Here is a 115343-nt window from a genome sequence, read left to right as displayed (position 1 = left end):
AATAGAGCCCGCTTTCTTCATCGTGCCACTGCCCCTGAAAGCGAATCGGCTGACTCGCACTGCCGCGAACGTTCTTCACCGCCGCCCAGTCATCAGGCTGCGCCTGCCATTTCGTTTCGCCGTTGACGGCGACCAGTTGCATGGGCGTACCCAGTGCATCGGTGACGAAAGCACTCAACATTTGGCCTGGCTGAGTCTCATCAATACGCAGCATGGGCACAAAACTGCCCGGCTCGTAGACAATGGTTGAGCGTTGATTTTCGGACTCTTCGCGCACGATGCGATCACCGTCCCAGCCGTAGTGGATGGTGGCAGTAGTGCCGTTGGTATGGCGTACGGTTTTGCTGATCCGGCGGCCCAGGGCGTCGTAGCGGTAGGCGGCCTCCGTGGTATGGCCGTAGGCGCTGGTGTGGGTGAGCTGTACCAGACGGTTGGCGCCGTCGTAGCCGAGCGTCAGACGCTCGCCGTCCGGTTGTTGCCGCTCGATCATATTACCCGCACCGTCGTAACGATAGCGAGTGCCGTTGAGCTGGCTTAGGCGGTTGTCAGAGAGCGCCTGCTGGCCATCCAGGCGGTTACCCGCGGCGTCTACTGTGTAGCGGTGGGCCTGGTCGCCATGCTGGCTGCCGGTGAGGCGCCCGGCGGCATCATAGCTGTACGCAATCACTTTGGAGTGTTCACCTTGCAGAGCGCGGAAGCTCATCCGGCCCAGGGCGTCGTACTGGTACTGCTGGCCGCCGTTTGCCTGAGCCCCGCGCAGGGTGAGGTGATCCAGTTGGCCGAGGTTGGTGTAGTCGCGCTCCAGGATCAGCGGTTGCGTCTGGTCGCCACTGCCGAGGCTCAAGCGGCGCTGGGTTTCCCGGTGCAGGACGTCGGGTTCCAGGTCGATGTCAAGATTCAGGTCCGGCGCGCTCAAGCCGTGCAGGTGGCCGCTGCCGTAGGTGTGCCAGTTCAGGGCGGGCAAGTCGCCAAACTGACTCTGCTGCGGGGCACCGTTGGCGGTGAGGGTGTGGTGCTGCTGCCACTGCCAGCCGCTGTTTCCCTCCATACCGGCATGCCGCTGCTGTTCGCCGGTTAGTCGCTGGGCGTGGTCGTAGCTGAATGTGACTTCGCCGTGGCTGTTAGTCACGCTGGCCAGTTGACCGTTGGCGCTCCAGCGGTAGTGTTCGCTGCTGGCCTGGGCGTGTTCGGTGGCCGGTAGATGGCGCGCTACAAGTCGTCCGGCGGCGTCGTACTCATAGCGCGTAGCCAGCGGCTGGCCGTCCGGACCTGTGCGGTGGGTTTCGGTGCGCTCGACCAACTGGCCCGCGTCGTCATAGCGGTACTGCTGTTCACGACCATCCGGACCGGTCTCGCTGGCCAGGCGGTCCATGTCGTCATAGGCAAAGCGATAGACTGCACCGTTGCCCAGGGTGAGTTCGTTCAGACGGCCGACTTCATCATAGGCGGTGGCCTGGTGGCTGCCGTCGGCCTCGATGCGCTGCACCGGGCGGCCGTGATCGTCAAAGAAGAACTGCTGGCGGAAGCCTTGCGGGCCTTCCAGCTCGACCAGGCGGCCCTGCGGGTCATAGTGATGGTGCCAGTGGGTGCCATCGGGCTGTTGAGTGGCAATACGGCGCCCTAACTCGTCGTGCTGAGTGCGGGTGGTTTCTCCCAGGGCGTTAGTGACACTGGCGAGAAAACCGTGGCGGTCGTAATCGTACGCGGTGCGCTGCTGGGAGCAGTCGATCTCGGCGGTGACCTGGCCCAAGGCGTTCCATTCACGCTGGTGGGTCGCGCCCACCGCATCGGTGACCGTGGTGGGGCGGTCAGGTAGCTGCTCATTATCATAGGCAAAGGCAGTGGTGCCTTCCGGCCCGGTAACCTCCAGCGGCTGGCCGCGCTCGTTGCGTGTAATTTGCCAGCGCTGGTGCTCGGGGCCTTCCACACTGGTCGTATCGCCCATGGCGTCGCGCTTAAGGGTCCAGCGCTGACCATCCGGCGTGATCTGACCGATCACCTGGCCGTTCTCGTCACGCTCGATCTGCGTCTCGCGGCCCAGCGGGTCGAGGGTGGCCACTTTACGCCCAGCGCGGTCGTAGCGGAATTCGATGCGCGAGCCGTCAGCGCGGGTGTGGGCAGTCCAGCGCTGGCCGGGGCCGCTGCCCACGAAGTGATACAGCTCTTCACGGCCCAGGCTGTCGGTGACCTGGGTGTGATCGACGTGATAGGTGTAGCGTCGGGCGAGGCCGCCCGCTTCCTGCTGGCCGACCACGCGGCCATCCGGGGCATGGCGGTCCCAGGTGTAGTGGGCTTCCATACCGCCGGGCACACGGTGGGCGGTCAGCATGTGATCCTGCCACTCGAACTCGCGCACCACTTCGCCATGGCGGTGACGCACAGCGAGCAGGTCACCGGCTGCGCTGAACGAGTAGCGCACCAGCCAGTCATCCTGCACGCTGCCGTCGTGGTCCTGCACCAGTGTGACGCCGGTCAGGCGCTGACCGGCATCATCAACTTGCTTGGGCAGCAGGGCATCGTAGACGAACTGATAATGACGCCCGGCGCTGTCGATGGCGCGTACCAACACGCCATTGTCCCACTGGTACGCCGTGGTATAGCCGTTGCGGTCGCGCTCTTCGATTAGCGGCCAGCGTGTGCTGGCCTCCTCGGGGCGGGCAAACACGTAGTAAAGACCGCTGGTATCGCTGAGCACGATGCGTTCGGGGTCGTCGCGCAGCGTCTCGTCCAGCGCCTGCCAGCGGGGATCGTTATCTGCTGCTTGGTCTTGAGACACGGATTCGCCCCCGCGGCGTATCCACAGCTGTTCGGTAGGCGAGAAGCGCGCCTGCCCCGGTGCGAGTGATCCAAAGGTGATGGCTCGCCCCTGAGCGTCATGCACGATATATGCGTCATCTTTTAAGGTAATGGCCAGACTTTCGCCGGGCAGCGACCAGCCCTGGCCGAGTACGCCGATCCGCGCGTTGCTGGAAAGGTACCCACGGCTGAACACAAAAGGGCGCGGTGCGGGTAGCGCAAAATCGGTCTCGGCGGGGAGCAGCTTGGCGCCCAGCAGCGGGTTCACCGGGCTGCCGACGGCGGGTTCGCAGGCGCTACAGTCGTCGGCCAGGCCATCGGTGATGTCGATGTCCTCCAGCGCCAGGGGCGTGGCCGCGGCAATGTCGCTGCTCAGCAGGGGCATCTGGTGCGGCTCGAGGGTAACGTCTTCGCTCTCTTCCGGCTCCGCTTCGCCCGGTAGGCGGGGCAGCATGATCGCCTGCCCCTGGCCACGGCCCGGGCTGCCGCCGGAGTTGATTTTCACCTGCGAACCCACAATGGTCACACCGCTCGGGTCGAGTTTTACAAAACTGCCGCCGGCCTTGAGGGTGATCTCCGCGCCGGCCTCAATCACGACCTGAGAACCTGCCTTGTAGTGTACCTCGCGGCCGGCTTCCAACAGCTGCGAATCGCCGTAGAACTCGTGGCGGGTCTGATCCACCTGAAGGTGGTCATCGCCCTTGATGTGGGTAAAGCGGTCGTTATGTACTGTCAGGTGATCGTCGTTGTGAATCTCGCTTAAACGATTGCGGTGCAGCTTCAGGTGGCTGTCGCGGCGGATCTCTTCGGTGCGGTCGTTGAGCGTCAGAAGCTCCAGGTCTTTCTGGGCGTGGAGCCAGATCTGCTCTTCGCTCGCTTCATCTTCAAAGCGCAGTTCGTTGAAGCCCTCGGCTTTATGGCTCTGGGTGCGGATCACGGTGCGGGTCTTGTGCTCGGGTAGCGGGTAGGGCGGGATGTTGACGGCGTGATAGGTACGCCCGGTGACCAGCGGCTGGTCCGGGTCGCCTTCGAGGAAGGAAACGATAACCTCATGCCCGATGCGCGGAATCGCAATACTGCCGTAGCCGCCGCCTGCCCAGCCCTGAGCCACACGCACCCAGCAACTGGCGGTTTCATTGGGCTCGGCGTAGCGGTCCCAAGGGAACTGTATTTTTACGCGGCCGTGCTCGTCGCAGTAAATTTCCTCGCCTTCCGGGCCGACCACGAACGCCACCTGGGGCCCATCCACGCGCGGTTTGGGGTTGGGCGTAGCACGCCAGGGGGCGTCGCCGGGCATGAGGGTGACCTGGTTGACGTAACGCGTCATGCCGCCCGATTCGCTACTGCTGATGCCATCCTCTTCCAGCGCCTGGGGCTGCTCGCCCGTGTGGTGTACGGCCACTACCTGCCAATCGCGGTTAAGGCTTTGCGTGTCGTGGTCAGTCAGGCTAAAGCGCACGCCGGGGGCAAGTTCGGGCAGGTCGCTTTCGGCATTCGCAGTGATCGCGTCGCGGCGAAGCTCTTCCAGGCGGATGCGGGTAAACGGCTGGCCCGAAGCGTCCTGCTTGTAGCGGCCGGGGTAATCGAAGTGCTCGTAGTCGGTCTGCTGGCCGTGGGCTTCCACGTCGCGGCCCAGGTGTTCGTGCAGTTGGGCGTAGGCCGGATTCTTGAAGCTGTAGTCTTTCAGGGTGGCAGTGGCCGCCGCTACGCGGGCGGTGTGGCTGAGCTTGCGCACATGGCGCGTGGGCGCGGTGCCGCCGGCGCGGCTGTGGTAAGTGCGCTCGCCTACATTCGCCAGCACTTGAGGGTCATCGGCGAATACCAGCCGGTGGGCGCTCTCTTCAAATTCATGGAAGTAGAACAGCCCTTCTTCGGCAGCCAGGCGCTCGATAAATGCCAGGTCAGTCTCGCGGTACTGCACGCAGTATTCGCGCTCGGGCAGCTCGCGGGTGACGGCGAAGGCCACGTCGGTAATGCCACGTTCGTCGCACAGGGTATTGATGATGGTCAGCGGGTCGACTTTCTGGAAGATACGCGAGTTGTGGCGCAACGAAAGCCGCCAGAGCGCCGGGCGCAGCACCAGGGAGTAAAAAGTGCGTCGATGGCCGCGGTCGCCGCGACCAAACTCGCTAACGATACCGTGCACATGACGCAACGCTTCACCATCCTGCCAAACGGTCAGGGTGGCTTCGCGGTCCAGCAGCTCGGCGGCGTCCAGCCGGCCATCGCGGCTGGCCAGGTTGAGCACCAATTCAAAAGGCTGGGAGAGCGCTTCGCGGTGGGTAAAATCGATCACCGCGATATCATCAACGCCGGGCAGCGTTAGGGTGAATTGTAGGCCCTTACCGTTAGCCATCGTGCCACTCCCTGGAACGTAACAAAAAGACAAACGTCCAGAGTAGCGGTAACTCACTGAAGAACAACCCTTTAAGCGCGCAAAGCGACAATATCCTACAAAAAAGTAAGAGATCTCTTACAAAAGCAGGATAAAACTGACGTACTAAAGAAAAACGTGCTGCTACTTAATTAGGTAATCCCTGCACCAACCCATGGCGCACATACCAAACGTGCTCGGCACGTTCCGCTACGTCTTGGCTAAACCAGCCGTTTAAATCACGCAGGCGGCGTTGGTGGCGCTCGATGGGCACTATGCCTCGGCCGATATCGCTGGCGATAATAACCAGCGCTGTTTGCTGCGCCTTGGCAGATTGCAGAAGCTCGTTTAAATCATCGCACCATTGTGACCGCCAGCCATCGCTTCCTGCATCTGAGTCCATGGAGGCTGAGAGCCACTCCAGTACGCCATGCAGTATTAATGGTGTGCTGGGCAACATTACCCCGGCGCACTCACGTAAGCGCTGCCCAGGCGCTAACCGCCACCAGACAGCACTTGGAAAACGTGTTTTTACAAGGCTTCGCTTACCGGCACAGGCACCGCCGATGAACAGTTGCATAGCCACTCTCCTTTTCCACAATCGCCGGGGTGATACGTCAATTGCCAGCGTCTTCCCTGGGCCTGAGTCACCGCGCCATCCCAAAACTCAATCGTTTCAAAGCGGCGACGAAGCTCGCGGATAACGCCGCCATGCGTCACGACCAGAATCTTGTGATACCCATGCGCCAAGGCATCTTTCGCTACATCGGCAAGCCAAAGCGCCAAGCGCTCACGTAACTGAGCCGCGGACTCGCCACCGGGAATTTGTAGCTCGCCGACACTATCCACCCAGGCTCGATAATGCGGCAAGTCCTTAAGTTCATCGTAAACCTTGCCTTCATAATCGCCAAAATTGAGTTCTTGTAGGCGAGACTCCAAACGTAGCGGCACCCCCGGCTTGGCCGCTTGAATCCATTCAAGCGTTTGTTGGCAGCGGTGAAGGTCACTTGAATAGATCGCGTCAAAACGCTCGCTTGCTAGCGCTTCGCGAAGTGCTAAAAGCCCCTCTTCAGCATCAGGAAATAACAACGGAATATCGCGCTGCCCCTGATAGCGGCGCTCTACATTCCAGGCGGTGATGCCATGGCGTACCACCACCAGCTCAACATTAACCCCATCAGCCACAACTCACCCCCTTCTATCGTCGCACCCACCATATCACCATTAATACCCTGGAACAGTGTCATCAGCGCCCATCGGCTGGCGACTACAAATAAGCCCGTCGCAAGACACATTGCCATAATGCCCGACCAAAAAAGCGCGAGCAGCAGCAAAGGTACCAGCGCCAGCAGTACATCACGCAGGCCAAGCGACTGTTTCCAGGCCCAGGCCAGCCCTGTTTGTTGAGCACATGGCGTGAATACCAGTAGCATTGCACCGCCCCACCGCCCCAGCGCGGGGAGTACCACCAACCACCAGAGCGGAGCACCGTATTGCAGCAATGCCCAAAGCAGGACGCCTTTCCAGGCAAGCAAAAAAAGCAGCGCCAGGATGCCGAAACTGCCAATTTGGGGGTCTTTCATGATTTCCCAGCGGCGCGCCAGCGGCTGATTGCTGCCCAGTGCATCGGCTAAATCCATTACCCCATCCAGGTGCAAGCCACCGCTCAAGCCCACCCATAGGCTGAGCAGCGCAAGTGCGGCAATTGGCGTGGGCGCGTTTTGAAGCAACAGCGCCAGCAGCGCTAACAAACTACCCAACAATAGCCCCACCAGGGGATAGACACGGATAGCCCAGCGGCGGGTTTTAGGTGTCCAAGGGCAAGCAATCGGTACCGGTAAGCGGGTTAAAAACTGCAGGGCAAGCGCACCACCATAAAAAGCATTTTTCATGAAGGCTCACTCTTGGGTTTCCACTCAATGGCATGCCCAGCCACCACTTCAAGCACCGAGTTTGCCTCAGCCGCCAGCCAGCAATGCAGTGCCTGTAAAAACGTCAGGAAACTCCAGAGCTCTTTATCAGGTGAAGGCAGATCCTCATTGAGGTCGTTGGAAACCAGCACCAGGTGAATGCCTCGCGAGCGCGCATCTTGTACGCTCTTAGCTAACAGCGCCTTGCCTTGGGAGTCAGTTAAACCACCCGCGTAACGCACCTGACTGGCCCAGAGTGTCAGGCAGTCCAACAATACAGCGGCGCCATCGGGCACTTGTGCGATCGCCTGGTCAATGGCAATGGGCGCCTCTATCGTGATCCAACGCGTATCCCGTGTACTTTGATGGCGTGCCACTCGCGCCGCCATCTCTGCGTCATAAACCTCCGCAGTAGCAATGTAGTAGCAACTGCTCCCCTTGGCGGCTTTTATTACCAGTTGCTCGGCCACTGCGCTTTTCCCCGAGCGAGCGCCGCCACTAACAAAGACAATCATTCAGTACCTTTAGTAATCGTTGGTTCGCTGTTGCGCCACGCAGGGCAATGCGCACCCAATCGCCGTCCAGACCTGCAAAGTTATGCGTATGACGAACCAGTATGCCGTTTCGCAACAGATGCTCAAAAAGTACGTTACTGGTAAGCCCCCTTTCACGCAAAGTGTTATTAGGCCTTACCAGAAAAAAATTCGTCGTGCTGGTGACGACATCAAGCCCTTTTGTAGGCAGAGATGCCTCCATCAGCGGATGCTGCTGGCTTAGCCAGCTGCGAGTTTGCTCAGCAAACACCGCATCCCGAAGAAGCGGCGCCACCAACGCAGCCGCCATCTGATTTACGCTCCAGGGAGGTTGATGCACCGCCAGCGTTTGGATGGCCACCGAAGACGCCAGCACGTAGCCTACGCGTAACCCCGGCAACGTATAAAACTTGGTCATCGAGCGTAGCAGTAGTAGATGCGGATACTCGGTCAACAGGGGCGTTAACGACGCTCTTTCCCCCACCTGCACGGTCATATCGACAAACGCTTCATCAACCACCACATCGCAACCTATCGCTGCCGTGCGGGCCAATAACGCCTGCATGATACTCAGTGGAATCAACGTAGCGGTAGGGTTATTGGGGCGGCATAAAAACAGTACGCTGATGCCTTTTAGTGATGCCATTAACGCGTCGAGATCAAGCTCAAACGTTGGAGCGGATAACGCAACATAAGTAATTGGCAAACGATGTGCGCGGCAGGCGCGCGCATACTCTCCAAAGCCAGGCGTCACGATGGCGGCGCGCTTGCCCGCATACCGGGCTGCCGCTAAAAAAATCGCCTCGGCGCCCCCGTTGGTCAGCAGTACCTGCTCGGGCGTAACGCCGTGGTAGGCGGCTATCGCTTCCCGAGCCACGCGATAATCAGGTGCCGGGTAATGGGCAAGCGACGCAATCGACGTAGTGAGCGCGTTTGCCACCCACTCAGGCGGGCCAAGCGGATTAAGGTTGGCGCTAAAGTCTTCTATCGGATGCGCATCGGGTAGCCCAAAGCGCTTTAAAAGTGCGGCTGGCTGGCCACCATGGCTTGGCCAGTGAGAGGCGCACTGCTCTGCTTTATAGCTCACCTTACCCCCACCCATAGCAACCCCATCAGCCCCATAAACAGCAGCCACCCTACATGCATTAGTTGAATGGTCGCCCCAATGTGCGTCACGTTTAGTGGCGCCAGTGGCTCGCCAAGCGTTGCGCGCCGAGAAACAGCCCCTTGATAGGTATTAAGCCCACCCAGCTGCACACCCAATAGCCTGGCAACCATGGCCTCTGGCCAACCGGCATTGGGGCTTGGGTGACGCGGGGCCTCTTGGAAAGTGGCACGTAGCGCGCCTCGCCAGCGTAGCGGCTTATTGGCCACCAAGGCCAATAAAATGCCGCCTAACCAAAGGCAACACGCGGTGATTCGGGCAGGCAACCAGTTGGCTATATCGTCCAGTTTGGCCGAGGCAAAGCCAAAATTCTCAAAGCGCTCGTTACGGTACCCGACCATGGAGTCCAGCGTATTAATCGCCTTATACGCCAGAGCTAACGGCGCCCCACCTATCACGGCAAAAAACAGCGGTGCGGTAATACCATCCACGGTATTTTCAGCCACGGTTTCCACCGTCGCCCGAGTGATTTCAGCCTCATCGAGCGCTGCCGTATCGCGCCCTACAATCATGGAAAGCGCTTGGCGTGCGCCCGGCAAATCGCCGTTAGCCAGCGGTACCGCGACGGCTCGGCCTGCATCCGCCAACCCTTTAATGGCAAGCGTTGTAGCCAGCAGCCAGAGCTCTGCAACTAACCCAAGCCAAACGTTAATCGCCGTTAACAGCGCAAGCACTGACCAGCTAACACCCCATACGGCAATGACGACGGTTGCGGTGAGTAGAAATCCTCGGCGCTTTCGCTGTGAATCAGTGCCTCGATTCCAGCACTTTTCTAAAAAGCTGATCATGCGGCCAATGAAAACGACCGGGTGCGGCAACGAGCGAGGGTCGCCTAGTAGTAAATCCAATCCGATAGCGAGTGTAATAAGCAGTAGCAGGGTCACGCTGTTTTGTCCGCGATACCGGCGGAGGTAAACGTCGCCATTTCAGCCATCATGGCGGTAGCCGCCTGGAGCAAAGGGAAAGCCAGCGCGGCACCGCTGCCTTCCCCCAAGCGCATGCCCAGCGCGAGTAACGGTGTTGCCTCAAGCGCTTCCAGCGCTACCCCGTGGCCTGGCTCTTCAGAGCGATGACCGAATACAAGATAGCCGCTTACAGCGGGGCAAATTCGGCAGGCAGTCAGTGCGGCCACGCTAGCAATAAAACCATCGACAATGACGGGCAGGCGATAAGCGGCTGCAGCCAAATAGGCGCCGGTCATCGCGGCTATTTCAAGCCCACCCAAGGCGGCCAGCACGCTTAACGGTTGATTCGCCTCAAAATGCCGCGCCGCAAGCGCCCGTTCAATAACATTCACCTTATGGGTTTGCTGATGGCTATTAAGCCCTGTGCCTGCGCCCACCACCTGAGCCACCGGCGTACCGGTCAAGGCCGCTAGCATGGCGCTACTCGCGGTGGTGTTGGCAATGCCCATCTCGCCTACTATCACACTACGGCAACCCGCCTGGTGAGCGCGCGTCACGGCATTAATGCCTGCTTCAATTGCCGCCTGGGCTTGCTCGGGGAGCATGGCATTTTCAATAGCAATATTTCCCGAGGCGCGACGTATCTTATTGACGACCACGCCCGGCATATCAATATCGCCTACGACACCCACATCGACGATTTCCAGCCTGGCGTTCACCTGCCGGGCAAACACGTTGATTGCCGCACCTCCGCTGGCGAAGTTGGCGACCATCTGTGCCGTAACCGCTTGGGGAAAGGCAGAAACGCCTTCGGCGGCAACGCCATGGTCCGCGGCAAACACCACGACCCCAGGCGGCGTAAGAGTAGGCGCACGTTCACCGCTAATTTCGCTAAGCTGAATCGCCAACTGCTCTAGCATCCCAAGGCTTCCAGGCGGCTTGGTCAGCGTGTCCAGATACGCCCTTGCCCTATCACCAGCAGCGTAATCAACAGGTTGTATCTGGGCAATAAGGGAATGCATAGCGAGCTCCGGTAGCGTAAAAGAAAACAGACAGTTAAGCCTCAAATAGTAACAAACGTTGGGGCTTTAACGTTGCTCTTTCATCGCCGCGCACCTGGCTTTTTAGCCGTTACGCTGGTGCTATTGCAGTGTTGCCGGAGGATTGGCCTGCCACCCGCCGCCCAGGGCTTTAAATAACGTCGCTGCCGCCGCCAACCGTTCGCGCTGCACATCCGCACGGTCAAGCTCGGCTGAAAGCAGCGAGCGATCAGCGTCGAGCCTTTCCAGCATGCTGACTTGCCCTTGCTCATGCATCAGCACCGCAAGCTCCTGCGCCCGCTCTACCGCCTCAAGCTGGTCATTGACTGCCTCGACGCGCTGCTGGCTGATATCGTAGTTATACAGCGCATCGCGTACTTCGTTGAAGGCGGTCAACACGGTTAGTCGATACTGCGCATCGGCTTGTTCGACCAGCGCTTCCGCGCTTTCCACATTGGCTCGGCTGCGCCCGAAATCCAGAAGCGGCCCAACAATTGATGCACCAAGCCCCCAAGAGTGTGCATTATCGGTAAACAGGTCGCTGGTATTGGCCGCCACGCTTGCCAGGGAAGCATTGAGGTTCAGCGATGGCAAACGGCCGGCTTCGGCCACACCAACCTGGGCGTTAGCGGCGATCAGCTCAGCCTCCGCTGCCCGCAGGTCTGGCCGCCGCTGAAGCAGTTCTGAAGGGAGTAAATGCGGAATACGCGCAGGCTCAGCAATTTCGCGTAGATGCGTATCGCCAAAATCAAGCTCGCCCATTAGTTCACGCGGTGACATCCCCGCCAGCACGGCCAAGGCGCCTCTCAGCGTCTCTACCCGCTGAGTAACCTGCGGGAGTTCAGTACGCGCGCCCTGCCACTCAGCTTCAGCCTGGCGCACCTCAAGTTCACTGCTTTCACCCAACTCGAACCGCAGTTGTTGCAGCCGGTACGTCTCTTCGTAAGCGGCCTGCGTCTCTTCAAGTATCGCCTGCTGGTACTGAGCGCTTTTAAGATCGAAATAGGTAGTGACAACATCCGCAATGACGCCAATTTCAGCGGCATCGTGGGCAAACTGACTCTCTTCAAACATGGCGATGGCGGCCTCGCGTTGGCGCGCCAACCGTCCCCAAAGGTCAAATTCATACTCAAGGCTACCCGCGAGAGAGTATTGATTGCTGGTCGAGGTGAGCAAGTCTTGCACCGGCTCAATATCGATGGGTATGGAAGCCCCAGGCATGCGTTCGCGGTTAGCTTCAGCTTGGTAACCAACGCTTGGGAATAGCTCGGCATCGGCCAACCCCAACTGTGCTCGGGCCTCTTGAATACGGCCCAGTTGAACGGCCAATTCGAGATTATCCTGCGTGGCACGGGCAACCAGCGTATTTAAGGCGGGATCATTGAACTGCTTCCACCAATCGCGCCATTCGCTGCGCTCTGCCTGGCTGAGCGTAATACGCTCAGGCCAGGTATCCGGTAGCGCTATTTCAGGACGCTGATAATCAGGCCCTACCGTACAGCCACTTAATAAAGCGACAAGCGCCACCCCTAACCAACGGCGTTTGACGTTCCCCTTGTACATCTGCACTCCTTTGCATTCTTCTACAGTGTTTGCCACCGTTGAGCTATTCATCCACTCAAATAATTATCTCAGGATAAAATTAAACAACCGTTCGTCGCACTCCCTGCTAACTACTATAGTTCTAACAGCTATGGCTCTAACGACGATGGTTCTAACGACTATGATTCTAACGACTATAGTTGCTAGCTTGCATAACGACACCCTGGTTATAAAGATACCCTAGTGATAATAATACGTTAGTTAAAAATGGATTTGACCGCTTGCATGGAGGCAGCTAATGAGGCCGGGCTTTTTATGGATTTTGTTGGTGCTCACCCCCTTATTAACCGTGGGTTGTGGCAACGATGATGAAACGCAACCTAACCCGACCCAAGTTGTGAAGCTCTATGAAACAAGCCAGCAAGAGGTCTACCCAAGCCGCCGATTTGTAGGCCGCGTGGATGCACTGAGCACGGTGAACCTGGCCTTTCAGGTAGGCGGGCGCATTGAGGCGCTTCCCGCCGTTCAAGGTGCAACGATTCCACGCGGCGAGTTAATCGCCCGGCTCGACCAGACCGACTATGCCTTACAGGTTCGCAGCGCCGAAGCCGAGTACGAGCAAGCTCGCCGCCACCTGGTAAGACAGCGCAACCTGCGGGCCCATGACGCCGTTTCCCAATCCGCATTGGATAGCGCCCAAACGGAGGCCGAGCTTGCCGAAACCCAGCTTGAGAGCGCGCGTCAGGAACTTGCCTACACCACCCTTAATGCGCCGTTCGATGCGCTCGTATCCCGGCGTTTAGTCGAGAATCATACAACGGTCCCACCCAATACAGAGGTGGTGCGCATTCAGGATATCTCCGAGCTGCGGGTACGCTTTAACGTGCCCCAAGCGTTAATGCAGCACCTTGAAAGAGACCATCACTTTAAGGTCGAGGCCGAGATTGCCACCCTACCGGGGCAGCGCTTCTCGCTTGAGTATCGGGAACATGCCACCGAACCTGACGAAATCGCCCAGACCTATGAAGTAGAGTATGCCCCAACCCCGGACGTCCCGTTGATCGCCCTCCCCGGCACGACCGCCAGCGTTTTTATCGCGTTTAAAAACACCCTTGAGACACCGCTGATCATGGTGCCCAGCAGCGCCTTGGACAACGATGAACAAGGCGAATTTCAGGTGTGGATTTACGACGGCGATGAAGGCACGGTATCGCCGCAACGCGTTACCCCCGGCGACATCGTCGGTGACCAGGTGATTATTACAGCGGGCCTTGAAGACGGTGCGTCTATCGTTGCAGCGGGTGTTCATTTGCTACGTGATGGCATGCAGGTCAAACCGCTTGAAGCATCGCTATAAGGGGCGTGGTCATGAATATTGCGAAGCTTTCAATCGAGCGGCCCATCAACACCTGGCTGATTGTTGTACTTTGTCTGTTTGGGGGTATTTGGGGGTTTAATGCGGTGGGCAAGTTGGAGGATCCATCGTTCACCATTCCCTACGCGATCATCAACACTCCCTACCCTGGCGCCACTGCTGAAGAGGTTGAGGAAGAGGTTACCGAGCGCTTGGAACGCGCCATTCAGGAAATGCCGCAAATAGACGTGCTTGATTCCAAATCGGTGCCCAACCGCTCAGAAATCCAGGTAGAAGTACGCTCTACTTATGGTAGTGACGAACTGCCACAAATCTGGGATGAGTTGCGCCGCAAGGTTAATGATACCCAAGCCGACCTGCCGCAAGGCGCCCAACCTTCTCAGGTCAACGACGACTTCGGTGAAGTATATGGGCTGTTTTATGCCGTCACCGCCGACGGTTTTTCTACCCGTGAGATTCGCGATATTTCAACTTTTCTTCAGCGCGAACTACTGGCGGTACCGGGTGTTGCCCGCGTCACTAGCGCAGGCGAACGCGAAGAGACGATTTATCTCGATATTTCCAATGAGCGGCTAACCACGCTCGGCATTCCCATCGAGCAGGTAATCAATACCATTCAAACCGAAAACGCCGTCGAAGACGCCGGAGTACTGCGGGTGGGTGATCGACAGGTACGCCTTGTCGCGCGCTCGAACATCGACAGTACCGCGCTACTGGAATCGATCCGCATTGGTGCGCCAGGCACAACCGACCAGGTAGCGCTGGCCGATATCGCAACGATTTATCGACAGCCCACTGAAATCCCCGACCAGGTCATCCGTTATAACGGTCAAACCGCGTTTACGCTGGGTATCTCGGGCATCGAAACCGAGAATATCATTGAGGTCGGTGACGCTGTTGAAGCGCGTATGGAGCAGCTGCAAAGCCGTATTCCGCTCGGTGTTGAACTTCACCCGCTTTATGAACAGCACGATGTCGTTAACGACGCCATCAATGACTTTCTGATTAATTTGCTGATGTCGGTGAGTATCGTTATCGGCGTACTGTGCCTGGTCATGGGCTGGCGGATTGGCGTGGTCGTCGGCAGCACGTTGCTGCTGACCGTACTCGGCACGCTGATGTTTATGGCCATTTTCAATATCGAGATGGAGCGCATTTCACTCGGCGCGCTGATTATCGCCATGGGCATGCTGGTGGATAACTCCATCGTGGTGGCAGAAGGCATGGTCACCAATATAAAGCGCGGTATGAAGGCCAAGAAGGCGGCCAGCGCATCCGCACAACGCACTCAGATACCGCTATTAGGTGCCACTATTATCGGCATTATGGCGTTTGCAGGCATTGGCCTTTCCGATGATGTAACCGGTGAGTTCATGTTCTCGCTGTTTATCGTCATTCTGGTGTCGTTAATGTTGAGCTGGCTGCTGGCCCTCATCGTTACCCCGCTGTTCGGCTTCTACCTGCTGCGCAAGAAAGGTGAAGAGGATGAAGAAGAGAATAATCAGGATGACGAAGAGGATTTATACGGCGGCCTGATGTATCGCAGCTACCGCAAGGTGCTCTTGATGGCGCTTAAGCTGCGCATTATTACCGTCGCGGCGCTGGTGGTGATTACTGGAGCCTGCATGTGGGCTTTTACGCTAGTGCCCCAATCCTTCTTCCCTGATTCAAATACACCTATATTCTTTATCAACTACGAGCTGCCTCAAGGCACCGACATTCGCGCCACGCTACGCGATGTCGAAGAGATAGAAGCTTACCTTCTCGAACAGGACGATGTGGTATCGGTGGCAAGTTTTGTGGGCAGTGGGGCAACACGCTTTATGCTGACCTACTCACCCGAGCAGCCCAATACCGCTTACGCACAATTCATCGTGCGTACGGCAGAGCTCGACGCTATCCCCGCGCTGGACCGACAGTTTTACCGCGCTTTAAATGAACACTTCCCTAATGCCCAAATACGTACCCAGCGCCTGCAGTTTGGGCCCGGCGACGGCGCTGATATAGAGGCACGCTTTCAGGGCGCCTCCGCCAGCGTGCTGCGTGGGTTAGCCGCTGAAGCCGAAGCACGTATGGCGGCCAACCCCTTTCTCATTGACGAGCGCACCGATTGGCGCCAACAGGAGCTGATCGTCGCACCAGTGATTAATGAGGAGCGCGCGCGTATTGCTGGCGTCACACGCGATGATATTACTCAGGCACTTCAGTTTGCCACGTCAGGCATTCAAGCGGGCACCTATCGTGAAGGCGAGCATTTGGTGCCTATTGTGGCTCGAGCGCCTCAAGCGGAGCGAGATGACGTGGCGCTGCTGCCTGATCGGCAGGTATGGAGTGAAGCGCAAGAGCAGTTCATCCCCATTACGCAGGTGGTGGATGCCTTTGAGGCGCGCAGTGAAGAGGCCTTGATTCAGCGGCGTAACCGCGTGCGTACACTCACCGTGGGCGCCGAGCCAGGAGCAGGTTACACGGCGGCCCAGGCCTTCGAGGAGATCCGCGCTGAGATTGAAGCCATTCCGCTACCGCCCGGCTATACACTGGAATGGGGCGGCGAGCGCGAAGACTCCGGCGACGCTCAAGCATCACTGGCGCAGCAGCTGCCTATCAGTTTCTTAATCATGGTACTGACGACCATTCTGCTTTTCGGAAAACTCAGACAACCGTTAATTATCTGGCTGGTAGTCCCCATGTCGGTATGCGGTGTTGTTATAGGCCTGCTGGCGACCGGCTTGGCCTTCTCGTTTACTGCCCTGCTCGGCATGTTAAGCCTTTCTGGCATGCTGATGAAAAATGCCATTGTGCTGGTCGATGAAATTGATGAGCAGATTCGTCAGGGTACGGCACGTTTCCAGGCACTGCTTGAGGCCAGCATTAGCCGCCTGCGCCCGGTACTTTTGGCGGCAGGCACCACCATTCTGGGCATGATCCCGCTGCTGACCGATGCGTTCTTCAACAGCATGGCGGTCACTATTATGGGCGGGCTAGCATTCGCTTCGCTTCTCACTCTGGTCGCGGTACCCACGCTTTATGCGCTGTTCTTCAGCATTAAACGGGACGAGGTTGAAAACGAGTAACTATTGAGTGCCCCATCCGCTACGACAGTCGACGTTCGGTACGGGCCAATTGAATTATACTAGGCTTGTGTCTATGAGCCTCTGAGCGGCTTTAGCGCTGCATGGAGGCAAGGAAGCAAAAGACGCAAGACCTTGGATATAGTAATAAAACCAAATGAATAACCTGTTTTATTATTTATTTACTTTAAATAGTATAAAAATATGTAAAATAACTACACAAACCGTGCCGTTTCTATCATGCAGAGGTCATTATGCCGAGCCCAACACCTGCTACGTTAAATCCTACCGTTGCCAAGGTTACTCAACGTATCCGTGAACGTTCTCGGCAGCGGCGTGCGCTCTACGAAGCGCATATGGCGGACCAACATAAGCAAGGCGTCCATCGTGGCGAGCTTTCTTGCGGGAACCTGGCGCACGGCTTTGCCGGCTGCGATGTTCCTGTCGATAAGGGCCGACTCAAGTTAACCAATAGCGCCAACGTGGGCATCGTATCGTCCTATAACGATATGCTTTCCGCTCACCGGCCTTTTGAAGACTACCCTGCGGTTATTAAAGAAGCCGCGCGGGGCATGGGCTCAACCGCCCAGTTCGCAGGCGGCGTACCCGCCATGTGCGACGGCGTGACCCAGGGGCAGCCCGGTATGGAGCTGTCGCTGTTCTCCCGCGACGTGATCGCCATGGCGACGGCGGTCGCACTTTCTCACAACATGTTTGATGCAACGCTGTACCTGGGTATCTGCGATAAAATTGTGCCTGGGCTATTTATTGGCGCTGCACGCTTTGGTCATCTACCGGCCATGTTTGTGCCTGGTGGCCCCATGACCACCGGCCTTCCTAATGACGAAAAAGCCCGCGTTCGCCAGCTTTATGCTGAAGGCAAGGTTGGCCGAGACGAGCTGTTGGAATCCGAATCCCAGTCCTATCATAGCCCCGGCACCTGCACGTTTTACGGTACCGCCAATTCCAACCAGCTAATGATGGAAATGATGGGCCTCCATCTGCCCGGTGCCTCGTTTGTTAACCCTGGCACCCCACTGCGTGAAGCGCTCACCCGCTACGCCACGGAACAGGCCATTCGCAATACCGAACAAAGCGGCAACTACCGCCCGTTCTATAAGCAAATTGATGAGCGAGCGATTGTTAACGCAATTGTCGGCCTACTGGCCTCCGGCGGCTCAACCAACCACACGCTGCACCTGGTGGCCATGGCAGCCGCGGCGGGCATTACCATTAACTGGGATGATTTCACCGAGCTTTCCGCTGTGGTGCCCAGCATGACCCGCATTTATCCCAACGGCCAGGCGGATGTTAACCACTTCCAGGCGGCGGGCGGTATGAGTCTGCTGATTCGTGAATTGCTCCAAGCGGGTCTTATGCATGGCGACATTCCTACCGTTTTTGGTACGGACATGACCGCCTACACGCAAGAGCCTTTCCTTGAAGATGGCAAGCTCACTTGGCGCGAAGGCCCTGAATCCAGCCTCGATTCAGAGGTACTCCGTCCGGTCAGCAATCCTTTCTCGCCAACTGGCGGACTTACCGTACTCGACGGCAATCTGGGCCGCGGCGTGATTAAAATTTCCGCAGTGAAGCAGGCACACCGCATCGTTGAGGCGCCTGTTCAGCTATTTGATGATCAAAACCAGGTAAAAGCGGCGTTTGAATCGGGTCAGTTGGATCGCGATGTCATCGTAGTGGTGCGCTTCCAGGGCCCTAAAGCCAATGGCATGCCCGAACTGCACAAGCTCACGCCGTTTTTAGGCGTGCTACAAGACCGTGGCTTTAAAGTGGCCCTGGTGACCGATGGCCGCATGTCGGGCGCTTCAGGCAAAGTGCCTGCCGCTATCCATGTCACGCCTGAAGCCATTGACCGTGGTCCTCTATCCAAACTGCAGGATGGTGACATTGTGCGCCTGGATGCCGAAACCGGCGAACTTAACGTACTGATGGATGCCGCCACGTTTGATGCCAGACCTTGCGCGCAGGCCAATCTTGAGCAGAACCACTTTGGCATGGGTCGCGAGCTTTTCGGTGGCTTCCGCCACTTGGCCACTAAAGCCGAAGAAGGCGCAGGCGTGTTTGGCGGCTTTGAAGCTGACGTTCTTTCCCGAGAGCTGGAAAAAATAGAGCAGGAGGACCAATGAGCCGACCTGCTCTCATTGGCGATATCGGGGGAACCAACGCCCGCTTTGCGTTGGTCACCCCGGGGGAGAAAACGCCCCAACACATTCTCAACCTACCCTGCTCCGACTACCCGGGGGTGGTGGAAGCCGCCCAGGACTATTTGAGCCAAGTGGGCGCGACCGGCAGTAACGCGCCCACCGAGGCCTGCTTAGCGTTTGCCTGCCCGGTGCATGCCGAGCAGGTCAAAATGACCAACAACCACTGGCAGTTTTTAAAAAGCGAGGTTCAGCAGACGCTGAACCTTTCGCTGTTTAAAGTTATTAATGATTTCACCGCTCAGGCATTGGGCATCCCCCACGTGCCAGATCACGACCTGGTGGAAGTGAAGCCCGGCACGCCTCAAGCACATGCAGCGCGCCTGGTAATTGGCCCGGGCACGGGGCTGGGCGTGGCGGGCGTTTTCCCTGGTCTGCACGCATGGATTCCGCTGCCCACCGAAGGCGGCCATGTTACGTTTGCCCCCACCGATATTCGAGAGCGTGAACTGCTGGATGAGCTACACAAGCACTACCCGCGCGTCAGCGTAGAGCGCCTATTGTGTGGCCAGGGCATTGTTGACCTGTATACGGCTGACTGCGCCCTTGAAGGCATAGCGCCAGCATTTACCACTGCTGCCGAGGTGACTCAGGCTGCCCAGCAGGGTGATGAAATAGCCAGCCGCACGCTGCTGCGGTTTCTAAAAATCCTGGGGGATGTGTGTGGCGACGCAACACTGACGATGGGCGCTCGCGGGGGCGTTTATCTATGTGGCGGTATTGTTCCACGCCTGCTGGACTGGCTGCCCAACAGCGAGCTACATACGGCCTTTATCAATAAAGGGCGTATGCACACCTATAATGCGGATATTCCTATCTGGGTCGTCACTCACCCATGGACAGGCCTGCTAGGCGCTGCCGAAGCGCTACATAACGAAGAAGTGTTTTAACGCGCAGGGCGGCAGCAACCTCAAAAACAACAAGGACAACCCATGATTTCTGTTATTGCGTTTGGCGAAGCGCTGGTGGATATGCTTTCAAGCCGCTTAGGCGATGCTAACGACCGCCAGGAAACCTTTACTCCTTACGCTGGCGGTGCGCCCGCGAATGTTGCCGTCGCTTGTGCTCGACTGGGGGTGCCTAGTCACTTTTTAGGTATGGTCGGCGATGACACATTCGGCCATTTTTTGATTCGGGAACTGAATAGCCACGGTGTTAATACCGATGGCGTTATGCGGACTAAAATGGCCCGTACGGCACTCGCGTTTGTCTCCCGAGATGCCCTCGGCGAACGCACCTTTGACTTCTACCGCCCACCGGCCGCTGACCTGCTCTATCGCATTCACCATTTGCCCCAAGGAGTATTTGAAACGCCAGCCATCGTGCATCTGTGCAGCAATAGCCTAACCGACCCTGACATTGCCGAAACCACCCTCGCCTTGGCAAACATGGCCAAGCAGTCTGGCTGTCTGGTGAGCGTTGACGCCAATCTGCGACATAATTTATGGGCAGATGCCGCCGCCGATATTGGCCTGGTGATGCAGCTTTTAGATACTGCCGAGCTGCTCAAGATATCGCTTGAGGAGCTGGATTACCTGCGCGGCGAGCAGTCTCAGGACACCTGGCTTAACCAGCGTTTGGCCGCAGGCGTCAACGTCATTTTGATTACTGACGGCCCTAACGATGTGGTGCTTAAAAGTGCTGCCATGGCACAGCACATTGCGCCGCCCAGTGTACAAGCGGTGGACACCACAGCAGGTGGCGATGCGTTTATTGGTGGCCTACTGGCAGAGCTTTCTCGCCACGGCATTGCCCCAGGTTGGCACGAGGATAACGCCTTCTTAAGCGCTGCCGTGGAGACTGCCTGCCGCTGCGGGGCTCATGCCGTTACTCGGCCTGGCGCGTACGCCGCGCTACCCACTCAGGATGATATTGCCGCACTACGGGCGCGTTAAAAGCAGTTTCCAAGACTCGTCCTTTTAAAACGGTACTTTAAAAACAGTCCTTTTAAAAAGGCCCCCCTAAAACCAACTTTCGTCTGGTTGTTAAAATGTCTGACATTTAATAAGCTCACGCGATTACAGTCATTCATAGAGACATCCCATGACGCTGGATACCCTGCCCGCCCACCATGGTGGCGCTGAACACTTGGCACGCTTACTGGCCAGGGCGCTATTAACCGGCCACTGGCAGCCCGGTGACGTTTTTCCCAAGGAGCTGGATATCGGCAAGCACTTTGCCGTCAGCCGCAATCAGGTACGCAATGCATTGGCAAGCCTAACGGCCGCCGGGCTTATAGAGCGCACGGCGGGCCGGGGCACGCTGGTTCGTGAAATGAGTGAATGGCACCTGCTTGACCCATTGATGAGCGAATGGATGACAGGGCTCGTCAACCTGGACCCTCAGCTCGTGCGCGCAATTTACGCTTTTCGATTCTCAGCAGAGCCCACGGTTGCGAGATTGGCGGCCCAAGCGGCCACCGGTGATGACATTACACAGCTGGAAGCAGCGTTTGAAGGCATGCGCTGTTCGGCAGGCACCCCTGACGCGCGTGCCCAGCACATTGAGTTCGATGTTGCCTTTCACGATGTGATCTACCAAGCGACGCATAACCTGGTGTGGCGGCAAATGGGCCATTTATTACGCCCTTCAATCATGGCGCTGGTATATCGCTCGCAACACGATATTAAAACGCTCGACGACAGTTTGACCCGGCACCGCCACGTACTGGATGCGATTAAAGCCGGCGACATTAACGCGGCCGACACCGCTGCGCGCGAGGTATTGCGGCGCACCGCTATCGATCTGGGCATCGTCTAGCTGGGCTGAAACCAACTTCTGCAGTAACGCTTGCCGTACCCACTCGGCTAACCGTGAGGATTATATCGTATGAAAATTACGCGTCTTAAAACATGGCAAGTCCCTCCCCGCTGGCTGTTTCTTAAAATCGAAACCGATGAAGGCTGTTATGGCTGGGGCGAGCCGGTCATCGAAGGCCGTGCCGCAACGGTAGAAGCGGCTGTTCATGAACTTTCCGACTACCTGATTGGCCAGGACCCTCATCGGATCGAACACCTTTGGAACACGCTCTATCGTGCCGGGTTTTATCGCGGCGGCCCCATTTTGATGAGCGCTATTGCGGGTATTGACCAGGCACTGTGGGACCTTAAAGGGCGTGATTTGGGTGTTCCCGTTCACCAACTCTTGGGGGGAGCGGTGCGCGATAAAATGCGCATGTATGCCTGGACCGGGGGCGACCGCCCAAGCGATGTGGGCGCCGGTGCCAAGGCGCTGGTCGAAAAAGGCTTTACCGCGTTCAAGATGAACGGCACGCCCGAAATGCAAATCGTCGACTCTCATCGCAAGGTCGATGAAGCCGTGGCCCGAGTGCGTGAGGCGCGCGAGGCCGTTGGGCCGGATGTGGGTATCGGTATCGACTTTCATGGCCGCGTCCATCGTCCCATGGCCAAAGCATTACTGCGTGAGCTTGAGCCTTACCATCCCATGTTTGTTGAAGAGCCCGTTGCACCGGAACACTTGCCTTGCTTGAAAGATATTGCGGGCGGGTTGAGCTACCCCTTGGCGACCGGCGAACGCTTACATACCCGCTTTCAGTTCCGCGATCTGCTGGCCGATGGCATGATCGACATTATCCAGCCGGATATTTCCCACTGTGGCGGCATTAGCGAAGGGCTGAAAATCGCCACCCTCGCCTCTGCCTACGATGTGGCGCTGGCGCCCCACTGCCCGCTTGGGCCGTTAACCCTGGCCGCCTCACTTCAGCTGGATGCTGTCTGCCATAACGCCTTCATTCAAGAACAAAGCATGGGGATTCACTACAACCAGGGCAATGACGTGCTGGACTACCTAGTAGACAAAACAGCCCTAAGTATCACCGACGGTTTTTGCGCTATCCCCCAAGGCCCCGGCCTGGGTGTAGAAATTGATGAAGCCTATGTTGAAGAGCGCGCAAAAACAGGCCACCGCTGGCGCAACCCGGTATGGACGCACGATGACGGCTCTATCGCTGAGTGGTAAGCCCTGCCTTCTAAATCGTGGAGAACCTTATTCGTGGAGATATCGTCACATGCGTACCGATTCTGATGCGTTACCGCAAACGCTCGCCTGGATCGCGGTGGACTGGGGCTCAAGCAACCTGCGTGCTTGGGGGCTCGATAAGCAACACCAGGTGATCGCCAACGCCAGCAGCGATAAGGGCATGCTTTCGCTCACGCCGGATGAATACGAGGCTGAATTGTTGCGCCTGGTGGGCGATTGGCTACCTGCCAACGGCCACATAGCGGCAATGGTGTGCGGCATGGCAGGCGCTCGACAAGGCTGGCTGGAAGCCGCTTACCTGCCGGTGCCTATCTCGCTTGACCAGCTTAGCCACGGCGCGGTGATGCCTAGGCTGGTTGGTGGCCAGCTGCGTGTGCATCTGCTGCCCGGCCTGAGCCAAACCCACAGCGCGGCTCAGCATTTTGATGTCATGCGCGGAGAAGAGACCCAGCTTGCTGGCCTGGCGGCCGAAGCGCCCGATTTTTCAGGTCGGGTCTGCCTGCCGGGCACCCACTCCAAATGGGCGAGCATTGAGTCAGGCGTGGTAACACAGTTCACCACCTATCTAACAGGCGAGCTTTATCAGCTACTGGCGAATCAGTCGGTTCTAAAGCACTCCATTGGCAGCGATGCGCTAAACGAGCCCGCCTGCCGTGATGCGTTCATCGCCGCCGTCAGCGAGATAAACGCGGCCCCAGAGACGTTTAGCAGCCGCCTGTTCGGCCTGCGGGCGCAGGATTTACTGGATAGCCGCCTGCCCATGGGTAACACCCGGGCAAGCGTGCTCTCGGCACGGCTTTCTGGCCTTGCGATTGGCCTTGAGCTAGCGGGCGCCTGCCCATCATTATCTACCGATGAAACGGTTACCTTGATTGGTAATCCAGCGCTTTGTCATCGTTACCATTTGGCCCTTAACGCGCTCGGCTTTCAGACCCATCACGTTGAGGGCGACACTGCCGTACTGGCAGGTCTTCGACTCGCCCACCAGGCGCTAACAAATAATGCAGAGAGAGCTCTATGACGTTACCCCTGATCGGAATTTTGCGAGGCGTAACGCCCGATGACGTTATCGACGTTGCTGATGCGGTGCTTAACGCAGGCATCACCCAGATTGAAGTGCCGCTTAACTCGCCGAAGCCGCTAGAGAGCATTCGCCGCTTAGTTAACGCCTTTGGCGAGCAGGCGGTCATTGGCGCGGGCACCGTGCTTACCCCCGCACAAGTGCGAGACGTTCATGCCGCTGGTGGGCGTTTAATTGTCTCGCCTAATTGTCGTCCCAGCGTGATTGAAGAAACGCACCGTCTTGAGATGGCGAGCTGGCCAGGCATTGTTACCCCTTCCGAAGCATTCGATGCACTTGACGCTGGCGCGACAGGGCTTAAGCTTTTTCCTGCCGTCCAGGTCGGGCTGGAAGGTATGAAAGCCGTACGCGCCGTACTGCCTGAAGACACTCGTTTGTACGCCGTAGGCGGTGTTGGCATCGATAATTTCGCCGCTTGGCGAGCAGCCGGGGTAGATGGTGCTGGCCTGGGCAGCGCACTTTATAAACCCGGGCAAAACGCCAAGGCGGTTGCCCAGCAGGCGGTTGCGTTAGTTAACGCCTGGAAAAAAGCCGGAGAAGAATAATGTCATTACCCACATGGCAGGCAACTGTCGCAGTAGATAGTGGTTGCCTGCTTGGAGAAGGCCCGCAGTGGCAAGCCAGCAGCGGACGGCTTTACTGGTGCGATATTATTGGCAAGCGCTTGCACTGGCTCTCTCACACCAGCCAGCAGCATGATCATGTAGCGCTAGACGATATGGTTTCTCTGGCCGCGCCGCTTGAGGATGGCCGCCTGCTACTAGTGGGTGAGCGCTCATTGAGCCACTTCGACCCTGAAAGCGGCAACATTACCCACTTTGCCGATGTTGAAGCCGATAACCCTGTTACGCGCAGCAATGACGCACGTGTGGACAGGCATGGCAGCCTGTGGTTTTCAAGTATGGGAAAACAGGCTGAGCACCAGGCGGGCAGCCTCTACCGACTGCATCGCGGCAAGCTAAGCCAGCTGCGTACCGGGCTTAGCATTCCTAATGCGCTGTGCTTTTCACCCGATGGCACCACCGCTTACTTTACGGATACACCAACCGGCGTTGTGATGCGCTGGGCGCTGGATGACCAAGGCTGGCCGCTCGGAGAACCCGAGCCTTTTGCGGATTTTTCCGGTCATATTGGCAGCCCCGACGGCGCCGTGATGGATAACCAGGGCTGCCTATGGCTAGCGCTTTGGGGTGCTGGTGAGGTTGTGCGCTTAAACGCTGACGGTGAGATTATTGGCCGAGTGCATCTATCAGCCAGCCAACCCTCTTGCCCGGTGTTTGCAGGCCCAGAGCTTAAAACGCTGTATATCACGACGGCTCAAGAGGGTTTCACTTCAGAGCAGCTTGCTAAAGAGCCGAACGCTGGCGCGCTATTTTCCGTGCAAATCGACATAGCCGGGCTCGCCGAACCGCCGCTACGGCTTGCATAAACCCAACAATAGCCGCTAAAACGACAAGGCCCCGCTAGTTGATACTAACGGGGCCTTTCTGTTACTGGCTATTGATGACAGCGCTATTGCTAACAGGGCTAGCTTTCAGCGCCTAATCGACAATTATCCAGCAAAGCTTATATAAATAATGATCACTAAAATGATCAGCGCGACACCTGAGGGTAGTGCACCTTTCCAGGGCGTTAAATCAACACCGCCGACATGCTCCTGCACCCAGTCCGTTTCGCGCGGACGTAGCTTGCCAACAATCAGCATCATCACCACTAACAAGGCAAACACCAATGCGACGAAGTGGAACTCATTCATAATCTCAGGCAAGAGATTAAATGGCGGCACAAAGTAACCAGCAGCGATCAATAAACAGCCGCCCACCAGCGCTATTTTGGCGGCCATGGGAGGTACCCGTTTGGTCAGTAGCCCCACCAACACAACAGCCAGAATAGGAATAAAGTAAATGGCGTTCATCTTCTGCAGGTAGCCGAATAGACTATCCTGCCCGGCCAGCAGTGGCGCGATAATCATGGTAATAATCGCCATGATCCAACCAAAGATCTTGCCCGATTTAACAACCTCCTGCTCAGTAGCGTCTTTATTCAGCACGCCTTTATAAATACCCAGGCTGAAAATGGTGGTGGTACTGTTAAGCGCGGAGTTAAACGAGGACAGAATCGCCCCGACCATAACCGCCGCAAAGAAACCCGTTAAATAAGGCGGTAGAACGTTAAACACCAAGTGCCCATAGGCTTCATCAGCCTGCACACCCTGATCAGCATACAGGTTATAGGCAATAATACCTGGTAACACGAGATACAGCGGGCCAAGCAGTTTAAAAAGCCCTGTCAGCAGCACACCCTTTTGGCCTTCGGCCAGGTTTTTGGCGGCAAGCGTTCGCTGGATAATCTGCTGATTCGTGCTCCAATAAAACAAGTTAATCAGAAAGACCCCGGTAAACAGCGTGAAGAACGGCACCTGCTGCTCTGAGCCACCAATCGAGTTGAGCTTATCCGGGTCGCTCTGCTTAAGAATGCTCCAGCCTTCCATGATGCCCGTACCGCCACTCACCGCTTGAAGGCCAAAATAGACGACCACAAAACCGCCCAATACCGTTCAGCGTGTCGGAAACGGCAACCGTACGTAGCCCGCCAAATAGGGCATAGATCGCACCGATAATGCCCACAATCCATACGGTTAGCCAAAGCAGTGTGCTTGATGACTGAATACCGGTTAGCCCTTGCAGGTCCAGCATCCCCTGCAAGCCAATCGCACCAGAATAGAGAATGATCGGCAGCAAAATAACGGCATAGGCAATAAGGAAAATAACGTTGGTAATCAGCTGGGTGCCTTTATCAAAGCGGATTTCCAGCAATTGCGGCAGTGTAGTAATACCGCTTTTTAAAAAGCGCGGCAGGAAAAACAGCGCCAGCGCGACCAACGCGATAACTGCAACGACTTCCCATGCCATAACGCTTAGCCCATCGGCAAACGCAGCCCCGTTTAGGCCTACCATCTGCTCAGTGGAGAGGTTGGTCATTAGCAACGAACCCGCAATCAGCGGGAAGGTCAGCGAGCGCCCTGCCAGGAAATAACCAGTGGTACTGGAGTGATCATCCCGGCGTGTGATACGCCACGTAATAAAAGCGACCAGCCCTGTAAAAAACAGGAAAGACGCCAGGGTCAGCATATGCATGTTGGCTTGCTCCATTATTTAGTCATCGTGTTGTACATGCGCAGTGCGAATAAATGTCTGACATATCTCCGTAGAGATTCTAACGGAGCGGTGGATTAACGTTTATCCCCCTTTGGTCTTACCTAACGTGTTATTTTGCATAAAAAAACCGGGCAACATGACGTTGCCCGGTGATTGGGCAGGAAGACCTTTAGAAATCGCCTAAACCTGTGGATAGCCCTTGAAATAGTCTTTGGAATAGCCCTTGAAATAGCCTTGGGCGTACAAACCCAGGCGCTCCATTAATGATGAAAACGTTCAGCGGCTTCCTGAGCCAATTTGCGAATGCCTTCCCAATCTTCGGCTTCAACCAACTTGGCGGGCGTGAGCCAGGAGCCACCTACGCACATGACGTTGGGCAGTGACAGGTAGGATGCCGCATTCTCGACCGTGATGCCGCCCGTGGGGCAAAATTTCGCGCCAGGGATCGGGGCACCAAAGGCCTTGAGTGCTTTAACGCCACCGCTGGACTCCGCCGGGAAGAACTTGAAGCGGCGATAACCGAACTGCCAGCCGGTCATCAGCTCTGATATGGTCGAAACACCCGGCAGCATGGGTACTGAGCTTTCGATACCGTAACGATAAAGTGCCTCGGTCGTGCCCGGCGTTACGACAAAATCAGCACCTACTTCTTCGGCCTGGCGATATTGAGCAGGGGTGAGTACGGTACCCACACCAATGCTTGCTCCGGGTAACGCTTCACGCATGCGCTTAATGGCTTCCAACGCACAGTCGGTACGCAGGGTGACTTCGAGAACTGTTAAACCGCCCTCTACCAGGGCCTTTCCAAGCGGCACGGCATCTTCAAGGCGATCAATAGTGATCACCGGAATCACTTCCGCTTTAAGGCAAATGCTGTCAAGTTCAGCGGTGCGCGTTGAAGGTAACTGTTTATCTATCGACATCGTAAGTCTCCGGAAATCTATTATTAATTGATTGTTAAGGTGCCCAGTAAATAGCCAAGGGGCATGACAAAAAGGCACGTATTGGCAGTTGCCGCACATCATCGCCGTTCAAGGCATTGGCCAGTACGGCACGCTTATCGTCACCGGTAATATGTAAAATATGCCGATGTGCCTGGTGTAGCCGGGACGCTGAAAAGGTAATCCGCGGCTGTGGTTGACTAGGGGTTCTCACCGCCACCAACGGCTCATCAGTAGAAAGCGCTAACCCGAGTTCCTGGCTATCCGGGAACAGCGAGGCTGTATGGCCATCCCCCCCCATACCAAGTATCACCACGCTGGCTGGCCAGCTAAGCGATGCGGTCTGTTCGGCTACCGCCGCGACGCCCTCTTCTGGCGTTGAAGCTTCTGCGGTTAGCGGCACAAAACGCGCCGCGGCGGCAGCGCCTTGCAGCAGGTTTTCACGCACCAGCCTGGCGTTGCTGTCGCTGCTTTGTTCATCCACCCAGCGCTCATCCGCCAAGGTGATATCGATACGCGACCAGGCTAGCGGCTTGGCGGCCAAGGCTTTAAAAAAAGGTACCGGGGTCGTGCCACCGGACACGACCAGAAGCACGCGCTCCTGGCGGTCTAGATCTTCACTCAAGGCCTGCGCGACCGCTTCAGCTAGCTGTTCCGCCAGCTTTTGACGTTGTTGGCTCATGTTAATAATCCTCGTACCAGCTGCGGCCATCCTGGGTAATCATCGCAATGGAGGCAACCGGCCCCCAGGAGCCCGCCGGATAGCGCCTCGGTGGGGTTTCACGACTCTGCCAACCGGCAATTAACTGATCGCACCAGCGCCAAGCGTGCTCCACCTCATCACGGCGTACAAACAGATACTGTTGGCCTTTCATGACTTCAAGCAAGAGGCGCTCATAAGCATCGGGAATACGTGATTTAGGGAAGGCACTATTAAAATCAAGATGTAAGGGCCCTGGGCGCAAACGCATGCCTTTATCCAGGCCACTGTCTTTGGTAAGTACTTGTAGGGCAATTCCCTCTTCCGGCTGAAGGCGAATAATTAACTTGTTAGAAGCAATATCGCGCTGGTCCGGATCAAAGATATAGTGCGGCTGCTGGCGGAAATGGATCACAATTTGCGACAGCTTTTCGGGCATCCGCTTACCGGTGCGAAGATAAAAAGGCACACCCGCCCAACGCCAGTTAGACACCTCGGTTTTCATCGCAACAAAGGTTTCCGTCTGGCTCTGGGTATTAGCGCCCTCTTCCTCCAGGTAACCAGGCACCGCTTGGCCATCGCTGGTGCCGGCAATATATTGCCCGCGTACCACATCGCGCCCTAGCGCCTCCCCTGTAAAAGGTTTCAGCGCTTTCAACACTTTTACCTTTTCATCACGAATGGCATCCGCATCCAGGTTAGAGGGTGGGTCCATGGCGATCAGACATAACAGCTGCAGCAGGTGGTTCTGCACCATGTCACGCAGTTGGCCGGCATCATCAAAATAGCCCCAACGCCCCTCAATACCGACCTTTTCGGCCACGGTAATCTCAACGTGGGAAATATGATTCTGGTTCCACTGAGTGCCGAAGAGCGGATTGGCAAAGCGCAGCGCAATCAGGTTCTGAACCGTTTCTTTACCCAAGTAGTGGTCAATGCGGTATACCCGTGACTCAGGAAATACAGCACCAATGGCATTGTTGATCTGTTCAGACGATGCCAGATCGTAGCCAATCGGTTTTTCAACAACGACGCGGGAGTCTTCGTCCAGACTTCCACTGGCCTGAAGATGGTGACAAATATCGCCATAAATACGAGCGGCAACAGAAAGGTACACCACCATCGGTTGTTTTGAGCCTTCTCGCCATTCGCGAATGGCTTCAAAGCCCTCTACTGTTGAAAAATCGAGCTGACGATAATCCAGACGATTTAGAAAGCGCTCAAAGCTTGAGTCCTCTAGTTCGCTGCTTTTGAGCCGTTTACGCAATGCGCCGCCAACCAGTTGCCTGAACGACGCCACATCATGCTCCTGACGCGCCAGCCCCATAATGCGGGTGCTTTCGGGCATCAGACCTTCACGGTCAAGATGATATAAAGCAGGAAACAGCTTGCGCATGGCGAGGTCGCCCAACGCCCCGAAAAGCGCTAGATCAATGGCATGGTCACGTTCACCTAATGGGGCGCCTGGGGAGGCATATGACTGGCTCATCTCTGCTCCTATTTATTATCCACGACCATCTACGTGGTTAGATTACCTAAAATCTATCTAGAAAAAGGCATCATGCGCAATATTTAATGTAATTTTACTACAATAAAATATTTTTGGAGCGGTTCGACGCGCTTTTATTTCGCTATAAACACACTCTACGTGCTTGATAGCACCTGCCGCTACCACTGGATACCCCCACTGATGCCGCCACCATAGGAAGAATGACCTCCATAGCTGGGGCACTTATGCGCTGGCTCGCTTGCCAGCCATAGGCCTCTTAGTGCGGCATGACTGAAGGATGCAATCAGCGCTGCGCCTAGTGCGGTACGCGTGAAATGATGAGTGGTCATTTTCAGTCTCCTTGAGGATTATTATCAACCGCCGTAAATAGTGGCTGTATAGGGGATACACGCGAGGAGACGTTTTGAATGCAGTCCTGTTAAAAAAAGATTCTTTTTATTAAAAATAAAGGCCGAAAATAAATTTTCGGCCTTTAAATCAAACATTAACAGCGCACTTCAAAAATAACTATTTTGCGGTTGCCTGCATCGCAATGGCGGTATCCAGCATACGGTTGGAGAAACCCCACTCGTTGTCGTACCACGCCATTACTTTCACCAAACGGCCATTCACACGAGTGTGATTGGCATCAAACGTTGATGAATGCGCGTCATGGTTAAAGTCAATGGATACCAGCGGTTGAGCATTGACAGCCAGTACGCTCGAATTGGCAGCGGCCTTTTCGAGGATCTGGTTGATCTCTTCCTTGCTGGTATCGCGCCCTGCGTTAAAGGTTAGATCCACCAACGACACGTTAATCACCGGTACGCGCACGGCCAGCCCATCCAGCTTACCTTCCAGCTCAGGCAGCACCAAACCCACCGCAGCGGCGGCTCCGGTTTTGGTCGGGATCATGGAGTGAGTGGCGCTGCGTGCGCGGTACGGGTCGGTATGATAAACATCCGAAAGATTCTGGTCATTGGTATAAGCGTGAACGGTCGTCATCAGGCCGTTTTCGATACCTATGGTGTCGTTCAGCGCTTTGGCGACAGGTGCCAGGCAGTTAGTCGTGCAAGATGCATTAGAGACAACCTTATGCTCAGCAGTCAGCACGTCATCATTAACACCGAAAACAATCGTTGCATCCGCATCCGGGCTGGGTGCCGAAATCAGTACTCGTTTAGCGCCCGCTTCCAAATGCTTGGCAGCAGCTTCTCGCTTGGTAAATAGCCCCGTGCACTCCATGACCAAATCGATATTCATGGATGCCCAAGGGAGGCTGGCAGGATCGCGCTCGGAAGAGATCGCAATGCGGTCGCCGTCAACGCTGATACTTTCTGCGTCGTGCTCTACAGTGAAGGGGAAATGCCCATGCACCGTATCGTGGCGTAGTAAATGCGAATTTAGCGAAGGATCGCCAAGGTCATTAATCGCCACTACCTGAATTTTGTCACGGTAATCGTTTTCATACAGGGCGCGTAAGACGTTACGGCCGATCCGTCCAAACCCATTAATAGCAACTCTGATCGTCATGCTGACACCTCATGCTCGGTGGTGGATGGCTTCATTCAAGTAAAAAAATTACCAAAAAGACACGTAAAAGCGTTTTAAAAAGAACAAAATCGCTTACAACGCTGCTTTGCTGGCTATCGAATAACCTATTTGTAGTAAAATTACTATATTATCACTATGGTCGTCTACACTTCACGCCGACAATTAAGCAGTCACCTTGCAGTCTGACAACACTGGTTTTTTGCTTTTTTTTAATATTTAAGGAGAGCCTGCTCATGAGCCTATCGAATTCACCTTTGCCGCTTCGCCGTACCAAAATTGTTGCCACACTAGGCCCTGCCAGCGACCAGCCAGGTATTCTTGAGGCGATGATCACGGCAGGCGTCGATGTCGTTCGACTTAACTTCTCCCACGGTTCTGCCGATGATCATCGCCGACGCCTACAGGATGTTCGCGATATCGCCCAGCGCTTAGGTAAATGTGTTGCTGCACTAGGCGATTTACAAGGTCCTAAAATTCGCATCGCGCGTTTTGCTGAAGGCCCTATTCATTTATCAGTAGGCGAAGCGTTTATTCTAGACATGGCGCTGGATACCAATGCGGGCAACAGTGAACGCGTTGGTTGTGACTACCCATCACTTATTGATGATGTAGCCCCCGGCGACCGGCTGCTGCTGGATGACGGCCGCGTTGTCCTGGATGTGACCTCCATTGCGGGCCAGGAAATACACACGAGTGTTCATGTGGGTGGCAAGCTCTCCAACAACAAGGGCATCAACAAACAGGGCGGTGGCCTTTCTGCTCCCGCCTTAACCGACAAAGACAAGGCCGATTTAAAAACGGCAGTGGAAATCGGCGTGGATTATCTGGCGGTCTCCTTTCCGCGTTCAGCAGACGATATGCGGGAAGCACGCGCACTGCTGGGCGAAGAAGGCAAAGAGATTGGCCTAGTCGCCAAGCTGGAGCGTGCCGAGGCAGTGGCAGATGATGAAACGCTGGACGGCATCATTATTGCCTCTGAAGCCGTTATGGTGGCGCGTGGCGACCTGGGTGTAGAAATTGGCGATGAAGCACTCATAGGCACCCAAAAGCGCATCATCAAACATGCCCGCTCGCTTAACCGCGCCGTGATTACCGCCACCCAAATGATGGAGTCGATGATCGAATCCCCGCTGCCCACACGCGCCGAGGTGTTCGATGTGGCCAATGCGGTGCTGGATGCGACCGACGCCGTTATGCTTTCAGCAGAAACGGCAGCCGGTGAATTTCCGGTAGAAACCGTTGAAGCCATGGACCGTGTTTGCTTAGGCGCCGAGCGCGAGCGGCTGGCACAGTCGTCTGGCCACCGCATGCATGAAGGCTTTGAGCGCATGGATGAAACCATCGCCCTTTCGGCCATGTACGCCGCGAACCATTTAACCGGCGTTAGCGCGATTGCCTGCATGACCTCCACCGGTTACACACCGCTGATTGCCTCGCGCATTCGTTCTGGCCTGCCAATTGTTGGCCTGGCGCATAGTCCCGTCGCCCAGCGCCGCATGGCACTTTACCGTGGCGTGGTATCGCTCCCCTTCAACACCACCCAGATGGAGCCCACTGAAGTAAACCAGCAGGCGCTGAAATTGCTTAAAGCCTATGGCCTAGCACGCCCGGGTGGGCATATTATTCTGACTCGCGGCGATCATATGAACGCTCATGGCGGCACCAACACCATGAAGATTATCGCTATTGAGCAGGAAACATCAGGAGAATAAACAATGAACGATGCCCGACCGCCTCGCCAAGCGCTACGTACCTTACCCGCTCAAAAGCGTATTGCGCTTATCGCCCACGATGGCAAAAAGAGTGAACTACTGGAGTGGGCGGAACGCTGGCAGGAGACGCTGCGCCAGCATCACTTAATGGGTACGGGCACCACCGCAGGCCGGTTAACTCAACAACTGGGCTTGACCGTTGAAGGATTAATGAGCGGGCCACTAGGCGGCGACCAGCAGATAGGCGCACGCATCGCCGAGCAAAAGCTCGATATATTGGTGTTCTTCTGGGACCCGTTTGCTCCACAGCCCCACGACCCCGATGTTAAAGCGCTGCTACGCCTTGCCACGCTGTGGAATGTACCTGTCGCCAACAACGCAGCCAGTGCGGACTTCCTGCTCTCATCGCCCTATCTAAGTGAGCGCTACGATATGTCGATACCCGATGCTAACGCCTGGGCCAGCGCCAGGGTTTAACTTAAGGATTTAGCGCCCTTACCCACGCTGAAAAAGATGCCGCTTAACGACCTGCTGCCCGACGCCCCCCTGGCCTCGGGCAGTTTTTAGCGCACTGTTAAGCGTCAATTCTGCTATCCGATCATAATCCTGGTGCACCGAATTAATCGGCTGAGGCAAAAAATCCAGCAGGCGGTGATCACCAAAAGTGGCAAGCCGGATATGCCTGGAAAGCCCTCCACGTTCTAAAAACGCATCTAAAACGCCCTCCATCAAGGTATACGATGCGGTCACCAGTGCATCCAGCCCCTTGGGCTCGCTAATCAGCTGTTGGGCAAGTTCCATCGCCTCACTACGCTCGTAGCGCTCAGCGCTCAAATACACTTCCTCGATATCGCGATCTTTTAACGCGGCCTCAAAACCGGCCCGGCGCTCACGACTAATAGACAACTCAGGCATGGCATCAAGCCAGGCAACTCGCCGCGTATCCTGGTTAAGTACCGAGAGCGTTAAACGCTCAGCGGCATCGTGATCATCACTAACAACACTGGAAAAGTAGTGGCTATCCAGCCCTCGGTCCATGCCCACCACGGCCCAGCCGTCGTTAACCAATTCCCTATAAAATGGGTCAACGTCGGCCAGGCAGCTGGCAGTAATCAGTACTTCACAGCGCTGAGCACGCAGGGCAAGCGCCAGGGCGCGCTCACTTTCGGCACAGTCATCCGAGCTTACAATCAGCAGCCGATATCCTTGCTCGCGCGCACCACGCTCCAAGCGCTTCGCCAAGCGTGCATAGCTGATGTTTTCAAGGTCAGGCACGATTAAACCAATCAGCCGACTGGCACCTCGGCGCAGCGCCGCCGCCTGTGGATCAATCTGATATTGATGCTCACGAACAACGCTCATGACCTTTTCAATCGTGGCGGCACTGATACGACGCTGTTCAGCCTGCCCATTAATGACATAACTGGCCGTGGTGCGTGAAACACCTGCAAGCCGCGCAATATCGGCTAATGTCATGTTTTTTCTCCTTATAAGCCTGCAAAGTGTAACAGCGCCTTGACGAGACCCCCACCAAAGTCTAAAAACACACCCCTTGCGCCTTTAGCTGAATCGTTTCAGCATTATCATCATAGACGGTAGGCATCGATCAATACCGTTACTCGGCATTTGTGTCCTTTACGTCGCCGTCGAGCCGTTACCGGACTCGTCCTTACAGGAGAATTGCATGCTCACACTCGGTCCTAATGACATCTTGCTTGACCGCCACGCCAACAATTGGCAAGCGGCGCTGGATGAGGCCGCCCGGGTACTGGCTGACGCGGGGCTGGTTGATCCTGCCTATCGCGAGGGCCTGCATGCCCGTGAGGCGCAGTCATCTACCTATCTGGGTAATGCTATCGCCATTCCCCACGGCACGCCCGAAAGCCGCCAGCATGTTAAGCGGACTGGCGTTCGAGTACTGCAATTTCCAGAAGGCATCGAATGGCACGATGGCAACCGCGTCTATGTACTGGTGACGATTGCCGCACAAAATGATGAACATTTGGATATTTTGCGCGCCCTAACGCACGTACTGGACCGTGACGGCGTTGCTGAAGCGCTTGCCGCAGCCCGCTCCACCGAGGACGTCGCTCGCCTGCTGTCTAAATCTGCCCCCGCGCCCAAGCTGGATAGCGACACGCTTTGCCTGCAGTTTCCCGCACAGAGTGTTCAGGAACTGGCCCTGGCAGCGGCCGCCCGCTTACGCCAAAGTGGCTGCGTAGATAACCACTTTATTGCCGATATTGCGGCGAAACCGCCGGTTTGGCTGGGCGACGGTTTTTGGCTTGCCAGCAGCGCCAGCGGCGTCCAACAGCCTGCGCTGGGCGTGGCGACACCGGTCGAAGCACGCATGGAAGAGAACGGCCATGCTGTTCACGGCCTGTTTTGCCTGGCAGCACAGGGAAGCGCGCACACCTCCCTGTTGGAGCAACTTCAGAAGGTGCTCGAAAACACCCCAAGCCACGCGTTACTAAAGGCCGATGCCGCCCAGGTGCTGGCTCAGCTTGCAGGTGAAACGGCCAATACGCATACCCAGCGCGTGCGGGTATTAAATCCCCACGGCCTGCACGCCCGCCCGGCTAAACAGTTGGTGCAGGTAGCTCGAGCACAGGCCGTTGCGATTAACGTTCGCCTGGAAGAAGGCAGCCCCGCCAGCGTTTCCGCAGCGAGCCTGACCAAAGTCATCGGTTTGGGTGCACGCCGTGGCCAGTGGCTGGTGCTTTCTGGCGAAGGCAGCGAAGCACCACAGGCACTGGCCAACGTCGCGAATGCAATTGAAGGCGGTTTGGGTGAAAAGGTAGCGCCTTTTGACAGTGGCCGAGAGCAGCTGGCGACCCACCCTGCTCACGAGGAAACCGTTAAGCCTTTGACAGCCGATACACCGCATACGGCGATTGCGGCCTCCCCCGGGCTTGCGATTGCGCCGGTGTTTGTTATTCGCCCTCAGCACTTTGATTACCCGGAACAGGCTGACAATCCCGACCGCGAACTGACCCGGCTGCACAATGCCATCCAGGAGGGCATTGCCCAGCTGGAAGCCCTGGTGCGCAATGCGCCGGGTGGCGAAGTGGCCGACATTCTCTCCATGCATGAAGAGATGCTGGATGACCCCGAGCTGCACCGCGCCGCCGAAGATGCCATTCGTGAAGGCCGTTCAGCCGAGGCGGCCTGGTGGGAAGCGATTGAAACCGCCGCCCACGCACAGGAAATGCTCGCCGACCGCCTGCTTGCCGAGCGTGCCGCCGACCTGCGTGATGTGGGTCGCCGCGTGCTGAGTGTTTTGTGCGACACCCAACTTCCCGAGCCACCCAACCACCCCTACATTCTGGTGATGGACGATATCGGTCCTTCCGACGTAGCGCGCCTGGATACCTCCCGTGTGCGCGGTCTTTTGACCGAACGTGGCGGCGCCACTGCCCACAGCGCTATTTTGGCCCGTGCACTGGGCATACCCGCGGTGGTAGGCGCGGGCAAAGCGGTAATGGTCTTAGCCAATGCCAGCATGATGATTCTTGATGGTGAACATGGCCGCCTCATTCCTTCGCCTTCTGAGCAGCGCTTACGCCGCGCCGAGCAGCAGTTGCTTGATTTACAGGCCCGCGAAGCCGATGCCTGGGAACGCCGTTATGAACGCGCCCAAACCCGCGATGGCCACTACGTGGAGGTGGCTGCTAACCTGGGCAACACCGCTCATGCAGAAGATGCGGTTGAACGTGGTGCCGAGGGCGTTGGCCTGCTGCGCACTGAGTTCCTGTTTATGGCCCACTCAAGCGCACCCGACCTTGCCACGCAAACCGCCGAGTATCGGCAGGCCATCGACGCCCTGAATGGCCGCCCGTTAGTAGCGCGTACCCTGGATGTGGGTGGCGACAAGCCTCTGCCCTACTGGCCAGTCCCCCAGGAAGACAACCCGTTTTTGGGTCTGCGTGGCATTCGCCTGGCGTTAACCGAGCCCGACGTACTCGAAACCCAACTGCGCGCGCTACTCATGGCAGCCGCCCCGGTAGCGGGTTCAGAAGAGACGTCCAGACCGCTGCGGATTATGCTGCCAATGGTCAAGGACGTGGCTGAATTTCGCGCCGCCAAAGCCATTTTTGACCGTTTGCTTGCGGAAATTCCCGCGGATGAGCGCGCAAGCGACGTGCAGCTAGGCGTGATGATTGAGATTCCCTCCAGCGCATTGCTGGCGCCAACGCTTGCCGCCGAGGTGGACTTCTTCTCGGTTGGCACCAACGATTTAACCCAGTACACGCTGGCGATTGACCGCGGTCATCCAGAGCTCTCTGCCCAGGCAGATGGCCTGCACCCGGCGGTTCTGCGTTTGATCCAGATGACCGTTGACGCCGCTCATGCCCAAGGTAAATGGGTCGGCGTTTGCGGTGAACTAGCCTCGGATACGGCGGCTATTCCCGTATTGGTTGGGTTAGGCGTTGATGAGCTTTCAGTTAGCGCCCGGCAAATTCCGCTGGTGAAAGCTCGCCTGCGTGAGTTCGATCTGGCCGATGCCCAAGCCAGTGCGCAACTGGCCCTAAGCCAGGCGACCAGCGCCGCTGTGCGCGACGCGCTGGAGGCACACTAATGGCCCGGGTTATTACCGTTACGCTCAACCCAGCGCTGGATTTGGCGTTTGATCTTGAAGAGTTAACGCTGGGCATGGTTAACCGTCCCAGGAACGCGCAACTGGAAGCCGCGGGCAAAGGCGTTAACGTTGCACGAGTGCTGGCCTCGCTGGGCCATCACGTGGTAGTGAGCGGATTTCTCGGGCGCGATAACGATGGCCCCTTCCAACGGGCGTTTACCCAGCTGGGCGTTACGGATGCCTTTGTCCGCGTGCCGGGGGAAACCCGTATTAATGCCAAGCTGGCGGAAAAAAGCGGCCGGGTGACCGACATTAACGGCCCCGGTATCGGCGTAGACGCCACGCAAGTCGCCGCCCTTCTAAACAGCATTAAACAGCAACTAAACGCTGAGCCTGTCGATGCCATTCTTGTGGCAGGTAGCCTGCCCCCTGGCTTAAGCCTGACAAGCTTTGCCACGCTGCTAACGGAACTAAAAGCCACCGGCGTGCCGTTATGGGTGGATACCAGTGGCGAAGCCCTGCTGTGCGCGATTGAGGTAGCCCCCGAAGCCGTTAAACCCAATGAATTGGAACTTGCCCACTGGGCCGGTGAGGCACTGGATGATCACGCCAAGCGAGTAAGCGCCACCTGCCGCCTTTATCAGGCAGGTATTGGCCAAGCGCTACTTTCTGCCGGGGCCGACGGCGTTATTTGGGTAAACGCCAAGGGCACCTGGCAGTCAACGCCGCCCCGCGTTCAGGCAGCCAATACCGTGGGTGCCGGCGATACCTTTGTGGCTGGCATGCTCCACGGCGTGCTCAGCCAGCAAAGTGACGAAGAAACACTGCGTTTTGCCACGGCGCTTTCCGCCGAATCTGTTCGCCATGTTGGCGTGGGCAATGCCCACGCGGACGACTTTGCCGTACTCCTACAACATACTCAGGTCCAGCGCCTGCACGCCAGCCGCACCGAGGGAACGTCACAATGAATATTATTCTAATTACAGCCTGCCCCAGCGGCATGGCAACGACTTTTTTGGCCGCCCGACGCCTTGAACAAGCCGCTCAGCGCTTGGGTTGGAAAGTGCATGTAGAAATGCACGGAGAACTGGCACCGGTCGAGGCCGCCACTGCCGAACAAATTGCCCATGCCGATTTAATTGTCGTGGCCGCCGAGCACGTACCCGCACCGGAGCGATTTGAAGGCAAACGCCTTTACCAGGCACCGATTGCTCAAGCACTGCCTGACCCGGACGCGTTTTTAACCACCGCTAAACGCGAAGCACCGTTGTATAGCGCCCTGGCGGCTACCTCTCAAACAAAAGCGCCAGCCGCTGCAGGCGGCCAAACCATTGTAGCCGTTACCGCCTGCCCCACCGGTGTTGCTCATACCTTTATGGCCGCAGAAGCGCTGGCTGAGGCGGGCAACGCCATGGGCCACTCCATACGTGTGGAAACCCAGGGCTCAGTCGGCGCCCAAGACAAGCTAACGGAAGACGAAATCGCCGCCGCCAACGTTGTCATTCTGGCCTGCGATATTGAAGTTGATCCAACGCGTTTTTCCGGTAAACGCGTGTACCGCACCTCGACCGGTACGGCGCTTAAAAAATCCCAGGCAACGATTGAAAACGCCTTGGCCCAGGCCAGTGTGGAAAGTGCAGGCACGGCTAATACGGCTTCAAATGAAAGCAAAAGCCTGAAAGAGAAAGGCGTGTATAAACACCTGCTCACCGGCGTGTCGTTTATGCTGCCCATGGTAGTGGCGGGCGGGCTGCTGATCGCCCTGTCGTTTATGTTCGGCATCGAGGCGTTCGAGCAGGAAGGCACCCTGGCCGCTGCGTTAATGCAGATTGGCGGCGGCACCGCGTTTGCGTTGATGATTCCGGTATTAGCAGGCTATATCGCTTACTCAATTGCCGACCGCCCAGGTATTGCGCCGGGTATGATTGGCGGCATGCTGGCGGCGGACATTGGCTCGGGGTTTATTGGCGGTATTCTGGCAGGCTTTCTAGCCGGTTACGTAGCCCTTGCAGTCACTCGCCATGTGAAGCTGCCTTCGAGCATCGAGTCACTTAAGCCCATCCTGATTATTCCGCTGATCGCGAGCCTTGTGACTGGCCTGGTCATGATTTACATCGTGGGCGAACCGGTTGCTGCGCTGCTTAATGCGTTAACCAACTTCCTCGCGTCGATGGACTCCACCAATGCTGTATTGCTGGGTATTTTGCTGGGCACCATGATGTGCTTTGACTTGGGCGGCCCGGTTAACAAGGCGGCCTACACCTTTGGTGTGGGCCTCTTGGCCTCAGGCACCTACGGCCCCATGGCCGCGATTATGGCGGCAGGCATGGTACCGGCCATTGGCATGGGTATCGCAAGCTTCGTGGCACGCAATAAGTTCTCCGAGCCGGAACGTGAAGCCGGCAAGGCTTCGTTCGTACTGGGGTTGTGCTTTATTAGTGAAGGCGCGATTCCGTTCGCGGCCAAAGATCCGCTGCGCGTTATTCCCGCTTGTATCGCTGGGGGCGCCGTTACGGGTGCACTTTCGATGCTGGTGGGTGCCCAATTAATGGCCCCGCACGGGGGTATTTTTGTCCTGCTGATTCCTAATGCAATCACCCCGCCACTGCTTTACTTGGGCGCCATTGTGGCAGGCTCACTCATCACTGGCCTGAGCTACGCCTTTATTAAACGCGGCGCCGCTCAAGTGGCCGTCGCCAGCTAAGTGTTAGCTCAACACGAGCAGGCGCAATGCCTGCTCGTGGTTAGCCCAGTATAAAAGCTGCTGACGTCATTGCTGTTTTATTACCTGTTTTATCGCCACGCTCAACCGATAGTTGCCCTTATCACTTTTTTATGTAGTATTTTTACATAATCGATATCACCGCCATTTACCCCAGTTAACATTTGCCACTCAACAACAACGGACACGCGCTCTATGTTTCAACTCACCCGTAGCGTTACGTGGCAGGCGCTTGAACGCCTGCGCGACAACACCCATAACGACCGCATCCGGGACTACTTCACTAACGACCCAAAGCGCTTTGAGAAGATGAACCTCAAGGTAGGCGGTCTGTTTCTGGACTATTCAAAGCACCATGTTTCCGACGCAGTGCTCACCAAACTGATAGAGCTTGCTGACCACTCCGCACTGGTGCAGCGCCGGGCACAAATGTTTTCTGGCGATATTATCAACGTTACCGAAAACCGCCCGGTACTGCATACCGCGCTGCGTAACCTGAGTGACGAACCGGTGTATGTCGACGGCGAAGACGTCATGCCGGAAATTACCCGCACCCGCGAACAGATCAAACAGTTTTCTGAAACGGTACGCAGCGGAGAATGGAAAGGCTACAGCGGCCAATCGATCAAGGATGTCGTTAATATCGGGATTGGCGGCTCGGACCTTGGCCCCAACATGGCGGTGCGCGCGCTACTTAAATATCGTCATCCGGAGATGCACTTTCACTTTGTATCCAACGTGGACGGCACGCATATCCAGAAGGTGCTTTCGCGCCTGGACCCGGCCACCACGCTGTTTATCGTCTCGACCAAGACATTTTCCACCCAGGAAACGCTGCTCAATGCAAAAACAGCGCGGCGCTGGTTCCTGGAGAACGCCGGAAGCGACGCGGATGTAGGTGCCCACTTTGTAGCCGCTTCTACCAACCGCAAAGCGGCTATAGAATTCGGCATTCGTGAAGAGAACGTGTTCGAGTTCTGGGCGTGGGTAGGCGGGCGCTACTCCATGTGGTCCTCAATCGGCTTACCGATTGCGTTATCTATCGGTTTTGAAGGGTTTATTGAGCTACTGGAAGGTGCCCACGAGATGGACCGCCACTTTATTGAGACGCCTTTTTCCGAGAACATGCCGGTGCTCATGGCGCTTATCGGCATCTGGTATATCAATTTTATTGGCGCAGAAACCCAAGCCATCGTGCCTTACGACCAGGCGCTTAACCAGTTGCCCTCCTTCCTGCAACAGCTGGATATGGAGTCCAACGGTAAATCGGTGGATATTTTCGGCCACCCGGTCAACTATAAAACCGGCCCGATTGTATGGGGTCAAACCGGCTCCAATGGTCAACACGCCTTCTTCCAACTGCTGCACCAGGGCACGCGTTACGTACCTATCGACTTTATCGCCTCGCTCAAACCCGAATCAGGCATGGAAGACCACCACTTTGCGCTATTAACCAACATGCTCGCCCAGGCTAACGCTTTTATGGAAGGCAGCCAGGGCGACGGTAAAGAGTTAAGCCAGCACGACCCCTACAGCTGTCCCGGCAACCGTCCATCCAGTACGTTACTGTTGGATGAACTCACTCCCCGCAATCTCGGCGCGCTAATCGCACTCTACGAGCACAAGGTCTTTGTTCAAGGCGTGATCTGGAACATCAACTCGTTTGATCAATGGGGTGTTCAGCTAGGCAAGCGCATTGCCGGTGAAATTAGCGAACGTATTGATACGAACGCAGCCGACTTTGATGCCTCGACCCAAGGGTTGTTAGAGTTGGTGCGGGCGCATTTTCCGGGTGGCGACACCAACAGCCAACACACTGAAAGCGCCAAAAAAGCGACCAGGAAAAAGAGTTAGCGGGTTTAATAAACAGAGAAAAGCGTTTATTCAAAGCCCTAGCGTAATAGCCGGGGCTTTTTATACGTAATCTGTATTGATTGATGCTGTATCGACGAAAACAGCGTGTTAGTTCGCTTCCATCCAGTACTGCGTTGATGTCTCACCGCATATTGTAAAACCCAACCGCTCGTACAAGGCGATGGCTTGGCTCTGCTTTAAAACACGAAGCCGTAAAGGCACGCCCAGCACTCTGGCCTTTTCAAGCTCCTGGCGCACAATGTGTGCACCAACTCCCCGCCCTTGATATTCCGCTAAAAGAAACAGATCCCGAAGTTGTAGAAACTCCACTTCATTGGTTACCCATACTGCCCCTACACACCTACCGTTTAGCTCCAAGACTTCAAAACCACCCTGGCGCCATTTTTCATCAAAAGCTGGCATTTGAAGCTCGGCCTCCCACGTGCCGAATTGACGCTCGACAACATTCTGGTAAGCGCTTTCATAAGCACGCCAAATAAAATCACGATCACTCTGTGCTGCTTTCAACCTAGCAATGTGCATTGCTTTATACCGCCCAAACCGATTTATGGAAGCTGAATATAAGCTTGCTGCCACAATACCGAAGGCTCATTGTCCAGGCCCGGCCATCATTGAAGCTACGATGGCCATTCGCCATGCTCTTCTCGCCACAACAGCGGGTAGTTAGATACAAAACCTGATGATTTTACCGTTAATTCCGTTTCGAAATCACCGCCGCTCAATACATAGTGAAATATTAATTCTGATAGCCTTGTGTAGCGTTGGGGGAGCTTTTCTAACGTCATCTCTGGAAATGTTAACCAAGCAGCGACTGCCTGCTCGGAGTCTCCTATAGCCATATTGCATCGTCTGATAGGCAGCAAATTCGTCGCTGGTGAAAAGGCGAGATCAACGTCAATACACCCTTCAACCTGAGGTTGCTCAACTCCGTTCAACGTCCACACATTGCCAGGCTCGACCATAAGTATCACATCAATCGGCTCATCATTAATGTTACCGACCACATGCACTTCTTGCGTTTTCCAAGCCGCATCGCACACGACTCTGTAGGAGAGCAAGCACTTGTTGCCCTCGGCTACGAAGATGGAAGATCCTGTCAGTAGGTGGCCTTTTTCGCCGCTGCTCACGCTACATAACTCATGCCCTGGCAGGTCCAACCGCTGCCAGACAATCGTATCGTTGGTTGGCATCGTCATAAATTCCGAACCTTACTCCTATCAATCATCCTAAGCGGCGGTATCCCTCAAGCCAGTTCAACCTTACTAAAGTTAGCTTACAAATGGCCGATAACGTCTATTAATAACAAAGAAGGATCGACCATGAAGATCGGATTTTCCAATTTTATGTTGATAGGCACCCGTCACGAATCGTCTTCCGCTTTGAAGGTGTCTCGGGTCGCGAGCCAAAAGAGCCCGATGGTGGCAGCACCGGATGCTGACGATGCACTGACTAAACGCCTTAAAAAGCAGAAAGAGGCGTTTGAGCAACTGGCGGCCCTGCCCAGCCCGAAAGAGTCAGCGATGCAAAATGCTTCGCAGAAAGTCGGCTTTTTAAAGCAGCGGCTGGAAACGCTTAAAGCGATGATGCGCTTTGCATCACCAGAACAGCTCAAATCCATGGCTAAAGAGCTTAAAAGCATCGCCCGCGAGCTAGGTGTGGCAGCGCGGCAATTAAATGATAGCGGCGGTGGTAGCGCTGGCCCCTCTGTCACGCCTACGGTAACGAGCGCCCAGCCAACAAGTGTCACCCCTACCGCGTCTTCTGACAGTGCTGAAAACGGCAGCGCCGATGCACAAGCTGACGCTCAAGCCGCCAACGCGACGCTCGCCAGTGCGGAGGCGGCTATGGCGAACCAGGAGGATGAGCAGAGCGAGCATGCCCAAGATGCAGCCACCACGACCAATAACGCGCCAAACGAGCCGGCCGTAATCATCACTTCGCAACCGCAGGATGATCGCCGTTCTCAAGGAATTAGCGCCAGCGAACACGCTCTACGCAGTATTTTGATCGACACAAAAAAAGAGCTTCAGGAAGCGATGAACGAACTAAAGATTCGCCTACGTCAAGAGGATAAAGAAGCCCGCCGAGAACTAAAAAAGGCGGAAGAAGATATGAGCAAACTTGACCGTACACTGGCCCAGTCAACCTCTAATGCTCTCTACTCTTCGCTAGGCCAAATGCTACCTACTACCGTAAACAGTGCCAGCGTAGTCACTGGCAGTATTAGTGTGGAAGTTTAATATCATACTTGCGCTGCACTCGTTGGTTGGTACGTCCGCTGTCGGTCGATGGACGGATAAAGGTTTACTTGAATATTGTCGACCCGTAGGCTCTCCTAATTCACTATTCGCTGGCGCTTTCTAGCTGCTTACTCACATACTGCATCAAAGCTTCTCACTTGGTATCAAGGTTTTTTTCTGAATATCGAACGTGCTGGGCGTAAGCGAGGTCGTGAGCACAGAAAACATTTTTTCGACAAAATCCATGAGATGATCAGAAGCTTTCTCGGCGGCGGCGGCATCAGCATTGACCACCGCGTTCAACACGTCCAGATGCCCGTCGATAGTGCTATTCAGTGGGGCGCCTTCCGGCGTAAGCGAGTGATATAGCCAACCAATGCGGCGGAAAATGGTATGAAGCGGCCGTAATGTCGATTCGAGAAAAGGCTCACCGCAGGCCTGTAAAATGATCGCGTCGATTTCCCGATCAATGGTATTGAATTCAGAAATCGATATGACCGAACGCCTCGTATTCAATACCTCCACCAGATACGTCATATGCTGGCGGTCGTTGTTGCTTGAGCGCTGGCTCGCCAGCGCCACGACGAACCGCTCGATATCCCGGCGTAGTTTGAGAAGTGTTTGTGCTCGGTGCAGATCGATCGGCGATACCTGAATGCCCTGCCTTGGCTGAATGATCAGCAAGGTATCCGTCGAAAGGCGAGTCACCGCCTGATAAACGGGCATTCTGTTGAATCCGGTCAGTTCCTGTAAATCCTGAATGCGCATGAAAGCACCCGGCTTTAGCTCGCAGGTGACGATCAGCTCCTCGATACTTTGATAGGCGAGTTCGAGCAGATTTTTCCCGCTTCGACCGTGATGCGAAGCCCCGTGGCTATTTTCTTTAGTCATGAAAGCCCATTCTTGTTCATTTATATGCCTGCCTCACCAAGTGATAAGGCTGAATGATTTCTTGACGTCAACCAAACTTGCAGCGGTATAAAGCCTGATACCTTGGCACCCAACACTTGGACTCGGATAGCTCGCCCCTTATGGGGCGGCTTTCATAATCTAGTTGAAAAGAGATATGGGCAGCAGTGAAAGCGATGGTACGAACGTAATGATGATCAAGGCAAGGATCATGATGATAACGAAGGGTAAAACGCCGTGAATCACCGTGCCCAGCGAGGTGCTGCCGATTCGTGCGGCGACGAATAGATTGATACCGAGCGGCGGCGTAATGAAGCCGATAGCAAGACTGACGACCATGATGACCCCGAAATGGATCGGATCTATCCCCACGGCCGTGACGACCGGATAGAGAATAGGTGCCAGTACCAGAATGGCTGGGGTAGTATCCATGACGCAGCCTACCAACAGCAGTAGCACCAAAATGAGCAGCAAAAGCGCCACGGGTTCCAAGGATAACTGTAACATCAAATCTGCGATCGTCGAAGGAATGCGCTCGATAGTGAGGATGCGTGCGAAAGTGGAGGCGCAGCCCAGAATCACCATGACGGTCCCAGTTGTCGCGCAGGAACGGGCGATTGTCTTGAAGATATCGCGTGCCTTGAGTTCCCGGTGGATGACGACACCGCAAATGAACGCATACACAGCCGCCACCGCCGCTGCCTCTGTCGGCGTGAAGACACCGGCATAAATGCCCCCCAGAATGATGACCGGATTGAGCAGCGCCCACTTTGCTTCCCACATTAGTATTAGTGTTTTGCGTCCATCGAATTTGGCTGCATTGCCCTTCCAACCCATTTTTCGAGAATAAACATAGGCGTAGATGATCAACATGAAACCGATCAGCAGACCCGGTAGAATACCGCCCAAAAACATATTCGTGATGGAAGTGCCCGTGGTTACCCCGTACAGCACCATGGGAATGGACGGGGGAATGATGACCCCGATACTACCCGCCGCCGCGACTAGCCCCAAAATGAACGATTTGGAGTAACCCGCCTGAAGCATGGCGGGAATGACCATCGACCCCACCGCCGCTACTGTGGCCGGCCCAGAGCCAGAAACCGCGGCGAAAAACATGCATACGATTACCGTTACGATGGCCAAACCGCCGGTGATACGGCCAAAAAACGCATTAGCGACCTCTAGAATCCGCCGCGACACACCTCCGGCCCCCATCAAATCCCCCGCCAAAATAAATAAAGGAATCGCCATAATGGGAAAGCTATCCGTGGCTGTAACCAAGGTTTGCGCGACATAAAGATCAGACAACATCCCAAAGGATAGAATCGTGACCACGCACGCCAAACCGATGGCGATACCCACCGGTACGTTGAGAATTAAAAGCACCACGAGACTTAGAAAAAGGACGCTGGCCGTCATGTGATATCTCCCCCACTCTGTGCCATGCTGGGGTGCTTAAGACGCCAGATAATAGTCTGAATTTGGCGTACCCCGGTAATGGCAAACCCCACAAATGGGGCGGCATAAACGATCCACATCGGAAGGCCGACCGCGGGAGAAGTTTGACCCAGCATCATCTGACGCTCAATCACTGACCAGCTGGTCCATACGATGTAAAGAGCAAATGCCAGAAACAGAAGATCGCCCAGAATCACGATGGCCGGGCGTATTCGGCGAGGAAACAGATCAAGCGCGGCATCGATTTTGATATGACGCATTTCTCGCGCGCCATAGCTGATCCCCAAGTAGATAAGCCAGATAAACAGATACCGGGCAATCTCCTCGGACCAGGACAGAGAGGCACCCATAACATACCGCATGAATACCTGCACTGCGAGTAGTACGGTCATGGTAGACATCAATACGACGCAGACGGATATTTCCGCGTACTCATCAAACCATTTCATGACTTTCATTGGCTCTCTCCGGCTTAAAGACAGGCCGAAACAACGTGTAAAACCGGGTAACCTAAAACCGATTTCGCCTTGGGGCAGACCGAGCTACCGTAACAACGCACCAAAATGACATGGCGCCATTACGGTCGTAATGGCGCCATGTCGATCAATCGTTCAGCAACTGTTCGAGGTATTCCGGATGATCCATCATGGAACCAACCAGCGAATAGATATCGGCATCGATCATCGTCTGCTGCCATAGCGCTTTTTGCTCTGGCGTAAGCTCAGTAACGGTCACGCCGGACTGCTCAGAAAAACGTTCAACGACCTCGGCTTCCAGCGCCTGTGAACGCTCACGCTGAAACACTGTGGCCTCTTCAATAGCTTCGTCGATTGCTTGCCGCTGAGCCTCGTCCAAGGCGTTGTAGCGCTCCAGGTTCATGAAAACGACAAACGGAGTGTAAACGTGCTGAGTCAGCGAAACGTAGTCCTGCACCTCCAAAAACCGATTACTGTCGATCACCGAAAGTGGATTCTCTTGGGCATCGACTGTGCCCTGCTGCAAGGCAGTGAAAAGTTCGGAAAACGCCATAGGCGTGGGGTTAGCGCCCAACGCTCGCCAAGCGGCCAGATGCACCTGATTTTCCATGGTGCGTACTTTCATGCCGGCAAGATCCGAGGGCTCGGTCACTTCATGATTGTTGCCGGTGTAGTTACGAAAGCCGTTTTCCCAAAATGCCAGCCCTTTTAATCCTTTTCCTTCAAGGGAGTCGAGGATCTGCTGACCAACCTCTCCATCCAAGGTCGAATAGGCTTCTTCGGAAGAGAGGAACAAAAAGGGCGCATCGAACAGATAAAAATCAGGCACCAAATTGGCCAGAGGACTGGTAGAGGCAATGCCAATATCGATATCTCCAAAGATCGTGCTTTCGAGCACTACGCGATCGTCGCCTAACTGGTTATCGGGAAAGAGGCTGATCTCCAGTTCGTCACCAGTTTTCTCCTCGACCATACGTTTGAACTCGATGCCAGCTTCTTTTGCGGATTCGGCCACGACGTTAGCAAGACGCAAAGTATCGGCCTGGGCCAATGCAGGAGTGGTCAGCAGTGCCGCAGCCGCGAGGATATTTTTGAGTTTGGCGCGCTTAATCATACTTGTTTTCCTTATTTATGATGCTTGGCTGATGCAAAGCGCCCGTAAGGGTGCCTTGTTCTGACGTTCACGACTAAACCTTCACAGTTGGCCAGCGTGTTCATGCGTTTTCGAAATCGATTTGAACCTTCATGGCGCGATCACGCCGAGCGGCCAATTCAAATGCTTGCTCTGCATTGGCCATGGGAAGCACAGACGTGATCAACGGGGCGACATCAATACGCTTGCTGCCTATGAGCTCTACCGCCTGTTTGAATTCCTTGTCGAAGCGGAAAGTCCCTTTTATGTTTATCTCTTTCGCCACAACAAGATTCATTTCGAGATTCACTGCGCCGCCAAGCCCCACCGTCACGATAGTGCCCCGCGGGCGTACCACTTCTAACGCAGCACCCAGCGCTTGCGGGCTGCCCGAACACTCAATAATAACGTCCAGCGCCCCTTTTCCCTTCGCCAACGACTGAAGCTCTTCCGGCGACGAGCCGACGTTAATGGTGCGCATCGCCCCCATCTGCCGAGCAATTTTCAAGGGTGCTTCGTGCATATCGGTCACGATCACTTCTTTCGCGCCGGCGTGGGCGGCCAGCATGGCCGTCAAACAGCCGATGGGCCCGCATCCGGAAATCAGCACGCGCTTGCCCTCGAGCGCACCCGCCTGGCCCACGGCATGTAGGCAAACGGCTAAGGGCTCGGCACATGCGGCGTGGGTCAAGTCGATATCGCCGGGCAGTGCGACGAGCTGTTGACGATCAATCGTGATCGTTTGACGAAACAGCCCCTGCTGATGCGGAAAGCGCATGGCGCTTCCAAAAAACCGCATGTCGTCACACTGATTGAAAAGCCCCTGATGGCAATAAGTGCATTTTTCGCACGGTATGGAAGGGTTGATAGCCACCTTGTCATCAACGCGAAGATCCGTCACGCCATCGCCGACCGCGCTTACCATGCCGGACACCTCGTGACCCAACGTCATCGGCTCGCGCAACCTGACTTGGCCGAAACCACCCTGGTGGTAATAGTGCAGGTCGGAGCCACAAATGCCGCCCCTACTGATCGTGACCGTCACTTCATGCTGCCCTGGAGGCGTGGCATCAGGCTCCTCTTCGACTCGAAGATCATGGGCCTTGTGTATTTTAATCGTCAGCATCACTTACCCCACTCGATGAGTGTTACAGCACGGAAATCATGCCGCCATCGACATAAACGATGTGGCCGTTGACGTAGTTGGAGGCGGCCGAGGCGAGATAGATCGCCGTGCCTGCCAGCTCGTCTGGTCGGCCCCAGCGCCCTGCCGGCGTGCGCCCTTTAACCCAGCTGTCGAACTCAGGATTGCTCGTCAGGGCTTCGTTCATATCGGTCAGCATATAGCCCGGGCCGATAGCGTTGGCCTGGATACCGTACTGCCCCCACTCCGCCGCCATCGATTTGGTCAGCATCTTGATGCCGCCCTTAGCCACCGTATAAGGAGTGACGGTCGCTCGGGCCAGGTCGCTGGTCAAAGAGCCGATATTGATGATCTTGCCTGCCCCTTTCTCTACCATCCGTTTGGCTACTTCACGGCTCACGATGAAAGCCGAGGTCAGGTTGGTATCGATTACTCGCTGCCAATCGCGAGTATCCAGTTCAAGCATCGGCTTTCTAAACTGAATCCCCGCGTTATTGACCAGTATGTCGATTTCGATACCGCCCTGGTCCAATTGCGCCAGGGCCTGACAGACCGCAGTTTCATCGGTAACGTCGAAGGCCGAGACGTTAACCTCGTAGCCTTCGCCCTGCATCCTTGCGGCGCTGGCTTCAAGACGCTCGGTGTTCATACCGTTGAGTATGATCCGGGCTCCGGCCGCGGCCATGCCTTCGGCAATGGCCAGCCCAAGTCCGCGCGATGAGCCCGTTATCAGCGCGGTCTTTCCGGTTAAATCAAACAGCTTGATGGACATGACGTCTCCTTCGCGTGATCTCGTTTATACCGTCGACGTACGTACGGATAAATCCGGCCTTTCGAAAACGCTGGGCAGTAATTCGACCCCTAGGCCTGGCCCCTCCATGGGGTAGACATAGCCATTTTCGATTTTGGGCACCTGGGTGACAAGCTCGTTGTACCACCCTTTATAAAATGCTCGGACGCTTTCCTGAATAAGCGTATTGGGCTGGCTGAACGACATGTGTATCGCTGCTGCAAAGCCGACCGGCCCGATGCAATCGTGGGGTGCAAACGGGCGGTGCCAAGTTTCCGCCAGCGCCGCGATCTTGCGCCCTTCCGTCAATCCGCCGGTCCAGCAAAGATCCACCATGACCACGTGCGCGGCGTCCCGGTCCAGCATATCCTTGTAGGGCCAGCGCGAACCCAGCGTTTCACTGGCGCATGTCCACACGCTGGTCGACGCTGCGAATTCGGCAAGCGCTTGGGGCGAGTTCATGCGAATAGGGTCTTCATACCAGGTGGGCGCGAACTGCTCGAGCTCGCGGGCGATGTTCTTGGCGGTCGGCAGGTTCCACTGCGAGTGGAATTCGACCATGATCTCCATTTGATCGCCTACCGCCTTACGGATCTCTTCGAAGGGCTTGACCGCCTGCTTCATCTGAGCAGCCGTAATATACTGGCCCCGTGTTTCGGCCGCGGCAGGATCAAACGGCCAGATTTTCATGGCCGTGATACCCGATTCGAGCAGGTTTTCCGCCAGCTGTGCAGGGCGTCTCATAAAACCTTCAAGATCCTCGTATGGACCTTCCGGCTTATCCAGATTCCAGTTGGAAACCGGCTTGATTTCATTAGTTCTAACGTACTTATAACCGGCGCATGTGTTATAGATGCGAATCTTGTCCCAGCACAGCCCGCCCAGCATTTGATGTACAGGCAAGTCGCACACCTTGCCAAAGATATCCCAAAGCGCGATATCGATGGCCGAGGCGGCTCGATATTCAGCCCCTGTAGAAGACTGCGCCATGGGCAGCGATACCATCTCCTTATGCAGTGCCTCAATATGCAGGGGGTTTTTACCCAACAAGCGGCCTGCCAGCGTGTCATGAATGTGCGCCTCAACGGCCCCCGCTCCATAGAACGTCTCGCCCAAGCCCACGATGCCGCTATCCGTTTCAACATGCACCCAGAGAACGTTAGCGAACTCCTTAAGCCTAAAGGTTTTAATTGAGGTGATTTTCATTATTTCATGCACTCCTACTGCCCATCCGGGTATTGGAATCAGCCATTACTTGCATCGGGGTTTTATTGGTAGCGCGAGACGCCGTATCGGATTATTGAAGCAGTGAGTACCGCTTTCTTTAAATAAGTATCGAACTCGAACGACATCTCTTTAAAGCGTTAGGTTCTGTTCAAAGTGCGTATCAACCCAGTACAATCCAGACTGCCTCCCACTCGTGATATATCACGAAATATTAATAACACACGCTCGTATAACCGGCAATTAGCCCACTATGAGAGGACAAAAAAATCGTCGTAAGAAGTGAAATAAATATATGATTAAAAAAGAAAAAAATAATAAAATACTTTAGGATATTAACCCAAAGTATAAGATCTCAAGAGACTTACCAAACGACGTGTTGTGTTTTTAAGATAAATAGCAATGAACACTCGTGCCTTTGGAGAAGCCGAGGAAGCACGCCGTTATAAATGCCGTTTTGTTAAGCCCGCTGAAGTCAAGGCAACAAAAGTCAGAGGAACTTACGCGTGTGATACAACGCCAAGACGCTAAAAAAGCGCTTGAAAAGACTGTCTGAAGGTTCAGCCATTGCAACGCCCCCCATAGGCTACTGGATTGAAATCAACGCCTCCAATATGTCTGCCGCCTGCGTAATAGCCGCATACTCCCCTTCCAGATTCGCCAGTGACATAGCATGCACTTCATCCGCCGTGCGATAAGTACCTGCGTAATCCTGCTTAGCAAAGGTAAACGTGGCATCGGCGACGACGTGGGTATCAAAGCCAAGATTACCGGCCGTGCGAGCGGTGGCTTCAACCGAATTGCTGGTACTTACACCGACGATAACCAGCCGCTTGATCTCGCGAGCGTGAAGCCAGCGCTCTAAGCCTGAGTGGGTAAACGCACAGGGTATGTTCTTTTCTACTACGTGCTCTTTAGGTTGCGGGACTAGTGCGGGCTGGAACTCTGCGCCTGGCTGTCCCGGCCAGAACGGCGAGCCGGGGGTCCGAGAGATATGCCGTACATGCACCACCGGCCAGCATGTACTACGCCACTTTGTAAGCAGGCGCTGGATATTTTCCTCCGCATTAGGGTTATTGCGCTCGCCAGCGGCAGGGTCTCTCATACCCCGTTGCATATCGATGATCATCAGCGCGACAGGTTGATTACTCGTTACCAATTCAACATCCTCGTTTATAGGCTTCTTGGATCAGGCGTAAACCCAAGCGCTTACGTGGAAGCTATGCGTTACTAGCCTGCCCCTTCCCAAAATTACTCGAAATACTTCAACCTTCTATACAGCTTGGCTAGAAAACGAGCGCCAACTATTAGGCCAATGCTGAGCACCACCGCTGCTAGCGAACCATAGGCTACTATGCCTCCCCATGCCCATTGGCCAATCGCTGTGCTCAAATGCTGAACGAAAAGATACACACCGATCAAGAAGCTGCCTGCGCGTACCAGGCCCTCCTCGGCAATCGTTAAAGCAGGCTCAGCACGCTCTTCTCCAAAAAATTTATTGGCCAGCGTTACCGCAGAAAACCACAGTACGATACCCGCGATGATAGGAATAACAGCAGTGGCTGCGAGCCATGGCAGCCACTGGGCTAGCTCCGCATCGTAGCCGGGGCTAAACAGCAGCGGCGATACGCTTAGCAAAGGCGTAATGGCGAGGTAAATAGCGAGTAATCGAATCAAAAGAATGGAGAAAGGTTTCATAGGCTTACCTTACACTTAAACCTCCAGCATAAGCCAAATTTGGCCCAAAAACCTGGTACCCGATACAACATTGCCTTGGTAATTTCTTACCAAGGCAATGAAGCAGTACGGCTACACTCTGTATAACGGACGGATGTAGAACCGGTTGTTTAACGATCCCGAATGACAATCGGACCAATGGGCGCAACATTAGGCATGAACAGCATGACTTCGTTAACGTCGTGCATGGGGGCGACAAAATCGGCTTTCCAGGTGCCTACGCGTGGGTTCTTGTCTGGTTCGTAGTTAAAGCTCAGGCGCAAGCTGTCTGGCGCGACCACACCTCCATCTTCACGCAGCAGCGAGAACGACTGGTCGCCGAACTCGGCGTAGATCTTCCCGTCAATTCGATCTAGCGGGATATCGTCATAAATGATCTCACCAGAGTAACCTGGGTAGTCCGTCACGAAACGTACTTCAATATGTAAAACGCCCTCTTTGCGAACGGCTTTATAAGGCTCAGCATAGGCGTGACCACTGGCGGTGGGCGCGCGCTCAGCATTAAGTGCAAATGCTGACGTGCTGGCTAGTGTTGTCATTAACAGCAGTGAAAGCGTGTTATGAAGCTTCATATCTGACTCTTTTCGGGGTAGTGAGTGGATGGTCGTTGGCGAAGTGATATCAGTCAGTGGTTACCAACGGAACAGAGCCACCCGAAGGCGGCTCTGTTGTACTTGCTATACTTGCCTATTTATTCAGCTTCGATACCGAAAGCGTTTAGGCCCGCGCGGAATACGTCGGTGTTGTCGATCCAGTAGTGGCTGTCTTCGTCTACTTCATAGCGGGAAAGACCGTCTTCTGCCTGAGCAATGTCAAAGAAGAACTCAGCGCCTGCGCCGTGGGCATACAACGGTACCAGCTCACGCGTGTGGGTATCGGAATGCCAACGTACCAAGGGTAGCGCGCCAGCACCCTGATTAACGATCGGGCTATAGGCATTCACATCAGAGTCAGGACCTTGAAGCAAACCGTTACCGTGATCAGTCGTTACAATGATCAAGGTATCGTCCCAGGAACTGTTGTTTTCTACCCACTCAACGGCCGCTTCCACAGCTTCGTTGAAGTCGATTTGCTCTTCGATAATACGCGGCAGGTTGTTAGCGTGAGCAGCCCAATCCACAGCGCCACCCTCAACCATCAGGAAAAAGCCATTTTCGTTGCCGTTTTCACTGGCATTGAGCACGTTCAAAGCGCCTCCCGTCAGTGTGGCAAGGCTTGGTGACGTATCCAGTAGATTACCGCCGGTTACGCCGGGGCGGCTGTATTGCAGCGTCTGAATGTTCTGCACCAGGCCCAGTACTTTGTCCTTGGGAAGATCCAACTCACCAGCAGCCAGAGCTTCAAAATCGTCCTTGCTTTCGATAAAGGCGTAATCCGTTTCGCCGCCTACCAAGCGCTGGTAGGTCTCTTCGCCACCGATAAAGCGGAAATCGCTCTCACCGGGGTTATCGACATGCTCGCCGGCTGCATCGTAATAGGGGTGCCCGGTACCGATGGCGACAGTGGCAAGGCCAGAATCGACAATTTCGCGGCCAATGGCTCTATAGTCGTTGCGGCTTACGTTATGGGCCATGAAACCGGCAGGCGTCGCGTGGGAGACCTGCACCGATGAGACAACACCCAGAGCGCGGCCGCTATCAACAGTGTATTCGCCAATATGCTTAAGCGGCTCATCATCGTTGGACCAGTTGATGGCGCTGTTATAGGACTTATGGCCTGAAGCCAGCGCCGTTGCCGCTGCCGCGCTGTCGGTGTAATCAGCCCGAGCGTAGTCGTAACCGGCAAAGTAGCCCTTGTAGTTACCCAGGCTACCTTCGTAAACGGTATCTACCGCCTCGTCGTTCCAGAGCTCGGCTGGTTCAAACGTAACCGTACCGTCATCACTCTTGGTGGGCGTGGTAGAGGTGTTTAACGGATGCGTTGCCATGAAAAGCTGTGTGTCAAACTCATCATAAACTTCATGGCCCAGCGCGCCGTGACGGAAGTAACTTGCCGCACGGAACGTCTCGATACCGGTACCGTCGGTGATCATCAAAATAACGTTCTTAGCTGTATTTTCCTGCGCTAATACCGGCGTAGCCATGACCGATGCCAGTGCCAACGTGAGTGCGTTGCGCGTAAAGTTCTTCATTTTCATCCCTAAAATAAATTTAGCTAATTTGATATCCAACAAATCGTAGCGCCTAAAAATGTCATTTTCATGACTGCTAATGAAGGTAAGTCAATTATTTCTAATAAACATGAATCGCAATCAGTAGCCGATCCGTAAAACTGTTCATTGCGGGTTTCTCCTGAGTAACGCTTGCACGCTTGGTCACAACGCATATACTGTATATATATACACAAATATAGAAAGAGGCAGGCGTATGGCGTCTCTCGGCAAATCACCAATACGGCCTCCCGTGCACAAAGGCCGCGGGGCAACCTATGACCCGCACAACCGCTTTGCCCCAACCCATAGCGTGGCAGAAGACGACGGATGGTGGCGCGAAGAGACTTCCCCCACACGGGCAACTGAAGTACGCGAAGAAACCAGTAAGAGTGCGCTTTCCTGGAACCGGTCGCCAGACTTGCCTTTTGATCGCTCATTGAACCCTTACCGAGGTTGCGAACATGGCTGTGTTTACTGCTATGCCCGCCCTTCTCATGCCTATTGGGATCTGTCCCCGGGGCTTGATTTTGAAACCAGGCTGATTGCCAAAAATGGCCTGGTGGAGCAATTAAGTGAGGAGTTTTGCAAGCCTGGATACGTCTGCCGACCAATCAATCTCTCTGGTAATACCGATTGTTACCAGCCACTAGAAGCCAAGCGCCACTTAACGCGCCAGTTGCTTGAGCTATTATTGGCTTGCCGCCATCCAGTCACTATTGTGACCAAAAGCACGTTAGTGTTACGGGATATGGATCTGCTGGCTGAGATGGCCGAACACCGCCTGGTGCGCGTATTTATTAGCCTGACCAGCCTAGACGCCAATATGAAACGCACGCTGGAACCTCGTGCGGCCTCTCCTCAAGCGCGTTTAAAAGTTATCCGTGAGCTGAATACTGCTGGCATTCCCGTCGGAACGCTTGTTTCTCCGGTCATCCCCGGATTAACGGATCATGAAATAGAGCGGATTCTTGAGGCCGCCAGCCGTGCTGGCGCACGAACGGCGTCCTGGATGCTGCTGCGCTTACCCCATGAAGTCGCTCCTCTTTTTGAAGCCTGGCTGGAAGCCCATTACCCCGAGCGTGCGGCCAAGGTAATGAGCCTGATTCGCCAATGCCGGGGCGGCAAGGCCTACGACGCTCAGTTCGGTAAGCGCTTTCGCGGCGAAGGTATTTTTGCCGATATGATTGCACAACGCTTTAATCGCGCCAGCCGCCAGTGGAACTTTCAATCTCGTACCGAGCAAGGGCTGAATACCCGAGACTTTCGCCCGCCCAACGCTCAGGGCGAGCTTTTTTATTAAAGCCCATGAAAAAGGCATTTGCCTGACATACTCTCAGCTTACTGAAAGTGCCAAGCAAATGCCTAAGTGATTAATACTACTGTTTTTCGCTATTCGTCATAGCTCTGCTTAAAATCTAATGACGACCTTTCTAAACATCCTCCCATGGTTCATCAATGCAGCTTTTCTCCATCAACAGTGATGTGATGCGTACTGCGGGCTTTGGGATGAATAAAGTAGTGACCTTCGGGCGCGGTATGGGGCTTGATATGGTGTAGTTTAAGGTTTTTTGGCGCAGCGCTTTTATTATGCACTCCATAAATAATAAACGGAATCGATAGCACTACAAGGAAACAGCCGATCAGCAAACCGGTATACACTTCGTTAGACTCTTTTCCTGGCAACCCCGTGGGAGGGAAGAAGGAGACGACAAAAGCAACTAAAGAAGTAAGTAACCCCACTACTGCAACGGTAATTTTTATTTTGTTACCGCCAGGGATATTGAAGGTACGTTGATTTTCAGGCTGTTTTCGAACAAGGGTAATGTAAGCCAGAAATAGCATAAAGTAGCTGCACAGATAGATAACGACGGTTAGCGCTAGTGCAATCAGGAAGGACATATTATTTCCTCCCCCCGTATTCGTCAGAATAATCAATGCGATAGTTGTAATGGTTAGCTGAGAAATAACCAACGCCACCGGCACGCCGTTCTTGTTTACTTTAGCAAAACGCGCCGGCAATATACCCTGCTGCGCGGTTACCAACATGCCGCGTGATGGTCCAACAATCCATGCGGCTATTTCAGCCAGCACGCCCAGCAATAGCAGCGCAGCAATAATCCGAATAGCCCATTCAAAATGGCTGCCAAAGTGGTTAATCAACACACTGAACGTTTGCATCACGCCCGCAGATAAGTTGATTTGCTCGTGAGGAATAACAGATGCAATCGTCAACCCACCGAGAGAACTTAAGAGAATGGCAGAAACCATAAGAAATAACATGGCGAGAGGATAGTCACGACCAGGGTTTTTCATCTCATTGACATGAGTCGCCGACGCTTCAACCCCCATATAACTCAGTATAAAAGCGACAAACACTACCAAGGTACTCATACTACCAAAGGTGGGGAAAAACGTCTGTGCACTCATTTCAATAGCGACCGGCGCACCTGAGCGAAGATACAAAACTGCAAGCCCAATTAAGATAAAAGCGGGCAGTAGAATACCTGCAAAAAAGCCTAGCTTTGCAATCCGCGCCGTATTCTTGGTACCGCCAAACTGAGTTAACGCTAATCCCCACAATATAATCAACGCCGCAATCGTTTTGACTATCGGGTCGCTATTCAGTGCAGGCCAATTAAGAATATAAGAGAGTGCGCCTAGCACGAAGTAAAGCATAGGAATAAAGCCGACAGCAATTTGCAAATAGCCAAAGGAGATTGCCGCAAATCCCCATCGTTCACCTAGCGTTTTGGATACCCACGTAAAAACCCCGCCCTCTTCCCAGCCTTTAACCGTCGCCATTTCTGCCGCGCAAAGCCCTACCGGAATAAACCACAGAACCCCACCAAGAATAAGAAAGAAGACCAACGAGAAACCCGATGTTGCAAAGGTAGGATATTCATATACCGCCATTACCATTGAAGCCGTTATCGCGAAGAAACCCAATAACGAAAGCTGCTTTGGCGCGGCTGTCGATTGTGTATTATCCATATTTATTCCCCGAAGAAACGAATTATTAATCCGTCATTCTTTTATTCGCTAATTAGAGCGGCGATGTCTAGCCGCCCTAACAACCAAAGAGTCTCAAATCAGGAATGATTAAAGCCGCTGGCTTCATCTTCTGATAGTGGATTAACCACGGGATGATCTTCAAAATGCTGAAGTGCTCGCTTCATATCTTCAATTAACAAGCAGCCTAGATCGTAGCTCACCCCATGACGAACAAGGATACGCTGGATAACCAAGTCTTCACGGTGAGCTGGCATAGAATAAGCAGGGACTTGCCAGCCGCGCGAGCGTAATTTGTCGGCCAGGTCATAGAGCGTATAACCGCCAATATTTGCTCCCTCTTTCAGCTTCCATGCCAACGCAGGAATACCTTCATTGCTGTTCCCATCAAAGAGGATTTCGAAGGGGCCTAGTTTACTAATCTCATCTGCAATATGCTGCGCGGTAGCGTAACAGGCATTATGGATTTTGGCGTAACCTTCACGGCCAAGTCGCAGGAAGTTGTAGTACTGCGCAATGATTTGCCCGCCGGGGCGCGAAAAATTGAGCGCGAATGTCGGCATATCACCGCCGAGATAGTTAACGTTAAAAATGAGCTCTTCGGGCAAGTCTATTGCTTCACGCCAGACCACCCAGCCAGCTCCCAAAGGTGCAAGCCCAAATTTGTGGCCAGACGTGTTAATGGACTTTACTCTCGGGAGTTGGAAGTCCCACACTAGATCTGGCGCGCAGAACGGAGCCAAGAAGCCCCCACTGGCACCGTCAACGTGCATAGGAATATCCAGGCCGGTTTCTTGTTGCAATTGATCCAGCGCATCGCTGACAGCTTTTACTGGCTCGTATTGGCAAGTAAAGGTAACGCCCAGCGTTGGTATGACGCCAATCGTATTTTCATCAACGCGTTTGATAACTTCCTCTGGGCTCATAATCAAGCGATCGCCTTCCAGCGGAATTTCACGCAGTTCAACATCAAAATAACGGGCAAATTTGTGCCAGCAAATTTGTACTGGCCCACAAATCATATTTGGTTTATCAGTGGGCAACCCTTCTGCCGCACGTTTTTTCCGCCATTGCCACTTAAGCGCTAGCCCGCCAAGCATTGCGGCTTCTGAAGAGCCAATCGTCGAGCATCCCATGGTTGTTTCTGGCGAGGGTGAGTTCCAGAGATCTGCTAACATCCTAACGCAGCGTGCTTCGATCTCCGCAGTTTGTGGATATTCATCTTTATCGATCATGTTTTTATCGATTGAAAGATCCATCAAATTACGAATTTCATCATCAACCCACGTTTGGCAAAATGTTGCCAGGTTCTGGCGGGAATTTCCATCAAGCATTAATTCGTCACGAATGGCGCTAAATACATTGTGAGGATTCCGTTCCTCATCGGGAAACCCGGATTTCGGCAACGATGTCGCCAAGTCAATTGATGCATATACATCGTCATTATCATTACGTGCATTTAACCCTTTGACATCCATCGTACTACCCCCAGTTTTTTTATATGGATCACGTTTACTGCTCAAAGATCAGCTAAAACCACCCTACCAAACCATCAACATTTACTATACCTACATAGATGGTGCTTTTAGTCTATGACAAAATCTTAAAAATGAAAAATCGTAAGTATGATTTAAAAAATTATTTCGCCAGCAAACGTCTATCCATTTGAAAATGCTAAAAATATTACCAACCAAGGCGTGACATCTCTTTCTCATAGCACCCAACGGGTAGAAAAGTGGTTTAATAACGAGTATAAGAAAATATACCAACTCATCAATAGATTAAAAACCTTGACGCTACAAACATCCAAACAATGGCTCCCATATTAATCTACACAACGGTATAGGATTATCTTCAAGGCCATAGCACGATATGACCACTCAATAAAAACAACTTAAGCCACTGTTTTACAATAAGGTATCATGAGTGAAAAAGGTATTTTATCCAGCCATCATTTAATGAATACTGGGTGACTCGACCAAGAATTAGAAAGATAAATATTCAACAAGCAACCATTTGTGCTGACGAATAAACAACAGTGCTATAATGGAATATAGTCAAGACATGAAAATACAGTATGGCATGATCTAACAGGTCCCATAAAAAGGCATTTGCCTGACATACTCTCAGCTTACTGAAAGTGTCAAACAAATACCTAAAGGAGTAGCCTTTGTTGCTTTCGCTATTCGTAACGCTTATTTAGGCCGGTGGCGTAGCTCATTAAGCACTAACGTAAAGAAACTACGAATTTCGTTCATTTTGGGTCGTGCTTCTTTAATCAGCGTATCGAAAGGTTCTAGTTCGCGCTCTTGCGCTTCTCTTTGTGCAATTTCTTCTCTTATTTCTTCAATGAGCTCGGAAGAGTCATCCAGCATGGCCTTGAGTTCAGCGGTCGATGTTGATACTAGCTCGTGTTGATGGGTCATGGGTGTTTCCTCAAAACAGCGTGGTGAGCGCAATCAGGATAGCTGGCACGGCAATAAATACGCCTAATACCCAAGCAGCGGCGAGTGCTTTTCTTTCTGAGGCGGCACGGCCTAGCCACTCGGCACCCTTAACAGGCAGTGGTCTTAAAAACGGTAGGCCAAAAATCACCACAACCGCAAATAAATTAAAGAAGAGGTGAACCAGTGCGATTTCCAGCGCCAGTATGGCAGTTGCCCCAGTGATTGCGGTGGCAGCAAGTAGCGCGGTAAACGTCGTGCCAATATTGGTGCCCAATGTAAAAGGGTAAATCTGACGTAAAGAGAATGCGCCTGACCCAGCTAACGGCACCATTAAGCTTGTGGTGGTAGAGGAAGACTGGACTAAAAACGTCACCACAGCACCAGAAGCAATACCGGCGACGGGGCCACGTCCAATGGCGTTATGCATAATGTTTTTTGCCTGCCCTACCATCAATACTCTCAGCAGTGCGCCGATATAACGAATCGCTAAAAAAATCACGGCAATACCAAAAATAATCATGGCAACGCCACCGGCAATCGTGGGCAGGTTCATGGCGACACTTTCAACCGAAGAGGTAATCGGCTTTGTTGCCATCCCAACAATATTAATACTACCCATGGAAAGGTCAGCATCACCGTAAAACAGAAACGCCGTAGCGTTCGACAGCTTTTCAAGCGGATGAAAAATAAGCTCAATGGGCAGAAAAATCGCCACGGCCAGCAAGTTAAAAAAGTCATGCACCGTTGCGGCAGAGAACGCCCGCCTAAACTCGGCTTTATCACGTACATGGCCCAGACTTACCAATGTATTGGTAACAGTAGTACCAATATTGGCCCCCATAATCATGGGCACCGCCATAGCGACAGGCAGGCCACCCGCCACAAACGCCACGATAACAGAAGTAACGGTTGAAGATGACTGTATCAGGGCCGTCGCGACAATCCCAATCATCAAACCAACAAAGGGGTTGGTGGCAAATTCAAACAACTGAGCGGCATGGCCGCCCGCGGCAATCTTAAAGCCATTACCTATGATGGATACGGCACAGATCAGGAAATACACCAGCAATGCAAGCGTGAGCCACTGCCTTAGCGTGCCCTTGCGCCGGACTTTTATTCTGCGACCCTGGCTTGGTAAGACCTCTTGCACAGCACTATTGATATTTTCGGCCATTGCCACATCCTCTTGGAAGGAAGAACGCACGTATAACCCACCCACTCCTGCAAAGAGTGGCGTCTATAAGTGACATAGGCGTGACAACGGCGTGGCACTATCGTGTTAGAGCGAACGGTATTGGATCGAAGAGAGGTTGTTCACAATGGGCAACATCAAGCGAATGCTGCTACTTCCTGGAAACGGCATCCCATGTAAGTTACCCACGCTTGAACAATCGAAAGTGCTTTTTACCTTTTTGTACGATCCAGTATTGGTCAAAAAGCGCGAATGCTTGACTTAGCTGCCCTTGCTCGGCGCGCTCGCCATTGATACGTACAGCGTTCTGGTCAATCAATTCACGGGCCTGCCGCCTGGATGAGGCGAGTTCGCTTGCCACCATAGCTTCTTCCAGCGTCTGTCCAAACGCTACGTCTTGGCAGCGTAGCCCATCAAGTTCAAGTTGCTGTAGCTCACTACATGAGAGCGCAGCTACTTCACCACTGAACAGCGCCTGGGAAATACGCTGAGCAGCAGCCAGCCCCTCCTCGCCATGCACAAAGCGGGTAATGGTTTCAGCAAGTACACGCTGCGCTTGGGGCTTGCCAGCGGCCTGCTTGTCTTCTGCTTCGATTGCGTCGATGTGATCGCAATCCATGAACGTGTAATAGCGTAAAAAACGGTAAACGTCAGCATCATCCGTATTCAACCAGAACTGGTAAAACTGGTAAGGCGAGGTCTGTTCCGGGTCGAGCCATACCGTGCCGCTTTCCGTTTTACCGAATTTGGTACCGTCGGATTTGGTGATCAACGGCAGCGTCATACCGAACACCTGCTCGCCGTTCAGGCGGCGTGTGAGGTCGATACCACTGACGATATTGCCCCACTGGTCGTTGCCACCCACTTGTAACCGGCAGCCCAACGTCTTGTTGAGGTGGGCAAAGTCATAGGATTGCAGCAGCGCATAGCTGAATTCAGTAAACGACATGCCCTGGTCAGGCCGTTCAAGACGCTGACGAACGGATTCACGGTTAATCATCGCATTCATCGAGAAGTGTTTGCCCACATCGCGAAAGAAGTCGATCACGCTAATCTGGCCAATCCACTCTGCATTATTAACCGCTTTCAGGGGCGCTTCGAGGTGCGGGGCCATCAACCAATAAATCTGTTCGCTTAAGGCGTTAACCCAACCCTCAACCGTTTCGGGAGAGTTAAGCGAACGCTCCGCCGCCTTGAAGCTGGGATCACCAATCAAGCCGGTGGCCCCCCCGACCAACGCCACACTTTGGTGGCCGGCATCCTGAAAGCGTTTGAGCATCAATAAGGGCACCAAGTGCCCGATATGCAGGCTGCCCGCCGTGGGGTCAAAACCGCAGTAAACGGTCTGCGGTGATTCGAGCAGAGCCTGAAGCTCATCCAGGTGAGTTGTCTGCGCAATCAAACCACGCCGTTCAAGGTCGTGAAGCAATGCCTGTACAGTCATCATGCTCGCCTTTTTAGCCATTAGAGAAGATGGTCATAGGCTAAAAGTTGGCGGCGCAATCCGCGATATCCCTAAAGGGATAGAAATCAGGATTGGGTGACGGGCGGTGCGGTAATGGCATGATTGATAAACAGGCCAAAGATCTCGCTTAACGACGCCACACCCAGCTGGGCGTAAATACGTTTGCGGTGATTCTTGACCGTACCTTGGGTGATCTGCAGGCGCTCGGCAATCTCTTCGGAATCCAGGCCCTGCACCATCAAGGCAGCCACCTGCTGTTCACGGTGGGTTAAATGCGCCTGCCCAAAGCTGCCAATGGCCTGGTGAATGTGCTGGCTAATCGGCTGATCGGGCTGCAAAGGCTCAGAAAGATACAGCGGATTATTGCCCCACTGTTTGCGGCACAGCGCGGCCAGCAGCTCAATATACAGCTCAAGGTAGTGGGCATCGGAGGAAGAAAACCCGCCACTCTCCGCCAACAATCCCAAGTAGATAACTATCCAGCGGGCATCATCCAGACGAATGGCGAGACAAAGTTCACCCTGCCAGCCGGTTCGCTGATAGAAGTTGCTGGCATACTCGTTATACCCGGCAGGCGGTACCACATCGGCCATACACAGCACACCTTGGCGCGGTGCCTGGTCGAGCGCTACCAGAAAAGGGTCCTGCTGGTAATCCTGTAGCAAGTAACGCTGAAAAAGCAGCTCACGGCGCTCGGGAATGGAATCGAACAGGTAGATAGGGTGTTTATCAGGCCGGTACCCAATGATCACCGCACAGTCAAAGTGGATAATGGTTTTGAGAAGCGCCGTCAGCTGTGAGGTGAAGCTCACCGTGTGCAGCGCATCAATCGTCTGCGTTAACGCATGCGGCATGACGTCTTTAAAGAGAGTAGGCATACGTATTAAACGGTGGCTGTGGCAGAGGACGTTCAGTATGCTTTAGTCCGCGCTCATTTATAAGACATTCACACGGTAGATTTTATGACCGACTCTCTCAGCAAGACAAAATCCAGCTTTTATCGACGTCTTTACGTGGCTTACCTGATCGACCAGGGCGTCGCTAGCGTACCTGCGCTCGTAAGCGCCTGCGGCATGCCGCGTCGTACGGCTCAGGATACGATTGCGTCACTTGCCGAACTGGACATTGAATGCCAGTTTCAACCAACCCAAGGCGAGCGCCATAACAGTGGTGAATACCGGATTATCAGTTGGGGGCCAATTGACCCTTCCTGGGTCAAAAATCAGGCAAAACGGCTGGCCGAGGCACTGGGTTATCCCTCGATCTCGTTTTGATTGCCTGCTGGTTCAGATGCTCAATCACGCCAGGCAAGCCGAGCAGCATTCAGCGTAACGCTTAATGAACTGGCGACCATGGCCAGTACCGCCACCAGCGGGGGGATGGCCATCACGATCACCAAGCCCAGTGCTAGCGTATTATAGACGGCCGACAGGGTTAAATTCTGCAACATGACACGCCGAGTTGCCTGAGCAGTGGCAAGCCCCTCAACCAGGCTAGAAACACCCGGTTTCAGTAAATGCGCAGCTGCACCTTCACGGGCGGCATCACTGGCGTTGAAAGGGGCTGCCCCAATATCGGCGGCCGTCAGGCTTAAGGTGTCATTAACCCCATCGCCCACAAACAGCGTAGGCCCTGGCAGCCCCTGAACCAAGCGGGCTTTCGCCTCCGGCGAACGCTCTGCAAAACATGCATTCGGCACCAGCCCAAGGCGCTCAGCCACCGCCTCAACGGCGCCAGGCCTATCTCCACTCAGCATGACCACCCAGTAATCGGCTTGCAGTGATTGAATACTCGGCGCGGCATCCTCATACGGCGTATCTTCAAGGTAGAAGCTGCCTAGCCAGCCCAAGGCGTCCGCAAGTACCACTTCAGAGGCGGCAAGTGAGGTATCCGTTTCATGTTCAGGTAGCTCAATACCCTGACGAGTTAAAAAGCGCTGGCTGCCTAGCCAAATATCGCCATGTTCTGGCAAGTGAAGATGAACCCCTTGCCCAGGCACCTCTTCTATCACCTGGGCTTGCCGAGGCACGTATGCCGGGTCAGAACCCGCCCAACGCTTGAGCGCTTGGGCCAAGGGATGCTGGCTGTTGGCTGCCACTTGATACAACGTGGCTTTAACCGCTGGCTCGGTCATCCCTTCGCGGCCTACCCAGTTTACTAGCACCGGTTCGCCCTTCGTTAACGTGCCGGTTTTATCCAGGGCAATGGTTTTTACTCTCGCCAGCGTTTCAAGCGCTGCTGGGTCGCGCAAGGCGATCCCCTGGTTTAACAGTCGGCCGCTCCCCGCGAGGCTTGCCAGTGGCACGGCCAAACCTACGGCGCAGGGGCATGCGACTACCAGAACTGAAAGCGCTCGAACGGCGGCATCTTCAAGGCCAAGCCCCAACAATAGCCCAACCGGCAGAGTAGCTAACCCCAGTATCAACGCCACGGGGCTTAACCAGGCAGCAAAGCGGTCGGCGAGTTTTTGCAGCTCGCCCTTTTGCGTCTGATAGTGGCGCATTTGGTCGCGGAGACGGTCCAGACGCCGATCGCCCAAGGCATGAGTGACCGTCATAGTGACATCATCGCTGCCTAGTAACCGACAGCCGGCATAAATTGGCTCGCCTTTAGGAAAGTGGCGAGGTGTGCTCTCCCCTGTCAGCGATGCGGTATCCACCCACGCGGCCTCTTCTAAAATGCCGTCCAGCGCAATAAACTCACCTGGCGTGAGCATTACGCTGGCACTCGGCAGCACCTCAGCCAAGGGTTTCACCTGCCACTTGGCGCCCTCCCACACCAGCGCCTCACCCTTTGGTTGGGGCAGGACATCAAGGGCTTTTAACCCGCGATGACGACACAGCGTTTCCACTAGCCGCCCGCCTAGCAAAAGCACAATGAGCATGACGGCCGTATCGAAATACACCTCGGCAGAGCCGCGCCACAAAAGTCCGAACGACACCACGACCGCAGACCAAACGCCGAGGGTAACCAGCACGTCCATGCCCGGACGTTTGGCACGCAGCGTGCGCAGGCCTGCTCGATAAAACGGCCACCCGGCAAAAGTCACAACGGGAATAGAAAATGCCCCCGACACCCAAGCGACGACCCACTCAATCGTTGGGTTGGGCAACGCTCCTGCGTAAATTAAAAGAGATGCCAACATGGTCCACATGCCAAACACGGCCCCCACCAGCAGGCGTAAACTCAAATAGCGGCTTTCCTGCTCAAGGCGCGCATGCGCGTCCGCACCAGCTTCCAGCTCGGTTAATCGGTAGCCCAGGCGTTTTACTCCAGGGGCCAACGTGTCGAGCGAGATAGCCTCAGCAGCTCCTTTTACCCATAGCGTGGCGGTTGGGTAGTGAACGCTGATGCTCTCAATCCCCTTTCGGTGGCTAAGCACGCCCTCCACGGCGAGCGCACAACTGGTGCACCACATGCCGTTTAGCGTGTACAGCGCTTCTTTGGCGCTTGGCTCCCCCTGCGCCTGCATCGGTGGCTCTTTACCGCTTACAGACAAGGCGGTAAGCCAACCATCGGCCCGGCGACAAACACCACGCCCAAGGCAGAAAACACGTATAGCCATGCGGACACAAAGGCATTAAAGTGCTGCCGCCCTTTATGTTGTTTCGCTTCCTGAAAACACCCCCAGGCAAGCCCGGCCAATAACACGGCGGTTATCAGGCTCAGCAACAGCAGAGTGATATTGATATGGTTAAATGCACCTTGGTCAGGCTCAGGCGGCACCAGGGCACAGGCAACCGATAGCCCGCCGTAAATGGCGACAAACCAGATGCTCCAAAGCGTCAACCCACCTACAAAATGGCCCGGATGAGTAAGATTTAATCGCTGCACGATTGCTTTCATCGCTTAGCCTCCAATCACGCGCGGTAACACGGCCAGCGCAATAACCAATATCCAGAACACCACCACGTTATAGCGCCAGAAATAAGCGACGACTACCGGTTCAAACGGCGCATGCAATCCCACATAGCGATAACCAACACGTAAGCCCTGGAGCAGGGAAAGTACCGCCCCCAAGGCGCTATGCAGCAGCGCGTAGTAGAGGCCTACCATCAGAATTGCATCATGCGACGTTTCAGTAACCGCCAGGTTAGCGCGTACCATTACCCATAAAATCAGCGCAAACTGAATGCCGCCCAATAGCGCGGCGCCGTAAAAGTTAAATGCCAAGCCACGCTCTTGTTGCTTACGCAGTCCTCGTACGCTCTTCTCCATTAACGCCGCACCACCCAGTAATGCGCCACCCGCGATGACAAGCGCTATTAAGGAAAGCGGCGATGTCTCGGGCATCCGCCATTCAGGCGATATCGTCCACAGATAAAACCAGCCAAATAGATAAGATAGGAAAAAAGATCCATTGGCGATCATTGCGGTTGTCATGGCCCAAACGCCGGGGCCATCCATGGTTCGGGAGTGCAGTGGTGGGTCGCCAGGCGTAACATTAGCGTTAGGTGCCGCTTTAGGATGGGCCCCGTTCTCCCACGACCAGCGCAGCAGGAAAACGACCGCCACCACTGCCCCCAAACCGGCCAACGGGTACCAGCGCAATAACAGGCTGATACACACTATCGCCAGCGCCATAGCAGCAAAAAGCGGCCACCAGGAGTTACTGGGCACATGAATAACTTCACGCACTTTGCCGGTTAGCGGATCGGTGCCCCACATCTCGCGGCGGCCGTGGTCTGCTGAGGCCAGGCCGTGTTTGCCTTCTTCCATCTCCTGCGGCAACTCAGGGTGCTCCCAAAGTGGGTGACGTGTTTCAATAGGAGGCAAGCTGACAAAGTTATAGGGAGTCGGTGGCAGTTTATTGGCCCACTCCAGTGTATCCGCATTCCATGGATTGGTTTTGGCGGGTTTGCCGTAGCGAAAGTGCAGCGCGATATCAATCAGCACCATGGCGAACCCTGCCGACATCACAAACCCGCCGATGGAAGACAGCAAGTTAAAAATATCCCAGCCCAATCCCGTGTCATAGGTATAAACCCGCCGGGGCATTCCCAAAAGACCTGTCCAGTGCATAATCAAAAAGGTGGCATTGAAGCCGATAAACACCAGCCAGAAGCCCCATTTGCCAATCGTTTCAGAGGGCATCCGCCCTGAAAAGAGCGGCAACCAGTAGTAAAGCCCGGCCATTAACGGGAAAAGCATGCCGCCTACCAGTACATAGTGCATATGCGCCACGACAAAGTGCGTGTCATGCACCTGCCAGTTAAAGGGCACTAGCGCCAACATAACGCCGGTTAAACCACCGCACACAAAAATGACCAAAAATCCGACGATCCATAGCATCGGGAGTTTCATTTTGGGTTTACCAAGCCACAGTGTGGCCAACCAGGCAAAGATTTGAATACCAGTAGGTATCGCCACCAGCATACTGGCAGCTGAGAAAAATGCCTGAGCCAGTTGGGGGATGCCCACCGTAAACATGTGGTGGACCCATAGCCCAAAGCTAATAAATCCCATCACGGTAATGGCGAATACAACCCAGCCGTAGCCTACGATAGGCCGACCGGCGAAGACGGGAATCAGCGTCGAAACAATGCCGGCAGCCGGCAGAAAGATGATGTAAACCTCTGGGTGGCCAAATAGCCAGAACAGGTGCTGCCAGAGTACCGGGTCGCCGCCGCCTGCGATGTCGAAAAATGGCATGCCTACAGCACGCTCAAGCTCTAGCAAGATACTGCCCAGAATAAGGGGCGGAAACCCCACCACAATCATCAGCGCCATGGCCAAAATGTACCACGCAAACAGCGGCATCTTGTGCAGCGCCATCCCTTGAGTACGGGTTCGTAGAATGGAAACCACCAACTCTACCCCGGCTGAAAGCGCCGAAATCTCAACGAAGGTGATCCCCAACAGCCAGAAATCGGAGCCGAGGCCTGGCGAATACTCGCTACTGCTAAGCGGCGTGTACATAAACCAGCCGCTGTCCGGCGCCATTTCCAGCACCATGCTGAAAGAAAGAATGATGCCGCCAAACAGATAACACCAGTAGCCCAGCGCGGTTAACCGCGGGCACACCAGGTCACGCGCGCCAATCATCTTGGGGATCATATAGATCGCCAAGCCTTCCAAAATGGGGATGGCGAACAAAAACATCATCACCGTGCCGTGCATGGTGGTAACTTGACTATAGATTTCGGGCGTTAAAAAGCCTTGATCGGGTGTCGCAATCTGCGTGCGAATCAGCATCGCCAAAATGCCGCCAAACAGAAAGAAGGCCATCCCGGTGACCATAAATCGAAGGCCAAGCGTGGTGTGGTTAACTATGGTTAACGCTTTTAAACCAGGAGGATTTGCCCATACCTCTGCAAGGTCATTGTGTAACTTTTGAAGGTCTTCAGGGCCAGTTGCGTCGCGATCAATCGTTGTCATGGGGCCAAGGTCTCCAGCCAAGCACCCAGGGACTCCAAGGTGGCAGTATCCATATAGTTATGAGATGGCATTTTGTTACTCGGCTTAAGCGTTTGGTGATTTTCCAACCAGTAGTGAATAGCGCCCTCCTCCATGGGGAGCGTGCCCGCGCCCAGGGTATAGCGCGCACCAACATCAGAAAGATCAGGCCCAATAGTGGAGGCAGAGAGCCCAGCAACGCTATGGCAGCTGGCACAGGTAGATGCAAACTCATCCCGCGCTTGGGCAAAGTCATCATTTGCAAGTGCTAGTTCGGCCAAGCGCTCTTCCTGCCGTTCAGCGAGCCACGCGTCATACACTTCACGTTCTACGGCTTCAACGTAAAACTCCATATTCGCATGCTGAGCACCGCAAAACTCCGCGCACTGACCACCAAAGACGCCCGGCGCATCGGCCTCAAGACGAATAACATTGGTGCGCCCGGGTAGCATATCGATCTTGCCACCTAGCCTGGGTATCCAAAAGGAGTGAATAACATCGGCGGAGGTAACGTGAAAATCTACAGGTTCCCCCGCAGGCATGATGAGCTGGTTCGCGGTGACGACTTCTCCGCCTTCTGCTCCCGGGTAGCGAACTTCCCACCACCATTGATGGCCGATCACCTCAATCACTTCAGGGGGCTGGCCCAACGGTAGCGGCAACATTCGCTTGCCAGTCGGCACCCCAAAAATAAGTAATGCCGTAACGCTCAAAACAGGCAGTAAAATGCCCCCACCAATAATCCAACGGCGAGCAATTTTGCGCTCCTCTTGAGGCGTACGTTCCTGGTATTTACGTTTGAAGGTATAAAGCCATAACGCCACCACGCCAATCAGCACCACTGTGGCAAATGTCAGCATTATCCACCAGATTAGGACCACATCGCGTGCAGCTTGCCCAGCGGGGTCTAGAATAGACCTATCACCCGTGCAGCCTGTAAGACCTAACGTCAGAGTGCCCAGCAGAGTGAGCATGCACCGGTTGACCCACTGCGGTACAGCACGTTGAATACACAGCAAGGCGACGTGACATAAGTAGCGTTCCCTCATTGTTTATTCCTTTTTTCTGCCCACAGGAAGTGATAATGGCAAACTCCAATAGGCGTAATATCAAAAGTCGCGCTTCTATTTCTGGCCACCCGCTGCATCCGCTGATGGTTCACTTTCCCGTGGCTGCACTGATGGCCCTGGTAGCCTGCGATTTGGGATACTGGTATACCGACGATCCTTTCTGGCTGCGCGTAGGTTTGTGGCTGGCGGGTATAGGGGCACTTGGGGGCTGGCTGGCGAGTATTGCAGGCATCATTGACCTGGTGAGCGTAGGCCAAATTCGCCGTCTCATTACCGGCTGGAGCCACGCTATTGTCGCTGTTGTCATGCTCTCGCTTGCTTCGCTTAACTGGCTGATCCGGTTTAGCGAACCGGAGTTGGTGCTGCCTTGGGGCATTGCGGTTTCTGTGGTAACCGCCGGACTGGTAGCGTTGGCTGGCTGGCTGGGCGGCCAACTCGTGTATGAACACGCCGTCGGTGTCGAAGTTGAAGAGTGATGCGATAGTGGTCATGGCGGGCTAGCTCCAATCCAGCGGCTTGGCTAATACCAGCCCAAGCACGCAAAGAATGCCCGCCAGGGCCACCAAAAACGCGAGTATTAACGCCGTTTTTACGCCTTTATAAATCCCCATTTCCAGACGTAAAATTAGCCATCCATAGGCGCCGTGGGCAGCCACCATGGCAACGACAGCGCCCAATTTGAGCACCAGCCAGCCGCCCACCAAACCATGCAAGATAAAGAGAAGCGTGCCGGAAAATATGGCAATTAGCGCTGCCGGTGTTGCCACAGAAATATAAAAAAACCGTGGCATGGGAGGAGAGCCCTGCGCAAAGCCTGCGTCTTTACGAAGTTGCAGCGTATAGCTGAGTAACGCAGGCAGATACAGCAGCGAGCCGCACCAGATAACAAGCGAGGCTATATGAAGAAGTTTTAGCCAAGGCATTGAGGCTTCCTTGCATTGCGTTAGGCTTAGTGAAAGAACACTCCACTAACCTTAGTCAACGCTCGCCACTCTGGCTAGCCGATTTACCTTAGGGTGATTTCGTAACCCGTGAATTTACGAAGATTAATCACTCCACTATCAAGAATGAGATACTGTCCTTTAATGCCTTGTAACACGCCTTCGACCAAGGGTTGTTTGTCAAAATTATGGGAAATCACTTTGCGTGGAAACGTCTCCACCGGGTAATCAAACGTGTAGGGCGTTTCATCCAGCTCACGAATTGCGTCATTGCCATGCTGGTCGCGCAGCTGATTCAAACCGCCATCAAGCGTTTCCAACAGGCGATCACGTTCGGCAATTAAATCAAGCGCCTCCACCTCCCCTTTCAGCATAGCCCGCCAATTGGTTCGGTCGCTTACCTGCTCTTTGAAAAGCATCTCGACGAACCCTGATTGCTGACGCGTGTCGACCTCAAGTATGGGAAGCGCCTGGATAGCGCCTTGGTCCATCCAACGAGTCGGCATCTGTGTTTTACGGGTGATGCCAACTTTTAAACCCGATGAGTTCGCCAAATACACGATATGCGGTTGGAAACAATGCGTTTCGCCCCACTCAGGCTCGCGGCAAGTGCCTTGAAAAAAGTGGCACGTCTCAGGCTTCATGATGCAGGTATCGCACTGCGCCAAGCGCTTGAAGCACGGATAACAATGCCCTTGGGCAAAGCTTTTTTTAGTCGCTCGACCGCAGTGAGTACAAGCAATAGCGCCGCTCCAATGAAGCGATATCGGCTTGCCTACGCGCGAATTGAGGGGGATGTGCTGATCCCCAGCACGCAAATGGTAACTCACCTGGTCACCCGGCCGGTCAGGCAATACGACCGACATCTTGCGTAAACACCCTTGCACTGCCTGTTCAACCACGCGTTGCATCCCGTCCCAAACCTGCCATTTCTGGCGTAACACCTGCGCCAGAAGACGCCGCTCCACAGGTACGCTGCTCCAGATACCCCACGCGTTTCTCTTCAGGCACGTTATTTTCAGCCTCAAAGCGCATCACCGCTTCCAGACACAGCTCTGTTTGCTCAGCGGTAAGAAAGCGACCGTCGGGCCACTTACGCAGCGACACCGCTTGCTTAAGGCTTTCATAAATCGCAGGTGTCATTTGGTTGATCATTTTATCGAACGTCATATCGCTCATTACGGATCTCTTAATCTGTTTTCAAACGGCGAGACGAATAATACACGCCAGTAATAAGCCCGACGAGGAGCCCACCTAAATGTGCTTCGTTAGCGACATTGCCAAAACCTACCCAACTGGCCATATCGGTCATGGTGAACACCATCCACCCCAACATGAACACAACCAGCATTTGAGGAACGAAAAAACCACGTTGTGGCGCACGTCGCGACATCACCCAAACATGCCCTAGCAGGGCATAAACCACGCCCGACATACCGCCAAACAGCACGGTTCCGGTAAAATATTGCGCAAGATTAGCGCCGATACCCGCAACTAAAAGCAGAAGCAGCATGGTACGGCTGCCTTGTAGCACCTCCACCTGGCGCCCAAAGTACCATAACCACATAAGGTTGAAGATCAAGTGCATCCAGCCAAAGTGCAGGAATGCCGGTGAAAGCAGCCGCCATACCTGCCCGTTTATTAGCCCATCGGTTAAGCTGCGATATACAAACTGATTGCCCGAAATTTCTATCGGTACGATGGTTAACGCCATCACGACGCTATCACCCAACACTCCCGTTAACGCAAATATCACAAGACTAATAGCCATCGCGATAGCGGTAACAGGAACATGGCGCAAGGTGGTTAGTATATTGCCGGATGCGTAGCGGCGATTGGCGGGCTGATCAACAATAAGTGCTTCGCCACGCTCCCAGCGCGCTACCAGGCTTTTAAGCTCTGCGTGCTGACGTGGGTCGGCTATCCAAAGCAGAGGGCCCTCGGCTTCTTCTGTAATGCGATGCCCAATTCGATAGTGCCAAAGTGCTTTACGCAGTTCCTGCGTATCAGCATCACTTGGTAAGTGCATTACGGGGTGCATAAACTCTCCCTATTGAGGCCCTCGCCTTTGAAAACCAACCCCTTCATCGACTATTGCTGCATGAAGACAAATACCATAAGCAAAAAATCATGGCCAAAAAAAACCGGCGGAGGGGGCCGCCGGATAAAGCAAGGGATCATTCAAGGGAACACCTACTCTGATGGCCGACCGCACAGTTAGTTCAGCAGTTTTATAAAAAAAATGTAAAGCCTTGTATATTAAGACAACGTAGGTTAATAAAAATCGTTTCCATATAAATTGGCTTGGGAACGCTCTTCTTTAATCACTTCTACCCAAACGAAATTATCTGCATTCAGCGGTGTTTCGCCGTCCCATCGATAGGCGACCAAACGGCCATACTTGACAGCACTATAATCCAAACACGCAATATTGGGAGCAGGTAACGCAGGAATACCTTCACACCAGTAATGGCCGATAAACAGAGGCGGCTGCTCCGGCCCATAGTAACTCAAACGCTGGCGCTCGTTTTCGGTTAATAGGCGTGTTTCCAGGTCGCCAGGCAAGTGATCGGGTTGAAAAACCACATCACCCCAACGAGTTGGATTAGCGGCCCAAAAATGCGCTCGAAAGCTTTGCCGTGTATAGCCATCGCCTGAATGAATCGCGATACCGCCAGGCAAGGGAATGTTGGCCCCACGGGTTAATCGGTCAATGATGCGATAGGCTTGCGTGCCAGGATCAGTAGATTCGATCAAAAATCGCGTATCCATACGGCCATCAGGCAGGCGCTGTTTTAACTGCTCGATCAACCTATCGTCCCAACAGGCATGTACCACGCGAATACCGTCGATTTCTAAAAAAAGCGGCAGTGTTTTAAACCAGGCGAGCGTGTCATCCCACTCATTGGTGTAATCCTGATACTGCGCCAACGTGTCTTCCATGATGCGATTATGGCGCGGCGTATGCTCACGCAGCCAACGCTTATGGCTACCGGGTGGCGCCGGGTGCATATAGGCAAGTGCATTATGTTCGTGATTGCCCATCACAATATAGGCTTCGCCCTCCTCGACCATGCGTCGCGCAACGGTGACGGCGAGGCGAATACGTGGGCCACGGTCAATCAGGTCACCCAAAAAGATAACTTTACGCTGCGGATGGCGATAAACGCCACGCTGTTCGCGGTAACCCAGCATTTCTAACAAGGTGACTAGCGTGGCACCGCAGCCGTGAACATCACCAATCAGGTCGTAGCCTGTCATGCTTAATCCCCTAACCGGTGGCTCCAACCCAATTTACTGCGCAGCACATCATAGAAGTTATGTCCGATAGGGTGCACAAGCTGCACACGTTCGGCTTTGCGCTTTATCACCAGTACATCATCCGGCTTAGCAACCGCCCGGGTTTGTCCATCGCAGCTAATGTGCGGGTAGGTCTGGTTGGTTTCACCAATATGAATTCGAATCTCACTGGCGGCATCAATCACAATCGGTCGGCTGGAAAGCGTATGCGGAAACATGGGCACCAGCGTCACGACATCAAGCTTGGGATGCATGATGGGGCCTCCGCCGGAAAGTGCATACGCGGTAGAGCCGGTAGGCGTTGCGATAATCAAGCCATCGCTGCGCTGGCTGTAAACAAACTGACCATCAATAAACAGTTCAAATTCAATCATGCGGACGGCTTTACCCGGATGCACGACGACTTCATTCAATGCATCACCATTGCCGACCGCAACGCCGTTACGATAAAGCACCGCTTCCAGCAAAAAGCGCTGCTCAATTTCAAATTCGCCCGCCAATACTTCGCCCACTCGGCTTTCCAGCTCGTCAGGCGAGATATCGGTAAGAAACCCTAAGCGGCCACGGTTAACGCCTAACATCAGTGTCCCGCTGCGGCACAATGTGCGGGCGGCGCCTAACAGGCTACCGTCCCCGCCGATCACAATAACAAGGTCGCAAAGCTCGCCCAGCATCCGGCGGCTGGCTTCCGGCTGCCCGTGTTGGGGAAGCGCCGTTGCCGTACGGTCTTCAATCAAAACGCTGTAATCATGCTCGACCAGGTAGCTAATGAGCCGCTGCAACGAGTCGATGACTTTCTCGCTGCCCAAGCGCCCAATTAAGCCAATCGTTTTAAAGGGCCGTGAGCTTCCTTGGCCAGTTAGCGGCGCTGAAGTGGGTGGTGACGTGTTAGGCATGGGCGGCTCTCGCTAGCATCAGCCTGACATTATGGGGATACCGGGAGTATCGGGCAAATACGCCTAACCAAATCAAGAGAAACTCTTAGGCTGCCGCTACCTTACGTCGCTGGAGTAACCAGTGATTCAACCAGAGCGAGGCCGCCATGATCAGTGCGCCCAGCAGTAGTCGAACGATATCGGCCTCACGGCTCCAGATGACAAGATTAACCAATAACCCGGCCGGGATGAGTGCATTATTCATGATCGCCAAAGTACCGGCATCGACGCGGGTAGCACCTTGGTTCCAAGCAAAATACCCCACACCAGAGGCGGCCAGACCAAGCCAGGCAAGCACTCCCCACTGCAGCGGTGTGCTGGGTAACGCCGCACTATTGCCGAACAATAAATAAGCCGGTAGTGCAACGACCATGGCGCCAATGAAAAACCATCCAAAAACGTTATGCCACGCAAGGTCAGCCGGCAAGTCTGCGGCCAAGCGGCGATACCCGACCTGGCCTAGCGCAAAGCAGAGATTGGCCCCCTGGACCACAAAAAAACCGAGCCAGAAGCCACTGTCGATCCCGTCATAACGAATGACAGCAGCCCCCACAACGGCCAATAGTGCGGTAAGTAAGTAGATAGGCGTGAAACGGCCAAACATCAAATCATCCAGTAAAGCGATATACACCGGCGTAAAGATGGTGAAGAGCAGCACTTCTGGCACTGAAAGCAGTAGAAACGACTGATAAAGAAAGGTGTACATCACCCCAAGTTGAATGGCGCCAAGCGCCATCAGCGTAATACGCTGTTTGCCGCGTAGCAGACTGGGGCGCAAAAAGGGTAAAAAAACCAGCATCGCCAGGGTTACCCGCACAAGCACCGCGAAATAACTATCGACCTGCCCCGCTAGATAAACCCCGATTAAAGAAAAGGAAAACGCCCAAAGCGCTGTCACGCTAATTAGATAGCCCACCGTAAACCTCGTTTCTTAGAAATAGTTTACGCAAATTATACGGATTTCTTAGGGCCTGCCAACAGGTAAACCAACAACCAAGAAATAAGTTAACGACGCTGGAGCCACACAAGTGCATAGATAACCCCAGGCAGCCAACCCAGCAGCGTTAACACAATGCCAATAAGCAGGCGCGTGCCTCCCGCGCCGGTGAGCCCCAGTGCTAACGGCGGGAGCAAAACAGCTAGGGCGAGATAGGCTGCCTTGAGTGCGCCTGGCTCGCTATCCGCACGCCTGGCCGAAGGTTGATCAGCACTTGAGTGAGGCTCGCTAAGCGTGATGTCAGGCCTTACAACTTGCGCATCGGGGTTGGCGACATGCGGATGGGGCGCCGACGATGGTTTAGGAGGCGTAAAGTGCTCTACCGCCACGTGCGCCTGCTCGGCAGGCGTTGCCTCAAGTGTCTCTTTTCGATGTGCCTGCTTATCAATTTTTTGCTCTAGCTCGCTGGCATCTTTCGCTAGCTCGTCGTGATAGCGCTCCCAATCCTCCCAATCATGAGGGGTACCCGACTTGGGCCGCTGCTCCCCTGCCCCGCGGGCTCGCTCCCAGGATTTTTCCTCAAGGGTATTGGGGCGGTCAGATTCCCGCTCGACACCGACGCCTTTGCGGTTCAGGTATTCGCGTGCATCCATGTAAAGCTCCTTTGAGTCACGTTCAGCAAAGCGTTGAATAGGCGTGGCGTCCACCTACATCAACTACGCCTAAATCATCTACAGTGAGTAAATACGTTTAAGACGTTACTCACCCTATTATCGAATAACATCATAAACGTTGCACTTAGCCACGATGCCTTCGCCAAATGCTGCACACACAAGTAAGGTAAATGAAAGTGTGCGTAAGGAGTGCCAAGATGAAACACCCAAGCCCGCATATTGTCCGCGATATCATGTCCAAGGATTGTTACCGCGTTTCGCCATCTACCTCAATTACCACGCTGTCACAGGGGCTGGCACTTCATCGCCTGCCTGGTGTGCCGGTAGTCGATATGGCAGATCGATTAATCGGCTATATTTCTGAGAAAGATGTGCTAGGCCGTGTGCTTGACTGCTTATACCATGACCATGAGTCGCCACTGGTGGGTGAGCTGATGCGCGAAGAGGTGCTTACCACCACACCTAACAAAAGCATCACAGACCTTGCCCAGGAAATGCTCGGAGACAAACCCAAGGTTTACCCGGTGGTTGAACAACAGCGACTCGTCGGCATCGTGACCCGGCGCGATATTCTTATGGCCTTGCTAACCATTCGCCGCCATTGATAACGATGTGCGTAGGAAAAAACAGTGGCGCATAAAAAAACCGCTGCCCAAAAGGCAGCGGAAGCAAGGGATCGAGAAACAATAGCTAGGACAACACTATTAGCGACTGCTATCGCTACGTTGTCGTACTACTTCAGACACCTTGCGCCGAAAAAGTTCGCCATCGTTTAAAATTTTTGTCTTTAAGAGGTCGCGCGTATACTTAAGCATTCAATTCATGAAAGAGCACAGGAGTGGATGCATGGCACTGTACCTACTGGTACTCGGCGTCTGCCTGCTGGTGATAGGTGCTGTTTTATTAGCCCTGATGACGGTAGGTACGCCGCGCTACCGTACCGAGCCAAAGGATTTGCTGGCACTGTTTGACAAGGCCCTGGATAGCCAAGTGAGCGAAGCCGAGTGGGATACGATTATCGGCTATCCAATACGTCATAATGACTATCTGGACGGCATTCGACGCAGAGCGTCGCGTTTAATGGAGCTGCATGGGCGACGCTGGCAAATCGCCCAAGGCAAACCGCTATTAAATCAGGAAGGGCAAGCGGAGCTACAAGTATTACGAGATCATCTGGCGGCTCATACCGCCTTGCGTCAAACGTAGATGCGGTTGAAAGCGCCGAGGAGACAACCTGATGCCCAGTACTATTCGCAAAATACCGCTGGCGAGCGCAACCCATCATCACGCACATGACTTTCACCAAATTGTGATTACGTTGTGTGGTTCCTCGGAGTTTGAAATTGAGGGGCTCGGCGGACGTGTAAATGCGTTCTCAGGCTGTATCGTGCCTGCCAATCACGAGCACTACTACTCAGGCCATGGGCATAACCGGCAGTTGATTATTGATCTGCCAGAAAATGCGCCCGCCCTGACAGGTGAACACCGCGAGTTGGTCGCCCTGTTTGATGTCCCACGTTTTTTTGCGTTAGATAACCCTTTACGCCACTACCTGGCGTTTATGGAAAGCGAGCTTGCCCAAGGGTTTGATACCTCTCCTGTCTCGTTTCAGCAAGACCGCTTGGCCGCCACGCTACTGGGCTCGCTCAAAGCGCGCCTTGGGCATACCCCATCGGCTTCTCTGCGCAGAATTGATGTCTCTCTTATCGACCGCTTTATTAACCGCCACTTGGCCGATGAGCTGCGGGTTGCTGACTTGGCCAGGCTTGCCTGCCTCAGTGAAGCCCACTTTTCAGAGTGCTTCCGTAATCAGACAGGACTTTCGCCCTGGCAATACGTTAAGCGCCGACGACTTCACGCGGCTCGGCAGCTGATTTTGCAAAGTCGGTTGCCGTTAACCGACATTGCCATTCAAACAGGATTTTCCAACCAGAGCGCACTCTCTCATGCGTTTCGGCGCAGCTACGGCATATCGCCCCGTGCTCTACGCCAAGAGGCACCGGTTTCGCTAACGACAGCATCCTCCACTATGCTCAAAAAACCACTGGCAGCATCAAGCACACACTACTAAGGTCGCAAAGTAACCCTGCTTGCCGCGAAATTGACACGTTTTACCGAGAAAACGACATACACGGAAACACAGACCACTCTACATTCGAGCGCAGCTTGGGCGAAATGCCCTACCACCTACTCGTTTTATGTAAATTTACGGGGGCCTCAATGCTCAACGCTAAAAACATGCGTGACTCTGCCACTTGGCAAACGGACCTTGATACGCTGATGGCTCAGGTGAGCGACCACTACCTTGTGGACGAAGAAACCTACGTCAGCGAATTAATCACGTGGCTGGATACGGATCGCGACGATTTTTCCCGCATTGAAGCCAATACCGCAGAGCTCATCCACGATGTTCGTGCAATGGACACGGCGGTAGATACCATTGATGAGCTCCTACAGCAGTACAGCCTGGATACCCACGAAGGGCTAATGCTGATGTGTCTGGCTGAAGCGATGCTGCGTATTCCCGACAAAGCCACCGCTGATGCGCTGATTGAAGATAAGCTTGGCCCCGCTGACTGGCAATCTTATGCCGGCAAAAGTGAGTCGTGGATGGTGAACGCCTCCACATGGGGCCTGTTAATGACCGGCCGTGTCCTGAAGCTTGACCACCCTAAAGATGGCCAGCCTGCGACGTTTATTAACCGCATGGTTAATCGTATGGGTGAGCCTGTGATTCGTCGCGCGATGGTTGAAGCGATGAAAATCATGGGCAAGCAGTTCGTATTGGGCCGTGATATTAACGAAGCATTAAAACGCTCCAAGCCGCTATTCAATAAAGGTTACACCTACTCCTACGACATGCTGGGTGAAGCCGCACGCACCCACGATGATGCCAAACGCTACTTTGACGACTACGCCCGCGCCATAGAGCAGGTGGGTAAAACGTCCCAGCACTTAAGTGATAAAACGCCCAAGCCTTCGGTATCGATCAAACTCTCAGCGCTGCATCCCCGCTATGAGTTTGGTCGCCGCGAACAGGTGCTGGCAGAGCTGGTTGATACAGTTATCAAGCTGGTATCCAAAGCTCGCGAGCTGGATGTGGCGGTCACCATTGATGCCGAAGAAGTTGACCGTCTGGAGCTTTCGTTGGAAGTTTTCCGCGACGTTTACTCAAGCGATGCGGTTAAAGGCTGGGGACACTTTGGACTGGTCGTGCAGGCGTACTCCAAGCGCGCCCTGCCGGTCCTGCACTACATTAACCGCTTAGCGGATGAGCAAGGTGATGAAATTCCGCTGCGTTTGGTGAAAGGTGCTTACTGGGATAGCGAAATCAAGGAGTCTCAGCAGTTAGGTGTCGACGGCTATCCCGTCTATACCCGCAAGGCGTGTACGGATGTTGCCTACCTGGCCTGTGCTCAGTTCCTGCTGTCAAACGACACCCTCGGGCGCATTTTCCCCCAGTTTGCGACCCATAACGCGCATACGGTTACGACTATTCTTGAATTAGCCAATCACGATAGTCGTCCGTTTGAGTTCCAGCGTTTGCACGGCATGGGCGAAGCCCTTTATGAAGCCGCCCTGAAGCGCGCTCCCCAAGGTACGTACTGCCGCATCTACGCGCCAGTTGGCGCGCACAAAGACCTGCTCCCCTATCTGGTTCGCCGCTTGCTGGAAAACGGCGCGAATTCGTCGTTTGTTCACCAATTGGTCGACCCCGAAGTACCGGTGGAATGGCTTTGCCAGCACCCCATAGAGGCTCTGCGTAAGCAGTCATCCTTAGCCAATACGCAGATTCCACTACCCAAGGATATTTATGGGCCCAAGCGGCGCAACTCGCGAGGCGTCAACCTGAATATCCGCAGCCACTTCTATCCGTTAATGGATAAGATGGCCGTCTTTATGGATAAGCAGTACCCGGTCAAACCGCTGCTGGCGTTCGATGTGGCGGACGATGCTGCCAATACCCACAACGTGACCTGCCCCTTTGATCGCCGTCAAAGCGTAGGCAGCGTTCAGTGGACAACCAAAGAACAGGCCACCAAGGCGCTTGACGCTGCCTGGAATGCCTTCCCGCGCTGGGAAACCACGCCGGTTACCGAACGTGCTGCCGTGCTGCGCCGTTTGGCTGACCTAATGGAAGAGCACATGCCGGAGCTTATGACCCTTTGCTCACGCGAAGGCGGCAAGCTCTTAACGGACGGTGTGGACGAGATCAAAGAAGCCGTCGATTTCTGCCGCTATTACGCCATGCGCGCGGAAGACTCCTTCGGCGAGCCGATTGAGCTGCCTGGTCCGACCGGTGAATCCAACCAGCTAATCATGGGCGGTAAAGGCGTGTTTGCCGCGATCAGTCCGTGGAACTTCCCGGTGGCGATTTTCTGCGGGCAGATTGTTGCGGCGGCGGTTGCGGGCAATACCGTGCTGGCCAAGCCTGCCGAGCAAACGTCAATTGTCGCCCACCGGGTGATCGAGCTGCTTTATGAAGCGGGCTTGCCACGCGATGTGGTTCAGTTGCTGCCAGGCGATGGCCCGACCGTGGGCAGCGTGCTGACCTCTGACCCACGCATTACTGGCGTGGTATTTACCGGCGGCACCGACACGGCGCAGATCATCAACCGTGCCTTGGCTGCGCGTGAAAATGCGCCGCTGCCCACGCTGATTGCTGAAACCGGCGGCATGAACGCCATGATCGTCGACTCTACCGCGCTTCCCGAGCAGGTCGTGGTGGATGTTATCCAGTCTGCGTTCCAAAGCGCTGGTCAACGCTGCTCGGCATTGCGAGTTCTTTACCTGCAAGACGACGTTGCCGACCGCGTCATCACGATTTTAAAAGGCGCAATGAACGAGCTGCGTATCGGTGATCCGCGCGATTTGGGTACTGATGTTGGCCCGGTGATCGACGAGGAGGCGCGCAAGGGCCTGCTTGAGCATATCGAAAAACTTAAAGGGGAAGATCGCCTGGTCGCCGAAACGCCCATGTCAGCCGAGCACACCGAAAACGGTACCTTCGTGGCCCCCGTGGCCTTTACTATCGACAGTATCAATGCGTTAACCCGCGAACAATTCGGCCCTGTACTGCACATTGTGCGCTATAAGGCCAGCGAGCTTGACCAGGTGATCAGCGATATCAATAGCCGGGGTTACGGGCTAACGTTTGGTGTCCATAGCCGTAATGAATCCTTTGCTGCGGGCATTGCACAGAAAATTCGTGCGGGCAATGTGTACATTAATCGTAATATCATTGGGGCCGTAGTAGGCGTTCAACCCTTTGGTGGACAAGGGCTTTCAGGTACAGGCCCTAAAGCAGGCGGGCCGAATTACCTGCAGCGTTTTATCACTGAAAAGACGATTACTAACAATACGGCCGCTTTAGGCGGGAATGCGTCCTTGCTGGCGCTAGGCGATGAGTAAATAGCTCATCTAAATGGAAAACCTGAACTCCTCAAAAAGGATCTCTCATGGTTGAAAATAAAAGCGTAACGGCCTTTACATGCCCCCTCCACAGAAGGGGGGCATTAGGCACAGGGAATATGGCAAATAAACGCTTGAAGCCTCTTTTTGACGGTACCTTCGCCAAATGTTTGCAGGTCACAGCGTGAACAAGAGGCTGGGTTAACAAGAAATAGGGTTAACAACAATAAGTCTGTGCTATTACCAAGCATGGCTCGGTAAGCGCACTCACCGGTCGGTGCTATCCGACTTGATAAACGGGAGAATTTCATGGCTATTGGCGTTTGGATCAGCCTTTTTGCTTACTTTGCGCTGATGATCGGCATCGGGCTTTATGCGATGCGCACATCGACATCCACCTCTGAAGATTACGTGCTAGGCGGTCGTACCTTAAGTCCTAAAGTAGCCGCTCTTTCAGCGGGTGCCTCAGACATGAGTGGCTGGCTGCTGCTGGGTTTACCTGGCGCGATGTTTGTATCGGGCCTGGGCTCTGCCTGGATCGGCATCGGCCTGTTCGTCGGGGCCTTCTTCAACTGGCTTCTGGTTGCACCCCGCCTGCGTGAACAGACCGTTCACTATGGCAATGCAATCACCATCCCGGCCTTTTTGGCTAACCGATTCCCGACCCGGGCAATGTCACTGAAAACGGTCTCGGCGATTGTCATCGTCATCTTTTTCGCGGTCTACACCGCGTCAGGTCTGGTGGCTGGCGGTAAGCTGTTTGAAAGTGCATTTTCTGGCTTGGTGAATGTTGGTGGCCTAAGCGATTATGCAACCGGCATCATCATCACGCTGGGCGTGGTACTTGTCTATACCGTGGTGGGCGGCTTTTTGGCCGTGAGCCTGACGGACTTTGTACAAGGCTGCATTATGATGCTGGCGCTAATTATCATGCCTGCAGTGGTGCTGTTCGGCGAAGGCGGTGGGGGCTTCAGCCAAGCAACCCAGACCCTTAATGAAGTCGATCCAACGCTACTGTCGTGGACAGAGGGCTTGACCTTTATTGGCTGGCTCTCGGCGGTGACCTGGGGGCTGGGTTATTTCGGTCAGCCGCATATTATCGTGCGCTTTATGGCTATCCGGCATCTGAAAGATGTGCCTACCGCCCGTAATATTGGTATGGGTTGGATGGCTATTTCCCTGATTGGCGCCATCTCGCTCGGTATTTTTGGCCGGGCTTACGCTATTCGTAATGGCCTGGAAATTCAGGATCCCGAAACTATCTTTATTATCCTGGCAGAGCTTTTATTCCATCCGCTGGTGACCGGCTTCCTTTTTGCAGCCCTTCTAGCGGCAGTGATGAGTACCATTTCCAGCCAGCTTCTGGTGGCATCTTCATCACTGACAGAGGATATCTACCGCCTGTTCCTGAACAAACAAGCCTCGGAAAAGCAGACCGTTACCGTTGGCCGGATTTGTGTCGTGCTGGTAGGCCTGATAGCCGCCATTATCGCCTCTGATCCAGAGTCACAGGTACTCGGCCTGGTGAGTAACGCGTGGGCAGGTTTTGGTGCCGCTTTCGGTCCGTTAATCATTCTGTCACTCATGTGGCCACGCACCAACGGCGCGGGTGCCATTGCAGGCATGGTGGTAGGTGCTCTCACCGTTATTATCTGGATCGCCCTGGGTTGGAACGGCGAGTTTATGGGTGGCCCCGGCATCTATGAAATCATTCCTGGCTTCATCGCTTCTTTCATCGCCATTATGGTGGTAAGCAGCATGACCGCTGATGCCGGTGAATATCAGCGTATTGAGTCCTAACCGCAGTAGATCAATAGAGCGTTACCAAGGCCACCGCGAGGTGGCCTTTTCGTATTGCACAACGGTGCTAACAAACGCGCAACTAACCGGTCACCACCGTCGGTCATCGCTTTTGGATGCGTCACCAAAGGATTCTGACGCAACACATACAAGGCGCCGTACTATCGATTAATTCTCGGTAACCAGCTGGTCGACTTTCTCAAAAGCACGCACGACCAGCCATTGGTCGCTGGGGCGTACTTTTTCCTGAATAAGATAGGCGGCCATTGCCGGGGCTACCTCGCATTTCGCAGGCATTGGCGCTTTCGCTTCGGCGAGCGCATTCAGCCGTGCCACGAATACAAAACGCACCCATTGGGGCAGCGACATCGTATCAATACAGAAGGGTTCCTGGCTTGCGAACGCCGTTACATCCGGCGTGGGGACGCGCCATAAATTGGCGGCCTTCATGGCGGCTTCAAGCTCAAGAAGCGCGGTTTGAAGCTGTTGATGGACGCTCATATACACCTTGGTCAAATCAGTTTGGTTAATGCCCATTATCCCAACTCTGCCCACGAGTTACCACTTTATCCCCCGCCAACTCAGGTTATTCACCGATTCACAGAAAACCTGCAAGAGGCTGTGGATAAACTATGGAAAGGTCTCGCTAACGCTACTCTCAAGAGGCTTACGGGAAGTTGTTCATTTTTTGATCATCCGTATAAAAAAGCACCAATTTATCGACCGTTACGGCTGACACTGTGCAGCGGTCAAGGTAGAGTGCAGGCTTGCAAAGCGGAAGGACATCATGCAACCGATTCAGACCATTGATGATTTTTTTACACGTAGTGGCGCCGAGGTTTCGCTCTATTATATGGGCCGACGCGTGAGTGCCTGCTCGCGTGACACACTGAGTCGCTTTGAGCGTGGCCAATGTGCCTGGCCCGAGCCCTGGCAAGGTCAGGCACGCTTCGCGGCCATATTTCGGCTAGGCGACATGCCCGAACCGGCGATATGGTTTTTAGCGCTTCCTCTTGACGAGCAGGGGCTGCTCTCCCCTGCTCAGCGCGATGGATTTTTAAATCGCCTGATGGAAACCCTGGGGAAAAATGTTGCATACGTAGGCCAAAACGCTAAAGACGTGGATCATTTAATGACGGATAATCCGCTCGCCTTTACGCCTAACGTAACCTTCCAGGCAGTGCTCAACGCCTTAGCAACGCAAGAGCGTGGACTGCCCGCCAGCCAACATTTCGAGCCTGTTGAAGCCTACCTGACCGGCCAGCAAACCATTGATTGGCAAGCACTGGGGCTTCAAGGAATCGCCGATTTCACGGCACGCATGGATGATTCCCAGGCCAACACCCTGGCCCCCCGGCTCGCCACCCTACCCACTAGCGTTGTGCACTCACTCTGCTACTGTTTAGAGCATCAGCCTCTAGCGGCGTCGGTCGTATTGGCGCTGCGTGAGATAGGTGAAAAAGCGGCGAGTGAAGGCGATGTTGAAACGCTCTGCGCCTGTATTCGTGCGGTGGGTAGCACGTGCCAACCAAGCGTAGGCGACTGGTATACAAGCTTGCTGGAAGACGCTCATGCGTGTGGACCCGATGTACTGGCTGCGATGGCTGGCCGCGGTTGGCTCTTACTGGAAGACGCGCATCGTTTACCGCTTTTCCTGAGCCGCTTGGCGGAGGATGAACGGACCAACTTTTCTGCGGTCGTGCGCGACCTTGCTTTAATACCGCGTTTACGGCTACCAATAATGGTAGCGTTACGAGATGCCCCTAACGGCTCGGCCATACAGCGTCGTATGGCGGCCATGACATCAGCGGCTAGCCGTTAAATGGGCAGCGCTATTAACAAATTTCAAGGAGTCAGCCGTGAAGGAACTACCCTACCAGGCTAAAGCGGTTATTGGCCGCCGCGAGATGGTGACGTTGCCTGAGCTGGGGCTTCACCTATGCTGTAAGGCAGATACCGGGGCACGTACATCAGCACTACATGCCGAGGAAATTGAAACACATGAAGATGAGCATGGGCAGCTATGGATTAGCTTTATCACCCATAGCGGTGGGCCAGAAACGCCCGCTCATCGCCTAAAAATGCATCTGCATGATAGACGCCGGGTGATCAGCTCAAATGGGCATAGCGAATGGCGATATGTTGTTCGTACGATGATGGAAATGGGCCAGATGAGCTTTCCTGTTGAATTGACATTGACAGATCGCAGCAATATGCGTCACGCCATGCTATTAGGGCGCCGCGCCATGCGCCGCCTGCTAGTGGCCCCGGGCGCTGCATTTTTACATGGCGAGCCTTAAATTAATGACGATTAGCCCTTTATTTGGCCCGGAGTCCTGAATGCATATCGCACTACTGTCACGTAATCGCAATTTGTACTCGACACGTCGCCTCATCGAGGCTGCTGAGCAGCGTGGGCACTCGGCCCGTGTTGTTGATACGTTGCGCTGCTACATGAGTATTGCATCTCACCACCCTTCTATTCACTACAAGGGGCAGGAAATTGAGCCGTTCGATGCTGTCATTCCGCGCATTGGCGCCTCAGTAACGTTCTATGGCTGTGCGGTACTGCGTCAGTTTGAAATGATGGGCACCTACGTTATTAATGACTCCGTTGCCATTACTCGTTCCCGTGACAAGCTGCGCTCGCTCCAGTTGCTTTCGCGCAAGGGACTTGGGCTGCCGATTACCGGCTTTGCCCATTCGCCGGATGATATTCCGGACCTGATTACCATGGTTAAAGGCGCCCCACTGGTCATCAAACTGCTGGAAGGCACGCAAGGCATCGGCGTTGTATTGGCGGAAACCAACCAGGCCGCTGAATCGGTGATTCAAGCGTTCATGGGCATGAAGGCCAACATCATGGTTCAGGAGTACATCAAGGAAGCTCGCGGCGCGGATATACGCTGCTTTGTTATTGGTGATAAAGTCGTCGCTTCCATGAAGCGCCAGGCAGCAGAAGGCGAGTTCCGTTCTAATTTACACCGGGGCGGCACGGCCAGTGTTATTCGGATTACGCCGGAAGAGCGCTCAACGGCCATTCGGGCAGCCAAAGCCATGGGCCTACGCGTTGCGGGGGTCGATCTTTTACGCTCTAACCACGGGCCAGTCATTATGGAAGTCAATTCCTCACCAGGCCTTCAGGGTATCGAGAACTCAACCGGTAAGGATATTGCAGGCTTGATCATTGAACATATTGAAAAAAATGCCTCTCCAAATCGTAAAGCGCCGCCCAAGCCTAAAGGTTAAGGGAAAAAACCAAAAATAATCCGTATGAGGGGTGGCAAATATTTGCTGCCCCCCCCACAATCTGCGTCACCGAAGGAGGTAGACGCTCATGTTTCTCGACAATCGCCAAGTGGCGATGGACAGCGTGTTAGAAGCGCTGGCCGACAGCATTGATTATTTCCAGGACAATATCGAACGCCTGCGCCCCTCGCTGCGTGATGCGCTGAAGCCGCACTATACAGCGCGCTTAAAGCAGATGCGCTCTCTCCAGGAACTTGCACGGGCACATTTAAAGATGCTGCCGCGAGATGCTGACGTTGAACGCGATGATTTTTTATGGCTATGGAGCCGTCTAAAAAGCTTTGTGGGCAACGATAGCCAGGTATTAATCAACGAGCTGTTAGAGCAAGAGCGAGTTTTGATGCAGGCACTATCTACCCTGTTTACCCATCCCCTACCCGACCCCATTGAGCCGGTGGTGGATGAGTGCATGCAGGGGTGCCGTAAGCTTATTCGCGAGCTTTATACGCTGCAAAAACGTAAAGCAAAGCGCTAAGCTCTATAAAACTTGTTCTGGTTCCAGCCTATCAAGCGTCGGCGCAGTGAATGGCACGACGTTTTGAAGCTCAATGGGTTCGGGTGGGCCCAGAAAGTAAGGCTGCCGATTCCATATATAGATATCGCCCAGCGTCGCAACTCGCGCCAACCATTCGCGCGCTCTCAAACGCCACTCATCGGCTGCAGGGTTCTCTTCTGCAACGCATCCCGTTACATCCAACCCAAGTGCGCGACCAATAAATATCGCGCGCGGCAAATGCCAGCTTTGGGTCACCAAAAGCGCCTGTTCAAGCTGAAAAACGTCGCGGGCTCGCGCCAGCGTATCGTAGGTACTAAACCCCGCAAAATCCATGGTGAGCTGCTCGGCAGGTACGCCTCGTCGATGCAAATCACGCCACATGGCACGCGGCTCGTTATACGCTTGGGTACGATTATCCCCCGACAGCAACAAATGAGACACGCGCTGCTCATTGGCAAGCAGGGCTGACGTACGCATGCGGGCATGAAAATGCGGGTTACGTAGACCACTGCGAGTCCAGTGGGAGGTGCCAAATACAATCCCTACATCCGCAGGGCGACACTCAAGCACTTGGCTTTCGATGTAGCGTGCCGTGCTACCTACTACCCATAAATTACCGCCTACAAATAGCAATGCCGCCAGCAGCAATAACGCTCCTAGCGACATTAGCAGGCGTTTGATCCACCTTAGCAAGACGCTGTGCATCCGGCGATCCTGAGGCGCTTAGAACATGCCAAGCTCAAGTTTCGCCTCGTCGCTCATCATGTCACGGTTCCAGGAGGGGCTGAACACAATCTCGGTATGGACCTTGCTAATCTGGGGCGCTCCGAGAATTTTATTACGTGCATCTGCCGCAATGACATCCCCCATCCCACAGCCAGGAGCTGTCAGCGTCATGCGGATCGTCACGACCTGTTCGCCCGTAATCAGCCGCTCAATACGGCACCCATACACCAGCCCGAGATCCACGATATTAACCGGGATTTCCGGATCAAAGCAGGTCCGTAGCTGGTCCCATACAAACTGCTCTACTTCTTCCTCGCTGGCATTTTCGTGCAGGGTCGGGCGCGGTAACGCCTCAAGCCCCAAGGCATCTAAATTGCGCCCCTCTATGAGATAGAGGCGCCCTTCAAAGCCAACACTGACCGAGCTGCCCTTGGCTTGCATCACGCTAACAACGCTATCTTCCGCCAGGATATCCGTTTTCCCAAAAGGAATCGCAATAGCTTCCACGTCACGCTGAAGTGGCAATTTCTGGCCCCGCTCAAGGCTCGCGATTTGCTCGATGTCCATAGCTTTCTCGTTACTCATAGATTGCCTTAACGCACCATACCAATAACGCGATTGAGAGCGGCAATAAACACCTCCACTTCTTCGAGGGTATTATACGCCGCAAACGATGCTCGGCACGTAGCATCCACGCCAAAGTGTTGAAGCAGCGGCTGCGCACAGTGATTACCGGTACGTATGGCGACGCCTAACTGATCGATCAACAGACCAATATCCTGGGAGTGTGCACCGTCAACAACAAACGATAGCACCCCGGCTTTGTGCGGCGCGGTTCCCACAATCCGCAATCCATCAATGCGCTTTACGCCTTGAGTGGCATGTTCAAGCAACACCCCTTCCCACTCTCCAATCGCCGCGACGCCAACACCTTCGACCCACTCAAGTGCGCGGCCCAAGGCAATGACTTCAGCAATGGCGGGTGTGCCCGCCTCAAACTTATGCGGAATATCCGCAAAGGTAGTGCCAGCGTCAAAGGAGACCGTCTTGATCATCTCGCCACCGCCTTGCCAGGGCGGCATGGATTCAAGCAGTGCCTGCTTACCGTAAAGCACGCCGACACCTGTTGGCCCGTAAACCTTGTGGCCAGAGAAGGCGTAAAAATCGGCATCAATCGCTTGTACATCCACTTCCTGATGAGGTACCGCCTGCGCGCCATCAATCAGAATGACCGCACCATGCTGGTGGGCAAGTGCCGCCATCTCTTTTACCGGATTAATGGTTCCCAGTGCGTTAGACACATGGTTCACGGCGACCAATTTAGTGCGCTCGCTTAACAGCGCACGGTAAGCCGCCATATCCAGTGCCCCCGTTTCATCCACCGGAATCACTTTAATGGTAAAACCACGCTCAGCCGCCAACAGCTGCCACGGTACAATATTGGAGTGATGCTCAAGCAGTGAGATCAATACTTCATCACCTGCTGCCAGGTGGGTACGACCCCATGATTGAGCCACCAGATTAATGGCTTCCGACGTGCCACGCGTGAAGATAATCTGGCGCGCCTCTTCAGCATTGAGAAACGCTTTAACACGCTGGCGTGTGTTTTCATACGCCACAGTCGCCTCATCGGCCAGCGTATGCAGGCCACGGTGAATATTCGCGTTATAGCGCGAGTAGTAATCGCTAAACACGTCTATTACCTGCTGAGGCGTCTGGCTGGTAGCAGCGTTATCCAAATAGACCAGCGGCTTACCATGCACTTCCCGACGAAGGATCGGGAAGTCATTGCGTAGTGCCAGAACGTCAAAAGGTGCCTGGCCATTCGCTGTCGCTTTCTCAAGTACCGTAGACGACATTCATCACTCCTTAGTAGGCCGTAGCGCTTAGTCGTTGAGCGCGACGGCCGTTTCTACCAGGCCAGCCAGGTTAAAGCGTTCCGGCAATTTACCGGCAACCGCAAGCTCTACGCGCTCAGCGACTTCATCCAGCGTCACTTTATCCAGCACTTCACCGGCAAAGGCCAGGGTCAACAGCCCCCGCGCCGTCGCCTCATCGATACCACGCGTACGCAGCGCGTAAATAGCCTCTTCATCCAGCTGACCGGTCGTGGTGCCGTGAGAGCACTTCACATCGTCGGCATAAATTTCCAGCTCAGGCTTGGCATCAATCTGGGCGCGGTCAGACAGCAGCAGGTTCTGGTTGCTCTGAAAGCCTTCAATCTTCTGGCTATCGCGCTTAACGTACACCTTGCCGTTAAACACGCCATGCGCACGGTCATCCAGGATGCCTTTGTAGTTCTCATTGGAGAACGTCAAGGGCGCGTTATGATTGACCTTGGTGTGGTTGTCCACATGTTGACGCCCCTGACCGAAGAACAGGCCAAAGAAGTTGGTTTCGGCCCCCTGACCATTAAGGTCACTGATCAGGTCGTTACGCACCAGCGCACCACCCAGATTCAGGTTATACGAGGTGTAACGGCTATCGCGCCCCTGTTCAACATGCATGCTGGCAATATGCATGTCGTTAAGCGGTGCTTCCTGAAGCTTGTAGTGGTTCAGGATAGCGCCACGGTCCAACATAAATTCGCCCACAATGTTGGTGAAGTTGGCTGCGTCCTGATCGCCACAATAGTGCTCAATCAACGTGGCTTCACTGCGACCACCCGCCTCAACCAGAATACGTGGATGGCTCATCACCGGCGCACTGCTCGCCTTGGAGAGAAACTGCAGCACGATAGGCTTATCGACCACCGTACCCGGCGCGATACGCACCACAGCGCCCTCTTCCATAAACGCGGTATTCAAAGCTGCGAAGGGAGAGAAATCCACGCCTGTTAAGCGGCCAAGTGGGCCACCCACCGCTTCGTGATTTTCAGCAAGCGCTTTTGACAGTGGCATAACATGAACGCTCTGGGGCAGTGCGTCGATATCCGACAGCGCCGGGGCGTAAACACCATCAACAAACGTTAACCGATAAGCCGCGACAGGTAGCGTTAACGCTGCTGCCTGAGCGGGTGAGTAGTCGCCATTATCGGCCAGTGTAAAGTTACCCTGAGCGATGGTGCGAACATCGGTATATTTCCACTCTTCATCACGGCGCGTGGGAAAGCCCAGCGCTTCAAAGCGAGCAGCGCCCGCTTGGCGACGCGCAGCAATCCACGACGGCTCCGTTTCGCGCTGCTGGCTACGCGCTTTTAGCGTGTCCAGAAAGGTTTGCGTATCGCTCATGCCACAGACTCCTCAATACCTTCGTATCCGTTAGCCTCTAGCTCTTTGGCAAGCTCGGCATCACCGGTTTTAACAATACGGCCGTCAACCAGGACGTGGACTTTATCAGGAACGATATAGTCAAGCAGGCGCTGATAGTGGGTTACCAACAGAATCGCGCGCTCTTTGGCACGCAGGCTGTTAACACCGTCGGCGACCACTTTCATGGCGTCGATATCAAGGCCGGAGTCGATCTCATCCAGCATGGCGAGTTTAGGCTGAAGCACCAGCATTTGGAGAATTTCGTTGCGCTTTTTCTCGCCGCCAGAGAAGCCTTCGTTAACCGCGCGCTGCAGGAAGCTGGCATCCATTTTCATAGAGCCAAGCTTCTCTTTTACCAGCTTCATAAACTCAGGCGCTGGCATATCTTCTTCACCGCGCGCCTTGCGCTGGGCGTTCAGCGCTGACTTCAACAGGTAAATATTCTTTACCCCCGGAATCTCAACCGGGTACTGGAAACCCAACAGCAGGCCTGCCTGGGCGCGCTCTTCAATTTCCATCTCAAGTACGTCTTTACCTTCAAAGGTGATGCTGCCCTGGGTGACTTCATAGCCATCTTTACCTGCAATCACCGCTGACAGGGTTGATTTACCCGCGCCGTTAGGCCCCATGATGGCGTGTACTTCACCGGCGTTGATGGTCAAGGTAAGCCCTTTAAGGATCTGCTTGTCTTCAACGGTGACGTGTAAATCAGTTACTTGCAACATAGTCATAAACCTTCTAATTCTGGCGAGTCGCTGGCGCGACGCGTATCAAAGTAATGTGTACGGCAATCCGGCTAAACGATTAGCCTACCGCGCCTTCCAATGTCACGTTCAAGAGCGCTTCAGCCTCTACCGCGAACTCCATCGGTAGCTCCTGGAAAACATCTTTACAGAAACCGTTAACAATCATACTGACCGCCTCTTCCTCGGAAATACCCCGGCTCCGGCAGTAGAACAGCTGATCTTCACCAATTTTTGAGGTGGTGGCTTCATGCTCAATCGTTGCCGTGCTGTTACCGATTTCCTGATACGGGAAGGTGTGAGCGCCACACTTGTCGCCAATCAGCAGCGAATCACACTGCGTGAAGTTACGCGCGCCTTTGGCACGCGGGCCAATTTTCACCAGGCCGCGATAGGACTGGTCGCTCTTACCTGCCGAAATACCTTTGGCCACGATATAGGAACGCGTGCCTTCACCAATGTGAATCATCTTGGTACCGGTATCGGCCTGCTGGCGCCCGTTAGTAACGGCAACGGAGTAGAACTCACCAATGCTGTCTTTACCGCGCAGCACGCAGGAAGGATATTTCCAGGTAATGGCCGAGCCGGTTTCAACTTGGGTCCAGCTAATGCGTGAACGCGCGCCACGGCAGTCGCCACGTTTGGTCACGAAGTTATAGATGCCGCCCTTGCCGTTCTCATCACCGGGGTACCAGTTCTGGACGGTAGAGTATTTGATGTAGGCATCATCCAATGCGACAAGCTCAACTACAGCCGCGTGCAGTTGGTTCTCATCGCGCATCGGCGCGGTGCAACCTTCCAGATAAGAGACCTGAGCACGGTTTTCACAAATAATCAGCGTACGCTCAAACTGGCCGGTATTGGCCGCATTGATACGGAAGTACGTCGATAGCTCCATTGGGCAGGTAACGCCTTCAGGAACAAATACGAACGAGCCGTCGGTAAACACGGCTGAGTTAAGCGCGGCAAAGTAGTTATCGGCCACCGGCACGACGGTACCTAAATACTGCTTGATCAGCTCGGGATAATCGCGGATTGCCTCAGAAATGGAGCAGAAGATAACACCGGCTTCAGCCAGTTCCTTTTTAAAGGTCGTCGTTACGGATACTGAATCGAATACCGCATCGACTGCAACGCCGGCAAGCGCCGCCCGCTCGTGTAGTGGAATACCTAGCTTTTCGTAGGTTTCCAGCAGCTTGGGGTCTACTTCGTCGAGGCTTTGCGGGCCATCTTCAGGGCGCTTGGGCGCACTGAAGTAGGAAATCGCCTGGTAGTCGATAGGCGGATAATCAAGATGCGCCCAGGAAGGCTCTTTCATGGCCAACCACTGGCGGTAAGCGTCAAGACGCCATTCAAGCATCCACTCCGGCTCGCCCTTCTTCTTGGAGATAAACGCGATGGTATTTTCGTCTAGACCAGGTGGAAGCGTGTCGCTTTCAATATCGGTTACAAAGCCATCTTTGTATTCGCGACGAACCAACTGTTCCATTTCTTCGGTTGCCATGGTGTTACCCTCCGGGCAGTTGGTGGCGAGCACCGCTCGCCGTCAATTATAAATAAATGCGTATCAACGCTTATCGGGATTTGCGTATGTTCAGAACCCTGTATATCCAGAGCTATGCAGATACCGTCGATAGATTGATACTTTGAATTGGTAATTGTACGGGTAGCTTGAGAGGCGATGATGCCGCCAAATGGGCTAACGTTACGCTTTCAAGCAGGGTACGAATCGCGAGCGATACACGCTGCCAATTGTCGGCCACACCACACGTTGCGACCAACTCGCACTCTCCTTGGGCATGACTACATTCGGTCATCGCGACAGGGCCTTCAATCGCCGCAATAATATCCGCTGCGGTAATTTGTGACGCGGGTCTGGCAAGCCGATAACCGCCTTGCGCCCCTCGCTGTGACGCTAAAAGCCCCGCTCGGACCAACATCTTAAGCGTCTTGCTTACCGTTGGGTGCGGTAGCTGTACATCTTCCGCCAAGTCTGCAGCCGTATGCGATGCCTCTGGGTAACGCGCAATTTGTGCCATCACAACAGCGGCGTAATCTGTCAGCCGAGAAAGCTTGAGCATAGCGACTCCCGTTAGCCAGCAAATCATCAGGCTGGCTTGCGTGTTAATTGGGTACCATTTTAGTCCTGTATAAAATCGATGTGAAGCCCTATTGCCCAATTCTTGGCAAATTGCGTCAAGTTCTGGCACGTTCGCCACCGTTACCATCAAAAACAACAATCATTATCATTTAAGAATTTTATTGGCTATCCCACAAAAAAGCCCATCCACCAGGGATAGGCTTGTTATGGCTCAGCACCTGATTAACTGACCATCAGGCTTTTTTAACGAATTCAGATTTAAGCTTCATGGGGCCAATGCCATCAACTTTACAGTCGATATCATGATCACCTTCAACAATACGAATACTCTTGACCTTCGTGCCGACCTTAACAACCAACGAGCTGCCTTTGACCTTTAAATCTTTAATGACGGTCACACTATCGCCGTCAAAAAGGGGATTGCCGTTCGCATCGCGTACGCTGGGAGTATCGTCAGGGGCATCGGCATCCGCCGTTTTCGACCACTCATTACCACATTCCGGGCAGACGTACTGCAAGCCGTCATCGTAAGTAAACGTTGAGGCGCAGGCAGGACAATTAGGTAATTCGTTCATCAATGGCTCCATCACAAAAACCAGCAAAGCGATGGAGCCTACACCGGTTAGGCAAAATGCTCCAGTCCAAGGAGGCATTAGTCCCGCTGGTAGGTGCCTACAAGCCGGTCAATTCCCAATACGTGCGGCTCTACCTTCTCAAATAGCGCCGCGATACTTAGACCGTTTGGCAGATCCATTGGCTGATCCAAAGCAAGCACTAAAAAGTAGTAAAGGTGCTTACCATGCCCTTCTGGGGGCATAGGACCGCCGTAGCCCTGCTTGTCGAAGTCGTTATTGCCACAAGTGCCCAGCTGAGTGTTTTCATCCAGCCCGGCAATATCGCCGGGCAGGTTATAAAGGGTCCAGTGAACAAACCCGTAGCGGCCATCTTTTACCAGCGGCGCATCGGGGTCGTGGCAAATAACCGCAAACCCTTTTGTACCTTCAGGTACGTTATGCCACTCAAGAGGAGGTGATATATCATCGCCTTCCCCGGTATAGCGGGCAGGAATCGCCTGATGCTGCTCAAAAGCGGTGCTGGTGACTTCCATTGATGACAAAGCAAATGCCATAAGTTTCTCCCTGGTTAGCCAATCACTATGTCTACAGAGTGGTAGTAAATATCCAAGGCATCAACGTTAATTCAGATAACTCGCGTTGCGTTGCCACCACTGCTGCGCAATTACCACATTTTCTGCGTTGCTCTCGGGGCTTAGCACGGAGGGTAGCTGCACATAATTCCCACCGGTTTTAGACGTTAACAGCGGATCTTGTGTTGCCAGTTGAAGCGCGTAAAGCACCAGCATTTGTTCGTACTCATCCTGGGTATTCAAGCGCGCATACAAAAGTGGCACTGCGGGTAAGCCAATATCACCTAACCGCTCAGCGGCAATATAAAAGGTGCGGCGGTTATCTTGGTCGCCGTAATAGGAAACGAAGCGGCGATCAGAAAGCCGGCTCACATAGTAAGCAGCCTCTTCTTCAGGGCTCATGTACAGCGGCGGCACCCAGTCAGTCGCCGATACACTGCTGGAACTTGCAACGGGTGCTGCCTGAACAGGCTCATCATTCGTTTGAGGTGCGGTCGATGTCGTCCTGTGTTGCTTGCCTGCACACCCTGCCAATAGCACACTCCCAAGTAGCAGGACACATAACATGTTTTGCTTTATTTTCATGTTTCCTATGGGCTCCCCATGCAAATTACCACCATCATTTTTAAGACCAGCGACCCTGCTGCTTTAAGCGTCGTTTTACCCAGCCATCATAGAGCTTCCTTAACCCTGGTTTAATCACCGGCAGACCGATCAACCACGCAACCGGGCGTAAAAAGACAACCCGAGTCATTAACAGGCGATAGGCATCAATGCCTTCTACTATATCCCCATCAGCCCGCTCAACATGCAGCGACTTTAACGCAGTGTCAGGTTCTATACCCTTCTCTTGCAGTGTATGCCGGTGCTCACTGACATCACACCAACGAATATCGCTTGCCCCCTCGCCTGCCCAACGCTCATAACGCTGCCTGTCTTTGCGGCAGCGGGGACAAACCGCATCGTAGTAGACCTTAATTGTGTTGTCAGTGGGCATATAATACTCGGAGCGGACATTGAGGGGTTAAGTGTGGCACGTCGGCGGCACGACGCAACGCTAGTGATCCATCAGAGTAAGCGCGGCGTCTTTATGCATCGCAACATGATCGGTTTTGTCGCTTTTGATTTCATACTGCGGCTCCTCCTCACTGGCATAACGGTGATGACCTTTGTAGGTCGTATCCTGCGTATGTACGCGAGTGATATGTCCGCTTACATAGCCAGCCTCTGAGTTCCATTTTACGTGATCGCCCACCTTGAAGCGCTTAGCCATTCTTCACTCCTATTGTTTTCTACCTCTATGTTCTCCACCCCTATCATTCCCCATCCCTATCAGAACTTGGTTCACTGAACCTTAAGTGTAGATGTACTCACTCATAGCGCTAAGTATTCACCTGTGACGACACATAAGAGCCAGGTTGCTACCCTAGCATCCGGTAGACGCGCCACTTTAAAGAATGGCTGTTTGCCTTTGCGTGTCATTACTTCATCAGACAAGAGGCAGCCATGGCGGAATGCAAAAAACTGCTGATCATTGCGCACGCACCTTCCGAGAACACACAAAAGATGCTGAAGGCTGTGGTACACGGCGCGTCCCATCCTGACGTAGAAAAGGTGGTGGTAACATCGCTCACCCCGCTTGAAACACAACCGGACGATATTCTTTCAGCCGATGCGATTATTCTCGGTACCACTGAAAATCTGGGCTATATGGCAGGATTAGTGAAGGACGTATTTGATCGATGCTACTACGCCTGCCTTGATAAAACCGAGGGCTTACCGTTCGCGTTTTACGTTCGGGCGGGTCACGATGGCACCGGCACCCAGCGTGGAATTGAGAGCATTACCACCGGGCTGCGCTGGAGACTGATACAAGAGCCGCTTATTTGCCGGGGCGACTTCCAGGCAGATTTTATCGAGCAATGCGAAGAGCTGGGGCTATCTGTGGCTGCCAGCCTAGAGGCTGGGATTATTTAAGGCGAAAAAAAACGGCACCTTGATAGGTACCGTTTATCAGTGCATAGGGCTGGTTACTTCAAGCGCTCAAATACCGTCGCAACCCCCTGCCCCATACCAATGCACATGGTGGCCAGGCCTAACGTGGTGTCGCGCTGCTGCATAACGTTAAGCAGCGTGGTGCTGATGCGTGAACCGGAACAACCGAGAGGGTGGCCCAAGGCAATCGCACCACCGTTTAAGTTAACCTTTTCGTCCATGGCATCCAAAAAGCCCAGGTCTTTTAATACCGGCAGACTTTGCGCTGCAAAGGCTTCGTTAAGCTCGACAGTCTGGATATCATCCGACGAAAGCCCCGCCGCTTTCAGCGCCTTTTTCGAGGCAGGCACCGGGCCATAGCCCATAATGGATGCATCGCACCCAGCCACACCTGTGGAAAGCACTTTAGCGATAGGCTCAAGCCCCAACGCCTGGGCGCGCTCGTAGCTCATGATCGCCATGGCGGAAGCACCCACGGAAAGCGCTGACGACGTGCCTGCCGAGACGGTGCCGCTACGCGGATCAAACACCGGCTTAAGCTGGGCCATGGACTCAAAGCTTGCATCAGAGCGGATCACTTCATCGCTCTTGAACAGCACTTTAAAGCCGCGCTGGTCATGGCCTTCAACACCGACAATCTCGTTATCGAAGTAGCCTTTCTCCATTGCTGCCTGAGCACGCTGGTGCGAACGCACGCCAAACCGGTCCTGATCCTCCCGCGTAATACCGTGCATCTTACCTAGTAGCTCAGCGGTCAGCCCCATCATCATGGAGGCTTTAGCGGCGTATTTACTAATCGCAGGGTTTACATCAACCCCATGCGCCATGGGCACATGTTCCATGTGTTCTACACCACCAATGATGTAGAAATCGCCCATGCCCGCTTTGATATTCGCCGCTGCAATATGCAGCGCAGTCATGGAGGAGCCACACAGACGGTTAACGGTTTGAGCCGGCACCGAGCGTGGAATGCCGGTCATGATCGCCGCGTTGCGAGCAATGTTCATGGCTTGTTCAAGGGTCTGGTTAACGCAGCCCCAAATTACATCATCTACTTCAGAAGGGTCTAGATTGGGATTACGGGTAAACAACGCCTGCATGACAGCAGCGGACAGGTTTTCCGCACGAACGTTACGAAATGCGCCATGCTTGGCTTTTGCCATGGCGGTACGTACACCGTCGACCACCACGATATCTCTGGGATTCAAACTCATCTTATTTCTCCTGTTCGCGGTGACTTAGGCCTGACCGGGGGCGGGATAAAACTGCTCATTGTTCTTCGCCATTTGGCGCAGCTTTTCAGTCGGCGCGTACAGCGGGCCGAGCTCTTCAGCCAATCCTTCCGCCAGTTTGACGAACTCCGCCACGCCCATGGCGTCGATATAGCGCAGCGCGCCACCGCGGAAAGGCGGGAAACCAATACCGTAAATCAGCGCCATATCCGCTTCGGCAGGCGTATCAACAATATTGTCTTCCAGACAACGAACCGTCTCCATGCAGAGCGGCACCATCATGCGGGCAATAATATCCTCGTCGGAGAACTCTTTTTTGTCGCTAACCACTTCCTCGATTAACGCGTAGGCCTGCTCATCCGTTACTTTTTTGGGCTTGCCTTTTTTATCCTCTTCATAGGCATAAAAACCCTTGGCGTTTTTCTGGCCCAGGCGCTCGTTTTCGTACATCACCTGGATTGCCGTTTTGCCTTCACGCGCCATGCGGTCCGGGAAGCCTTCCGCCATGACGTCATTAGCGTGAACCGCCGTATCCATACCGACCACATCCAGCAGGTAAGCAGGCCCCATCGGCCAGCCAAACTTCTCCATGACCTTATCAACACGCTGGAAGTCGGCACCCTGCTCGACCAGGAAGCTGAAGCCGCCGAAATAGGGGAACAGCACACGGTTTACTAAAAAGCCGGGGCAGTCATTCACCACAATGGGCGTTTTCCCCATGGCACGAGCATAAGCCACCGTCGCCGCAACGGCTGCGTCAGAGGTTTTTTCACCGCGAATAACTTCAACCAGCGGCATGCGATGCACAGGGTTAAAAAAGTGCATGCCACAGAAATTTTCAGGGCGCTTCAGATTCTGAGCCAAGCGGTTAATCGAAATGGTCGATGTGTTGGAGGTCAGGATCGTATTCTCTCCTACCATCTCTTCGACTTCGCTGAGCACCGCACCTTTTACCTTGGGATTTTCAACAACCGCTTCAACCACCAAATCAACATTGCCGAAGTCGCCGTAGGAGAGCGTGGGGCGAATATTGGTCAGCTTTTCCGCCATTTGCTCACTGGTGAGTTTTTTACGCTCAACCTGCTTGGCGAATAGTTTACGGGACTCTTTCAGGCCCAGTTCAATGGCTTCATCCTTGATGTCTTTCATCAAGATAGGCGTGCCTTTAGAGGCGCTTTGGTAAGCAATACCACCGCCCATTATACCGGCGCCCAACACGGCCGTTTGCTTAACAGGCTGCGCCTGCTTTTCATACTTGCTGGCTTTCTTTTTGACGACCTGATCGTTCATAAACAGACCGACCAGGTTAAATGCCACGCTGCTTAGCGCAAGCTTGGCAAAGGCTTTCGCCTCAATGGCCTGGGCGCGACTGCGCTCTTCACCCGCACCTTTTTGAATAACCTTGATAGCTTCAATAGGCGCTGGATAGTGAGGGCCCGCTTTGCCGGCGACATACCCTTTGGCCGTTTCAAACGCCATCATTTGTTCGATAGCATTGAGCTTTAAGGGGCCTTTTTTCTCTGCGCGACGCGCCTGGTAATCAAGCTCGCCAGCGTTAGCGCGGTCGAGTATGTCTAGCGCCGCCTCCTCTAGCTGCTCGGGCGTGACCACGGCATCGACAGCGCCGTCTTTTAGCGCCGCATCGGCGCGGTTTTCAGTGCCACCGGCAATCCATTCAATCGCATTGTCAGCGCCAATCAAGCGTGGCAAGCGTACACAACCACCCCAGCCCGGCAAAATGCCCAGTTTGGTTTCCGGAAGTCCAATTTTAGCTTTTTCGCTCATCACGCGAAAATCCGTGGTGAGCAGCACTTCGCACCCGCCACCCAAGGCAAGGCCATTAATAGCGGCAACGGTTGGAAAAGGGAGATCTTCAATCGCATTAAATATCTCGTGCACCTTGAGGTTCATCTCTTCAAGGTACGCTTCACCTTTAGTGAACAGGCTATGAAACTCGGTGATATCCGCCCCGACAATGAATGCGTCTTTGCCGCTGCCAATCATCAGGCCCTGCAAGTCATCTACCGCCTGAAGAGCGCTAACGGCCTCTCCCAGCTCGGTAACAACAGCGCTGGAAAGCTTATTAACGGACTCATCTTTTAAATCAAAAATAAGCCGCGCGATGTGATGGCCACTCAGGGTGTCACGACGCTCCACCGTGATGGCATTGCCTTGATAGATCATCCGTGCTCTCTCCACAGGTTTGAACTGGCGCTCCTGTCAGCAGACTCTTGCAGCAAGTTTTAGCGACAAGTCCCTGGCTGGTTCGTCAGCATTTCATACGGTCGTTTGATAGCGTTAGCTTGGTTGAGTTATCCAACAACGTCAAGCCCTGACTTTTGGCTAATCCCTGCCAGGGAGTACACTTTCTCATCACCTAAATATTCCGTTATTAAGGACACATTAAGACGATTACCTGCTGGGCATCGACTTTTTTCAGAAACCCATGGATCATGATTTTTTTCACTATGGGTCATATATTCATGGGCGCCCTGTTAACACCGACGCGCATAAAAGCCATTCAGCACTTTACCGAGCGCTTAGTGGAGCGCATTAAACCCTGGAGCTGGCTATGGCCGGCCATGGCATTTTCAGCGGGAGTGGGCAGTTTTTTTCTGGTCGACCGTCAGCAGTGGCTAGGTGCGGCGCTAGCGCTGGGGCTGCTATTTACCTGGACGCTGCTGCTTTCTGAAAGTTTAATTGGCCGCTGGCTGGCCAAGCGCGGCCACCCTACCCTGCACCGTGGCGCCACTACGTTTATTGCCCAAATGATTCACCAGGAGACGCTGTTTTTTACCCTTCCGTTCATTTTAATTACGACGGTATGGAACAGCGGACAAACGCTATTTGCTCTCTTGGTCATTGGCATGGCGCTGTTATCAATTATCGACCCGCTTTATTACAAGGTAGCTGGCCGCTGGCGCAGTCTCTATTTTATTTTCCATGCGCTGTGCGTTTTTTTGGTGATGCTGGTAACGCTACCGATCATGCTCCATCTCACGACCGGACAAAGCCTTTTGTTAGCGATGTCTTTGATGGTACTGGTAGCGCTTCCCAGCTTTTGGCATTTACTCAAGCAGCGCTCGTTAAAACGCTGGTGCCTATTTCTAGGGCTAACGCTTGCACTTGCGTATGCTGCCTGGATAGGCCGTATTTGGGTGCCGCCCGCAAGCCTTTGGTTGACCAGCAGTGCGCTCTCCCCTTCGCTTGATATTCAGCAGCAGGGTTCCATTGCGCTGACGCCGGATGCTATTCGTGAAAACGGCCTTTATGTGTATACCGCGATCCGTGCCCCACGAGGATTAAGCGAAACTATTTACCACGCCTGGCGTCATAACGGTGAACCGTTAGATACCGTCCGGCTGGACATTAGTGGTGGGCGTGAACAGGGTTATCGGGCATGGAGTCATAAGCTTAACTTTCCTGCTGATCCATCAGGTGACTGGCGAGTAGATATCATGACCGATAGTGGTCAACGCGTGGGGCTGATTCGTTTTACGGTATCGGAAGACTTACAAAAGGCCTCTAAAGCCGATAGCGCTATTCACGCCAGCGGTTTAAGCAGACTTAATTTACGTCGTTTTGTGCCAGGAAGCCGTGAACGCTCTGACACGCCGACAAGCGACTAAGTCCGCCTATGGCTTGCAATCCAAGCCATAGCTAATGACAATCTACCCTCCCACTTTTTGGTAGCGAGTTGCCCATGGCTTCATCGATTGGTTTTCGTCTTGCACGCCTGCCGCATTTGTGGCGCTCAATTTTGGATCGTAGGCTCGCTCCTTTGGGGCTTACCCAAACGCGTTGGGTCACGCTTTATCATATCTGGCGCTTGGGTGAGGGACATCCCCAGTGCGACCTGGCGCGAGCGATTGGTGTTGAGGCCCCTTCACTTGTTCGTACACTGGGCCAACTTGAGGAGCAGGGTCTGGTTGAGCGACGCGCTTGTGATAGTGACCGACGCAGCAAGCGTATTTACCTTACGCCAGCAGCAATGCCGCTTTTAGAAAAAATTGATGCGGTGGTCACCCAAGCCCGTGGAGAGTTTTTTGTCGGGCTTGGTGAGCGTGAGCTTGAACAGCTTAATGAATGGTTGTCAATAATTGAATCAAACGGGCTAGCCATTCAAGCACGCGAGCAAGACCCCCCTACTGCTTAGGTGCTCATCTAGCGGTGATGCGCACCGTTTCGACTATCCAACGGCTTGCCTAGCGGCTGGTCCGATAAGCCGCTTAGCGCGCCCTTTAATTGCTTTACGTCTGCAAGATAAGTGGAAAAACGCTCGGCGGTTTGCGACTCCCACCACCAAAGCGTTAGCGCATAAGGCGTCGATTCAATCACTAGTGCATCCTGAGGCAGCCGCTCCAAGAGTGCTTTTAACGGCGCACTGGCACTTTCAGGTAAATCGCGCAACGGTGCAATACGCCAACGCCAGCCAGCATAATAGGGTTCTAGTACGGCACTGGCATTGCTGTCCCGTAGCAGCACAAAGTCCGGGCCTGGCGCATCCTGAGGATAGTGCCAACGATAAGCGGGCATGGTGCCCCTAAAATGGTGCAGCGGGGGTTTTTCCATTTTAACGCTGACCCCTTGTTGCTTAGCACCGTTACGCAACGCCATTTGCCTTACCTGACGCGGGCTTGGCTTGAGCCACATGACCGGCGCCATCACAAATAACAATACAAAAACGATAATTAACCATACCATCACTGCTTCCACCCTATTTCAGTCGTACGCTGTTAACACGTTAAAAAAACCATGACGCAGATCGTTGTTAAGATTGTCCATGCAGCTTAAAGTAAAGGTTATCTAACAAAGTTTGCTTCTTTGTTAATTATCGCCAAGGAGATAAGCCATGAGCTATCACCATATTCTGGTTGCCGTTGACCTAACAAAAGATTCTCACAAGGTACTAGAGCGCGCGATCGTTATCGCTGAGCGCAACAATGGTGCCAAAATCTCCATTATGCATACCCTTGAGCCTTTGGGTTTCGCCTATGGAGGTGATATCCCGATGGACCTTACCAGCATTCAAGACCAATTGGATGAGCATGCAAAGCAGCGCCTGGCTGAAATTGCGACCCCTCATATCGACAAGGCCGACCAGCACGTAGTGGTGGGCATGCCCGACACGGAAATTCATCGCTTCGCGGATGAACATAACGTTGATTTGATTGTGGTTGGCTCCCACGGAAGACACGGCTTTGCCCTGCTACTGGGTTCAACGTCAACAGGCGTGCTGCACGGCGCGCAGTGTGATGTACTCGCCGTACGGGTTGGCAAAAAGGGCGAGAGCAGCGACGAATAAGTATACGCGCTTATTCTCGGCGCCTTACTTGCATATCGAACGCTTCTGTTCAAAAAGCTACTATCCCCAAAGGCACCGACCAGGTGCCTTTGGGAACATACACTTGAGTTTCCGCTATTCGCCGTTGGCCATGGCTTCAAGCTCCATCCAGCGTTCCATGGCGGCTTCAAGCGCCTGCTGAGCATGCTCTAGCTCTTGTAGTTTCGCTGTTACCGCGCTGGCCTCCTGCTGATAAAACGCGGGATCGCCTACCACTTGCTCCAGCGCTTCGACACTGGCTTCAAGCCGCTCGATGTCGGCAGGCAATGCATCCAGCTCGCGCTGAAACTTATAGGAGAGCTTGACGTTTTTTTTAGCGGGCTCTTCAGGTGCCTTCTCGGGTGCTTTTTCCACCGCCGCGCTGGTGGGCTCGGTTTGTTGACGCGCCGCGCCTTCCCAAGGGGCAGGCGGTAGCTTACCGCCCTGACGTATCCAATCGGTGTAACCGCCCACGTATTCACGGACAACGCCTTCGCCTTCAAAGGCCAGCATGCTGGTCACCACATTGTCCATAAAGGTTCGGTCGTGGGAAACCAGTAGCAGCGTACCGTCAAAGTCCAGCAACAGCTCTTCAAGCAGCTCCAGGGTTTCCATATCCAGGTCGTTGGTCGGCTCATCAAGCACCAACACGTTGGCAGGTTGGGTAAACAGCTTGGCCAAGAGCAGGCGATTAGACTCCCCGCCCGACAGTGCTTTTACAGGCTGACGCACGCGGTCAGGCGTAAACAGGAAATCCTGCAGGTAGCTCATGACATGGCGATCCTTGCCACCGACGCTGACTCGGTCACTGCCTTGGGCCACGTTATCGTAAACTGTTTTTTCCAGTTCAAGTCCTGCACGCAGTTGGTCAAAGTAGGCCACTTTAAGGTTCGTGCCTAGCTGTACACTGCCTTCGGTCGGTGCTAGCTCACCCAACAGAATTTTAAGTAGTGTTGTTTTGCCCGCACCATTGCGCCCGAGAAAACCAATACGGTCGCCGCGCACGACTTCCAGATTCACATTACGCAGAATAACGTCGTTACCAAAGCGCTGAGTCACCCCTTTAAGCTCAACTACCCGCTTACCGGTACGTTCACCACTATCAACGGTCAGGTTAGCAGTGCCTTGGCGTTCACGGCGCTGGCTGCGCTCGTCGCGCATGGCTTCAAGAGCACGCACCCGTCCCTCATTACGGGTACGGCGCGCTTTAACCCCTTGGCGTATCCAGGTCTCTTCCTGCGCCAGCTTTTTATCGAACTCGGCATTTTCCCGCGCTTCAACTTCAAGCTCGTGCTGCTTGCGAGCCTGAAACTCTTCGTATTTGCCCGGGTAGCGGCCCAGCTTGCCACGATCAAGCTCAAGAATATTAGTCGCCAGCCTGGAAAGAAACGCCCGGTCGTGGGTAATCAACAGCACCGCACCATTAAAAGCCAGAAGCTGCTCTTCAAGCCATGCAATGGTGTCCAGGTCCAAATGGTTGGTCGGCTCATCAAGTAGAAGTAAATCAGGCTCAGACACCAGCGCTCGCGCTAACGCGACCCGGCGACGCCAGCCGCCTGAAAGAGAACTCATCTCAGTTTCAGGAGGAAGTCCCAGCCGCGTTAGCACAACATCAATACGCTGATGGAACGACCAGCCATCAATCGCTTCGATGCGGGTTTGCAACGTCGCCATGCGATTCATGTCCGGGTCGGGATCGTTGATCAAGTGCTGATATTCAGATAGCAGCTCGCCCGCCTCAGGCAGACCCTGTGCGACCATGTCGAAAATAGTCATGCCCGATGACTCAGGTAACTCCTGAGCCAACACCCCAATTTTCAAGCCAGGCGCTCGCCAAACCGAGCCGTCATCTGCCTGAATATCACCCGCCACTAATTTTAAAAGCGTAGATTTACCGGTGCCGTTGCGCCCGACCAGCGCCAGCCGCTCGCCTTTTTCGACCGTAAGGTCAGCGCGGTTCAACAGTACTTGGGTGCCGTAGGCAAGTTGCAGCTGTTCGAGTCGTAACAAGGTCACGCAGTATCCTCCATCGTCGTGAGGCGCACAGTGTAACGCATGGACAGCAGTAGAGGGGAAGCTTCACGCATTAGTCGATACGTGTGCTTAGCGTTACAATACTGGTTTGCTATTTTCGACGAAGGAGTAACGCTTGGCTTCATCGGCAGTCGATAACGTTTTACCTGAAGCGCTTCAATTTCGCCCTACGTCTCCGTTGGTCGATATTGGCGCTAATTTGACGCACGAAAGCTTTGATCGTGATCTTGATGACGTCATCGCGCGGGCTCATGCTGCTCATGTTAATACAATGATTGTCACGGGCACGGACCTGGCGCACGCCGAGCAGGCAATAGCCCTTTCCGGGCAATATCCCGGCCTTTTCGCAACGGCGGGCATTCACCCGCATGATGCCAGTTGCTGGAATGCAGAACTGGCAAACAAGATGAAAGCCTTGCACGCACATCCGAAGGTGGTCGCCGTTGGCGAATGCGGGCTGGATTTCAATCGCAATTTTTCGACGCCTGCCGAGCAAGAGCATGCGTTTGAAGCGCAGTTGGCACTAGCTGTTGAAAGCGGCCTACCGCTTTTTCTACATGAGCGCGATGCAGGCGCGCGAATGCGCGAAATACTGGCCGCTTGGCGCGATGATATCAGCGACGCGGTTGTACACTGCTTTACCGCTGACCGCGATACGCTGTACGGCTATCTGGACCTGGATATGCATATTGGTCTGACCGGCTGGATTTGCGATGAGCGTCGCGGCCATCACTTGCGTCCGCTGGTTAACGATATTCCGCTGGAGCGCTTGATGGTGGAGACCGACTGCCCTTACCTGCTGCCCCGCAATCTACTCGCTAAACTCAAAGGGCGCCGCCATGAGCCAGCGCTTCTGCCGTGGATCGTAAAAGAAATTGCCCAGTGGCGCGGTATCAGCGAAGCTGAACTAGGTAGCGCCACGACGCAAACTGCACAGCGCTTTTTCCGCCTGCCTACAGAATCTTGAAAGGAGTACGAGCGTGGCCGATTACCCAGGATTTATTGCCATTGAAACGGGCGAAGAAGATGGCCTCCCCCTTGCCATAGCCTGGTCATTGCCTGATGGACGCGTTAAGGAAACCTTGATCCAACCAGACGATAGCTGGATCAAGGAAGATACCAATGCCATGGGCACTTACAGCATCGAGGAACTTGAGAGCCTGGGCGTTAGCCCCCTTGAGGTGATCCGCGAGCTGGAAAACGATTACTTCTCCGCCACTCTTTATACCAGCGACAATGGTGAGGACGAGGCGGCGCTGGCGCGTCTATTTGATACGTATGGGCTGGACCCTTTTGTAGAACTGGCGCCGGCATCGGTGCTCTACCCGTCTATCACGCCGGGTGAATGGCACCGCCAGCGACGTGAGACATTCAGCGAGCTGGGCCTGGAGCCCATGCGCCCCGAACATGAGCTTGAGGTCATGCTGTCCTTGCACCAGCGCTTAACCGAAACGGATTAAGCATTAGCAGCCACAGGCGCTTGACCCAAGACTGCCTGGCCTTGGGTAATCGCAGCGGCTAGTGGCTCTTTGCGCTGATAAAACGACGTCAACGCCACATAAAGGGCGTTGGCGCGCGTGGGCAGGCCTTCTTGTAAATAGCGCTGCTTTCGGGCGTTTACCTTCTCCGCAAATGCGTCACGATCGACGTCAACATCGCCCCCCAAGTTATCCACGCTGACATGAAAGATGCGCCCACACGCGTCGGCAAACAGTGACTCCAACGCCTGAGGGGCAATTTCGGCTTGCTCAAAAGCGCTCTGCTCCTGGGCATTACGCCCATCGGGCAAATACCAGTAGCCATAATCTTCCAACTGACGGCGCTTGGCACCGGCAATACACCAGTGGCTAATTTCATGCAGGGCGCTGGCATAAAACCCACGGGCAAAGATAATCTGATGATAAGGCGCTTCCTTACTTGCCGGTCGATAAAGCGGCTCATCTTCACCCCGCACTAACCGGGTTTGATAGCGCGGCATAAAAATGCCATCAAAGAGTGCCGTAATATCCTCAAGTAACCACTTGTCGTCTGCGTGAACCACAATATCCTCGTTATTTAAGGCCTTTTTGCCTAGTATAACGGCCCTCGTTAGGTAGGCTGAAGTCTAAACGGCAAAAACCAGCGACTCCTGCTAATCTAGCGGCGTTTTATAGATTACTTTACTAACGGAGAGCCTTTCCTTGGCCCGCTTTGCTGACGATATCAAAACCACCTACTGGCCAGAAACCCGTGCCTTAATTTTATTGGCGCTGCCTATTTGTGGCGCGCAGCTTGCCCAGGCTGGCATGGGGGTAGTCGATGTCATGATGACGGGACGCTTTAACGCTACGTCGCTGGCAGCAGTCTCAGTAGGTACCAGTTTATGGGCGCCCTTGATGCTCTTTATGACGGGCACGCTCATGGGGCTTACCCCTATTGTCGCTTATCACCTCGGCGGACAGCGAAGCAATGCCATTCGCCCTGCGGTTCATCAAGGATTATGGGTGGCCTTGGTGCTAGGCATTATCGCCGCGATTCTGCTTAGAACCAGCGTCATGCCCATTTTCGAATTAATGGATGTACCGGCTCAAGTCGCTCAAGAATCAGCTGCTTATCTTTCAGCGGTGGCGTTCGGTATGCCCGGTATTGCCCTCTTTCAAGCATTACGCGCGTTTTCGGATGGCATGAACCATACGCGGCCATCATTGTGGATCAGTGTCATCGGTTTGCTCGTGAATATTCCGGCCAACTACCTGCTGATCTACGGCGGCGACGGGCTGGTCAATTTGTTGGGTAGCGGCGTTCCCGATATTCTGCAACAAATTCCGGCCATGGGTGCCTTTGGCTGTGGGATCGCGACGGCTATCTCCATGTGGACCATGATGTTAATCATGCTGCTGTATACTCGCCGAGGGCGTGCTTACCAAAACGTGTCGCTATGGCACCGTTTTACGCCTCCACAGCTGGCGGGTATTAAAGAGCTGATTTTTGTAGGCATGCCGATTGGCGTGGCCATTTTTGTTGAGGTGACCCTGTTCACCTTGATCGCCCTGTTTGTTGCTAGCCTGGGCGAGATAACCGTAGGTGCTCACCAAATCGCGCTCAGCTTTACTTCTATTCTGTTTATGCTGCCGCTTTCATTGAGCATGGCATTAACGGTACGCGTGGGTAATACCCTAGGCCAGCATCGCCTGACACTGGCTCGCCAGGTCGCATGGAATGGTGTGGTGGTGAGTATACTGATTGCGGCGTTTAACAGCCTCTTTTTGTGGCTAACTGCCAAGCCGGTGATTGCCTTGTATACCTCGAACTCTGAGATACAGGCGCTAACCCTTACCCTCATCGCCCTTGCGGTCATCTTCCAGCTCTCTGATTCGCTTCAGGTGAACCTGGCAGGCGCGCTACGAGGGTATAAGGACACCCGCATCGTCATGGTCATTACAGTGCTTTCCTACTGGCTTGTAGGCCTTGGAGGCGGTTACTGGTTAGGTGTGCATGGTGCAAGCGGTTTAACCGAGCCTTTAGGTGTTCATGGGTACTGGATAGGCTTGATTGCAGGGCTTAGCACCGCCGCACTGTTGTTGGCCTGGCGTTTAAAATGGATTAGCCGACAGGGGTAAGAAGTGACAAACCAGTGGCTTCTTTTCGTTATGTTCACGGCAATGTCGATTTTGGCAGGTTGCAGCGATCATGAGGCAGAGCAGCCATGGGTCGCCTATCACCAGCAATTAGCCGAAGACCTTTCCTCGCCTCCGCGCGAGCGCACAGAGGTATCCAACATAGGGGTATTTCCAGAACGCCAAGAAAGGCTGATTGAGGTAGCTGAAACCCGCGATGGCATACTCAATATTTACGCGTTGCGCGAGTGTCACATCACGTCGCTGATTGCAGCCCGCAACAATCAGCTTGGCCGGGTTGCGCCGCCCAGCCAGCACTGGCTTTACGAGCGTGAGTTATGGCAACGCTTGGCGGCATGCCAGGAAAGCGATGTCCCTGACCGGTTAAGCGAGCGCGATAAAGAGCGCCTTGAGCAGCTTACTGCTCTGAAAACAGCCCAACTATCCGCTGTTAGCTGGAATGCTATTTTCGATTCTGATGAGTGGATAAAAAGCTTCTCTCGGGCAAGCCAACCGCTAGCGATGAGTGATTTTCCAGCGATTGCGCAGCAGCTTGCCGCTGTCGATTATTTGCAGCAGATGGTAGATAGCCAGTTTAGCCAAGCATGGCAGCAAGACTCCTCTCAGCTTGAAAACCACCTCAAGCACCTTCAAGAACGCCCCTTAACTGCCGAGATACTGCGCACATTGCTACTTGCCGAACAACGTTTGCAAGACGCCAGCGAGTACTTACCCCAGCATGATCCACACCATGAAGCGTGTTTAACAGCGTGGGACACTGAAGCCCTGGACCTCCTTGAAGCTAACGCGCAACAGTGGCTACTCGCTATCAACAGGCTGATAAACAGCCAAAGCGCTGCCTTGCCAGAAGCGGTACGTGTTTACCAAACCCAATGGCTCGCGCTTGATAACGCACAAGCGCCTTGGCAGCAGTATCAGCAGGCCAAAACGCACCACTTATCGCTTAGAGAAATGCACTCAGTCTGTTTAAGCGATTAAATATTCGCCTCCCTCTTAACCTTATGGGCAACCTGTGCTATTGGTGAAGGATGCGGTAAGCATTTCTTGTTTACCAATGTCGTGGCCACGCAGCATTAGGAGGGACATCATGGGCGTATCCCAGTCACCCCGCTCTGCCCAGGTCATCGACCTGGATACCGTGCGCCTGCGTCAGCAGGCGCAAAAAAGTTTGGTTCGTTTAGCGCCCGAGTTAGACGGGTTGGAAATGGTATACCAGCTCGCTGCGAGCCCCGATTCCTATTTTGGCATGCCCATTCTGGCCTGGGGCTTAAGAGCCGATGGCCATGTTGTTGGGTTGGTGCCCTGGATGGAAACACTAACCGCCTGCCAAGAGGTGGATAGCCAGGAAAACGGCTATTTTGTTGGCTATCGCGATCCAGAAACAGAAGAGATCTTTGAGTCACCGCCCGACCACAAATATTACGAGCTGACGGCTGCCGCTGACTATTTTGAGTATGAAGCGTCGGGAGACGTTACGCTCATCCAGCAAATTCCCGATACCCTGGGCACTCATGCATTGTGCATGAATCACCCCAATGCACCGTGGCATATGAAACCCGTTTACGGATGGCGTTTGTACAGCGATGGCTCTATTGATGCCTTACTTGCTGATGAAGAAAAGGCCACAATGACACCCATTCTGTTGGGTGATAAGTGCCTCTACAGTGCACGCTCCTGCCACCCGAGCGTTTATTACTTTCAGCGCCATATCGCTAACCGTATTCTTGAGGAAGATCCCGCTACCCTTGAGACATTAGCCATGATGGTCGTGCCAGGCGATTAACGTATGAGGCGGTACACCTGTTTAATTATGCGCACCGTGCGAGGCTATTCACCATTAGTCGATTTTTTGCCGCGCACGGCTGCACATCTTTACGCTAAGCGTATAAAGTAAACGTAGCTTTCTGCTGATTCACTGCGGTCGACAAGCTCATGACCCAAAAATTGACAAAATTTAGGTACATCACGCGTGGTAGCAGGATCTGTTGCCACAACTTTAAGCACTTGACCTGAGCTCATATCACGCACCTTGTTGTGCATTAGCATGATAGGTTCAGGACAATAAAGCCCTGTGGTGTCCAGAACGGTGTCGTAGTGGGGTGAGGCATCAGTCGTGTCAGCCATTCATATCCTCGGTTTAGGAACTAGATAGCATGATTAAAGTTATCATCGAACGGCGTATTATGCCTGGCCTTGAAGATGAGTATGAACAGGCCGCACGCGAAGTCATGCGTGTTTCGCTCGGTGTCAGAGGCTTTGTCAGCGGTGAAACGCTGGCACAACAAGGCCATACGGATCGACGCTTGATGATTACCAAATGGCGCGATTTACGCGCCTGGAAAGAGTGGCACGCCAGCGATGCGCGTGCCACTGCGATGCAACGTATTTTACCGCTATTAACAGAAGACGAGACGATCCGCATCTATGAAGCGGGCTATTAACACCTTAGTGGGTTAGCCTTACGTGCACAGTCACTTCTTCCCGGTCGTGATAAAGGTGCCTACAGTTTATGTGGGCACCAACACCCGCGTTTTTAAGCGCTTCTTCCAATGTTTCCAAACAGCGCGTTACTTCATCCCAACGTTTCTTCATGGGTAGTTTGAGGTTAAAAATAGCCTCTCTACACCATTTACGCGTTAGCCAACGCTCGACCATCGCCAGCACCCGTACGGGCTTATCCACGATGTCACATACCAGCCAATCCAAACACTGAGGCGGCTCCCAGGTAAAGCCATCTTCTTTAAGGTGATCAACTTGCCCAGTGGCCATTAGCTGCTTATCCATTGGCCCATTATCAATGGCATAAACGTACATGCCCCGCTGCACCAACTGCCATGTCCATCCACCGGGCGCGGCTCCTAGATCTGCTGCCTGAATATGCGCACTCAAGCGCTCCTCCCACTCTTCGCGTGGGATAAACTCATGCCATGCTTCTTCCAGTTTAAGCGTAGAGCGGCTTGGTGCACGCGAAGGGAAGCGCAACCGACGAATACCGTTAAGCAGCTCGCTACGATTACCGGGAAAACTTATGCCTAGCTGGGCGCGATCACCATCGGTCCAAAAAATATGTAACCGACGCCCACCTGCCTTGCCGCGTAGTGCACCGCGTTTTTTTAACATGCTTTGCAACGGCTTGGTAAGGGCTTTGATCAGGCCAACCAGCGCCTTACCATCATTAGTATCGGGCGTTTCATGCCAGATTTCTTCAAAACTCCAGCCGCTAGCTTTAACCTGCTCTAAAATAGCGGTTAATCGATCGTCTCGTGACAGGGTGAGTGCTGGTAAGGCCGCTAGGCTTTGGCGAGCAAAAATAAGCCTTTTAAAAGCCGCCCGCCGGTGCAAGTCATTAACGGGTTCATCGTCTGTTCGCGTTAGGCTGACCCACCCTTCCCCATAAGCAGGTTCACAGGGTACCCCTTGGTGCTTTGCATGGTGCTGCATTTCTGACAGCGCATCACGTTCAAAACCAGGGCGGCAGTAAACTAACCACGATGTCGGTACCGTTTCACTCACCACTTCACCTCAAATTGCGTCTATCACCCAAAGTGACAGCCGGTTGATATAGTCGCTGGGGACGCATCATACCATTAACACGTGTGCTTTATTTTCTTCCACACATACAAAAAACCCAGCCGATTGGCTGGGTTCTTCGTTAAATAAGTGCCTGACGATGACCGGGGCGGCCATCCGCCGGCCGACGCTCCGGGACTCTCGCATGGGGAGACCCTTTTCTTTCTTCATGTACAGAAAGATCCCCCGAGGCCTGAGCTCCGGGGGATTTTTCAC

Annotated in this window: 105 protein-coding genes and 2 pseudogenes (1 of these 107 running past the window's edge); 39 read left to right on the top strand and 68 right to left on the bottom strand. The window is 54.2% G+C overall.

What is annotated here, in order from left to right; all coding sequences use genetic code 11:
- The 10 genes and pseudogenes from ACT3T6_RS10565 to ACT3T6_RS10520 form a co-directional block, all read right to left on the bottom strand.
- Positions 1-3181: part of an RHS repeat-associated core domain-containing protein coding region (locus ACT3T6_RS10565; RefSeq protein WP_444625945.1), annotated on the bottom strand (this coding region is incomplete at its 3' end). Its footprint begins 294 nt before the window's first position; the window shows 3181 of its 3475 annotated nt.
- Positions 3170-5152, bottom strand: a pseudogene (locus tag ACT3T6_RS10560) (type VI secretion system Vgr family protein); the annotation flags it as partial. The gene ACT3T6_RS10565 and the pseudogene ACT3T6_RS10560, both read right to left, overlap by 12 nt.
- Positions 5153-5318: 166 nt before the next feature.
- Positions 5319-5750 carry a bifunctional adenosylcobinamide kinase/adenosylcobinamide-phosphate guanylyltransferase gene (locus ACT3T6_RS10555; RefSeq protein ID WP_193055072.1) on the bottom strand — a complete coding sequence of 144 codons (432 nt, stop codon included), beginning with the start codon at positions 5748-5750 and terminating at the stop codon, positions 5319-5321.
- On the bottom strand, positions 5702-6355 hold the full coding sequence (locus tag ACT3T6_RS10550; protein ID WP_172118263.1) for a histidine phosphatase family protein: 654 nt from the start codon (positions 6353-6355) through the stop codon (positions 5702-5704). The genes ACT3T6_RS10555 and ACT3T6_RS10550 overlap by 49 nt, the downstream gene beginning before the upstream one ends.
- Positions 6292-7062 (bottom strand): adenosylcobinamide-GDP ribazoletransferase, encoded by a 771-nt coding sequence (gene cobS / locus ACT3T6_RS10545; RefSeq protein WP_193055073.1) that lies wholly within the window; start codon positions 7060-7062, stop codon positions 6292-6294. The genes ACT3T6_RS10550 and cobS overlap by 64 nt, the downstream gene beginning before the upstream one ends.
- Entirely contained in the window at positions 7059-7595 is a 537-nt protein-coding gene (locus ACT3T6_RS10540; RefSeq protein WP_172118265.1) for a bifunctional adenosylcobinamide kinase/adenosylcobinamide-phosphate guanylyltransferase, read from the bottom strand. Before ACT3T6_RS10540 ends, cobS begins: the two co-directional genes overlap by 4 nt.
- Complete coding sequence (gene cobD / locus ACT3T6_RS10535; protein ID WP_287078087.1) at positions 7579-8700, bottom strand: threonine-phosphate decarboxylase CobD; 1122 nt, start codon at positions 8698-8700, stop codon at positions 7579-7581. Before cobD ends, ACT3T6_RS10540 begins: the two co-directional genes overlap by 17 nt.
- Complete coding sequence (gene cbiB / locus ACT3T6_RS10530; RefSeq protein WP_193055075.1) at positions 8697-9662, bottom strand: adenosylcobinamide-phosphate synthase CbiB; 966 nt, start codon at positions 9660-9662, stop codon at positions 8697-8699. The genes cobD and cbiB overlap by 4 nt, the downstream gene beginning before the upstream one ends.
- Positions 9659-10705: a nicotinate-nucleotide--dimethylbenzimidazole phosphoribosyltransferase gene (gene cobT / locus ACT3T6_RS10525; protein ID WP_193055076.1), complete on the bottom strand. Its 1047-nt coding sequence runs from the start codon at positions 10703-10705 to the stop codon at positions 9659-9661. The genes cbiB and cobT overlap by 4 nt, the downstream gene beginning before the upstream one ends.
- A gap of 120 nt (positions 10706-10825) precedes the next feature.
- Positions 10826-12286, bottom strand: a complete 1461-nt coding sequence (locus tag ACT3T6_RS10520) for an efflux transporter outer membrane subunit (RefSeq protein ID WP_193055077.1) — start codon at positions 12284-12286, stop codon at positions 10826-10828.
- Positions 12287-12563: 277 nt separating this feature from the next.
- Here ACT3T6_RS10520 and ACT3T6_RS10515 point away from each other — a divergent pair, with 277 nt between their 5' ends.
- The 10 genes from ACT3T6_RS10515 (at position 12564) to ACT3T6_RS10470 (ending at position 25439) form a co-directional block, all read left to right on the top strand.
- Positions 12564-13622 (top strand): efflux RND transporter periplasmic adaptor subunit, encoded by a 1059-nt coding sequence (locus ACT3T6_RS10515; protein ID WP_193055078.1) that lies wholly within the window; start codon positions 12564-12566, stop codon positions 13620-13622.
- A gap of 11 nt (positions 13623-13633) precedes the next feature.
- The gene (locus ACT3T6_RS10510; protein WP_193055079.1) at positions 13634-16711 is read left to right on the top strand and encodes an efflux RND transporter permease subunit; all 3078 of its coding nucleotides are present in this window, start codon (positions 13634-13636) and stop codon (positions 16709-16711) included.
- A 251-nt stretch (positions 16712-16962) separates the two neighbouring features.
- Entirely contained in the window at positions 16963-18855 is a 1893-nt protein-coding gene (gene edd, locus ACT3T6_RS10505; RefSeq protein WP_193055080.1) for a phosphogluconate dehydratase, read from the top strand.
- Complete coding sequence (gene glk / locus ACT3T6_RS10500) at positions 18852-19820, top strand: glucokinase (RefSeq protein WP_193055081.1); 969 nt, start codon at positions 18852-18854, stop codon at positions 19818-19820. The genes edd and glk overlap by 4 nt, the downstream gene beginning before the upstream one ends.
- 42 nt (positions 19821-19862) lie before the next feature.
- Positions 19863-20825 (top strand): carbohydrate kinase family protein, encoded by a 963-nt coding sequence (locus ACT3T6_RS10495; RefSeq protein WP_193055082.1) that lies wholly within the window; start codon positions 19863-19865, stop codon positions 20823-20825.
- Positions 20826-20973: 148 nt separating this feature from the next.
- Positions 20974-21690 carry a FadR/GntR family transcriptional regulator gene (locus tag ACT3T6_RS10490; RefSeq protein ID WP_193055083.1) on the top strand — a complete coding sequence of 239 codons (717 nt, stop codon included), beginning with the start codon at positions 20974-20976 and terminating at the stop codon, positions 21688-21690.
- Positions 21691-21759: 69 nt separating this feature from the next.
- On the top strand, positions 21760-22908 hold the full coding sequence (dgoD, locus tag ACT3T6_RS10485) for a galactonate dehydratase (RefSeq protein WP_193055084.1): 1149 nt from the start codon (positions 21760-21762) through the stop codon (positions 22906-22908).
- Between the two features lie 49 nt (positions 22909-22957).
- Entirely contained in the window at positions 22958-23950 is a 993-nt protein-coding gene (locus ACT3T6_RS10480) for a 2-dehydro-3-deoxygalactonokinase (protein ID WP_193055085.1), read from the top strand.
- Positions 23947-24555: a 2-dehydro-3-deoxy-6-phosphogalactonate aldolase gene (locus tag ACT3T6_RS10475; RefSeq protein WP_193055086.1), complete on the top strand. Its 609-nt coding sequence runs from the start codon at positions 23947-23949 to the stop codon at positions 24553-24555. The genes ACT3T6_RS10480 and ACT3T6_RS10475 overlap by 4 nt, the downstream gene beginning before the upstream one ends.
- Complete coding sequence (locus tag ACT3T6_RS10470) at positions 24555-25439, top strand: SMP-30/gluconolactonase/LRE family protein (protein ID WP_193055087.1); 885 nt, start codon at positions 24555-24557, stop codon at positions 25437-25439. The genes ACT3T6_RS10475 and ACT3T6_RS10470 overlap by 1 nt, the downstream gene beginning before the upstream one ends.
- 123 nt (positions 25440-25562) lie before the next feature.
- Here the strand turns inward: ACT3T6_RS10470 and ACT3T6_RS10465 are convergent.
- The 6 genes and pseudogenes from ACT3T6_RS10465 to gap form a co-directional block, all read right to left on the bottom strand.
- Positions 25563-27147 (bottom strand): annotated as a pseudogene (locus ACT3T6_RS10465) (solute:sodium symporter family transporter).
- A gap of 281 nt (positions 27148-27428) precedes the next feature.
- Entirely contained in the window at positions 27429-28091 is a 663-nt protein-coding gene (locus ACT3T6_RS10460; RefSeq protein ID WP_193055088.1) for a bifunctional 4-hydroxy-2-oxoglutarate aldolase/2-dehydro-3-deoxy-phosphogluconate aldolase, read from the bottom strand.
- Positions 28092-28125: 34 nt separating this feature from the next.
- Positions 28126-28791, bottom strand: a complete 666-nt coding sequence (gene pgl, locus ACT3T6_RS10455; protein WP_193055089.1) for a 6-phosphogluconolactonase — start codon at positions 28789-28791, stop codon at positions 28126-28128.
- Position 28792: 1 nt separating this feature from the next.
- Positions 28793-30298 (bottom strand): glucose-6-phosphate dehydrogenase, encoded by a 1506-nt coding sequence (zwf, locus tag ACT3T6_RS10450; protein ID WP_193055090.1) that lies wholly within the window; start codon positions 30296-30298, stop codon positions 28793-28795.
- A gap of 179 nt (positions 30299-30477) precedes the next feature.
- On the bottom strand, positions 30478-30648 hold the full coding sequence (locus ACT3T6_RS10445) for a hypothetical protein (protein WP_172118284.1): 171 nt from the start codon (positions 30646-30648) through the stop codon (positions 30478-30480).
- 178 nt (positions 30649-30826) lie between these two features.
- Entirely contained in the window at positions 30827-31831 is a 1005-nt protein-coding gene (gene gap, locus ACT3T6_RS10440; protein ID WP_172118285.1) for a type I glyceraldehyde-3-phosphate dehydrogenase, read from the bottom strand.
- Between the two features lie 254 nt (positions 31832-32085).
- Here gap and pyk point away from each other — a divergent pair, with 254 nt between their 5' ends.
- Positions 32086-33564: a pyruvate kinase gene (pyk, locus tag ACT3T6_RS10435; protein WP_193055091.1), complete on the top strand. Its 1479-nt coding sequence runs from the start codon at positions 32086-32088 to the stop codon at positions 33562-33564.
- 3 nt (positions 33565-33567) lie between these two features.
- Positions 33568-34041, top strand: a complete 474-nt coding sequence (locus ACT3T6_RS10430) for a methylglyoxal synthase (RefSeq protein WP_192527694.1) — start codon at positions 33568-33570, stop codon at positions 34039-34041.
- Between the two features lie 18 nt (positions 34042-34059).
- Here ACT3T6_RS10430 and cra read toward each other — a convergent pair whose 3' ends face one another.
- Complete coding sequence (gene cra / locus ACT3T6_RS10425) at positions 34060-35040, bottom strand: catabolite repressor/activator (protein ID WP_193055092.1); 981 nt, start codon at positions 35038-35040, stop codon at positions 34060-34062.
- 208 nt (positions 35041-35248) lie between these two features.
- Between cra and ptsP the strand changes: the two genes are divergently transcribed.
- The 4 genes from ptsP to pgi all read left to right on the top strand — a co-directional run bounded on the left by ptsP (position 35249) and on the right by pgi (position 42719).
- Positions 35249-38143, top strand: a complete 2895-nt coding sequence (ptsP, locus tag ACT3T6_RS10420; RefSeq protein ID WP_193055093.1) for a phosphoenolpyruvate--protein phosphotransferase — start codon at positions 35249-35251, stop codon at positions 38141-38143.
- A complete protein-coding gene (gene pfkB, locus ACT3T6_RS10415) occupies positions 38143-39111 on the top strand; it encodes a 1-phosphofructokinase (protein ID WP_193055094.1) in 969 nt (322 codons plus the stop codon). Before ptsP ends, pfkB begins: the two co-directional genes overlap by 1 nt.
- Positions 39108-40847, top strand: coding sequence for a PTS fructose-like transporter subunit IIB (locus ACT3T6_RS10410; protein ID WP_193055095.1), 1740 nt, complete (start codon positions 39108-39110; stop codon positions 40845-40847). The genes pfkB and ACT3T6_RS10410 overlap by 4 nt, the downstream gene beginning before the upstream one ends.
- A gap of 213 nt (positions 40848-41060) precedes the next feature.
- Positions 41061-42719 carry a glucose-6-phosphate isomerase gene (pgi, locus tag ACT3T6_RS10405; protein WP_193055096.1) on the top strand — a complete coding sequence of 553 codons (1659 nt, stop codon included), beginning with the start codon at positions 41061-41063 and terminating at the stop codon, positions 42717-42719.
- A 108-nt stretch (positions 42720-42827) separates the two neighbouring features.
- On the opposite strand, the gene ACT3T6_RS10400 is transcribed toward pgi, so the two are convergent.
- The gene (locus ACT3T6_RS10400; RefSeq protein ID WP_193055097.1) at positions 42828-43316 is read right to left on the bottom strand and encodes a GNAT family N-acetyltransferase; all 489 of its coding nucleotides are present in this window, start codon (positions 43314-43316) and stop codon (positions 42828-42830) included.
- A 41-nt stretch (positions 43317-43357) separates the two neighbouring features.
- Positions 43358-43936 carry a putative glycolipid-binding domain-containing protein gene (locus ACT3T6_RS10395; RefSeq protein WP_193055098.1) on the bottom strand — a complete coding sequence of 193 codons (579 nt, stop codon included), beginning with the start codon at positions 43934-43936 and terminating at the stop codon, positions 43358-43360.
- A 123-nt stretch (positions 43937-44059) separates the two neighbouring features.
- Here ACT3T6_RS10395 and ACT3T6_RS10390 point away from each other — a divergent pair, with 123 nt between their 5' ends.
- A complete protein-coding gene (locus tag ACT3T6_RS10390; RefSeq protein ID WP_193055099.1) occupies positions 44060-44980 on the top strand; it encodes a hypothetical protein in 921 nt (306 codons plus the stop codon).
- A gap of 144 nt (positions 44981-45124) precedes the next feature.
- On the opposite strand, the gene ACT3T6_RS10385 is transcribed toward ACT3T6_RS10390, so the two are convergent.
- The 11 genes from ACT3T6_RS10385 to ACT3T6_RS10335 form a co-directional block, all read right to left on the bottom strand.
- Positions 45125-45871 (bottom strand): GntR family transcriptional regulator, encoded by a 747-nt coding sequence (locus ACT3T6_RS10385; protein WP_193055100.1) that lies wholly within the window; start codon positions 45869-45871, stop codon positions 45125-45127.
- Between the two features lie 159 nt (positions 45872-46030).
- The gene (locus tag ACT3T6_RS10380) at positions 46031-47311 is read right to left on the bottom strand and encodes a TRAP transporter large permease (RefSeq protein WP_193055101.1); all 1281 of its coding nucleotides are present in this window, start codon (positions 47309-47311) and stop codon (positions 46031-46033) included.
- Entirely contained in the window at positions 47308-47808 is a 501-nt protein-coding gene (locus tag ACT3T6_RS10375; RefSeq protein ID WP_193055102.1) for a TRAP transporter small permease, read from the bottom strand. Before ACT3T6_RS10375 ends, ACT3T6_RS10380 begins: the two co-directional genes overlap by 4 nt.
- 145 nt (positions 47809-47953) lie before the next feature.
- Positions 47954-48940: a DctP family TRAP transporter solute-binding subunit gene (locus tag ACT3T6_RS10370; RefSeq protein WP_226912139.1), complete on the bottom strand. Its 987-nt coding sequence runs from the start codon at positions 48938-48940 to the stop codon at positions 47954-47956.
- Positions 48941-49040: 100 nt separating this feature from the next.
- Positions 49041-50084 (bottom strand): L-idonate 5-dehydrogenase, encoded by a 1044-nt coding sequence (locus tag ACT3T6_RS10365; RefSeq protein WP_193055103.1) that lies wholly within the window; start codon positions 50082-50084, stop codon positions 49041-49043.
- A 22-nt stretch (positions 50085-50106) separates the two neighbouring features.
- Positions 50107-50874, bottom strand: a complete 768-nt coding sequence (locus tag ACT3T6_RS10360; RefSeq protein WP_193055104.1) for an SDR family oxidoreductase — start codon at positions 50872-50874, stop codon at positions 50107-50109.
- 24 nt (positions 50875-50898) lie between these two features.
- Positions 50899-52098 carry a mandelate racemase/muconate lactonizing enzyme family protein gene (locus tag ACT3T6_RS10355; protein WP_193055105.1) on the bottom strand — a complete coding sequence of 400 codons (1200 nt, stop codon included), beginning with the start codon at positions 52096-52098 and terminating at the stop codon, positions 50899-50901.
- Positions 52099-52702: 604 nt separating this feature from the next.
- The gene (locus tag ACT3T6_RS10350; protein WP_226912138.1) at positions 52703-53275 is read right to left on the bottom strand and encodes a cysteine hydrolase family protein; all 573 of its coding nucleotides are present in this window, start codon (positions 53273-53275) and stop codon (positions 52703-52705) included.
- 92 nt (positions 53276-53367) lie between these two features.
- A complete protein-coding gene (locus ACT3T6_RS10345) occupies positions 53368-53814 on the bottom strand; it encodes a hypothetical protein (protein WP_193055106.1) in 447 nt (148 codons plus the stop codon).
- Positions 53815-53963: 149 nt separating this feature from the next.
- The gene (locus ACT3T6_RS10340; protein ID WP_193055107.1) at positions 53964-54425 is read right to left on the bottom strand and encodes a hypothetical protein; all 462 of its coding nucleotides are present in this window, start codon (positions 54423-54425) and stop codon (positions 53964-53966) included.
- Positions 54426-54544: 119 nt separating this feature from the next.
- Positions 54545-55984, bottom strand: coding sequence for an alkaline phosphatase (locus ACT3T6_RS10335; RefSeq protein WP_193055108.1), 1440 nt, complete (start codon positions 55982-55984; stop codon positions 54545-54547).
- A gap of 235 nt (positions 55985-56219) precedes the next feature.
- Between ACT3T6_RS10335 and ACT3T6_RS10330 the strand changes: the two genes are divergently transcribed.
- Positions 56220-57305: a PA0069 family radical SAM protein gene (locus ACT3T6_RS10330; protein ID WP_193055109.1), complete on the top strand. Its 1086-nt coding sequence runs from the start codon at positions 56220-56222 to the stop codon at positions 57303-57305.
- A 152-nt stretch (positions 57306-57457) separates the two neighbouring features.
- On the opposite strand, the gene gadC is transcribed toward ACT3T6_RS10330, so the two are convergent.
- The 6 genes from gadC to ACT3T6_RS10300 all read right to left on the bottom strand — a co-directional run bounded on the left by gadC (position 57458) and on the right by ACT3T6_RS10300 (position 64996).
- On the bottom strand, positions 57458-58996 hold the full coding sequence (gene gadC / locus ACT3T6_RS10325; protein ID WP_172118299.1) for a glutamate:gamma-aminobutyrate antiporter: 1539 nt from the start codon (positions 58994-58996) through the stop codon (positions 57458-57460).
- A gap of 98 nt (positions 58997-59094) precedes the next feature.
- A complete protein-coding gene (locus tag ACT3T6_RS10320; RefSeq protein WP_193055110.1) occupies positions 59095-60492 on the bottom strand; it encodes a glutamate decarboxylase in 1398 nt (465 codons plus the stop codon).
- 717 nt (positions 60493-61209) lie between these two features.
- Positions 61210-61440 (bottom strand): hypothetical protein, encoded by a 231-nt coding sequence (locus ACT3T6_RS10315; protein ID WP_193055111.1) that lies wholly within the window; start codon positions 61438-61440, stop codon positions 61210-61212.
- A gap of 10 nt (positions 61441-61450) precedes the next feature.
- On the bottom strand, positions 61451-62635 hold the full coding sequence (locus tag ACT3T6_RS10310; RefSeq protein ID WP_226912137.1) for a Na/Pi symporter: 1185 nt from the start codon (positions 62633-62635) through the stop codon (positions 61451-61453).
- A gap of 199 nt (positions 62636-62834) precedes the next feature.
- Positions 62835-64097, bottom strand: a complete 1263-nt coding sequence (gene tyrS, locus ACT3T6_RS10305; RefSeq protein WP_193055144.1) for a tyrosine--tRNA ligase — start codon at positions 64095-64097, stop codon at positions 62835-62837.
- Positions 64098-64183: 86 nt separating this feature from the next.
- Positions 64184-64996 (bottom strand): helix-turn-helix domain-containing protein, encoded by an 813-nt coding sequence (locus ACT3T6_RS10300; protein WP_226912136.1) that lies wholly within the window; start codon positions 64994-64996, stop codon positions 64184-64186.
- An 84-nt stretch (positions 64997-65080) separates the two neighbouring features.
- Between ACT3T6_RS10300 and ACT3T6_RS10295 the strand changes: the two genes are divergently transcribed.
- Positions 65081-65392 carry a winged helix-turn-helix domain-containing protein gene (locus ACT3T6_RS10295; RefSeq protein WP_193055112.1) on the top strand — a complete coding sequence of 104 codons (312 nt, stop codon included), beginning with the start codon at positions 65081-65083 and terminating at the stop codon, positions 65390-65392.
- A 20-nt stretch (positions 65393-65412) separates the two neighbouring features.
- Here the strand turns inward: ACT3T6_RS10295 and ACT3T6_RS10290 are convergent, their stop codons facing one another.
- The 4 genes from ACT3T6_RS10290 to coxB are packed head-to-tail and all read right to left on the bottom strand — an operon-like array spanning position 65413 to position 71563.
- Entirely contained in the window at positions 65413-67590 is a 2178-nt protein-coding gene (locus ACT3T6_RS10290) for a heavy metal translocating P-type ATPase (protein ID WP_441674197.1), read from the bottom strand.
- A gap of 17 nt (positions 67591-67607) precedes the next feature.
- Positions 67608-67964 carry a hypothetical protein gene (locus ACT3T6_RS10285; protein WP_193055113.1) on the bottom strand — a complete coding sequence of 119 codons (357 nt, stop codon included), beginning with the start codon at positions 67962-67964 and terminating at the stop codon, positions 67608-67610.
- A gap of 3 nt (positions 67965-67967) precedes the next feature.
- Positions 67968-70496 carry a cytochrome c oxidase subunit I gene (gene ctaD, locus ACT3T6_RS10280; RefSeq protein ID WP_193055114.1) on the bottom strand — a complete coding sequence of 843 codons (2529 nt, stop codon included), beginning with the start codon at positions 70494-70496 and terminating at the stop codon, positions 67968-67970.
- Entirely contained in the window at positions 70493-71563 is a 1071-nt protein-coding gene (gene coxB, locus ACT3T6_RS10275; RefSeq protein ID WP_193055115.1) for a cytochrome c oxidase subunit II, read from the bottom strand. The genes ctaD and coxB overlap by 4 nt, the downstream gene beginning before the upstream one ends.
- A 35-nt stretch (positions 71564-71598) precedes the next feature.
- Between coxB and ACT3T6_RS10270 the strand changes: the two genes are divergently transcribed.
- Positions 71599-72060 (top strand): DUF2231 domain-containing protein, encoded by a 462-nt coding sequence (locus ACT3T6_RS10270; RefSeq protein WP_193055116.1) that lies wholly within the window; start codon positions 71599-71601, stop codon positions 72058-72060.
- A gap of 21 nt (positions 72061-72081) precedes the next feature.
- Here ACT3T6_RS10270 and ACT3T6_RS10265 read toward each other — a convergent pair whose 3' ends face one another.
- The 8 genes from ACT3T6_RS10265 to ACT3T6_RS10230 all read right to left on the bottom strand — a co-directional run bounded on the left by ACT3T6_RS10265 (position 72082) and on the right by ACT3T6_RS10230 (position 78350).
- Positions 72082-72507, bottom strand: coding sequence for a CopD family protein (locus tag ACT3T6_RS10265; RefSeq protein ID WP_193055117.1), 426 nt, complete (start codon positions 72505-72507; stop codon positions 72082-72084).
- An 83-nt stretch (positions 72508-72590) separates the two neighbouring features.
- Complete coding sequence (locus ACT3T6_RS10260; RefSeq protein WP_226912135.1) at positions 72591-73436, bottom strand: DUF2797 domain-containing protein; 846 nt, start codon at positions 73434-73436, stop codon at positions 72591-72593.
- On the bottom strand, positions 73420-73704 hold the full coding sequence (locus tag ACT3T6_RS10255; protein ID WP_087111591.1) for a YeaC family protein: 285 nt from the start codon (positions 73702-73704) through the stop codon (positions 73420-73422). The genes ACT3T6_RS10260 and ACT3T6_RS10255 overlap by 17 nt, the downstream gene beginning before the upstream one ends.
- Positions 73705-73714: 10 nt before the next feature.
- Complete coding sequence (locus ACT3T6_RS10250) at positions 73715-74566, bottom strand: rhomboid family intramembrane serine protease (protein ID WP_172118307.1); 852 nt, start codon at positions 74564-74566, stop codon at positions 73715-73717.
- 233 nt (positions 74567-74799) lie between these two features.
- Positions 74800-75786 (bottom strand): metallophosphoesterase, encoded by a 987-nt coding sequence (locus tag ACT3T6_RS10245; protein WP_193055118.1) that lies wholly within the window; start codon positions 75784-75786, stop codon positions 74800-74802.
- A 2-nt stretch (positions 75787-75788) separates the two neighbouring features.
- A complete protein-coding gene (locus ACT3T6_RS10240) occupies positions 75789-76721 on the bottom strand; it encodes an NAD(+) kinase (protein ID WP_172118309.1) in 933 nt (310 codons plus the stop codon).
- A gap of 85 nt (positions 76722-76806) precedes the next feature.
- The gene (locus ACT3T6_RS10235; RefSeq protein ID WP_193055119.1) at positions 76807-77676 is read right to left on the bottom strand and encodes a carboxylate/amino acid/amine transporter; all 870 of its coding nucleotides are present in this window, start codon (positions 77674-77676) and stop codon (positions 76807-76809) included.
- A gap of 89 nt (positions 77677-77765) precedes the next feature.
- Complete coding sequence (locus ACT3T6_RS10230) at positions 77766-78350, bottom strand: YqaE/Pmp3 family membrane protein (protein ID WP_193055120.1); 585 nt, start codon at positions 78348-78350, stop codon at positions 77766-77768.
- A 218-nt stretch (positions 78351-78568) separates the two neighbouring features.
- Here ACT3T6_RS10230 and ACT3T6_RS10225 point away from each other — a divergent pair, with 218 nt between their 5' ends.
- The 5 genes from ACT3T6_RS10225 to putP all read left to right on the top strand — a co-directional run bounded on the left by ACT3T6_RS10225 (position 78569) and on the right by putP (position 85583).
- Positions 78569-78976, top strand: coding sequence for a CBS domain-containing protein (locus ACT3T6_RS10225; RefSeq protein WP_172118312.1), 408 nt, complete (start codon positions 78569-78571; stop codon positions 78974-78976).
- A gap of 241 nt (positions 78977-79217) precedes the next feature.
- Entirely contained in the window at positions 79218-79577 is a 360-nt protein-coding gene (locus ACT3T6_RS10220; RefSeq protein ID WP_172118313.1) for a hypothetical protein, read from the top strand.
- 31 nt (positions 79578-79608) lie between these two features.
- The gene (locus tag ACT3T6_RS10215; protein WP_193055121.1) at positions 79609-80442 is read left to right on the top strand and encodes an AraC family transcriptional regulator; all 834 of its coding nucleotides are present in this window, start codon (positions 79609-79611) and stop codon (positions 80440-80442) included.
- Between the two features lie 149 nt (positions 80443-80591).
- Positions 80592-83783: a bifunctional proline dehydrogenase/L-glutamate gamma-semialdehyde dehydrogenase PutA gene (gene putA, locus ACT3T6_RS10210; RefSeq protein WP_193055122.1), complete on the top strand. Its 3192-nt coding sequence runs from the start codon at positions 80592-80594 to the stop codon at positions 83781-83783.
- A gap of 309 nt (positions 83784-84092) precedes the next feature.
- The gene (gene putP, locus ACT3T6_RS10205; protein WP_193055123.1) at positions 84093-85583 is read left to right on the top strand and encodes a sodium/proline symporter PutP; all 1491 of its coding nucleotides are present in this window, start codon (positions 84093-84095) and stop codon (positions 85581-85583) included.
- A gap of 168 nt (positions 85584-85751) precedes the next feature.
- On the opposite strand, the gene ACT3T6_RS10200 is transcribed toward putP, so the two are convergent.
- Positions 85752-86084: a YqcC family protein gene (locus ACT3T6_RS10200; protein ID WP_172118353.1), complete on the bottom strand. Its 333-nt coding sequence runs from the start codon at positions 86082-86084 to the stop codon at positions 85752-85754.
- Positions 86085-86370: 286 nt separating this feature from the next.
- On the opposite strand from ACT3T6_RS10200, the gene ACT3T6_RS10195 reads away from it, so the two are divergent.
- From ACT3T6_RS10195 to ACT3T6_RS10180, 4 genes are all read left to right on the top strand, one after another.
- Entirely contained in the window at positions 86371-87405 is a 1035-nt protein-coding gene (locus ACT3T6_RS10195; RefSeq protein ID WP_193055124.1) for a DUF3549 family protein, read from the top strand.
- A gap of 37 nt (positions 87406-87442) precedes the next feature.
- Positions 87443-87883: an ATP-dependent zinc protease family protein gene (locus ACT3T6_RS10190; RefSeq protein WP_172118318.1), complete on the top strand. Its 441-nt coding sequence runs from the start codon at positions 87443-87445 to the stop codon at positions 87881-87883.
- Positions 87884-87923: 40 nt separating this feature from the next.
- Complete coding sequence (gene rimK / locus ACT3T6_RS10185; RefSeq protein WP_087111618.1) at positions 87924-88832, top strand: 30S ribosomal protein S6--L-glutamate ligase; 909 nt, start codon at positions 87924-87926, stop codon at positions 88830-88832.
- A gap of 88 nt (positions 88833-88920) precedes the next feature.
- Positions 88921-89367: a hypothetical protein gene (locus tag ACT3T6_RS10180; RefSeq protein WP_172118319.1), complete on the top strand. Its 447-nt coding sequence runs from the start codon at positions 88921-88923 to the stop codon at positions 89365-89367.
- Between the two features lie 3 nt (positions 89368-89370).
- Here the strand turns inward: ACT3T6_RS10180 and ACT3T6_RS10175 are convergent, their stop codons facing one another.
- From ACT3T6_RS10175 to ACT3T6_RS10120, 12 genes are all read right to left on the bottom strand, one after another.
- Entirely contained in the window at positions 89371-90093 is a 723-nt protein-coding gene (locus ACT3T6_RS10175) for a SanA/YdcF family protein (protein ID WP_193055125.1), read from the bottom strand.
- Between the two features lie 18 nt (positions 90094-90111).
- Positions 90112-90681 carry a putative Fe-S cluster assembly protein SufT gene (gene sufT, locus ACT3T6_RS10170; RefSeq protein ID WP_193055148.1) on the bottom strand — a complete coding sequence of 190 codons (570 nt, stop codon included), beginning with the start codon at positions 90679-90681 and terminating at the stop codon, positions 90112-90114.
- Positions 90682-90707: 26 nt separating this feature from the next.
- The gene (locus ACT3T6_RS10165) at positions 90708-91973 is read right to left on the bottom strand and encodes a cysteine desulfurase (protein ID WP_193055126.1); all 1266 of its coding nucleotides are present in this window, start codon (positions 91971-91973) and stop codon (positions 90708-90710) included.
- Positions 91974-92000: 27 nt separating this feature from the next.
- Positions 92001-93344, bottom strand: a complete 1344-nt coding sequence (gene sufD / locus ACT3T6_RS10160; RefSeq protein WP_172118322.1) for a Fe-S cluster assembly protein SufD — start codon at positions 93342-93344, stop codon at positions 92001-92003.
- On the bottom strand, positions 93341-94090 hold the full coding sequence (sufC, locus tag ACT3T6_RS10155; protein WP_087111631.1) for a Fe-S cluster assembly ATPase SufC: 750 nt from the start codon (positions 94088-94090) through the stop codon (positions 93341-93343). The genes sufD and sufC overlap by 4 nt, the downstream gene beginning before the upstream one ends.
- A 79-nt stretch (positions 94091-94169) precedes the next feature.
- Positions 94170-95612: a Fe-S cluster assembly protein SufB gene (sufB, locus tag ACT3T6_RS10150; RefSeq protein WP_193055127.1), complete on the bottom strand. Its 1443-nt coding sequence runs from the start codon at positions 95610-95612 to the stop codon at positions 94170-94172.
- A 112-nt stretch (positions 95613-95724) separates the two neighbouring features.
- Positions 95725-96189 carry an SUF system Fe-S cluster assembly regulator gene (locus tag ACT3T6_RS10145; protein ID WP_193055128.1) on the bottom strand — a complete coding sequence of 155 codons (465 nt, stop codon included), beginning with the start codon at positions 96187-96189 and terminating at the stop codon, positions 95725-95727.
- 253 nt (positions 96190-96442) lie between these two features.
- Positions 96443-96784: a zinc ribbon domain-containing protein YjdM gene (locus ACT3T6_RS10140; RefSeq protein WP_193055129.1), complete on the bottom strand. Its 342-nt coding sequence runs from the start codon at positions 96782-96784 to the stop codon at positions 96443-96445.
- Between the two features lie 77 nt (positions 96785-96861).
- Positions 96862-97338, bottom strand: coding sequence for a YbhB/YbcL family Raf kinase inhibitor-like protein (locus tag ACT3T6_RS10135; RefSeq protein WP_193055130.1), 477 nt, complete (start codon positions 97336-97338; stop codon positions 96862-96864).
- 66 nt (positions 97339-97404) lie between these two features.
- A complete protein-coding gene (locus ACT3T6_RS10130) occupies positions 97405-97941 on the bottom strand; it encodes a hypothetical protein (RefSeq protein ID WP_193055131.1) in 537 nt (178 codons plus the stop codon).
- 40 nt (positions 97942-97981) lie between these two features.
- Positions 97982-98353 carry a thiol-disulfide oxidoreductase DCC family protein gene (locus ACT3T6_RS10125; RefSeq protein ID WP_193055132.1) on the bottom strand — a complete coding sequence of 124 codons (372 nt, stop codon included), beginning with the start codon at positions 98351-98353 and terminating at the stop codon, positions 97982-97984.
- Between the two features lie 60 nt (positions 98354-98413).
- Positions 98414-98629: a hypervirulence associated TUDOR domain-containing protein gene (locus ACT3T6_RS10120; protein ID WP_172118329.1), complete on the bottom strand. Its 216-nt coding sequence runs from the start codon at positions 98627-98629 to the stop codon at positions 98414-98416.
- Positions 98630-98862: 233 nt separating this feature from the next.
- On the opposite strand from ACT3T6_RS10120, the gene ACT3T6_RS10115 reads away from it, so the two are divergent.
- Positions 98863-99333 carry a flavodoxin family protein gene (locus tag ACT3T6_RS10115; RefSeq protein ID WP_193055133.1) on the top strand — a complete coding sequence of 157 codons (471 nt, stop codon included), beginning with the start codon at positions 98863-98865 and terminating at the stop codon, positions 99331-99333.
- Positions 99334-99386: 53 nt separating this feature from the next.
- Here ACT3T6_RS10115 and fadA read toward each other — a convergent pair whose 3' ends face one another.
- Together fadA and fadB are read right to left on the bottom strand one after the other, a co-directional pair.
- A complete protein-coding gene (fadA, locus tag ACT3T6_RS10110; protein ID WP_172118331.1) occupies positions 99387-100565 on the bottom strand; it encodes an acetyl-CoA C-acyltransferase FadA in 1179 nt (392 codons plus the stop codon).
- Between the two features lie 24 nt (positions 100566-100589).
- Positions 100590-102767 (bottom strand): fatty acid oxidation complex subunit alpha FadB, encoded by a 2178-nt coding sequence (fadB, locus tag ACT3T6_RS10105; RefSeq protein WP_193055134.1) that lies wholly within the window; start codon positions 102765-102767, stop codon positions 100590-100592.
- Between the two features lie 299 nt (positions 102768-103066).
- Here fadB and ACT3T6_RS10100 point away from each other — a divergent pair, with 299 nt between their 5' ends.
- Positions 103067-104212: a DUF5924 family protein gene (locus ACT3T6_RS10100; protein ID WP_193055149.1), complete on the top strand. Its 1146-nt coding sequence runs from the start codon at positions 103067-103069 to the stop codon at positions 104210-104212.
- A gap of 74 nt (positions 104213-104286) precedes the next feature.
- Positions 104287-104739, top strand: coding sequence for a transcriptional regulator SlyA (gene slyA / locus ACT3T6_RS10095; protein ID WP_193055135.1), 453 nt, complete (start codon positions 104287-104289; stop codon positions 104737-104739).
- A gap of 8 nt (positions 104740-104747) precedes the next feature.
- Here slyA and ACT3T6_RS10090 read toward each other — a convergent pair whose 3' ends face one another.
- Positions 104748-105287: a preprotein translocase subunit YajC gene (locus tag ACT3T6_RS10090; protein WP_193055150.1), complete on the bottom strand. Its 540-nt coding sequence runs from the start codon at positions 105285-105287 to the stop codon at positions 104748-104750.
- Positions 105288-105435: 148 nt separating this feature from the next.
- Between ACT3T6_RS10090 and ACT3T6_RS10085 the strand changes: the two genes are divergently transcribed.
- A complete protein-coding gene (locus ACT3T6_RS10085; RefSeq protein WP_087111656.1) occupies positions 105436-105888 on the top strand; it encodes a universal stress protein in 453 nt (150 codons plus the stop codon).
- 114 nt (positions 105889-106002) lie between these two features.
- Here ACT3T6_RS10085 and ACT3T6_RS10080 read toward each other — a convergent pair whose 3' ends face one another.
- Entirely contained in the window at positions 106003-107922 is a 1920-nt protein-coding gene (locus tag ACT3T6_RS10080; protein ID WP_193055136.1) for an ATP-binding cassette domain-containing protein, read from the bottom strand.
- A gap of 133 nt (positions 107923-108055) precedes the next feature.
- Here ACT3T6_RS10080 and ACT3T6_RS10075 point away from each other — a divergent pair, with 133 nt between their 5' ends.
- On the top strand, positions 108056-108907 hold the full coding sequence (locus ACT3T6_RS10075) for a TatD family hydrolase (RefSeq protein ID WP_193055137.1): 852 nt from the start codon (positions 108056-108058) through the stop codon (positions 108905-108907).
- Positions 108908-108920: 13 nt separating this feature from the next.
- A complete protein-coding gene (locus tag ACT3T6_RS10070; RefSeq protein ID WP_193055138.1) occupies positions 108921-109400 on the top strand; it encodes a hypothetical protein in 480 nt (159 codons plus the stop codon).
- Here ACT3T6_RS10070 and ACT3T6_RS10065 read toward each other — a convergent pair.
- On the bottom strand, positions 109397-109981 hold the full coding sequence (locus tag ACT3T6_RS10065; RefSeq protein WP_193055139.1) for an elongation factor P hydroxylase: 585 nt from the start codon (positions 109979-109981) through the stop codon (positions 109397-109399). The genes ACT3T6_RS10070 and ACT3T6_RS10065 overlap by 4 nt on opposite strands.
- Before the next feature lie 139 nt (positions 109982-110120).
- On the opposite strand from ACT3T6_RS10065, the gene ACT3T6_RS10060 reads away from it, so the two are divergent.
- From ACT3T6_RS10060 to ACT3T6_RS10050, 3 genes are all read left to right on the top strand, one after another.
- The gene (locus ACT3T6_RS10060; protein ID WP_193055140.1) at positions 110121-111539 is read left to right on the top strand and encodes an MATE family efflux transporter; all 1419 of its coding nucleotides are present in this window, start codon (positions 110121-110123) and stop codon (positions 111537-111539) included.
- A 3-nt stretch (positions 111540-111542) separates the two neighbouring features.
- Positions 111543-112535: a DUF3080 family protein gene (locus ACT3T6_RS10055; protein WP_319643854.1), complete on the top strand. Its 993-nt coding sequence runs from the start codon at positions 111543-111545 to the stop codon at positions 112533-112535.
- Positions 112536-112644: 109 nt separating this feature from the next.
- Positions 112645-113340 carry a hypothetical protein gene (locus ACT3T6_RS10050; protein ID WP_193056956.1) on the top strand — a complete coding sequence of 232 codons (696 nt, stop codon included), beginning with the start codon at positions 112645-112647 and terminating at the stop codon, positions 113338-113340.
- Between the two features lie 89 nt (positions 113341-113429).
- Here the strand turns inward: ACT3T6_RS10050 and tusA are convergent, their stop codons facing one another.
- Positions 113430-113681: a sulfurtransferase TusA gene (gene tusA / locus ACT3T6_RS10045; protein ID WP_087111670.1), complete on the bottom strand. Its 252-nt coding sequence runs from the start codon at positions 113679-113681 to the stop codon at positions 113430-113432.
- A gap of 29 nt (positions 113682-113710) precedes the next feature.
- Here tusA and ACT3T6_RS10040 point away from each other — a divergent pair, with 29 nt between their 5' ends.
- Positions 113711-113998, top strand: a complete 288-nt coding sequence (locus ACT3T6_RS10040) for an antibiotic biosynthesis monooxygenase family protein (protein WP_087111672.1) — start codon at positions 113711-113713, stop codon at positions 113996-113998.
- Positions 113999-114002: 4 nt separating this feature from the next.
- Here the strand turns inward: ACT3T6_RS10040 and rlmM are convergent, their stop codons facing one another.
- Positions 114003-115073, bottom strand: a complete 1071-nt coding sequence (gene rlmM / locus ACT3T6_RS10035) for a 23S rRNA (cytidine(2498)-2'-O)-methyltransferase RlmM (protein ID WP_287078041.1) — start codon at positions 115071-115073, stop codon at positions 114003-114005.
- Between the last annotated feature and the right edge of the window lie 270 nt (positions 115074-115343).

The sequence above is a fragment of the Halomonas sp. 72 genome (genome assembly GCF_052379785.1).
GTDB lineage: Bacteria > Pseudomonadota > Gammaproteobacteria > Pseudomonadales > Halomonadaceae > Vreelandella > Vreelandella citrativorans.
This window is presented reverse-complemented; position numbering and strand designations above follow the sequence as displayed.

Excerpts from the sequence above, each read along its gene's own strand:
- ACT3T6_RS10555 (WP_193055072.1), bottom strand. The coding sequence starts at position 5,750 with ATGCAACTGTTCATCGGCGGTGCCTGTGCCGGTAAGCGAAGCCTTGTA.
- cobS (WP_193055073.1), bottom strand. The coding sequence starts at position 7,062 with ATGAAAAATGCTTTTTATGGTGGTGCGCTTGCCCTGCAGTTTTTAACC.
- ACT3T6_RS10540 (WP_172118265.1), bottom strand. The coding sequence starts at position 7,595 with ATGATTGTCTTTGTTAGTGGCGGCGCTCGCTCGGGGAAAAGCGCAGTG.
- cobT (WP_193055076.1), bottom strand. The coding sequence starts at position 10,705 with ATGCATTCCCTTATTGCCCAGATACAACCTGTTGATTACGCTGCTGGT.
- ACT3T6_RS10520 (WP_193055077.1), bottom strand. The coding sequence starts at position 12,286 with ATGTACAAGGGGAACGTCAAACGCCGTTGGTTAGGGGTGGCGCTTGTC.
- ACT3T6_RS10515 (WP_193055078.1), top strand. The coding sequence starts at position 12,564 with ATGAGGCCGGGCTTTTTATGGATTTTGTTGGTGCTCACCCCCTTATTA.
- ACT3T6_RS10510 (WP_193055079.1), top strand. The coding sequence starts at position 13,634 with ATGAATATTGCGAAGCTTTCAATCGAGCGGCCCATCAACACCTGGCTG.
- edd (WP_193055080.1), top strand. The coding sequence starts at position 16,963 with ATGCCGAGCCCAACACCTGCTACGTTAAATCCTACCGTTGCCAAGGTT.
- glk (WP_193055081.1), top strand. The coding sequence starts at position 18,852 with ATGAGCCGACCTGCTCTCATTGGCGATATCGGGGGAACCAACGCCCGC.
- ACT3T6_RS10495 (WP_193055082.1), top strand. The coding sequence starts at position 19,863 with ATGATTTCTGTTATTGCGTTTGGCGAAGCGCTGGTGGATATGCTTTCA.
- ACT3T6_RS10490 (WP_193055083.1), top strand. The coding sequence starts at position 20,974 with ATGACGCTGGATACCCTGCCCGCCCACCATGGTGGCGCTGAACACTTG.
- dgoD (WP_193055084.1), top strand. The coding sequence starts at position 21,760 with ATGAAAATTACGCGTCTTAAAACATGGCAAGTCCCTCCCCGCTGGCTG.
- ACT3T6_RS10480 (WP_193055085.1), top strand. The coding sequence starts at position 22,958 with ATGCGTACCGATTCTGATGCGTTACCGCAAACGCTCGCCTGGATCGCG.
- ACT3T6_RS10475 (WP_193055086.1), top strand. The coding sequence starts at position 23,947 with ATGACGTTACCCCTGATCGGAATTTTGCGAGGCGTAACGCCCGATGAC.
- ACT3T6_RS10470 (WP_193055087.1), top strand. The coding sequence starts at position 24,555 with ATGTCATTACCCACATGGCAGGCAACTGTCGCAGTAGATAGTGGTTGC.
- ACT3T6_RS10460 (WP_193055088.1), bottom strand. The coding sequence starts at position 28,091 with ATGTCGATAGATAAACAGTTACCTTCAACGCGCACCGCTGAACTTGAC.
- pgl (WP_193055089.1), bottom strand. The coding sequence starts at position 28,791 with ATGAGCCAACAACGTCAAAAGCTGGCGGAACAGCTAGCTGAAGCGGTC.
- zwf (WP_193055090.1), bottom strand. The coding sequence starts at position 30,298 with ATGAGCCAGTCATATGCCTCCCCAGGCGCCCCATTAGGTGAACGTGAC.
- ACT3T6_RS10445 (WP_172118284.1), bottom strand. The coding sequence starts at position 30,648 with ATGACCACTCATCATTTCACGCGTACCGCACTAGGCGCAGCGCTGATT.
- gap (WP_172118285.1), bottom strand. The coding sequence starts at position 31,831 with ATGACGATCAGAGTTGCTATTAATGGGTTTGGACGGATCGGCCGTAAC.
- pyk (WP_193055091.1), top strand. The coding sequence starts at position 32,086 with ATGAGCCTATCGAATTCACCTTTGCCGCTTCGCCGTACCAAAATTGTT.
- ACT3T6_RS10430 (WP_192527694.1), top strand. The coding sequence starts at position 33,568 with ATGAACGATGCCCGACCGCCTCGCCAAGCGCTACGTACCTTACCCGCT.
- cra (WP_193055092.1), bottom strand. The coding sequence starts at position 35,040 with ATGACATTAGCCGATATTGCGCGGCTTGCAGGTGTTTCACGCACCACG.
- ptsP (WP_193055093.1), top strand. The coding sequence starts at position 35,249 with ATGCTCACACTCGGTCCTAATGACATCTTGCTTGACCGCCACGCCAAC.
- pfkB (WP_193055094.1), top strand. The coding sequence starts at position 38,143 with ATGGCCCGGGTTATTACCGTTACGCTCAACCCAGCGCTGGATTTGGCG.
- ACT3T6_RS10410 (WP_193055095.1), top strand. The coding sequence starts at position 39,108 with ATGAATATTATTCTAATTACAGCCTGCCCCAGCGGCATGGCAACGACT.
- pgi (WP_193055096.1), top strand. The coding sequence starts at position 41,061 with ATGTTTCAACTCACCCGTAGCGTTACGTGGCAGGCGCTTGAACGCCTG.
- ACT3T6_RS10395 (WP_193055098.1), bottom strand. The coding sequence starts at position 43,936 with ATGACGATGCCAACCAACGATACGATTGTCTGGCAGCGGTTGGACCTG.
- ACT3T6_RS10390 (WP_193055099.1), top strand. The coding sequence starts at position 44,060 with ATGAAGATCGGATTTTCCAATTTTATGTTGATAGGCACCCGTCACGAA.
- ACT3T6_RS10385 (WP_193055100.1), bottom strand. The coding sequence starts at position 45,871 with ATGACTAAAGAAAATAGCCACGGGGCTTCGCATCACGGTCGAAGCGGG.
- ACT3T6_RS10380 (WP_193055101.1), bottom strand. The coding sequence starts at position 47,311 with ATGACGGCCAGCGTCCTTTTTCTAAGTCTCGTGGTGCTTTTAATTCTC.
- ACT3T6_RS10375 (WP_193055102.1), bottom strand. The coding sequence starts at position 47,808 with ATGAAAGTCATGAAATGGTTTGATGAGTACGCGGAAATATCCGTCTGC.
- ACT3T6_RS10370 (WP_226912139.1), bottom strand. The coding sequence starts at position 48,940 with ATGATTAAGCGCGCCAAACTCAAAAATATCCTCGCGGCTGCGGCACTG.
- ACT3T6_RS10365 (WP_193055103.1), bottom strand. The coding sequence starts at position 50,084 with ATGCTGACGATTAAAATACACAAGGCCCATGATCTTCGAGTCGAAGAG.
- ACT3T6_RS10360 (WP_193055104.1), bottom strand. The coding sequence starts at position 50,874 with ATGTCCATCAAGCTGTTTGATTTAACCGGAAAGACCGCGCTGATAACG.
- ACT3T6_RS10355 (WP_193055105.1), bottom strand. The coding sequence starts at position 52,098 with ATGAAAATCACCTCAATTAAAACCTTTAGGCTTAAGGAGTTCGCTAAC.
- ACT3T6_RS10345 (WP_193055106.1), bottom strand. The coding sequence starts at position 53,814 with ATGAAACCTTTCTCCATTCTTTTGATTCGATTACTCGCTATTTACCTC.
- ACT3T6_RS10340 (WP_193055107.1), bottom strand. The coding sequence starts at position 54,425 with ATGAAGCTTCATAACACGCTTTCACTGCTGTTAATGACAACACTAGCC.
- ACT3T6_RS10335 (WP_193055108.1), bottom strand. The coding sequence starts at position 55,984 with ATGAAGAACTTTACGCGCAACGCACTCACGTTGGCACTGGCATCGGTC.
- ACT3T6_RS10330 (WP_193055109.1), top strand. The coding sequence starts at position 56,220 with ATGGCGTCTCTCGGCAAATCACCAATACGGCCTCCCGTGCACAAAGGC.
- gadC (WP_172118299.1), bottom strand. The coding sequence starts at position 58,996 with ATGGATAATACACAATCGACAGCCGCGCCAAAGCAGCTTTCGTTATTG.
- ACT3T6_RS10320 (WP_193055110.1), bottom strand. The coding sequence starts at position 60,492 with ATGGATGTCAAAGGGTTAAATGCACGTAATGATAATGACGATGTATAT.
- ACT3T6_RS10315 (WP_193055111.1), bottom strand. The coding sequence starts at position 61,440 with ATGACCCATCAACACGAGCTAGTATCAACATCGACCGCTGAACTCAAG.
- ACT3T6_RS10310 (WP_226912137.1), bottom strand. The coding sequence starts at position 62,635 with ATGGCCGAAAATATCAATAGTGCTGTGCAAGAGGTCTTACCAAGCCAG.
- tyrS (WP_193055144.1), bottom strand. The coding sequence starts at position 64,097 with ATGACTGTACAGGCATTGCTTCACGACCTTGAACGGCGTGGTTTGATT.
- ACT3T6_RS10300 (WP_226912136.1), bottom strand. The coding sequence starts at position 64,996 with ATGCCTACTCTCTTTAAAGACGTCATGCCGCATGCGTTAACGCAGACG.
- ACT3T6_RS10295 (WP_193055112.1), top strand. The coding sequence starts at position 65,081 with ATGACCGACTCTCTCAGCAAGACAAAATCCAGCTTTTATCGACGTCTT.
- ACT3T6_RS10290 (WP_441674197.1), bottom strand. The coding sequence starts at position 67,590 with ATGCAGGCGCAGGGGGAGCCAAGCGCCAAAGAAGCGCTGTACACGCTA.
- ACT3T6_RS10285 (WP_193055113.1), bottom strand. The coding sequence starts at position 67,964 with ATGAAAGCAATCGTGCAGCGATTAAATCTTACTCATCCGGGCCATTTT.
- ctaD (WP_193055114.1), bottom strand. The coding sequence starts at position 70,496 with ATGACAACGATTGATCGCGACGCAACTGGCCCTGAAGACCTTCAAAAG.
- coxB (WP_193055115.1), bottom strand. The coding sequence starts at position 71,563 with ATGAGGGAACGCTACTTATGTCACGTCGCCTTGCTGTGTATTCAACGT.
- ACT3T6_RS10270 (WP_193055116.1), top strand. The coding sequence starts at position 71,599 with ATGGCAAACTCCAATAGGCGTAATATCAAAAGTCGCGCTTCTATTTCT.
- ACT3T6_RS10265 (WP_193055117.1), bottom strand. The coding sequence starts at position 72,507 with ATGCCTTGGCTAAAACTTCTTCATATAGCCTCGCTTGTTATCTGGTGC.
- ACT3T6_RS10260 (WP_226912135.1), bottom strand. The coding sequence starts at position 73,436 with ATGCAACGCGTGGTTGAACAGGCAGTGCAAGGGTGTTTACGCAAGATG.
- ACT3T6_RS10255 (WP_087111591.1), bottom strand. The coding sequence starts at position 73,704 with ATGAGCGATATGACGTTCGATAAAATGATCAACCAAATGACACCTGCG.
- ACT3T6_RS10250 (WP_172118307.1), bottom strand. The coding sequence starts at position 74,566 with ATGCACCCCGTAATGCACTTACCAAGTGATGCTGATACGCAGGAACTG.
- ACT3T6_RS10245 (WP_193055118.1), bottom strand. The coding sequence starts at position 75,786 with ATGACAGGCTACGACCTGATTGGTGATGTTCACGGCTGCGGTGCCACG.
- ACT3T6_RS10240 (WP_172118309.1), bottom strand. The coding sequence starts at position 76,721 with ATGCCTAACACGTCACCACCCACTTCAGCGCCGCTAACTGGCCAAGGA.
- ACT3T6_RS10230 (WP_193055120.1), bottom strand. The coding sequence starts at position 78,350 with ATGGATGCACGCGAATACCTGAACCGCAAAGGCGTCGGTGTCGAGCGG.
- ACT3T6_RS10225 (WP_172118312.1), top strand. The coding sequence starts at position 78,569 with ATGAAACACCCAAGCCCGCATATTGTCCGCGATATCATGTCCAAGGAT.
- ACT3T6_RS10220 (WP_172118313.1), top strand. The coding sequence starts at position 79,218 with ATGGCACTGTACCTACTGGTACTCGGCGTCTGCCTGCTGGTGATAGGT.
- ACT3T6_RS10215 (WP_193055121.1), top strand. The coding sequence starts at position 79,609 with ATGCCCAGTACTATTCGCAAAATACCGCTGGCGAGCGCAACCCATCAT.
- putA (WP_193055122.1), top strand. The coding sequence starts at position 80,592 with ATGCTCAACGCTAAAAACATGCGTGACTCTGCCACTTGGCAAACGGAC.
- putP (WP_193055123.1), top strand. The coding sequence starts at position 84,093 with ATGGCTATTGGCGTTTGGATCAGCCTTTTTGCTTACTTTGCGCTGATG.
- ACT3T6_RS10200 (WP_172118353.1), bottom strand. The coding sequence starts at position 86,084 with ATGAGCGTCCATCAACAGCTTCAAACCGCGCTTCTTGAGCTTGAAGCC.
- ACT3T6_RS10195 (WP_193055124.1), top strand. The coding sequence starts at position 86,371 with ATGCAACCGATTCAGACCATTGATGATTTTTTTACACGTAGTGGCGCC.
- rimK (WP_087111618.1), top strand. The coding sequence starts at position 87,924 with ATGCATATCGCACTACTGTCACGTAATCGCAATTTGTACTCGACACGT.
- ACT3T6_RS10180 (WP_172118319.1), top strand. The coding sequence starts at position 88,921 with ATGTTTCTCGACAATCGCCAAGTGGCGATGGACAGCGTGTTAGAAGCG.
- ACT3T6_RS10175 (WP_193055125.1), bottom strand. The coding sequence starts at position 90,093 with ATGCACAGCGTCTTGCTAAGGTGGATCAAACGCCTGCTAATGTCGCTA.
- sufT (WP_193055148.1), bottom strand. The coding sequence starts at position 90,681 with ATGGACATCGAGCAAATCGCGAGCCTTGAGCGGGGCCAGAAATTGCCA.
- ACT3T6_RS10165 (WP_193055126.1), bottom strand. The coding sequence starts at position 91,973 with ATGTCGTCTACGGTACTTGAGAAAGCGACAGCGAATGGCCAGGCACCT.
- sufD (WP_172118322.1), bottom strand. The coding sequence starts at position 93,344 with ATGAGCGATACGCAAACCTTTCTGGACACGCTAAAAGCGCGTAGCCAG.
- sufC (WP_087111631.1), bottom strand. The coding sequence starts at position 94,090 with ATGTTGCAAGTAACTGATTTACACGTCACCGTTGAAGACAAGCAGATC.
- sufB (WP_193055127.1), bottom strand. The coding sequence starts at position 95,612 with ATGGCAACCGAAGAAATGGAACAGTTGGTTCGTCGCGAATACAAAGAT.
- ACT3T6_RS10145 (WP_193055128.1), bottom strand. The coding sequence starts at position 96,189 with ATGCTCAAGCTTTCTCGGCTGACAGATTACGCCGCTGTTGTGATGGCA.
- ACT3T6_RS10140 (WP_193055129.1), bottom strand. The coding sequence starts at position 96,784 with ATGAACGAATTACCTAATTGTCCTGCCTGCGCCTCAACGTTTACTTAC.
- ACT3T6_RS10135 (WP_193055130.1), bottom strand. The coding sequence starts at position 97,338 with ATGGCATTTGCTTTGTCATCAATGGAAGTCACCAGCACCGCTTTTGAG.
- ACT3T6_RS10130 (WP_193055131.1), bottom strand. The coding sequence starts at position 97,941 with ATGAAAATAAAGCAAAACATGTTATGTGTCCTGCTACTTGGGAGTGTG.
- ACT3T6_RS10125 (WP_193055132.1), bottom strand. The coding sequence starts at position 98,353 with ATGCCCACTGACAACACAATTAAGGTCTACTACGATGCGGTTTGTCCC.
- ACT3T6_RS10120 (WP_172118329.1), bottom strand. The coding sequence starts at position 98,629 with ATGGCTAAGCGCTTCAAGGTGGGCGATCACGTAAAATGGAACTCAGAG.
- ACT3T6_RS10115 (WP_193055133.1), top strand. The coding sequence starts at position 98,863 with ATGGCGGAATGCAAAAAACTGCTGATCATTGCGCACGCACCTTCCGAG.
- fadA (WP_172118331.1), bottom strand. The coding sequence starts at position 100,565 with ATGAGTTTGAATCCCAGAGATATCGTGGTGGTCGACGGTGTACGTACC.
- fadB (WP_193055134.1), bottom strand. The coding sequence starts at position 102,767 with ATGATCTATCAAGGCAATGCCATCACGGTGGAGCGTCGTGACACCCTG.
- ACT3T6_RS10100 (WP_193055149.1), top strand. The coding sequence starts at position 103,067 with ATGGGCGCCCTGTTAACACCGACGCGCATAAAAGCCATTCAGCACTTT.
- slyA (WP_193055135.1), top strand. The coding sequence starts at position 104,287 with ATGGCTTCATCGATTGGTTTTCGTCTTGCACGCCTGCCGCATTTGTGG.
- ACT3T6_RS10090 (WP_193055150.1), bottom strand. The coding sequence starts at position 105,287 with ATGGTATGGTTAATTATCGTTTTTGTATTGTTATTTGTGATGGCGCCG.
- ACT3T6_RS10085 (WP_087111656.1), top strand. The coding sequence starts at position 105,436 with ATGAGCTATCACCATATTCTGGTTGCCGTTGACCTAACAAAAGATTCT.
- ACT3T6_RS10050 (WP_193056956.1), top strand. The coding sequence starts at position 112,645 with ATGGGCGTATCCCAGTCACCCCGCTCTGCCCAGGTCATCGACCTGGAT.
- tusA (WP_087111670.1), bottom strand. The coding sequence starts at position 113,681 with ATGGCTGACACGACTGATGCCTCACCCCACTACGACACCGTTCTGGAC.
- ACT3T6_RS10040 (WP_087111672.1), top strand. The coding sequence starts at position 113,711 with ATGATTAAAGTTATCATCGAACGGCGTATTATGCCTGGCCTTGAAGAT.